The organism is Enterobacter sp. RIT637 (assembly GCF_019718755.1).
Lineage (GTDB): Bacteria > Pseudomonadota > Gammaproteobacteria > Enterobacterales > Enterobacteriaceae > Enterobacter.
This window is the reverse complement of record NZ_JAIHAZ010000002.1, coordinates 301,134-414,575: the sequence shown is the minus strand read 5'-3', so window position 1 is coordinate 414,575 and position 113,442 is coordinate 301,134. Positions and strand designations below refer to the sequence as shown.

At 53.7% G+C, this 113,442-nt stretch carries 113 protein-coding genes, 2 tRNA genes, 1 other RNA gene, 1 pseudogene and 1 other annotated feature (1 of these 118 cut by a window edge); of the genes and pseudogenes, 77 read left to right on the top strand and 40 right to left on the bottom strand.

Annotated features, from left to right (window positions below; genetic code table 11):
* The 5 genes from ntrB to K5E19_RS05515 form a co-directional block, all read left to right on the top strand.
* A protein-coding gene (gene ntrB / locus K5E19_RS05535; protein ID WP_221550326.1) for a nitrate ABC transporter permease crosses the window boundary here: on the top strand, positions 1–7 show its final stretch. It extends 872 nt beyond the left edge of the window; only the last 7 of its 879 coding nucleotides appear in the window; its start codon lies off the left edge, out of view; it ends in the stop codon at positions 5–7.
* Positions 8–16: 9 nt separating this feature from the next.
* On the top strand, positions 17–805 hold the full coding sequence (locus K5E19_RS05530) for an ABC transporter ATP-binding protein (RefSeq protein WP_042715167.1): 789 nt from the start codon (positions 17–19) through the stop codon (positions 803–805).
* A 13-nt stretch (positions 806–818) separates the two neighbouring features.
* Positions 819–4,805: a nitrite reductase large subunit NirB gene (gene nirB / locus K5E19_RS05525; RefSeq protein ID WP_221550325.1), complete on the top strand. Its 3,987-nt coding sequence runs from the start codon at positions 819–821 to the stop codon at positions 4,803–4,805.
* Positions 4,802–7,300 carry a nitrate reductase gene (locus K5E19_RS05520; RefSeq protein WP_221550324.1) on the top strand — a complete coding sequence of 833 codons (2,499 nt, stop codon included), beginning with the start codon at positions 4,802–4,804 and terminating at the stop codon, positions 7,298–7,300. The genes nirB and K5E19_RS05520 overlap by 4 nt, the downstream gene beginning before the upstream one ends.
* 75 nt (positions 7,301–7,375) lie before the next feature.
* Positions 7,376–8,782 carry a YchO/YchP family invasin gene (locus tag K5E19_RS05515; protein ID WP_221550323.1) on the top strand — a complete coding sequence of 469 codons (1,407 nt, stop codon included), beginning with the start codon at positions 7,376–7,378 and terminating at the stop codon, positions 8,780–8,782.
* A gap of 1 nt (position 8,783) precedes the next feature.
* On the opposite strand, the gene narL is transcribed toward K5E19_RS05515, so the two are convergent.
* Together narL and narX are read right to left on the bottom strand one after the other, a co-directional pair.
* Entirely contained in the window at positions 8,784–9,434 is a 651-nt protein-coding gene (narL, locus tag K5E19_RS05510; protein WP_028018756.1) for a two-component system response regulator NarL, read from the bottom strand.
* On the bottom strand, positions 9,427–11,223 hold the full coding sequence (narX, locus tag K5E19_RS05505) for a nitrate/nitrite two-component system sensor histidine kinase NarX (RefSeq protein WP_221550322.1): 1,797 nt from the start codon (positions 11,221–11,223) through the stop codon (positions 9,427–9,429). The genes narL and narX overlap by 8 nt, the downstream gene beginning before the upstream one ends.
* Positions 11,224–11,532: 309 nt before the next feature.
* Between narX and K5E19_RS05500 the strand changes: the two genes are divergently transcribed.
* The 5 genes from K5E19_RS05500 to narI all read left to right on the top strand — a co-directional run bounded on the left by K5E19_RS05500 (position 11,533) and on the right by narI (position 19,972).
* The gene (locus K5E19_RS05500; protein ID WP_221550321.1) at positions 11,533–12,930 is read left to right on the top strand and encodes a NarK family nitrate/nitrite MFS transporter; all 1,398 of its coding nucleotides are present in this window, start codon (positions 11,533–11,535) and stop codon (positions 12,928–12,930) included.
* Between the two features lie 382 nt (positions 12,931–13,312).
* Positions 13,313–17,056, top strand: coding sequence for a nitrate reductase subunit alpha (locus K5E19_RS05495; protein WP_221550320.1), 3,744 nt, complete (start codon positions 13,313–13,315; stop codon positions 17,054–17,056).
* Positions 17,053–18,588, top strand: coding sequence for a nitrate reductase subunit beta (gene narH, locus K5E19_RS05490; RefSeq protein ID WP_221550319.1), 1,536 nt, complete (start codon positions 17,053–17,055; stop codon positions 18,586–18,588). Before K5E19_RS05495 ends, narH begins: the two co-directional genes overlap by 4 nt.
* A complete protein-coding gene (gene narJ, locus K5E19_RS05485) occupies positions 18,585–19,295 on the top strand; it encodes a nitrate reductase molybdenum cofactor assembly chaperone (RefSeq protein WP_221550318.1) in 711 nt (236 codons plus the stop codon). Before narH ends, narJ begins: the two co-directional genes overlap by 4 nt.
* Complete coding sequence (gene narI, locus K5E19_RS05480) at positions 19,295–19,972, top strand: respiratory nitrate reductase subunit gamma (RefSeq protein ID WP_010432973.1); 678 nt, start codon at positions 19,295–19,297, stop codon at positions 19,970–19,972. Before narJ ends, narI begins: the two co-directional genes overlap by 1 nt.
* Here narI and K5E19_RS05475 read toward each other — a convergent pair.
* On the bottom strand, positions 19,969–20,865 hold the full coding sequence (locus K5E19_RS05475) for a DMT family transporter (protein ID WP_221550504.1): 897 nt from the start codon (positions 20,863–20,865) through the stop codon (positions 19,969–19,971). The two genes, narI and K5E19_RS05475, sit on opposite strands and share 4 nt — an antisense overlap.
* Positions 20,866–20,972: 107 nt before the next feature.
* On the opposite strand from K5E19_RS05475, the gene K5E19_RS05470 reads away from it, so the two are divergent.
* On the top strand, positions 20,973–21,416 hold the full coding sequence (locus tag K5E19_RS05470; RefSeq protein ID WP_120158324.1) for an Lrp/AsnC family transcriptional regulator: 444 nt from the start codon (positions 20,973–20,975) through the stop codon (positions 21,414–21,416).
* 96 nt (positions 21,417–21,512) lie between these two features.
* Here the strand turns inward: K5E19_RS05470 and K5E19_RS05465 are convergent.
* The 5 genes from K5E19_RS05465 to K5E19_RS05445 form a co-directional block, all read right to left on the bottom strand.
* Positions 21,513–21,643: non-coding RNA, RtT sRNA (locus K5E19_RS05465), on the bottom strand.
* 45 nt (positions 21,644–21,688) lie between these two features.
* A tRNA-Tyr gene (locus tag K5E19_RS05460) sits at positions 21,689–21,773 on the bottom strand.
* Between the two features lie 35 nt (positions 21,774–21,808).
* Positions 21,809–21,893: transfer RNA gene (locus K5E19_RS05455), tRNA-Tyr, on the bottom strand.
* A gap of 157 nt (positions 21,894–22,050) precedes the next feature.
* On the bottom strand, positions 22,051–22,893 hold the full coding sequence (purU, locus tag K5E19_RS05450; RefSeq protein ID WP_023312104.1) for a formyltetrahydrofolate deformylase: 843 nt from the start codon (positions 22,891–22,893) through the stop codon (positions 22,051–22,053).
* A 48-nt stretch (positions 22,894–22,941) separates the two neighbouring features.
* A complete protein-coding gene (locus tag K5E19_RS05445; protein ID WP_071985429.1) occupies positions 22,942–23,400 on the bottom strand; it encodes a YchJ family protein in 459 nt (152 codons plus the stop codon).
* Between the two features lie 114 nt (positions 23,401–23,514).
* On the opposite strand from K5E19_RS05445, the gene rssA reads away from it, so the two are divergent.
* The 3 genes from rssA (at position 23,515) to galU (ending at position 26,631) form a co-directional block, all read left to right on the top strand.
* The gene (gene rssA / locus K5E19_RS05440; RefSeq protein ID WP_221550317.1) at positions 23,515–24,417 is read left to right on the top strand and encodes a patatin-like phospholipase RssA; all 903 of its coding nucleotides are present in this window, start codon (positions 23,515–23,517) and stop codon (positions 24,415–24,417) included.
* Between the two features lie 92 nt (positions 24,418–24,509).
* Positions 24,510–25,523: a two-component system response regulator RssB gene (gene rssB, locus K5E19_RS05435; RefSeq protein ID WP_221550316.1), complete on the top strand. Its 1,014-nt coding sequence runs from the start codon at positions 24,510–24,512 to the stop codon at positions 25,521–25,523.
* A gap of 199 nt (positions 25,524–25,722) precedes the next feature.
* Entirely contained in the window at positions 25,723–26,631 is a 909-nt protein-coding gene (gene galU, locus K5E19_RS05430) for a UTP--glucose-1-phosphate uridylyltransferase GalU (protein WP_221550315.1), read from the top strand.
* Between the two features lie 202 nt (positions 26,632–26,833).
* Here the strand turns inward: galU and hns are convergent, their stop codons facing one another.
* Positions 26,834–27,247: a histone-like nucleoid-structuring protein H-NS gene (gene hns, locus K5E19_RS05425; protein WP_221550314.1), complete on the bottom strand. Its 414-nt coding sequence runs from the start codon at positions 27,245–27,247 to the stop codon at positions 26,834–26,836.
* Between the two features lie 548 nt (positions 27,248–27,795).
* Between hns and tdk the strand changes: the two genes are divergently transcribed.
* Positions 27,796–28,410, top strand: a complete 615-nt coding sequence (tdk, locus tag K5E19_RS05420; RefSeq protein WP_221550313.1) for a thymidine kinase — start codon at positions 27,796–27,798, stop codon at positions 28,408–28,410.
* A 74-nt stretch (positions 28,411–28,484) separates the two neighbouring features.
* Here tdk and adhE read toward each other — a convergent pair whose 3' ends face one another.
* Positions 28,485–31,163 (bottom strand): bifunctional acetaldehyde-CoA/alcohol dehydrogenase, encoded by a 2,679-nt coding sequence (gene adhE, locus K5E19_RS05415; protein ID WP_221550312.1) that lies wholly within the window; start codon positions 31,161–31,163, stop codon positions 28,485–28,487.
* 478 nt (positions 31,164–31,641) lie between these two features.
* On the opposite strand from adhE, the gene K5E19_RS05410 reads away from it, so the two are divergent.
* The 7 genes from K5E19_RS05410 to K5E19_RS05380 all read left to right on the top strand — a co-directional run bounded on the left by K5E19_RS05410 (position 31,642) and on the right by K5E19_RS05380 (position 39,526).
* Positions 31,642–32,289 (top strand): YchE family NAAT transporter, encoded by a 648-nt coding sequence (locus tag K5E19_RS05410; RefSeq protein ID WP_010433000.1) that lies wholly within the window; start codon positions 31,642–31,644, stop codon positions 32,287–32,289.
* A 772-nt stretch (positions 32,290–33,061) separates the two neighbouring features.
* Positions 33,062–34,690 (top strand): oligopeptide ABC transporter substrate-binding protein OppA, encoded by a 1,629-nt coding sequence (oppA, locus tag K5E19_RS05405; protein WP_221550311.1) that lies wholly within the window; start codon positions 33,062–33,064, stop codon positions 34,688–34,690.
* Positions 34,691–34,774: 84 nt separating this feature from the next.
* Positions 34,775–35,695, top strand: a complete 921-nt coding sequence (gene oppB / locus K5E19_RS05400) for an oligopeptide ABC transporter permease OppB (protein WP_221550310.1) — start codon at positions 34,775–34,777, stop codon at positions 35,693–35,695.
* Between the two features lie 12 nt (positions 35,696–35,707).
* Complete coding sequence (gene oppC, locus K5E19_RS05395; RefSeq protein WP_014884161.1) at positions 35,708–36,616, top strand: oligopeptide ABC transporter permease OppC; 909 nt, start codon at positions 35,708–35,710, stop codon at positions 36,614–36,616.
* Between the two features lie 11 nt (positions 36,617–36,627).
* A complete protein-coding gene (locus K5E19_RS05390; protein ID WP_221550309.1) occupies positions 36,628–37,641 on the top strand; it encodes an ABC transporter ATP-binding protein in 1,014 nt (337 codons plus the stop codon).
* On the top strand, positions 37,638–38,642 hold the full coding sequence (gene oppF / locus K5E19_RS05385; protein ID WP_221550308.1) for a murein tripeptide/oligopeptide ABC transporter ATP-binding protein OppF: 1,005 nt from the start codon (positions 37,638–37,640) through the stop codon (positions 38,640–38,642). The genes K5E19_RS05390 and oppF overlap by 4 nt, the downstream gene beginning before the upstream one ends.
* A gap of 14 nt (positions 38,643–38,656) precedes the next feature.
* A complete protein-coding gene (locus K5E19_RS05380; protein WP_221550307.1) occupies positions 38,657–39,526 on the top strand; it encodes an ion transporter in 870 nt (289 codons plus the stop codon).
* A gap of 31 nt (positions 39,527–39,557) precedes the next feature.
* On the opposite strand, the gene K5E19_RS05375 is transcribed toward K5E19_RS05380, so the two are convergent.
* Both K5E19_RS05375 and cls read right to left on the bottom strand, forming a co-directional pair.
* Complete coding sequence (locus K5E19_RS05375; protein WP_221550306.1) at positions 39,558–39,887, bottom strand: HI1450 family dsDNA-mimic protein; 330 nt, start codon at positions 39,885–39,887, stop codon at positions 39,558–39,560.
* Positions 39,888–39,920: 33 nt separating this feature from the next.
* The gene (gene cls, locus K5E19_RS05370; protein ID WP_089599052.1) at positions 39,921–41,381 is read right to left on the bottom strand and encodes a cardiolipin synthase; all 1,461 of its coding nucleotides are present in this window, start codon (positions 41,379–41,381) and stop codon (positions 39,921–39,923) included.
* A gap of 143 nt (positions 41,382–41,524) precedes the next feature.
* On the opposite strand from cls, the gene K5E19_RS05365 reads away from it, so the two are divergent.
* The 3 genes from K5E19_RS05365 to leuE all read left to right on the top strand — a co-directional run bounded on the left by K5E19_RS05365 (position 41,525) and on the right by leuE (position 42,941).
* Positions 41,525–41,698 (top strand): YciY family protein, encoded by a 174-nt coding sequence (locus K5E19_RS05365; protein ID WP_017384232.1) that lies wholly within the window; start codon positions 41,525–41,527, stop codon positions 41,696–41,698.
* A 127-nt stretch (positions 41,699–41,825) separates the two neighbouring features.
* On the top strand, positions 41,826–42,236 hold the full coding sequence (locus tag K5E19_RS05360; RefSeq protein ID WP_221550305.1) for an Exc2 family lipoprotein: 411 nt from the start codon (positions 41,826–41,828) through the stop codon (positions 42,234–42,236).
* 69 nt (positions 42,237–42,305) lie between these two features.
* Positions 42,306–42,941, top strand: coding sequence for a leucine efflux protein LeuE (gene leuE / locus K5E19_RS05355; protein WP_221550304.1), 636 nt, complete (start codon positions 42,306–42,308; stop codon positions 42,939–42,941).
* Between the two features lie 109 nt (positions 42,942–43,050).
* Here leuE and K5E19_RS05350 read toward each other — a convergent pair whose 3' ends face one another.
* The gene (locus K5E19_RS05350) at positions 43,051–44,061 is read right to left on the bottom strand and encodes a tyrosine-type recombinase/integrase (protein WP_032666330.1); all 1,011 of its coding nucleotides are present in this window, start codon (positions 44,059–44,061) and stop codon (positions 43,051–43,053) included.
* 96 nt (positions 44,062–44,157) lie between these two features.
* Positions 44,158–44,454, bottom strand: a complete 297-nt coding sequence (locus K5E19_RS05345; RefSeq protein WP_221550303.1) for a helix-turn-helix transcriptional regulator — start codon at positions 44,452–44,454, stop codon at positions 44,158–44,160.
* 135 nt (positions 44,455–44,589) lie between these two features.
* Here K5E19_RS05345 and K5E19_RS05340 point away from each other — a divergent pair, with 135 nt between their 5' ends.
* From K5E19_RS05340 to K5E19_RS05320, 5 genes are all read left to right on the top strand, one after another.
* Positions 44,590–44,865: a regulatory phage cox family protein gene (locus K5E19_RS05340; RefSeq protein WP_032658818.1), complete on the top strand. Its 276-nt coding sequence runs from the start codon at positions 44,590–44,592 to the stop codon at positions 44,863–44,865.
* A 166-nt stretch (positions 44,866–45,031) separates the two neighbouring features.
* The gene (locus K5E19_RS05335) at positions 45,032–45,532 is read left to right on the top strand and encodes a replication protein B (RefSeq protein ID WP_221550302.1); all 501 of its coding nucleotides are present in this window, start codon (positions 45,032–45,034) and stop codon (positions 45,530–45,532) included.
* Between the two features lie 66 nt (positions 45,533–45,598).
* Positions 45,599–45,808: a DUF2732 family protein gene (locus K5E19_RS05330; protein ID WP_221550301.1), complete on the top strand. Its 210-nt coding sequence runs from the start codon at positions 45,599–45,601 to the stop codon at positions 45,806–45,808.
* 31 nt (positions 45,809–45,839) lie between these two features.
* Positions 45,840–46,103, top strand: coding sequence for a DUF5405 family protein (locus K5E19_RS05325; RefSeq protein ID WP_032665600.1), 264 nt, complete (start codon positions 45,840–45,842; stop codon positions 46,101–46,103).
* A 1-nt stretch (position 46,104) separates the two neighbouring features.
* Entirely contained in the window at positions 46,105–48,378 is a 2,274-nt protein-coding gene (locus K5E19_RS05320) for a replication endonuclease (protein WP_221550300.1), read from the top strand.
* Positions 48,379–48,471: 93 nt separating this feature from the next.
* Here the strand turns inward: K5E19_RS05320 and K5E19_RS05315 are convergent, their stop codons facing one another.
* On the bottom strand, positions 48,472–49,395 hold the full coding sequence (locus K5E19_RS05315; RefSeq protein WP_221550299.1) for a hypothetical protein: 924 nt from the start codon (positions 49,393–49,395) through the stop codon (positions 48,472–48,474).
* Between the two features lie 278 nt (positions 49,396–49,673).
* On the opposite strand from K5E19_RS05315, the gene K5E19_RS05310 reads away from it, so the two are divergent.
* A complete protein-coding gene (locus K5E19_RS05310) occupies positions 49,674–49,829 on the top strand; it encodes a hypothetical protein (protein ID WP_221550298.1) in 156 nt (51 codons plus the stop codon).
* Here the strand turns inward: K5E19_RS05310 and K5E19_RS05305 are convergent.
* Together K5E19_RS05305 and K5E19_RS05300 are read right to left on the bottom strand one after the other, a co-directional pair.
* Positions 49,826–50,851, bottom strand: a complete 1,026-nt coding sequence (locus K5E19_RS05305) for a phage portal protein (protein WP_221550297.1) — start codon at positions 50,849–50,851, stop codon at positions 49,826–49,828. The two genes, K5E19_RS05310 and K5E19_RS05305, sit on opposite strands and share 4 nt — an antisense overlap.
* A gap of 1 nt (position 50,852) precedes the next feature.
* Positions 50,853–52,622 carry a terminase ATPase subunit family protein gene (locus K5E19_RS05300; protein WP_221550296.1) on the bottom strand — a complete coding sequence of 590 codons (1,770 nt, stop codon included), beginning with the start codon at positions 52,620–52,622 and terminating at the stop codon, positions 50,853–50,855.
* 165 nt (positions 52,623–52,787) lie between these two features.
* On the opposite strand from K5E19_RS05300, the gene K5E19_RS05295 reads away from it, so the two are divergent.
* The 18 genes from K5E19_RS05295 (at position 52,788) to K5E19_RS05215 (ending at position 66,367) form a co-directional block, all read left to right on the top strand.
* Positions 52,788–53,642 (top strand): GPO family capsid scaffolding protein, encoded by an 855-nt coding sequence (locus tag K5E19_RS05295; RefSeq protein ID WP_221550295.1) that lies wholly within the window; start codon positions 52,788–52,790, stop codon positions 53,640–53,642.
* A gap of 55 nt (positions 53,643–53,697) precedes the next feature.
* Entirely contained in the window at positions 53,698–54,765 is a 1,068-nt protein-coding gene (locus K5E19_RS05290; RefSeq protein WP_221550294.1) for a phage major capsid protein, P2 family, read from the top strand.
* A gap of 3 nt (positions 54,766–54,768) precedes the next feature.
* A complete protein-coding gene (locus tag K5E19_RS05285) occupies positions 54,769–55,524 on the top strand; it encodes a terminase endonuclease subunit (protein WP_221550293.1) in 756 nt (251 codons plus the stop codon).
* A gap of 99 nt (positions 55,525–55,623) precedes the next feature.
* The gene (locus tag K5E19_RS05280; protein ID WP_221550292.1) at positions 55,624–56,130 is read left to right on the top strand and encodes a head completion/stabilization protein; all 507 of its coding nucleotides are present in this window, start codon (positions 55,624–55,626) and stop codon (positions 56,128–56,130) included.
* Positions 56,130–56,333: a tail protein X gene (locus K5E19_RS05275; RefSeq protein ID WP_023209074.1), complete on the top strand. Its 204-nt coding sequence runs from the start codon at positions 56,130–56,132 to the stop codon at positions 56,331–56,333. Before K5E19_RS05280 ends, K5E19_RS05275 begins: the two co-directional genes overlap by 1 nt.
* Entirely contained in the window at positions 56,324–56,545 is a 222-nt protein-coding gene (locus tag K5E19_RS05270) for a hypothetical protein (RefSeq protein WP_014170137.1), read from the top strand. Before K5E19_RS05275 ends, K5E19_RS05270 begins: the two co-directional genes overlap by 10 nt.
* Entirely contained in the window at positions 56,529–57,038 is a 510-nt protein-coding gene (locus K5E19_RS05265; protein WP_221550291.1) for a lysozyme, read from the top strand. Before K5E19_RS05270 ends, K5E19_RS05265 begins: the two co-directional genes overlap by 17 nt.
* Positions 57,035–57,460 carry an Rz-like lysis system protein LysB gene (lysB, locus tag K5E19_RS24215; protein WP_260411649.1) on the top strand — a complete coding sequence of 142 codons (426 nt, stop codon included), beginning with the start codon at positions 57,035–57,037 and terminating at the stop codon, positions 57,458–57,460. Before K5E19_RS05265 ends, lysB begins: the two co-directional genes overlap by 4 nt.
* Positions 57,348–57,593, top strand: a complete 246-nt coding sequence (lysC, locus tag K5E19_RS05260; RefSeq protein WP_260411648.1) for an Rz1-like lysis system protein LysC — start codon at positions 57,348–57,350, stop codon at positions 57,591–57,593. The genes lysB and lysC overlap by 113 nt, the downstream gene beginning before the upstream one ends.
* Complete coding sequence (locus K5E19_RS05255) at positions 57,556–58,023, top strand: phage tail protein (protein ID WP_221550289.1); 468 nt, start codon at positions 57,556–57,558, stop codon at positions 58,021–58,023. Before lysC ends, K5E19_RS05255 begins: the two co-directional genes overlap by 38 nt.
* Positions 58,016–58,462: a phage virion morphogenesis protein gene (locus tag K5E19_RS05250; RefSeq protein WP_221550288.1), complete on the top strand. Its 447-nt coding sequence runs from the start codon at positions 58,016–58,018 to the stop codon at positions 58,460–58,462. Before K5E19_RS05255 ends, K5E19_RS05250 begins: the two co-directional genes overlap by 8 nt.
* 220 nt (positions 58,463–58,682) lie before the next feature.
* The gene (locus K5E19_RS05245) at positions 58,683–61,301 is read left to right on the top strand and encodes a TrlF family AAA-like ATPase (protein WP_221550287.1); all 2,619 of its coding nucleotides are present in this window, start codon (positions 58,683–58,685) and stop codon (positions 61,299–61,301) included.
* 182 nt (positions 61,302–61,483) lie between these two features.
* Positions 61,484–62,125, top strand: a complete 642-nt coding sequence (locus K5E19_RS05240) for a phage baseplate assembly protein V (RefSeq protein WP_221550286.1) — start codon at positions 61,484–61,486, stop codon at positions 62,123–62,125.
* Complete coding sequence (locus K5E19_RS05235) at positions 62,122–62,472, top strand: GPW/gp25 family protein (RefSeq protein WP_221550285.1); 351 nt, start codon at positions 62,122–62,124, stop codon at positions 62,470–62,472. The genes K5E19_RS05240 and K5E19_RS05235 overlap by 4 nt, the downstream gene beginning before the upstream one ends.
* Positions 62,473–62,477: 5 nt before the next feature.
* Positions 62,478–63,386: a baseplate assembly protein gene (locus K5E19_RS05230; protein ID WP_221550284.1), complete on the top strand. Its 909-nt coding sequence runs from the start codon at positions 62,478–62,480 to the stop codon at positions 63,384–63,386.
* On the top strand, positions 63,379–63,909 hold the full coding sequence (locus K5E19_RS05225) for a phage tail protein I (RefSeq protein WP_221550503.1): 531 nt from the start codon (positions 63,379–63,381) through the stop codon (positions 63,907–63,909). Before K5E19_RS05230 ends, K5E19_RS05225 begins: the two co-directional genes overlap by 8 nt.
* An 11-nt stretch (positions 63,910–63,920) precedes the next feature.
* Positions 63,921–65,849 carry a phage tail protein gene (locus K5E19_RS24210; protein WP_260411647.1) on the top strand — a complete coding sequence of 643 codons (1,929 nt, stop codon included), beginning with the start codon at positions 63,921–63,923 and terminating at the stop codon, positions 65,847–65,849.
* A 2-nt stretch (positions 65,850–65,851) separates the two neighbouring features.
* A complete protein-coding gene (locus K5E19_RS05215) occupies positions 65,852–66,367 on the top strand; it encodes a tail fiber assembly protein (protein ID WP_221550283.1) in 516 nt (171 codons plus the stop codon).
* A 23-nt stretch (positions 66,368–66,390) separates the two neighbouring features.
* On the opposite strand, the gene K5E19_RS24205 is transcribed toward K5E19_RS05215, so the two are convergent.
* Positions 66,391–66,513, bottom strand: coding sequence for a hypothetical protein (locus tag K5E19_RS24205; RefSeq protein ID WP_260411646.1), 123 nt, complete (start codon positions 66,511–66,513; stop codon positions 66,391–66,393).
* Between the two features lie 228 nt (positions 66,514–66,741).
* Between K5E19_RS24205 and K5E19_RS05210 the strand changes: the two genes are divergently transcribed.
* The 10 genes from K5E19_RS05210 (at position 66,742) to K5E19_RS05165 (ending at position 76,322) form a co-directional block, all read left to right on the top strand.
* Positions 66,742–67,935 carry a phage tail sheath protein gene (locus K5E19_RS05210; RefSeq protein WP_221550282.1) on the top strand — a complete coding sequence of 398 codons (1,194 nt, stop codon included), beginning with the start codon at positions 66,742–66,744 and terminating at the stop codon, positions 67,933–67,935.
* Positions 67,936–67,947: 12 nt separating this feature from the next.
* Positions 67,948–68,466, top strand: a complete 519-nt coding sequence (locus K5E19_RS05205) for a phage major tail tube protein (RefSeq protein ID WP_221550281.1) — start codon at positions 67,948–67,950, stop codon at positions 68,464–68,466.
* A 56-nt stretch (positions 68,467–68,522) separates the two neighbouring features.
* The gene (locus tag K5E19_RS05200; protein ID WP_221550280.1) at positions 68,523–68,816 is read left to right on the top strand and encodes a phage tail assembly protein; all 294 of its coding nucleotides are present in this window, start codon (positions 68,523–68,525) and stop codon (positions 68,814–68,816) included.
* Positions 68,817–68,848: 32 nt separating this feature from the next.
* On the top strand, positions 68,849–68,971 hold the full coding sequence (locus K5E19_RS05195; RefSeq protein WP_032658721.1) for a GpE family phage tail protein: 123 nt from the start codon (positions 68,849–68,851) through the stop codon (positions 68,969–68,971).
* Positions 68,961–71,411, top strand: coding sequence for a phage tail tape measure protein (locus tag K5E19_RS05190; RefSeq protein WP_221550279.1), 2,451 nt, complete (start codon positions 68,961–68,963; stop codon positions 71,409–71,411). Before K5E19_RS05195 ends, K5E19_RS05190 begins: the two co-directional genes overlap by 11 nt.
* Before the next feature lie 10 nt (positions 71,412–71,421).
* Positions 71,422–71,886 (top strand): phage tail protein, encoded by a 465-nt coding sequence (locus K5E19_RS05185; protein ID WP_221550278.1) that lies wholly within the window; start codon positions 71,422–71,424, stop codon positions 71,884–71,886.
* Positions 71,883–73,052, top strand: a complete 1,170-nt coding sequence (locus K5E19_RS05180; protein WP_221550277.1) for a phage late control D family protein — start codon at positions 71,883–71,885, stop codon at positions 73,050–73,052. The genes K5E19_RS05185 and K5E19_RS05180 overlap by 4 nt, the downstream gene beginning before the upstream one ends.
* Positions 73,053–73,128: 76 nt before the next feature.
* On the top strand, positions 73,129–73,350 hold the full coding sequence (locus K5E19_RS05175; RefSeq protein ID WP_221550276.1) for a DNA-binding transcriptional regulator: 222 nt from the start codon (positions 73,129–73,131) through the stop codon (positions 73,348–73,350).
* Positions 73,351–73,603: 253 nt separating this feature from the next.
* A complete protein-coding gene (locus K5E19_RS05170) occupies positions 73,604–75,058 on the top strand; it encodes a hypothetical protein (RefSeq protein ID WP_221550275.1) in 1,455 nt (484 codons plus the stop codon).
* A gap of 310 nt (positions 75,059–75,368) precedes the next feature.
* Positions 75,369–76,322, top strand: a complete 954-nt coding sequence (locus K5E19_RS05165; RefSeq protein ID WP_221550274.1) for a helix-turn-helix domain-containing GNAT family N-acetyltransferase — start codon at positions 75,369–75,371, stop codon at positions 76,320–76,322.
* A gap of 39 nt (positions 76,323–76,361) precedes the next feature.
* On the opposite strand, the gene K5E19_RS05160 is transcribed toward K5E19_RS05165, so the two are convergent.
* Complete coding sequence (locus tag K5E19_RS05160) at positions 76,362–76,658, bottom strand: YciI family protein (RefSeq protein WP_089600585.1); 297 nt, start codon at positions 76,656–76,658, stop codon at positions 76,362–76,364.
* A 221-nt stretch (positions 76,659–76,879) separates the two neighbouring features.
* Between K5E19_RS05160 and tonB the strand changes: the two genes are divergently transcribed.
* The gene (tonB, locus tag K5E19_RS05155) at positions 76,880–77,602 is read left to right on the top strand and encodes a TonB system transport protein TonB (protein ID WP_221550502.1); all 723 of its coding nucleotides are present in this window, start codon (positions 76,880–76,882) and stop codon (positions 77,600–77,602) included.
* A 36-nt stretch (positions 77,603–77,638) separates the two neighbouring features.
* Here tonB and yciA read toward each other — a convergent pair whose 3' ends face one another.
* From yciA to K5E19_RS05135, 4 genes and pseudogenes are all read right to left on the bottom strand, one after another.
* Positions 77,639–78,034, bottom strand: coding sequence for an acyl-CoA thioester hydrolase YciA (gene yciA, locus K5E19_RS05150; RefSeq protein ID WP_089600589.1), 396 nt, complete (start codon positions 78,032–78,034; stop codon positions 77,639–77,641).
* Between the two features lie 96 nt (positions 78,035–78,130).
* Positions 78,131–78,670: a septation protein A gene (locus K5E19_RS05145; protein ID WP_221550273.1), complete on the bottom strand. Its 540-nt coding sequence runs from the start codon at positions 78,668–78,670 to the stop codon at positions 78,131–78,133.
* 13 nt (positions 78,671–78,683) lie between these two features.
* Complete coding sequence (locus K5E19_RS05140; RefSeq protein ID WP_221550272.1) at positions 78,684–79,427, bottom strand: YciC family protein; 744 nt, start codon at positions 79,425–79,427, stop codon at positions 78,684–78,686.
* Positions 79,428–79,452: 25 nt separating this feature from the next.
* A pseudogene (locus K5E19_RS05135) lies at positions 79,453–79,542 on the bottom strand (YkgJ family cysteine cluster protein); the annotation flags it as partial.
* Positions 79,543–79,725: 183 nt separating this feature from the next.
* Here K5E19_RS05135 and ompW point away from each other — a divergent pair.
* Positions 79,726–80,358, top strand: coding sequence for an outer membrane protein OmpW (ompW, locus tag K5E19_RS05130; protein ID WP_221550271.1), 633 nt, complete (start codon positions 79,726–79,728; stop codon positions 80,356–80,358).
* Positions 80,359–80,401: 43 nt separating this feature from the next.
* Here ompW and yedF read toward each other — a convergent pair whose 3' ends face one another.
* Together yedF and yedE are read right to left on the bottom strand one after the other, a co-directional pair.
* Entirely contained in the window at positions 80,402–80,635 is a 234-nt protein-coding gene (gene yedF, locus K5E19_RS05125; protein ID WP_003856774.1) for a sulfurtransferase-like selenium metabolism protein YedF, read from the bottom strand.
* Positions 80,632–81,843, bottom strand: coding sequence for a selenium metabolism membrane protein YedE/FdhT (gene yedE / locus K5E19_RS05120; protein WP_221550270.1), 1,212 nt, complete (start codon positions 81,841–81,843; stop codon positions 80,632–80,634). The genes yedF and yedE overlap by 4 nt, the downstream gene beginning before the upstream one ends.
* Before the next feature lie 617 nt (positions 81,844–82,460).
* Between yedE and K5E19_RS05115 the strand changes: the two genes are divergently transcribed.
* The gene (locus K5E19_RS05115; protein ID WP_221550269.1) at positions 82,461–83,093 is read left to right on the top strand and encodes a response regulator transcription factor; all 633 of its coding nucleotides are present in this window, start codon (positions 82,461–82,463) and stop codon (positions 83,091–83,093) included.
* Positions 83,094–83,226: 133 nt separating this feature from the next.
* Here the strand turns inward: K5E19_RS05115 and trpA are convergent, their stop codons facing one another.
* The 6 genes from trpA to trpL form a co-directional block, all read right to left on the bottom strand.
* Entirely contained in the window at positions 83,227–84,036 is an 810-nt protein-coding gene (gene trpA, locus K5E19_RS05110) for a tryptophan synthase subunit alpha (protein ID WP_023312082.1), read from the bottom strand.
* Complete coding sequence (gene trpB, locus K5E19_RS05105) at positions 84,036–85,229, bottom strand: tryptophan synthase subunit beta (RefSeq protein ID WP_221550268.1); 1,194 nt, start codon at positions 85,227–85,229, stop codon at positions 84,036–84,038. The genes trpA and trpB overlap by 1 nt, the downstream gene beginning before the upstream one ends.
* Before the next feature lie 10 nt (positions 85,230–85,239).
* Positions 85,240–86,598, bottom strand: coding sequence for a bifunctional indole-3-glycerol-phosphate synthase TrpC/phosphoribosylanthranilate isomerase TrpF (gene trpCF, locus K5E19_RS05100; protein WP_221550267.1), 1,359 nt, complete (start codon positions 86,596–86,598; stop codon positions 85,240–85,242).
* A 3-nt stretch (positions 86,599–86,601) separates the two neighbouring features.
* Positions 86,602–88,197, bottom strand: a complete 1,596-nt coding sequence (gene trpD / locus K5E19_RS05095) for a bifunctional anthranilate synthase glutamate amidotransferase component TrpG/anthranilate phosphoribosyltransferase TrpD (protein WP_221550266.1) — start codon at positions 88,195–88,197, stop codon at positions 86,602–86,604.
* Positions 88,197–89,759, bottom strand: coding sequence for an anthranilate synthase component 1 (locus tag K5E19_RS05090; protein WP_221550265.1), 1,563 nt, complete (start codon positions 89,757–89,759; stop codon positions 88,197–88,199). The genes trpD and K5E19_RS05090 overlap by 1 nt, the downstream gene beginning before the upstream one ends.
* 23 nt (positions 89,760–89,782) lie before the next feature.
* Positions 89,783–89,877 (bottom strand) — a sequence feature (Trp leader region).
* The gene (gene trpL, locus K5E19_RS24360) at positions 89,854–89,898 is read right to left on the bottom strand and encodes a trp operon leader peptide (protein WP_106993556.1); all 45 of its coding nucleotides are present in this window, start codon (positions 89,896–89,898) and stop codon (positions 89,854–89,856) included. It overlaps the preceding feature by 24 nt.
* A gap of 139 nt (positions 89,899–90,037) precedes the next feature.
* On the opposite strand from trpL, the gene rnm reads away from it, so the two are divergent.
* The 3 genes from rnm to rluB all read left to right on the top strand — a co-directional run bounded on the left by rnm (position 90,038) and on the right by rluB (position 92,508).
* On the top strand, positions 90,038–90,919 hold the full coding sequence (rnm, locus tag K5E19_RS05080; protein ID WP_193940674.1) for an RNase RNM: 882 nt from the start codon (positions 90,038–90,040) through the stop codon (positions 90,917–90,919).
* Entirely contained in the window at positions 90,916–91,536 is a 621-nt protein-coding gene (locus K5E19_RS05075) for an L-threonylcarbamoyladenylate synthase (RefSeq protein ID WP_003856793.1), read from the top strand. Before rnm ends, K5E19_RS05075 begins: the two co-directional genes overlap by 4 nt.
* Positions 91,537–91,632: 96 nt before the next feature.
* Positions 91,633–92,508 carry a 23S rRNA pseudouridine(2605) synthase RluB gene (gene rluB / locus K5E19_RS05070; RefSeq protein ID WP_008502809.1) on the top strand — a complete coding sequence of 292 codons (876 nt, stop codon included), beginning with the start codon at positions 91,633–91,635 and terminating at the stop codon, positions 92,506–92,508.
* A 35-nt stretch (positions 92,509–92,543) separates the two neighbouring features.
* On the opposite strand, the gene cobO is transcribed toward rluB, so the two are convergent.
* Together cobO and K5E19_RS05060 are read right to left on the bottom strand one after the other, a co-directional pair.
* Entirely contained in the window at positions 92,544–93,134 is a 591-nt protein-coding gene (gene cobO, locus K5E19_RS05065) for a cob(I)yrinic acid a,c-diamide adenosyltransferase (protein ID WP_221550264.1), read from the bottom strand.
* The gene (locus K5E19_RS05060) at positions 93,131–93,892 is read right to left on the bottom strand and encodes a YciK family oxidoreductase (RefSeq protein ID WP_221550263.1); all 762 of its coding nucleotides are present in this window, start codon (positions 93,890–93,892) and stop codon (positions 93,131–93,133) included. The genes cobO and K5E19_RS05060 overlap by 4 nt, the downstream gene beginning before the upstream one ends.
* Before the next feature lie 252 nt (positions 93,893–94,144).
* On the opposite strand from K5E19_RS05060, the gene sohB reads away from it, so the two are divergent.
* Positions 94,145–95,191 (top strand): protease SohB, encoded by a 1,047-nt coding sequence (gene sohB / locus K5E19_RS05055; RefSeq protein ID WP_221550262.1) that lies wholly within the window; start codon positions 94,145–94,147, stop codon positions 95,189–95,191.
* Positions 95,192–95,225: 34 nt separating this feature from the next.
* Here sohB and K5E19_RS05050 read toward each other — a convergent pair whose 3' ends face one another.
* Positions 95,226–95,477, bottom strand: coding sequence for a YciN family protein (locus K5E19_RS05050; protein ID WP_010431772.1), 252 nt, complete (start codon positions 95,475–95,477; stop codon positions 95,226–95,228).
* A gap of 399 nt (positions 95,478–95,876) precedes the next feature.
* On the opposite strand from K5E19_RS05050, the gene topA reads away from it, so the two are divergent.
* The 5 genes from topA (at position 95,877) to acnA (ending at position 103,365) form a co-directional block, all read left to right on the top strand.
* Positions 95,877–98,474, top strand: coding sequence for a type I DNA topoisomerase (gene topA / locus K5E19_RS05045; protein ID WP_221550261.1), 2,598 nt, complete (start codon positions 95,877–95,879; stop codon positions 98,472–98,474).
* Between the two features lie 188 nt (positions 98,475–98,662).
* Entirely contained in the window at positions 98,663–99,637 is a 975-nt protein-coding gene (cysB, locus tag K5E19_RS05040) for an HTH-type transcriptional regulator CysB (protein ID WP_006175683.1), read from the top strand.
* 337 nt (positions 99,638–99,974) lie between these two features.
* Positions 99,975–100,115 (top strand): YmiA family putative membrane protein, encoded by a 141-nt coding sequence (locus K5E19_RS05035; protein WP_214579162.1) that lies wholly within the window; start codon positions 99,975–99,977, stop codon positions 100,113–100,115.
* A 311-nt stretch (positions 100,116–100,426) separates the two neighbouring features.
* Positions 100,427–100,525, top strand: coding sequence for a small membrane protein YmiC (gene ymiC / locus K5E19_RS24200; protein ID WP_042713577.1), 99 nt, complete (start codon positions 100,427–100,429; stop codon positions 100,523–100,525).
* Positions 100,526–100,689: 164 nt separating this feature from the next.
* The gene (gene acnA, locus K5E19_RS05030) at positions 100,690–103,365 is read left to right on the top strand and encodes an aconitate hydratase AcnA (protein ID WP_221550260.1); all 2,676 of its coding nucleotides are present in this window, start codon (positions 100,690–100,692) and stop codon (positions 103,363–103,365) included.
* Positions 103,366–103,401: 36 nt separating this feature from the next.
* Here acnA and ribA read toward each other — a convergent pair whose 3' ends face one another.
* Complete coding sequence (gene ribA / locus K5E19_RS05025) at positions 103,402–103,992, bottom strand: GTP cyclohydrolase II (RefSeq protein WP_013096372.1); 591 nt, start codon at positions 103,990–103,992, stop codon at positions 103,402–103,404.
* A gap of 197 nt (positions 103,993–104,189) precedes the next feature.
* Between ribA and pgpB the strand changes: the two genes are divergently transcribed.
* The 5 genes from pgpB to yciH all read left to right on the top strand — a co-directional run bounded on the left by pgpB (position 104,190) and on the right by yciH (position 107,839).
* Entirely contained in the window at positions 104,190–104,957 is a 768-nt protein-coding gene (pgpB, locus tag K5E19_RS05020; protein WP_221550259.1) for a phosphatidylglycerophosphatase B, read from the top strand.
* A 148-nt stretch (positions 104,958–105,105) separates the two neighbouring features.
* Positions 105,106–105,414: a LapA family protein gene (locus K5E19_RS05015; RefSeq protein ID WP_010431755.1), complete on the top strand. Its 309-nt coding sequence runs from the start codon at positions 105,106–105,108 to the stop codon at positions 105,412–105,414.
* 6 nt (positions 105,415–105,420) lie between these two features.
* Entirely contained in the window at positions 105,421–106,590 is a 1,170-nt protein-coding gene (gene lapB, locus K5E19_RS05010; protein WP_221550258.1) for a lipopolysaccharide assembly protein LapB, read from the top strand.
* Positions 106,591–106,775: 185 nt separating this feature from the next.
* Positions 106,776–107,513, top strand: a complete 738-nt coding sequence (pyrF, locus tag K5E19_RS05005; protein WP_221550257.1) for an orotidine-5'-phosphate decarboxylase — start codon at positions 106,776–106,778, stop codon at positions 107,511–107,513.
* The gene (gene yciH / locus K5E19_RS05000; RefSeq protein ID WP_010431741.1) at positions 107,513–107,839 is read left to right on the top strand and encodes a stress response translation initiation inhibitor YciH; all 327 of its coding nucleotides are present in this window, start codon (positions 107,513–107,515) and stop codon (positions 107,837–107,839) included. Before pyrF ends, yciH begins: the two co-directional genes overlap by 1 nt.
* Before the next feature lie 102 nt (positions 107,840–107,941).
* On the opposite strand, the gene osmB is transcribed toward yciH, so the two are convergent.
* The 3 genes from osmB to K5E19_RS04985 all read right to left on the bottom strand — a co-directional run bounded on the left by osmB (position 107,942) and on the right by K5E19_RS04985 (position 109,398).
* Positions 107,942–108,160 carry an osmotically-inducible lipoprotein OsmB gene (osmB, locus tag K5E19_RS04995; RefSeq protein WP_089600616.1) on the bottom strand — a complete coding sequence of 73 codons (219 nt, stop codon included), beginning with the start codon at positions 108,158–108,160 and terminating at the stop codon, positions 107,942–107,944.
* Between the two features lie 260 nt (positions 108,161–108,420).
* Entirely contained in the window at positions 108,421–109,173 is a 753-nt protein-coding gene (locus K5E19_RS04990) for a DNA-binding transcriptional regulator YciT (RefSeq protein WP_221550256.1), read from the bottom strand.
* A gap of 42 nt (positions 109,174–109,215) precedes the next feature.
* Positions 109,216–109,398, bottom strand: coding sequence for a hypothetical protein (locus K5E19_RS04985; protein WP_221550255.1), 183 nt, complete (start codon positions 109,396–109,398; stop codon positions 109,216–109,218).
* 193 nt (positions 109,399–109,591) lie between these two features.
* On the opposite strand from K5E19_RS04985, the gene K5E19_RS04980 reads away from it, so the two are divergent.
* Positions 109,592–110,461 (top strand): crotonase/enoyl-CoA hydratase family protein, encoded by an 870-nt coding sequence (locus tag K5E19_RS04980; RefSeq protein WP_221550254.1) that lies wholly within the window; start codon positions 109,592–109,594, stop codon positions 110,459–110,461.
* Here the strand turns inward: K5E19_RS04980 and pdeR are convergent.
* Both pdeR and K5E19_RS04970 read right to left on the bottom strand, forming a co-directional pair.
* Positions 110,458–112,446: a cyclic di-GMP phosphodiesterase gene (gene pdeR / locus K5E19_RS04975; protein ID WP_221550253.1), complete on the bottom strand. Its 1,989-nt coding sequence runs from the start codon at positions 112,444–112,446 to the stop codon at positions 110,458–110,460. The genes K5E19_RS04980 and pdeR overlap by 4 nt on opposite strands.
* Before the next feature lie 317 nt (positions 112,447–112,763).
* A partial coding sequence (locus K5E19_RS04970) for an RNB domain-containing ribonuclease (protein ID WP_221550252.1) occupies positions 112,764–113,442 on the bottom strand: 679 nt, incomplete at its 5' end.

Genomic DNA, 113,442 nt, shown 5'->3' with positions numbered 1-113,442 from the left:
AAAATAAGGAGCGAACATGAAACCATTAATTCAGGTCCAGGCTGTGAGCCAGCGTTTTTCCACCGCCAGCGGCGAGTTTCTGGCGCTGCAAAACGTCTCTTTTGATATCCACGAGGGCGAAACCGTCAGCCTGATCGGCCATTCCGGCTGCGGCAAATCGACGCTGCTAAACCTTATCGCAGGGATCACGCTGCCGACGGAAGGGGGGCTGATTTGTGACAACCGCGAAATCGCCGGGCCGGGTCCGGAACGTGCGGTGGTCTTTCAGAACCATTCCCTGCTGCCGTGGCTGACCTGCTTCGACAACGTGGCGCTGGCGGTGGATCAGGTCTTCCGTCGCACCATGAGCAAGGCCGAGCGCAAAGAGTGGATTGAGCACAACCTCGACCGCGTGCAGATGGGACACGCGCTGCACAAGCGCCCGGGGGAGATCTCCGGCGGCATGAAGCAGCGCGTCGGCATTGCCCGCGCGCTGGCGATGAAGCCGAAAGTGCTGCTGATGGATGAACCCTTCGGCGCGCTCGATGCGCTGACGCGCGCCCATCTGCAGGACTCGGTGATGCAGATCCAGCAGGCGCTGAACACCACCATCGTGCTCATTACCCATGACGTGGACGAGGCGGTACTGCTCTCCGATCGCGTGCTGATGATGACCAACGGCCCGGCGGCCACCGTCGGGGAGATCCTGCGCGTTGACCTGCCGCGCCCGCGCAACCGGGTGCAGTTGGCGGACGACAGCCGCTACCACCACATGCGCCAGCAGATCCTGCATTTCCTCTATGAAAAGCAGCCGAAAGCGGCGTAACGAGGGGGCCTTGATGCGACTGGTCATTATCGGTAATGGCATGGCGGCCACCCGCCTGATTGCCTCGCTCACCGGGCGTGCTTCCGGTCGTTTCGCTATCACCGTCGTCGGTGACGAGCCGGAGCATGCCTATAACCGCATCCAACTCTCGCCGGTACTGGGCGGTGAAAAAGCGGCGGCGGGTATCTGCCTTCAGAATGACGACTGGTACCAGGCGCGCGGCGTGACGGTGCTGCGGGGCGAAAAGGCGATCGCCTTAAACGTGGATACGCGGGAAGTGCAAACCACCGCCCGCACGCTGGGCTGGGATGCGCTGGTGTTCGCCACAGGGTCAACGCCCTTTGTTCCGCCCATTCCCGGCAGCGATGCGCCGCACGTATTCACGTTCCGTACCCTGGAGGATACCCGGGCCATTCAGGCGATCGCCGGTCCGGCGGTGGTGCTGGGCGGCGGCGTGCTCGGGGTTGAGACGGCGGCAGCCCTGGCGCGCTCAGGTGACAACGTCACGCTCGTTCATCGCGGTCCGTGGCTAATGGAGCAGCAGCTGGACCAGCAGGCGGGCATGCTGCTGGAAGAGGCGCTGGCGGCACGGGGCGTGCGCTGCGAGCTTTCTTCAGGCATCGCGGCCATTAACGGTGGTCGCGTGACGCTGCTCAACGGGCGCAGCGTCGCCGCCGCGCGCGTGGTGTTGGCAACCGGCGTGCAGCCCAACGTTGCGCTGGCGCAGGCCAGCGGTATTCGCTGCGCGCGCGGCATCGTGGTGGATCCCCGGATGCAAACCTCCGCACCGAACGTCTACGCCATCGGCGAGTGTTGCGAGATTGACGGCCAGACCTTTGGCCTGGTCGCCCCCTGCATGGCGCAGGCGGATATCCTCGCCGCACAGCTGGCCGGCGACGTCACCGCGCCGTTTTCCCTCATCGACAACGGTATGCGCCTCAAGGTGACCGGCGTAGAGCTGTTCAGCCTTGGGCGCGCGGCAGAGCAGGAGGGCGACGTGGTCTGGAGCACATGGGATCCGCTGACCCGTCACTATCGACGTTTACTGATCCATCAGGGGGCGCTGGCAGGCGTGCTGCTGATGGGCGACTGCCGCAGCGCGGCAACATTTACCGATTTACTGGCAACGGCTGCGCCCGCATGTGCGGACTGGCTGTTCGATCGTTTCACTACGCAACCGCAGGTTGCAGGACAGAACGCTATGACAAAACCTACTCTGGTGGTGGTTGGGCACGGTATGGTCGGCCATCATTTCCTCGAAGACTGCGTTAACCGCAATCTGTATCAGCAGTATCAGATCGTTGTCTTTGGCGAGGAGCGCTATGCCGCCTACGACCGCGTGCATCTGTCGGAATATTTTGGCGGCCGCAGCGCGGCGTCGCTCTCGCTGGTGGAGGGGGATTTCTTTGCTGACAGCGGCATTGAGCTGCGCCTGTCGCAGCAGGTCGTCGCTATCGACCGTGACGCGCGCGTGGTGCGTACCGCCAGCGGGCATGAAACCCACTGGGACAAGCTGGTGCTGGCGACCGGCTCGTATCCCTTCGTCCCACCGGTTCCGGGCAACGATCTGCCGGGCTGCTTTGTTTATCGCACCCTCGACGATCTCGATAATATTGCCGCGCATGCAAAGGACTCGCGTCGCGGCGTGGTGATTGGCGGCGGCCTGCTGGGGCTGGAGGCGGCGAACGCTCTGAAGCAACTCGGGCTGGAAACCCACGTGGTGGAGTTTGCGCCCAATCTGATGGCGGTCCAGCTCGACGGCGACGGCGCGGCGATGCTGCGCAGGAAAATCGAGGCGCTGGGCGTTGGCGTTCACACCAGTAAAGCGACGACGGAAATTGCGTCGACGGACGGCGGGCTGGTGCTGCGCTTTGCCGATGGCGAACAGCTGGAAACGGACATGGTGGTCTTTTCTGCCGGCATTCGTCCGCAGGACGCATTGGCGCGCAGCAGCGGGCTGGCTATCGGCGAACGCGGTGGGATCTGCATTGACGACGGCTGTCACACCTCCGATCCGGACGTGCTGGCCATCGGTGAATGCGCGCTGTGGGAAGGGAAAATCTTCGGTCTGGTCGCGCCGGGTTATCAGATGGCGCGGGTGGCCGCCGCCGCGCTGGCGGGTGAGGATAAAAGCTTCACCGGTGCGGATATGAGCACCAAACTCAAGCTGCTGGGCGTGGACGTGGCCTCGTTCGGCGACGCACACGGGCGCACGCCGGGGGCGCTGAGCTACCAGTGGACGCACGGCCCGCAGCAAATCTACAAGAAAATCGTGGTCAGCCACGACGGCAAAACGCTGCTCGGCGGCGTGCTGGTGGGTGATGCCAGCGAATACGCCACGCTGGTGCAGATGATGCTTAACGGCATCAGCCTGCCAAAAGAGCCGGAAACGCTAATATTGCCCGCGTTGTCAGGCAGTGCGCCAAAAGCGCTCGGCGTGGCGGCGCTGCCGGAAAGCGCGCAGATCTGTTCGTGCCATAACGTCAGCAAAGGCGATATCTGCCAGGCGGTGAGCGCGGGGGCAACGGATATCGGTGCCATCAAGCAGTGCACCAAAGCGGCGACCGGCTGCGGGGGCTGTAGCGCGCTGGTGAAGCAGGTGATGGAGTACCAGCTGGCGGCGCAGGGCGTGGAGGTGAAAAAAGACATCTGCGAACACTTCCCGTACTCGCGCCAGGAGATTTACCACCTGGTGCGCGTCAACCATATACGCACCTTTGACCAACTGATTAGCCGCTACGGGCAGGGGCATGGGTGCGAAATCTGCAAGCCGCTGGTGGGGTCGGTGCTCGCCTCCTGCTGGAACGAGTATCTGCTGAAACCGGCACACTTGCCGCTGCAGGACACCAACGACCGCTACTTTGCCAACATCCAGAAGGACGGGACGTATTCCATCGTGCCGCGCATGCCCGCCGGGGAAGTGACCGCCGACGGGCTGATCGCCATCGGCCAGATTGCGAAACGCTATGACCTTTACAGCAAAATCACCGGCGGGCAGCGTATCGATCTGTTTGGCGCCACCCTCGAACAGCTGCCGGAGATCTGGCAGGCGCTGGTTGAGGCCGGGTTTGAAACCGGACACGCCTACGGCAAATCGCTGCGTACGGTGAAATCCTGTGTCGGGTCGACCTGGTGTCGCTACGGCGTGCAGGGCTCCACCAGTCTCGCGGTCAGGCTGGAGCACCGCTACAAGGGCCTGCGCGCGCCGCATAAAATCAAAATGGCGGTCTCAGGCTGTACCCGCGAATGCGCAGAGGCGCAGAGCAAAGACGTGGGAGTGATCGCCACCGACAAGGGCTGGAACCTCTACCTGTGCGGCAACGGCGGCATGAAGCCGCGCCATGCGGACCTTTTTGCCAGCGACCTTGACGACGAAACACTGATCCGCACCGTCGACCGTTTCCTGATGTTCTACATCCGCACGGCGGATCGCCTGCAGCGCACCAGCACCTGGATGGACAACCTGGAAGGCGGCCTCGACTATCTGCGCGAGGTGATCGTCAACGACAGCCTGGGTATCGCCCACGAGCTGGAGCTGGAGATGGCGCGGGTGGTAGAGACGTATCAGTGCGAATGGCAAACCACGCTCAGCGATACCAATCGCCTGGCGCTGTTCCGCACCGCGGTGAACGCCGCGCCGTCGGATGAAAGCAAGCGCTGGCAGGAAATCTGCGGCATCGACGATATTCCCGAGCAGGCGGGCATTGGCGCGCGTCTGGGCCGCAAGCCGATCGCACTGTTCCGTTTCGGACAGCGAGTTTACGCCCTCGACGACCTGGAGCCGGGCAGCACCGCGAACGTGCTTTCACGCGGCATTCTCGGCGATGCGGCGGGCGAGCCGGTCGTTATCTCTCCGCTCTACAAGCAGCGGATTCGCCTGCGCGATGGCTGCCAGGTGGATAACGGTGAACCTGCGGTACGCGCCTGGCCGGTAAAAATTGAAAACGGCAAGGTGTGGGTCGGGAACGACGCGATAGTGATGCGTGCGGAGGCCTCATGACGGAAACCCGGACAACGTGCCCCTACTGCGGGGTTGGCTGCGGCGTAATCGCCCGCGTGGAAGGTGGAGCGGTAAGCGTTCGGGGGGACGAAACGCATCCTGCGAACGTTGGCCGCCTGTGCGTGAAAGGATCGGCCCTGGGGGAAACGACGGGGTTACAGGGGCGATTGCTGCGCCCCGTTGTTGACGGTGTTGAGATGGGCTGGTCGCAGGCGTTGGGGGCGGCAGGTGAGCGCCTGCGGGAGATCATCGACAAATGGGGGCCGCAGGCGGTGGCGTTTTACGCCTCCGGGCAGCTGTTAACCGAAGATTACTATGCCGCCAACAAGCTGATGAAAGGGTTTATCGGCGCGGCAAACATTGATACCAACTCCCGGCTCTGCATGTCTTCGGCGGTGGTCGGCTACAAGCGTGCCTTCGGCGAAGACGTGGTGCCGTGCAGCTATGAGGATGTGGAAAACAGCGATCTGGTGGTGCTGGTGGGATCCAACGCTGCATGGACCCATCCGGTGCTGTATCAGCGGCTGGTGCAGGCAAAGCACAACAATCCGCAGATGAAGATGGTGGTGATTGACCCGCGCCGTACCGCCACCTGCGATATCGCCGATCTGCATCTGGCGCTTGCCCCGGGGAGCGATGCCGGATTATTTGTCGGCCTGCTGAACCTGATTCAGGGAGCGGATGAGTGGTCCGTTGAGCGCGTGGCGGCATTTTGCGGTCTTTCGCCGCAGGAAATCGGCACCTTTTACGACTGGTTTATGACGGCACCTCGCGCCATCACGCTCTACACCATGGGGATCAACCAGTCCACCAGCGGCAGCGACAAGTGCAACGCCATCATCAACGTCCATCTTGCCAGCGGGAAGTTCAACCGTCCGGGCTGCGGCCCGTTTTCGCTGACCGGACAGCCAAACGCCATGGGCGGGCGGGAAGTGGGCGGGCTGGCGAACCAGCTGGCGGCGCACATGAACTTCGAGCCGGACGATCTCTCGCGGGTGGCGCGTTTCTGGGGAACCGAGCGGTTGGCGCAGACGCCAGGCCTGATGGCGGTGGAACTGTTTGACGCCATCGCCCGCGGCGAGGTGAAAGCGGTGTGGATCATGGGGACCAACCCCGCCGTATCGCTACCGGACAGCCACGCGGTGTGTCAGGCGCTGGCGGCTTGTCCGCTGGTGATCGTTTCCGAGGTGATGCAGGAGACGGACACCAGCCGGTTTGCCCATATTCGTTTTCCGGCGCTGGGCTGGGGCGAGAAAAACGGTACGGTAACCAACTCAGAGCGGCGCATTTCGCGCCAGCGCGCGTTTCTGCCCGCGCCGGGCGAGGCAAAGCCGGACTGGTGGATTATTGCCCAGGTCGCTAAAAGGCTGGGCTATGATGAAGCCTTTGCCTGGGAACATCCGCGGGATATTTTTTGTGAACATGCGGCGCTAACGGCGTTTGAAAACAACGGCGAGCGCGCGCTCAATCTGGGTGAACTGGCGACGCTAAGCCGCGAGGAGTGGGATGCGCTGGAGCCTTATCAGTGGTGCGCCGGTCATTTTCCCCGCAGACGGATTGTCCCGGTTATCCCATCGCTGCCCGCCGCGGGGATCAATACCCTGTACCCGCTGATGCTCAACACCGGGCGTATTCGCGACCAGTGGCATACCATGACCCGCACGGGATACGTCGCACGATTAATGCAGCATATCGCCGAGCCGTTGGTTGACATCTGCCGTTCAGACGCCGCTCGATATGGAGTGTGCGCGGGGCAATTAGCGCGAATTGCTTCCCCGCGCGGGGTGATGGTTGCCCGGATCCAAATTAACGATGCACAGAAGGCGGGAGAGCTGTTTCTCCCGATGCACTGGAATGCGCAATTTTCCCGTCAGGGGAAGGTCAATGCCCTGGTGGAAGGCCGCGTTGACCCGGTTTCAGGCCAGCCGGAGAGTAAACAAACCGCCGTCAGGATCCTGCCCTGGCAGCCGGGCTGGCAGGGAGAGCTATACGCGCGCGACTTACCGGAACTACCGTCCTTCGTGCACTGGTGGCGCAAAGCGTCTCGCCTGACGCTGGCGGGTGATAAACCGTTCCTGCCATGGGTCATGGATTACGCCAGCGGCAGGGGCTGGCAGCTGCAGGTAGCGCAGACCGGCGAGCGTAGCAGCGTGCTGGCCTGGCATAACGGCGAGCTGATGCTCGCCTTCTGGGAAGGAACCGCGCGACCGGAGCTGGCGCACCCGGTGATTGAAGCGGCTTTTCAGTCGCCCCCCTTAACGCCCGCTGCGCGTCATGCGCTCCTGAACGGGCAGGGCGTGGGGGAGGTGGTGGATCCGGGTCGCATTATCTGTAGCTGTTTCAGCGTCGGGGAAAAAACGATACGCGAGGCGATTGGCGGAGGGTGCGATTCCATTTCGGCGCTGGGGGCACGTTTGCGCTGCGGAACGAACTGCGGTTCGTGCGTGCCCGAGCTCAAAACAATGTTTCAGGAAATTCCGGAAAATTCCCCTTAAGGCTGCAAAAGTGGAGCAATAGCGTTATGGTATCCGGTGTTCTTACGTAAGCACCGGGTATTACTTACGCCATTGATGACTGTTTCTTTACCTCTCCGTTCGTTTTTTTTACTCCCCTTTATTTTGGCCGGAGCCGTTCACGGTGCGCCGAATTCCTTTATGCAGCAAGCGCAAAATCCGTTTGATAATAACGGCGACAGCTTACCCGATCTCGGTATGGCAGCCCCAACAGGCGAGGGCGAAAAGCACCTTGCTGAAATGGCGAAAGCCTTTGGCGAAGCCAGTATGACCGACAACGGCCTGACGACAGGCGAGCAGGCGAAACAGTTCGCACTGGGTCAGGTTCGGGATGTCGTGAGCGGTGAAGTGAATGAGCAGATTGAATCCTGGCTTTCCCCCTGGGGTAACGCCAGCGTGAATGTGCTGGTGGACGATGACGGCAATTTCAATGGCAGCAGCGGAAGCTGGTTTATTCCCTGGAACGACAACAATCGTTACCTGAGCTGGAGCCAGCTGGGCCTGACGCAACAGACGGACGGTCTGGTGAGCAATGCCGGGATTGGCCAGCGCTGGGTCGCCGGAGACTGGCTGCTGGGCTATAACACCTTTTACGATAACCTGCTTGAGGAAAACCTGCAGCGCGCCGGGCTGGGGGCAGAAGCGTGGGGGCGAAATCTACGCCTGTCGGCGAACTACTATCAGCCGTTCGCCAGCTGGCGCGACAGCGCGGACCTGCAGGAGCAGCGAATGGCGCGCGGGTATGACATCACCGCTAAAGCCTGGCTGCCGTGGTTCCATCATCTGAATACCAGCGTCAGTTTTGAACAGTATTTTGGCGATAACGTCGACCTGTTTAACAGCGGAACCGGCTACCACAACCCGATGGCGGTGAATCTGGGACTCAACTATACCCCCGTTCCGCTGGTGACCCTGACGGCGGCCCATAAGCAGGGAGAAAGCGGCGTCAGCCAGAATAACCTCGGGCTTAAGCTCAACTATCGGTTTGGCGTGCCCCTGGTCAAACAGCTGTCCGCCAGCGAAGTGGCTGTGACGCGTTCGCTGCGCGGCAGTCGCTACGATTCGCCAGAGCGGGAGAACCTGCCGGTCATGGAGTTCCGCCAGCGCAAAACGCTGTCGGTCTATCTGGCAACGCCGCCGTGGGATCTTAAAGGGGGCGAAACCGTTATGCTGAAGCTGCAAATACGCAGCAAGCATGGTATTCGTCAGCTGCACTGGCAGGGTGATACGCAGGCGCTGAGCCTGACCGCACCGGCTGACAGTACCAGCAGCGACGGCTGGAGCGTCATTATGCCCGCATGGGATAACGCTGAGGGCGCAACTAACCAGTGGCGGCTGTCGGTGATCGCGGAAGATAAAGACGGGCAGCGCGTCTCTTCCAATGAGATCGCGCTAACGGTGGTTCAACCGCTGGTCGCATTGCCCAACGAGGATCCACGGTGGAAGCTGCTGCCGGATGAGTAAGTTAAAAAATGCGTTCCTGATGGACCCACACGGCGGCTTCGACGCGGGACTTTAACTTCATCTTCTTCAGCATGTGCTTCACGTGCACTTTCACCGTGCTTTCGGTGATGTCCAGACGGCGGGCGATCATTTTGTTCGGCAGGCCCTGGGCAATCAGCTTCAGAATATCGCGTTCACGCGGGGTCAGCTGGCTCACGTCGCGGTCTGAGGTTGCGCGGTTGGCGCGCAGGCTGGCGGCCAGTACCGGCGTTAAGGCTTCGCTCAGCACCATCTCTCCGGCAGCGGCCTGCTGCAGCGCTTTGAGCAGATCTTCCGGCTCCATATCTTTCAGCAGGTAGCCGTCCGCGCCGCGCTTCAGCGCCGTCACCACGTCTTCCTCGTGATTCGACACGCTAAACACCACCACGCGCCCAGACAGGGATTTTTCGCGCAGCTTGTCCAGCGTCTCCAGACCGTTCATGCCCGGCATGTTGAGATCGAGCAGGATCAAATCAGGATCGAGCGCTTCGGCAAGCTCAATACCCTGTTCGCCGTTGCTGGCTTCGCCAACGACGGTAATATCGGGCGCCATGCTGACCAGCTGTTTCACCCCGGTGCGCAGCATGGGATGGTCGTCAATCAACAGGATGGATGCCGGTTCCTGATTAGTCATGGTGTTCTCCTTGGACAGTTGTAAGCGGTTTTTCGGGAATAAAGGTGACGACCACTTCCGTGCCACCCGTGTCTCTCCGGCGAACCTGGCAATCACCGCGCAGGCTTTGCGCGCGGTCTCGCATGATAATTAAACCATAGTGGTTGGTTCTCTCGGCATTTTCCGGCACGCCGCAGCCGTCGTCCTGAATCGTCAGCTTCACCTGATTATTATGCTGGCTGACGGTTACCGTTACCGCCGTCGCGCTGGCGTGTTTGAGCACGTTGCTCAGGGCTTCGCGGGCGATCTGCAGTAAATGAATGGCCTGATGAGAGGGGACAAAACGCGGCGGAAGCTGGTAGTCGAGCTTCACCGGGAACCCCAGCCGGGCGCTAAATTCCTGGCAGCTGGACTCCAGCGCGGGGCGAAGGCCCGGCTCGGTCAGCTGCAATCGGAAAGTGGTTAACAGCTCACGAAGCTGAACCCATGAGGTGTTCAGCTCGTTGCGGATCTGGCTCAGGAGCTGCTTATTGCTTTCCGGCATCTCCGCGTCCTGCATCTGCAGGCAACTGACCTGCATCTTCATGCAGGAGAGCGATTGGGCGATGGAGTCATGCAGCTCTCGCGCAATGGTGGCGCGCTCTTCCATGACAATCAGCTGCTGCTGTTTTTCCTGATGCCTGTCGAGCGCCAGCGTGGCCGTGAGCTGTTCCACCAGCGTATCCACCAGCTGCTGCTGATCGTGGCTCAGATGCCTTCCGGCGGGCAGGGTGGCCAGCAGAATGCCGTACTGGGTGTGGCTGTCCGTCAGACGCCACTTAAGCGTAGTGCCCGTCGTCGTTAACGGAGGCACACCCCGCGGGCAAAGGTGACAGCCTTTATCATCGCAGGACATGTCCGACTGACAGGTAAATTCCTGATGATTCTCTTCGTCTTCAACGTCGTAGACCCGCAGTTCCAGATCGTGCAGCAGCGTCAGGTTTTGAAGGCCGTTCAGCACCGGCGAGAGGCGCTCGCAAAGCGGTACCTGCATGTGCAAACGGCGGTTGGCCTGCCACAGGAAAGAGAGAATTTCGTTTTTCTGTTCGAGCCCGGCGGTTTTTTCCTGAACCCGTTGTTCAAGTACCGCGTAGCTTTCAGACAGCTCTCCCGACATGGTATTGAGCGCCTGGCCGAGCATCGCCATCTCGTTACGCCCGCTAATATGCGTGCGCTGGGTAAAATCTCTGTTCGTTACAGCGCGTGCCATTGCCAGCAGCTGCTTCCAGGGATTCAGCAGCCGCGCGCGCAGCCAGACGATGGTGAAAATCAGCAGCAGGCCCATAAACAGCGCCATCACCCGGTGGATCATTACCACCCGGTCAATGCGTAATTCGGTGGTTTGATCGAAAGAAGAGACCAGCGCGTCAATGCGTGAGACGAAACCGGCAACGTCGCGCGCGACGGCGTCAGGGCTGTTCGCCTGCTTTAAGCCTGGCTCCAGCTGCGTGTGCCAGTAGCCCTGAAGGGCCTTGAGCTGGGATTTCTGACCAGCACGAATGGCGGCGCTTTCCAGCTCTGGGCTGAAAGCCGTATGCTCCATATCGTCGATCAGCTTCTGGTCGTCCTGCGTTAAGGGCACCGAGGCCAGCAGACGATAACTCTGCATGCGTAGTGAGCCTGCCTCGTTAATGGCATGCGCATTACCCTGTACGCCCTGGACCAGCCAGCCGGAAATCGCCATGCCCGTCACACCGATCGCGGTGGACAGCAAGACAATAAGCGCCAGTTGGTTAACCAGCGTCAGCGGGGATAGACATCTTTTTAACATGGTGTTGCCGGGCTCCTGACGTGACCTGACTGCAGGAATGGCGCTATTCTGGTGCATACCCGGGAGTATACCCATACCAATAAAGGATTACCTCTAAATTGCCGGTGGGGTAACGGTTAGGGGGAGGGAGTAGTCGGGATGGCTCAGCACCGTGAAAAACCACGTCTTTTTTACCCCTTTCTCCTACTCACTAAGAGTAATGACGTTTTTTTCGCCACAAAACCCCGCACTTTTCCTTTGATTTATATCAACTTACCGCCGCCCTAAAACCCTAATGTTTGCAGCATCATTCGAGAATCAGAGGTGTCTATGAGTCACTCATCCGCTCCCGAAAGGGAAAATGGTGCCGTTATTACAGAATGGCGACCAGAGGATCCGGCGTTCTGGCAACAGCGCGGCCATCGTGTAGCAAGTCGTAATCTATGGATTTCCGTTCCGTGCCTGCTGTTAGCGTTTTGCGTATGGATGTTATTTAGCGCGGTGGCGGTAAACCTGCCAAAAGTCGGTTTTACTTTTACGACCGATCAGCTGTTTATGTTGACCGCGCTGCCGTCCCTGTCCGGCGCGTTGCTGCGTGTGCCTTACGCGTTTATGGTGCCGGTGTTTGGCGGACGCCGCTGGACGGCTTTCAGTACCGGCATCATGATCGTGCCGTGCGTGTGGCTCGGCTTTGCGGTGCAGGATACCTCCACGCCGTTTAGCGTGTTTGTGATCATCTCTCTGCTGTGCGGTTTTGCGGGCGCGAACTTTGCCTCCAGCATGGCGAACATCAGCTTCTTCTTCCCGAAAGCGAAGCAGGGTGGTGCGCTGGGCATTAACGGCGGTCTGGGAAACATGGGCGTGAGCGTGATGCAGCTGATTGCCCCGCTGGCGATTTCGGTTTCCATCTTCGCGGCCTTTGGCGGCGGCGGTGTGACCCAGCCGGATGGTTCTTCTCTGTTCCTGCAAAACGCGGCCTGGATTTGGGTGCCGTTCCTGGTGGTCTTCACCCTGGCGGCCTGGTTCTTTATGAACGATTTGTCCGCGTCGAAGGCGTCCCTGAGCGAACAGTTACCGGTTCTGAAACGCGGTCACCTGTGGGTCATGGCGCTGCTGTATCTGGCAACGTTCGGCTCGTTTATCGGTTTCTCTGCGGGCTTTGCCATGCTGTCGAAAACCCAGTTCCCGGAGGTGCAGATCCTGCAATTTGCCTTCTTTGGCCCGTTTGTCGGCGCGCTGGCGCGTTCTCTTGGCGGGATGATCTCCGACCGTCTGGGCGGGACGCGCGTGACGCTGGTGAACTTCATGGTGATGGCAATCTTCTGTGCGCTGCTGTTCCTGACGCTGCCAGCCAACGGGCAGGGCGGTAACTTTATTGCCTTCTTCGGCGTGTTTATGGTGCTGTTCCTGACGGCCGGGCTGGGAAGTGCCTCCACGTTCCAGATGATCTCCGTCATCTTCCGCAAGCTGACCATGGATCGCGTAAAAGCCCAGGGCGGCACAGAAGAGCAGGCCATGCGTGAAGCGGCGACCGACACCGCTGCGGCGCTGGGCTTTATCTCTGCCATTGGCGCAATCGGCGGTTTCTTCATCCCGAAAGCGTTCGGTATCTCACTGGACCTGACCGGCTCTCCGGCAGGGGCAATGAAAGTATTCCTCGTCTTCTATATCGCCTGCGTTGTGATTACGTGGCTGGTATATGGCCGTAATACCAAGAAAAATAAGTAAGTGTGATTATCCGTTTTCGCGGCCTTCGGGCCGCGTTTTTTCTGGCATCAAAATAGTTACAACATACTGATGGCTACTTCCACCCCTCGCCAGCGGGTAACGCTGTGATCGCCATCGCTTTCCAGTGGGGTCTACCCCTTAATACCTGAGATGTTAAATTCAGCCCTGCTGTTTGTACGATAAATATAAAATATCCATATTAATCAAAACATTATGAAATTTACATTTATACCGCTTTGGTGGTATTTGCTATAACACCTCCCTTCGGAGACCCCGTCCGCCTTGATCGTTATCAATTCTCCCCCGCTTTCAGAGCGTTACCTTCGCAGCAAATCAGCAATGTCGATTTAGAGAGCCACAGGCTCCACACAGGAGATACCCGATGAGCAAATTTTTAGACCGGTTTCGCTACTTCAAGCAGAAGGGCGAGACGTTTGCCGATGGGCACGGTCAGCTTCTGGAGACCAACCGCGACTGGGAAGACGGCTACCGCCAGCGCTGGCAGCATGACAAAGTTGTCCGTTCTACCCACGGCGTCAACTGCACGGGCTCGTGCAGCTGGAAAATTTTCGTCAAGAATGGTCTGGTGACCTGGGAAGTCCAGCAAACCGACTACCCGCGAACCCGTCCCGATCTGCCGAATCATGAACCGCGCGGCTGCCCCCGTGGTGCAAGCTACTCCTGGTATCTCTACAGCGCTAACCGCCTGAAATATCCTCTGATGCGTAAGCGCCTGATGAAAATGTGGCGTGAAGCGAAAGTCCAGCACAGCGATCCGGTTGATGCATGGGCATCCATCATTGAAGACGCCGACAAAGCGAAAAGCTTCAAGCAGGCTCGCGGCCGCGGTGGTTTCGTTCGCTCCTCCTGGAAAGAGGTGAATGAACTGATTGCGGCGTCTAACGTCTACACCGTCAAAACCTACGGCCCGGACCGCGTGGCGGGCTTCTCGCCAATCCCGGCGATGTCGATGGTCTCTTACGCGTCTGGCGCGCGCTATCTCTCCCTGATTGGCGGGACCTGTCTGAGTTTCTATGACTGGTACTGCGACCTGCCGCCTGCGTCCCCGCAAACCTGGGGCGAGCAGACCGACGTGCCGGAGTCCGCCGACTGGTATAACTCCAGCTACATTCTGGCCTGGGGCTCTAACGTTCCGCAGACCCGTACTCCGGACGCCCACTTCTTTACCGAAGTGCGTTACAAAGGCACCAAAACCGTTGCGATTACCCCTGACTATGCGGAAATCGCCAAGCTGTGCGACCTGTGGCTGGCACCTAAGCAGGGCACCGATGCGGCGATGGCGCTGGCAATGGGCCACGTGATGCTGCGCGAGTACCACCTGGACAAGCCGAGCCAGTACTTCACGGATTACGTGCGTCGCTACACCGACATGCCGATGCTGGTGATGCTGGAAGAGCGCGACGGCTACTACGCTGCCGGTCGTATGCTGCGTGCGGCCGACCTGGTAGATTCACTTGGTCAGGAAAATAATCCGCAGTGGAAAACCGTTGCCTGTAACAGCAATGGCGAGCTGATCGCGCCAAACGGCTCTATCGGTTTCCGCTGGGGCGAAAAGGGCAAATGGAACCTGGAGCAGCGTAGCGGCACCACCGGCGAAGAGACCGAACTGCGCCTGAGCATGCTGGGCAGCCAGGACGAGATCGCTGACGTCGGCTTCCCGTACTTCGGCGGCGAAGGCACCGAGCATTTCAACAAGGTTGAACTGAATAACGTTCTGATGCACAAACTGCCGGTGAAGCGTCTTCAGCTCGCCGATGGTTCAACGGCGCTCGTTACCACCGTTTACGATCTCACCATGGCGAACTACGGCCTTGAGCGCGGTCTGAACGACGAAAACTGTGCAAGCAGCTACGACGACGTAAAAGCATACACCCCAGCCTGGGCGGAGCAGATCACCGGCGTGCCGCGCGCGCAGATCACCCGCATCGCACGTGAGTTCGCGGAAAACGCCGATAAGACCCACGGTCGCTCCATGATCATCGTCGGTGCCGGTCTGAACCACTGGTATCACCTCGACATGAACTACCGCGGCCTGATCAACATGCTGATCTTCTGCGGCTGTGTCGGTCAGAGCGGCGGCGGCTGGGCACACTACGTCGGACAGGAAAAACTGCGTCCGCAGACCGGCTGGCAGCCGCTGGCGTTTGCCCTCGACTGGCAGCGTCCGGCGCGTCACATGAACAGCACCTCCTACTTCTATAACCACTCCAGCCAGTGGCGCTACGAGACGGTTACCGCAGATGAACTGCTGTCGCCAATGGCGGATAAATCCCGCTACAGTGGCCACCTGATTGACTTCAACGTGCGTGCGGAACGTATGGGCTGGCTGCCGTCGGCTCCGCAGTTGGGCACCAACCCGCTGCGCATCGCGGAAGCGGCGAAGCAGGCGGGCATGACCCCGGTGGACTATACGGTTAAGTCACTGAAGGAAGGTTCGATTCGCTTTGCGGCGGAACAGCCGGAAAACGGTAAAAACCATCCGCGCAACCTGTTCATCTGGCGCTCAAACCTGCTGGGTTCATCCGGTAAAGGTCACGAGTTCATGCTGAAATATCTGCTCGGTACCGAACACGGTATTCAGGGCAAAGATCTTGGCAAGCAGGGCGGCGTGAAGCCTGAAGAAGTGGAATGGAAAGACAACGGCCTGGACGGCAAGCTGGATCTGGTGGTAACGCTGGACTTCCGTCTGTCGAGCACCTGCCTGTACTCCGATATCGTTCTGCCGACGGCAACCTGGTATGAAAAAGACGACATGAATACCTCGGATATGCATCCGTTTATTCATCCACTTTCTGCTGCCGTTGACCCGGCGTGGGAATCCAAAAGCGACTGGGAAATCTACAAAGGCATCGCTGAGAAATTCTCCGAAGTCTGCGTAGGGCACCTGGGCAAGGAGACCGACGTGGTGACGCTGCCAATCCAGCACGACTCCGCTGCCGAACTGGCGCAGCCGCTGGACGTGAAGGACTGGAAAAAAGGCGAGTGCGACCTCATTCCGGGCGTGACGGCGCCGCACATCATTCCGGTAGAACGTGACTACCCGGCGACCTACGAACGCTTTACCTCTATCGGCCCGCTGATGGAGACAATCGGCAACGGTGGGAAAGGGATCGCCTGGAATACCCAGAGCGAAATGGACCTGCTGCGTAAGCTCAATTACACCAAAGCAGACGGCCCGGCAAAAGGCCAGCCTATGCTTAACACGGCGATTGATGCCGCAGAGATGATCCTGACCCTGGCACCGGAAACCAACGGCCAGGTTGCCGTAAAAGCCTGGGAAGCGCTGAGTAAAATCACCGGTCGCGACCACAAGCATCTGGCCCTGAACAAAGAAGACGAGAAAATCCGCTTCCGCGATATTCAGGCCCAGCCGCGCAAAATTATCTCCAGCCCGACCTGGTCTGGTCTGGAAGATGAGCACGTCTCTTATAACGCGGGTTACACCAACGTTCACGAGCTGATCCCATGGCGTACCCTGACCGGTCGTCAGTCTCTGTATCAGGATCACCAGTGGATGCGTGACTTCGGCGAAAGCCTGCTGGTTTACCGTCCGCCAATCGACACCCGTTCGGTGAAAGCGGTGATGGGCGAGAAGTCCAACGGTAACCCTGAAAAAGCGCTGAACTTCCTGACGCCACACCAGAAGTGGGGGATCCACTCCACCTACAGCGACAACCTGCTGATGCTGACGCTGGGACGCGGCGGTCCGATTGTGTGGATGAGCGAAGCGGATGCCAAAGATCTGGGGATTGTCGATAACGACTGGATCGAAGTCTTCAACAGCAACGGTTCATTGACCGCTCGCGCAGTGGTTAGCCAGCGCGTGCCAGCGGGGATGACCATGATGTACCACGCGCAGGAACGTATCGTGAACATTCCTGGCTCAGAAATCACCGAGCAGCGCGGCGGTATTCATAACTCGGTCACCCGTATTACGCCGAAGCCAACCCATATGATCGGTGGCTATGCGCAGCTGGCCTACGGCTTTAACTACTACGGCACCGTAGGATCTAACCGCGATGAGTTCGTGGTGGTACGTAAGATGAAGAATATTAACTGGTTAGACGGCGAAGGTAATGACCAGGTACAGGAGAGCGTAAAATGAAAATTCGTTCACAAGTCGGCATGGTGCTGAATCTGGATAAATGCATCGGCTGTCATACCTGCTCGGTCACCTGTAAAAACGTCTGGACCAGTCGTGAAGGGACCGAATACGCCTGGTTCAACAACGTGGAAACCAAGCCGGGCACCGGCTTCCCGACCAACTGGGAAGATCAGGAGAAGTACAAGGGCGGCTGGATCCGTAAAATCAACGGCAAAATCCAGCCTCGCATGGGTAACCGCGCGATGCTGCTGGGGAAAATCTTCGCTAACCCGCATCTGCCGGGCATCGACGATTACTACGAGCCGTTCGATTTCGACTACCAGAACCTGCATAACGCAGCGGAAGGTAAACATCAGCCGATTGCCCGTCCTCGCTCGCTGATCACCGGCCAGCGTATGAACAAGATCGAGAAAGGCCCAAACTGGGAAGATGATCTGGGCGGTGAGTTCGAGAAGCTGTCGAAAGACAAAAACTTCGAGAACATGCAGAAGGCGATGTACGGCCAGTTTGAAAACACCTTCATGATGTACCTGCCGCGCCTGTGCGAGCACTGCCTCAACCCGGCGTGCGTGGCGACCTGCCCGAGCGGTGCCATCTACAAGCGTGAAGAAGACGGCATCGTCCTGATTGACCAGGACAAGTGCCGCGGCTGGCGCATGTGCATCACCGGCTGTCCGTACAAAAAAATCTACTTCAACTGGAAGAGCGGCAAGTCAGAGAAGTGCATCTTCTGCTATCCGCGCATTGAAGCAGGCATGCCGACCGTCTGTTCAGAAAGCTGCGTAGGCCGTATTCGCTACCTCGGCGTGCTGCTGTATGACGCGGACGCGATTGAAACGGCAGCAAGCACCGAGAACGAGAAAGATCTGTACCAGCGTCAGCTGGACGTGTTCCTCGATCCGAACGATCCGAAGGTGATCGAGCAGGCGCTGAAGGACGGCGTGCTGCAGAGCGTGATCGACGCGGCGCAGCAGTCTCCGGTGTACAAAATGGCGATGGACTGGAAGCTGGCGCTGCCGCTGCATCCTGAATACCGCACGCTGCCGATGGTCTGGTACGTGCCGCCTCTGTCGCCGATTCAGTCTGCTGCCGATGCGGGTGAGCTGGGCGGCAACGGCATTCTGCCAGACGTGGAAAGCCTGCGTATTCCGGTTCAGTACCTGGCGAACCTGCTGACCGCAGGCGATACCCAGCCGGTCCTGCTGGCGCTGAAGCGTATGCTGGCGATGCGTCACTTCAAGCGTGCAGAGACCGTTGACGGTGTGACCGATACCCGCGCGCTGGAAGAGGTCGGTCTGACCGAAGCGCAGGCGCAGGAGATGTACCGCTATCTGGCGATTGCGAACTACGAAGACCGTTTCGTCGTACCGAGCAGCCACCGCGAGCAGGCGCGTGACGCCTTCCCGGAGAAAAACGGATGTGGCTTTAGCTTCGGTGACGGTTGCCACGGCTCAGACACCAAATTCAACCTGTTCAACAGCCGCCGCATCGACGCCATGGATGTGACCAGCAAAACGGAGCCGCACCAATGATTGAACTCGTCATTGTTTCGCGTCTGCTCGAGTACCCGGATGCTGCGCTTGCGCAGCATCAGCAGGAACTCTTTGATGCACTCGCGTCATCTGAAAATCTGGATAAAGAGGATGCCCAGAAGCTGGGCGTTTTCCTCCGCGATCTGTTAGCGCGCGATCTCCTGGACACGCAGGCGGACTACAGCCAGCTGTTTGACCGCGGGCGCGCCACGTCGCTGCTGCTGTTTGAACACGTCCACGGTGAATCCCGCGATCGCGGTCAGGCGATGGTCGACCTGATGGCCCAGTATGAGCAGCACGGCCTGCAGCTCGACAGCCGCGAACTTCCAGACCACCTGCCGCTGTACCTGGAATATCTGGCGCAGCTGCCAAAAGAAGAGGCGCTGGGCGGTTTACAGGATATCGCACCGATCCTGGCGCTGCTCGGCGCGCGTCTTCAGCAGCGCGAAAGTGCTTATGCGGTGCTCTTTGACCTGCTGGTGAAGCTGGCAAATGCCGCCGTTGATAGCGAAAAAGTAGCGGAAAAAATCGCGGACGAAGCGCGCGACGACACTCCGCAGGCGCTGGATGCGGTCTGGGAAGAAGAGCAGGTGAAGTTCTTTGCTGACCAGAACTGCGGCGAGTCTGAAATCTCGGCCCACCAGCGTCGTTTCGCCGGAGCCGTTGCTCCGCAATATTTGAATATCTCTAACGGAGGACGGCAATAATGCACTTCCTGAATATGTTCTTCTTTGACATTTACCCGTATATCGCGGGCACCGTGTTCCTGGTGGGAAGCTGGCTGCGTTATGACTATGGCCAGTATACCTGGCGGGCGGCCTCCAGCCAGATGCTGGACCGCAAGGGGATGAACCTGGCATCTAACCTGTTCCACATCGGGATCCTGGGGATTTTTGCCGGTCACTTCCTGGGCATGCTGACGCCGCACTGGATGTACGAAGCCTGGCTGCCGATTGAAGTGAAGCAGAAAATGGCGATGTTTGCGGGCGGTGCCAGCGGCGTGATGTGTCTGGTCGGCGGCCTGCTGCTGCTGAAACGTCGTCTGTTCAGCCCGCGCGTGCGTGCCACCACGACCGCAGCGGACATCCTGATCCTCTCCCTGCTGATGGTGCAGTGTGCGCTGGGTCTGCTGACGATTCCGTTCTCTGCACAGCATATGGACGGCAGCGAAATGATGAAGCTGGTCGGCTGGGCGCAGTCCGTGGTGACCTTCCACGGCGGCGCATCTGAGCATCTGGACGGCGTGGCCTTTATCTTCCGCGTGCACCTGGTGCTGGGGATGACGCTGTTTGTGCTGTTCCCGTTCTCCCGTCTGGTGCACATCTGGAGCGCGCCGGTAGAGTACCTGACGCGCAAATACCAGATTGTGCGCGCCCGTCGCTAATTTGTCGTTTTGATACCCACCCCGCACTCGCGGGGTTTTTTTTCGCCCCAGCCCAGGTTGTTGCCCGCAGCGGCAAGCAATATCAGCGCGCCGCCCGCAAGCTGCGTGAGGTTCAGCGAGTGTCCGAACACCAGGTTATCAACAACAATGGCGACCACCGGATAGATAAACGACAGCGAGCCGGTGACTGGAGTAGGGAGTTTCTGAATGGCGCTATACAGCAACTGGTACATAATGCCGGTGTGGACAATGCCCAGCGTCAGCAGTATCGTCCAGGGGAAATCGCCCGAAAGGGATGGCATATGCGCCAGCGGAAGAAGCATCACTACGCCTGTCAGGACCTGAATAAAGGCGATATGTTGCGGTGCGATGGACTTTAGTTTGCGGGCGATAATGGCAGTCAGCGCGTAAAAGAATGCCGCCCCCAGCGCCAGCCCGATACCTGCAAGCCATTCGCTGCCATGCGTGCCGCTCAGCTCGCTGGAAAGCAATATTACCACGCCGCCGAAGGCGAGGATCAACCAACCCCACTTCACCAGACTGACGCGTTCGCCTAAAAGCATCCCCATCATCACCAGCATAAACGGCTGGGTGTTATAGACCACGGTAGACAGGCCAATCGAAATCCTCTCGTAGGCTGCAAACAGCAGCAGCCAGTTCACCACCAGCGCTACACCGCCAAAAATGGCCAGCAGCAGCGTGGTGCGGGTGAGGGGACTGAAGGGCTTTCGACTTAACCGGATGAACATATAAAGCGTCACCGCGCCGATAACGCAGCGCCAGAACACCACTTCCGTTACCGGCAGACCGGAGAGTAAAACAAACGCGCCGATAGAGCCGGAAATTAACATCGCCAGGCTCATCTGCCCGATGCCTTTTTGTAAATCACGCATCATCCACCTCCTGATTAATGACCCTATTGTCGAAAATCGCTGTCGGGTTTTACAGGGCTGATATAAGGTGAAACAGGTTAATGGCTTTTTAAAATTAGGTGAAAGCGATGGAATACCTGCTTGATGATATCGATCGGCAAATATTGGCTTGTCTGGTAGAGGACGCGCGCGTGTCGCTGAAGGTGCTGAGTGGTCGTGTGGGGTTGACGTCACCCAGCACGGCAGAACGTTTGAAGAGGCTGGAAGAGCGCGGTGTGATTCAGGGATATGGTGCGCGGGTGAACCTGGCGGCGCTGGGATACACCTTACAGGCGCTGGTGCGCGTGCGCCCGTTGCCGGGGTTATTGCATAAGGTGGATAAATACATTCAGGCCATGCCGGAGTGTATTGAGAGCGACAAAGTGACTGGCGAGGATTGTTTTGTGATAAGGCTGGTGGTGAGGTCGATAGAGCAACTGGATGTGCTGCTGGACGGCCTGGCGGAACACGCCCAGTGTAATACGTCGATTGTGAAGAGTTCGCCGGTGAAGCGACGGTTGCCGCCGATGTAGGTTTCGGTCGCCGGGTGGCGGCTGCGCCTGACCCGGCCTACGAAGGCGGACGCGGTTTAGTTTTAAAATGATTTTTTAAGGTTATTCGGGAAATGATGGTGGTGGGGGAAGGATTACTCGGCGCGTTGCGCCTCGCCCTTCGGGTCGTTGCCAGCGGCAACGCTTTCTCGCTACGCTCGAATCGAACCTTAGTCGAAGCTTCTCATCCTTCCCCGTTACGGAAATTCATGATGCCTGGTGCGAACAGAAGATTTAGAGTCATTTGGAAGTGATGGTGGTGGGGGAAGGATTCGAACCTTCGAAGTCGATGACGGCAGATTTACAGTCTGCTCCCTTTGGCCGCTCGGGAACCCCACCAGGGGTAATTCAAATTTTGAGGTCGTGCTGAGAGATGGTGGTGGGGGAAGGATTCGAACCTTCGAAGTCGATGACGGCAGATTTACAGTCTGCTCCCTTTGGCCGCTCGGGAACCCCACCACGGGGTAATGCTTTTTACTGGCCTGCTTCCTGTTGGAAGCGGGGCGCATCATATCAAATGAGACGCCCCTGTAAAGCATTCCTTTAGGGAAATGACGCTGTTTGCCTGCTTTTTATCCGTAAAGGCGCAAAGCTAATCAATTCATTTTCCGAAAGATTAAAGAATGATGGTTCTGTTGCCGTAAACAAAGACACGCTGGGCAAGCACCTGATACAGCGCACGGCTTAAGACGTTTTTCTCAACATCACGCCCCGCGCGCATCATGTCTTCTGCGGTGTAGGTGTGATCCACATGAATCACGTCCTGCATGATGATAGGACCTTCATCCAGGTTGTCATTCACGTAGTGGGCCGTCGCACCGATGATCTTCACGCCGCGCTCGTACGCCTGGTGGTACGGGCGCGCGCCAATAAAGGCGGGAAGGAACGAGTGGTGAATGTTGATGATCTTATTCGGGAAACGCGCTACGAAAGAAGGCGTTAATACGCGCATGTATTTCGCCAGCACCACGTAGTCTGGATTATGCGCTTCAATCGCCTGCGCCATCAGATCGTCGTGCTCTTCACGGGTATGACCTTCGTGGCTGACCAGTTCGAACGGAATATCAAAACGCTCGACCAGCGTACGCAGCGTCTCGTGGTTGCCGATAACGGCGGCAATTTCAACATCAAGACCACCGTAGTTGGCTTTCATCAGCAGGTCGCCCAGGCAGTGTGCCTCTTTGGTCACCAGGATCACAATGCGACGACGGCCAGCAGGCGTCAGCTCACGCACGGAACCTTCCGGCAGTGCGCTATCCAGATCGGCAAGCAGGGTGGTGTCGTTGAAAATACCCTCGAGCTCGGTGCGCATAAAGAAGCGGCCGGTACGGTGGTCAACGAACTCGTTGTTCTGCACGATATTCAGTTCATGTTTGTAACAAATGTTGGTAATTCGTGCGATCAGTCCTTTTTGATCGGGACAGATGGTGCGCAGAACTTTACGTTGTAGTGATTGCATCGCCGGGAAATCCTGTTTGTGTATTTGCGAAGTCTGGGTTGTCAGGCATTACTGCCCGCAACACTTTTTAAATTTTTTACCTGAACCGCAAGGGCAGGGATCGTTACGACCGAATTGAGGGCGCGTTCCGTCAATATAATACCATTGGCCGCTTTCCTTTAAGAAACGGGAACGTTCAATAATGGCGCCGGGTTTGTGCTGTTCGGTAAAACGGGCGACAAAACTTACGTAACCTTCGTTTTCATCACGACCGGGGGCTGAATCAAAGACCGTGAGGCCGAGCCAGTGGGTATTGGCGAAGCCCGCTTCAATGTCCTGCTGAAAATCAGCTGCATGGCAAGTGGGGTGCCAGGTCTTGACTAAATAATCTGCGTCTTTGATCACAAAAGCAGTATACCGCGAACGCATCAGGTGTGACGGGTCCGGAGCAACCTGCTCGCCAGTAAGATATCGCTGGCAACATAGGCTATACTCCAGAGCGCTACCACAGGGGCAGAGTTGAGACACGATTCTCTTCCTGGAACAAAAAATAAGGGCGTTTAACGCTTAGGGTAGCACTATGTTAACTGAGCTATTGCGTTGACGCTATGTTGGGGATCCAGGGGAAGTAAAACAGGGCTAATGAGAAAAGTTAAAATTGGACTGGCGTTAGGCTCAGGTGCAGCCCGGGGCTGGTCGCATATTGGCGTTATCAACGCCTTGAAACAGATGGGTATTGACGTTGATATCGTTGCAGGCTGTTCGATTGGTTCGCTGGTCGGGTCAGCATATGCCTGCGGTAAGCTACCGGAGCTAGAGAGATGGGTACGTTCCTTCAGCTACTGGGATGTGCTGCGCCTGATGGATCTCTCCTGGCAGCGTGGCGGCCTGCTGCGCGGCGAGCGCGTGTTTAATCAGTTCCGTCAGATTATGCCCCTTGATGACTTTACCCACTGTCAGCTGCCGTTTGGCGCGGTGGCCACGAACCTCAGTACAGGACGTGAGCTTTGGCTCACCGAAGGCGATCTTCATCTTGCTGTCCGTGCGTCCTGCAGCATGCCGGGATTAATGGCCCCTGTGCCACATAACGGCTACTGGCTGGTCGATGGTGGGGTAGTGAACCCGGTTCCTGTTTCCCTAACGCGTGCCATGGGTGCGGATATTGTGATTGCCGTCGACTTGCAACATGATGCCCACCTGATGCAGCAAGACCTCATGCCCGTTAATCTTCAAAGTGATGATGCCGAAGGAGAGAAGCTCGCCTGGCATGCGCGTTTACGCGGAAGGATTGGACGCCTGGCAGCCCGCCGCACAGTAATGGCACCCACCGCCCTTGAAATTATGACCACGTCAATTCAGGTCCTTGAGAATCGCCTGAAGCGAAATCGTATGGCTGGCGATCCTCCCGATATTCTGATTCAACCTTATTGTCCTCAAATCTCTACCCTTGATTTCCATAGAGCTGAGGCCGCGATTTCAGCGGGTTCCTTAGCCGTCGAAAAGAAAATAGATGAATTGTTGCCATTTGTGCGAACAGCACTTTAAGCATCCTTTATTTGATTACTTCAGCAAAATCTGACAGGCGATAGTCCCAATAGCATGCCACTATTGAGTAACTGTCAGCCAGGGGAGGAACCATGACGCAGCCATTGGTCGGAAAACACATTTTAATCGTTGAAGACGAGCCCGTTTTCCGCTCTTTGCTGGATTCGTGGTTATCCTCACTGGGTGCGGATACATCTCTTGCCGAGGACGGCATCGACGCGCTGGAGAAAATGACCTCTGTTACCCCAGACTTGATGATCTGCGACATCGCGATGCCGCGAATGAATGGTCTGAAACTGGTTGAGCATCTTCGCAACGAAGGGAACCAGATGCCTGTTCTGGTGATCTCTGCGACGGAGAATATGGCGGATATCGCAAAAGCATTACGTCTGGGGGTACAGGATATTCTGCTGAAGCCCGTCAAGGATTTGAACCGTCTGCGTGAGACGGTGCTCGCTTGTCTTTACCCCAACATGTTCAATTCCCGCGTTGAGGAAGAAGAACGTCTTTTTCAGGACTGGGATGCGTTAGTCAGTAATCCGCTTGCGGCAGCCAAATTGTTACACGAGCTTCAGCCGCCGGTACAACAAACGCTTTCCCATTGCCGGATAAATTATCGACAACTCGTGGCGGCAGACCAGCATGGTCTGGTGCTCGATATTGCGCCGTTATCCGATTCCGATCTCGCTTTTTATTGTCTGGACGTCACCCGGGCCGGAGACAATGGTGTTTTAGCGGCATTGTTACTTCGTGCGCTATTTAATGGATTATTGCAGGAGCAGTTATCCCACCAGGGACAGCGGCTTCCTGAGTTAGGCAGTTTGCTTAAACAAGTAAATCAACTTTTCCGCCAGGCTAATTTGCCAGGGCAGTTTCCTCTTCTCGTCGGTTATTATCACAGCGGACTGAAAAACCTGATTCTTGTCTCTGCGGGTTTAAACGCTTCTCTGAATACGGGGGAGCATCATATTCAGGTGAGTAACGGCGTACCGCTGGGAACACTGGGGACGGCTTACCTCAATCAAATTAGCCATCGCTGTGCCTCCTGGCAGTGCCAAATTTGGGGCGCTGGCGGGCGGTTGCGCTTAATGTTGTCCACGGAATAAGCAGTTGAGTTTTATTCTTGAGATTGCTTTTCCAGTGTTTAGTTGGCGGTGCTACTATCGCTGCCAGATTCATGCGTATTTATCCTAATTGATCGGCAACGCGTTCTTTTCAGACCCGTACTAAAGGCTGAGGCTGATATACTCAACGCGTTATTTAATGCATAAAAGTTCAAAACTTGAACAGCTCAGGAGAATTTGAATGGCTGCCCTAAATTCGAAAGTCAGAAAGGCCGTCATCCCGGTAGCGGGATTGGGGACCAGGATGTTACCAGCAACTAAGGCAATCCCTAAAGAGATGCTGCCTTTAGTTGATAAGCCATTAATCCAGTACGTCGTTAATGAATGTATCGCGGCAGGGATTACTGAGATTGTGCTGGTTACGCATTCATCTAAAAACTCTATCGAAAACCATTTTGATACAAGTTTTGAACTTGAAGCGATGCTGGAAAAACGTGTTAAGCGTCAGCTGTTAGCGGAAGTTCAGTCTATTTGTCCTCCACACGTCACCATTATGCAGGTTCGTCAGGGCCTGGCGAAAGGTCTGGGTCATGCTGTGCTGTGTGCACACCCGGTTGTGGGTGATGAGCCGGTCGCCGTTATTCTGCCGGACGTTATTCTGGATGAATATGAATCAGATCTGTCTCAGGATAACCTGGCAGAAATGATCAAGCGCTTCGACGAAACCGGCAGCAGCCAGATTATGGTTGAGCCTGTAGAAGACGTTACCGCTTATGGGGTTGTGGACTGCAAGGGCGTTAACCTGGAGCCTGGCGAAAGCGTTCCGATGGTAGGTGTCGTTGAGAAACCAAAAGCGGACGTCGCGCCATCTAATCTGGCGGTTGTGGGTCGTTATGTACTGAGTGCTGAGATTTGGCCGCTGCTGGCGAAAACGCCTCCGGGAGCTGGCGATGAAATCCAGCTGACCGATGGCATCGATATGCTGATCGAGAAAGAAACCGTAGAAGCTTACCATATGAAAGGTAAGAGCCATGACTGCGGTAATAAACTCGGTTATATGCAGGCATTCGTTGAATATGGTATTCGTCACAATAGCCTGGGCGAAGAATTTAAAGCCTGGCTCAAAGAAAACGTGGGTATTAAGAAATAGTCTGATACTCAGTTGAACAAGACCGGTGTGGCGATGCCCACCGGTTTTTTTATGCCCATAACAGGGCGCTGTGCGCCCGGAGAGGTCTTGTAAAAGACCTTAAATAGACTGTGGCGGCATATGACAGAGTGTAAAGGGTTGCTCTGCGGAATTTAGCGTAAAAAAATCCCGCATTAAGCGGGATTTTGTAAATAGATTCGGATTAATCCTTGATCAGGAAGTCATCCAGTTGTTTACCCTGCTCATCCATTGCTTTCTTGATAACAGCTGGAGTACGGCCCTGGCCAGTCCAGGTTTTCTCTTCGCCGTTCTCATCAACGTAGCTATATTTAGCCGGGCGAGCAGCGCGTTTTGCTTTGGTACCGGTTTTAGCTGCAGCCATGCTGTTCAGCAATTCGTTTGGATCGATACCATCTGCAATCAGCATTTCACGATATTGCTGCAGTTTACGAGTGCGTTCTTCGATTTCAGCAGCAGCTGCGCTTTCTTCTTCACGACGCTCATTAACTACAACTTCTAATTTTTCCAGCATTTCTTCAAGCGTTTCAAGGGTACATTCTCTTGCCTGCGCACGAAGAGTACGGATGTTGTTCAGAATTTTAAGTGCTTCGCTCATTGTAGTAATCTCAAACTTATAATGGGGGGGTTTGTTGTCCTAATAATAGAGCGATAAATTGAGTTGTGCAATAGGTGGGAATGTAAGGAATTCAAAAAATATGAAATCGTCGTCGCTATTATTAATTACGCTAACTTAAATTTCGCCGTTTGTCTGGTCTGATGATTTCGCGTCAAACGGCAAAAACCAGCGGTATGCATGTTTGGTTTTGTGACATTTCCCTCAGGAATTATAGTTGCGGCGGATAAATATCAGCCTTTTGTATTACTTCATGGACGCGCGACTAAGACAAAAATAGTTAATAAATAGTGAATTTTAATGAACGATGATTCCAGTATAAAAAGAAGTGTTATGTTTGGCGGCATATGTTGCTTATTGGCAGTTCGGTGAGCGTTTAATGTATGTTTTAACGCGTTATTTTCTAAAAGTACCGAGGGTTAATCACGGGTTGAACGGCATAGTCTGTGCGGTGTATCGCTGATGGCGGGACAAAATATGGTACAATGATTCATCGGGAATATTACACATTGATTAGGGTTCTTCGGCCAATGGCACAACTTTATTTCTACTATTCGGCAATGAATGCAGGGAAATCGACGGCGTTACTGCAATCCTCATACAATTATCAGGAACGGGGGATGCGTACCGTTGTATACACCGCAGAAATCGACGATCGTTTTGGTGCAGGGAAGGTAAGTTCAAGAATAGGACTTTCGTCGCCAGCAAGGCTGTATAACCCGCAAACGGATTTACTGGACGATATCCGCACTGAGCATACCGCTAAGCCCATCCATTGCGTTCTGGTAGATGAAAGCCAGTTCCTGACGCGTGAACAGGTTCATGCGCTTTCTGAAGTCGTTGACGAACTGGATATTCCCGTACTCTGTTATGGTCTACGTACCGATTTTCGCGGCGAGTTGTTTGCCGGTAGCCAGTATTTGCTCGCGTGGTCGGATAAGCTCGTTGAACTGAAGACGATCTGTTTCTGCGGCCGTAAAGCCAGCATGGTGCTTCGTCTCGATCAATCGGGTAAACCCTACGCGGATGGCGAGCAGGTCGTTATAGGAGGCAATGAGCGCTATGTATCGGTCTGTCGCAAGCACTATAAAGAGGCGCTTGTTGTCGGTTCACTGACGGCTATCCAGAGCGATAATCGGAAATAGGGCAGAACAGATTTCTTTGCTGATCTGCAGACATAAAAAACCCGCCAATGGCGGGTTTTTTATTAGGCTGTCAGTTAAGCGCTTTTCTTCGCTTTTTTGTCAGCTTTAACAACAGGCGCTTCAACTTTAGTCGCGACAGTGTCATTTTCTTTGAACTCGCGACCGTAGTAGGTATCCAGCAGAATCTGTTTCAGCTCAGAGATCAGTGGGTAGCGCGGGTTAGCACCAGTACACTGGTCATCAAATGCGTCTTCAGAAAGCTTATCTACATGAGCGAGGAAGTCAGCTTCCTGAACGCCTGCTTCACGGATAGATTTAGGAATACCCAGCTCAGCTTTGATGCTGTCCAGCCATGCCAGCAGTTTCTCAATCTTAGCCGCAGTACGGTCGCCCGGTGCGCTCAGACCCAGGTGGTCAGCGATTTCAGCGTAACGACGACGTGCTTGTGGACGGTCATACTGGCTGAATGCAGTCTGCTTGGTTGGGTTGTCGTTCGCGTTATAACGGATAACGTTGCTGATCAACAGGGCGTTCGCCAGACCGTGAGGAATGTGGAACTGAGAACCCAGTTTGTGTGCCATTGAGTGACAAACACCCAGGAAGGCGTTCGCAAACGCGATACCTGCGATAGTTGCTGCACTGTGTACACGCTCACGTGCTACCGGGTTTTTAGACCCTTCGTTGTAAGACGCTGGCAGGTTCTCTTTCAGCAGTTTCAGCGCTTGCAGAGCCTGACCGTCAGAGAATTCAGACGCCAGTACAGACACATAGGCTTCCAGGGCGTGAGTCACAGCATCCAGACCACCGAAGGCACACAGTGATTTCGGCATATCCATCACCAGGTTGGCATCAACGATAGCCATATCTGGAGTCAGCGCGTAGTCAGCCAGTGGGTATTTCTGACCTGTTGCATCATCAGTTACAACCGCAAACGGCGTCACTTCAGAACCGGTACCGGAAGTGGTGGTAACGGCGATCATTTTCGCTTTCACGCCCATTTTCGGGAACTTGTAGATACGTTTACGGATATCCATAAAGCGCAGTGCCAGTTCTTCGAAGTGGGTTTCCGGATGCTCGTACATGACCCACATGATTTTCGCGGCGTCCATTGGGGAACCGCCACCCAGTGCGATAATCACATCTGGTTTGAAGGAGTTTGCCAGTTCAGCACCTTTACGAACAACGCTCAGGGTTGGGTCAGCTTCAACTTCAAAGAAAACTTCAGTTTCAACGCCAGAAGCTTTCAGTACTGAGGTGATCTGATCTGCGTAGCCGTTGTTGAACAGGAAACGGTCAGTCACGATGAGCGCACGTTTGTGGCCATCAGTAATCACTTCATCCAGCGCGATTGGCAGAGAGCCACGGCGGAAGTAGATAGATTTCGGAAGTTTGTGCCACAACATGTTTTCAGCTCGCTTAGCAACGGTTTTCTTGTTGATCAGGTGTTTTGGACCAACGTTTTCAGAGATGGAGTTACCACCCCAGGAACCACAACCCAGAGTCAGGGAAGGTGCGAGTTTAAAGTTGTACAGGTCACCGATACCACCCTGAGAAGCAGGGGTGTTGATCAGGATACGTGCAGTTTTCATCTTCTGACCGAAGTGAGCAACACGTTCTGGCTGGTTATCCTGGTCGGTGTACAGGCAAGAAGTGTGACCGATACCGCCCATGGCAACCAGTTTCTCTGCTTTCTCTACCGCGTCATCGAAATCTTTCGCGCGGTACATTGCCAGAGTTGGAGACAGTTTTTCGTGAGCGAACGGTTCGCTTTCATCGACAACTTTCACTTCACCAATCAGGATCTTGGTTGTTGCCGGAACGGTAAAGCCTGCCAGCTCTGCAATTTTATATGCTGGCTGACCTACGATAGCAGCATTCAGTGCGCCATTTTTCAGGATAATGTCCTGAACGGCTTTCAGCTCTTTGCCCTGCAGCAGGTAGCCGCCGTGGCTGGCGAAACGTTCACGAACGGCATCGTATACGGAATCAACAACCACAACAGACTGCTCGGACGCACAGATAACGCCGTTGTCGAAGGTTTTTGACATCAGTACAGACGCAACGGCACGTTTGATATCTGCTGTTTCGTCGATAACAACAGGGGTGTTACCTGCACCTACGCCGATGGCTGGTTTACCGGAGCTGTATGCAGCTTTAACCATACCAGGACCACCGGTCGCCAGAATCAGGTTAATGTCCGGGTGATGCATCAGTGCGTTGGACAGTTCAACAGACGGCTGATCAATCCAGCCAATCAAATCTTTCGGTGCGCCAGCGGCAATTGCAGCCTGCAGAACGATGTCTGCTGCTTTGTTGGTCGCGTCTTTTGCACGTGGGTGCGGGGAGAAGATGATTGCGTTACGGGTCTTCAGGCTAATCAGTGATTTGAAGATAGCAGTAGACGTTGGGTTAGTGGTTGGAACGATACCGCAAATGATGCCGATAGGTTCTGCAATAGTGATAGTACCGAAGGTGTCGTCTTCAGACAGCACGCCACAGGTTTTCTCATCTTTATAGGCGTTGTAGATATACTCTGAAGCAAAGTGGTTTTTGATCACTTTATCTTCAACGATACCCATACCGGATTCGGCAACGGCCATTTTAGCGAGAGGGATTCGAGCATCTGCAGCAGCCAGTGCGGCCGCGCGGAAGATTTTATCAACCTGTTCTTGGGTGAAATTGGCATATTCACGCTGGGCTTTTTTAACGCGCTCGACGAGTGCGTTCAGTTCAGCGATATTAGTAACAGCCATAATGCTCTCCTGATAATGTTTAAACTCTTTTAGTAAACCAGCGCTCGATACGTCACACAGTATAGACAGAGCCGATACCACTTGCGTAACACACAGTAAAACAAGGGCTTACTTCTCGCTCCAGTTCACTAATTTACTAAAAGAGCCTTACCTTAGCATCATACCTTTTTGATAGGTGATCTCCCTGGCGGCGTAATCAGATTACTCACTTCTGAGTACGGGAATCATGATCTGCATCAATTTTTCCCTAAGCTGATACCTTTCAGCAGCCTATTTCGGCAAGAATTTTCCACAGTTAAATAATTACGTAACTATTGGAAGTGACGCTATCATTGATTCTACAAATGTTTAACATCATGAAATGATAACGTTTTGGTACAGATTTCTGGTGAAGAATCCTGCAAAAAAGCGTATCTTCAGCGCGGTTTTATCATGACATATTTTCTGTCCCTGAACATGCTCATTAGCGGAGCTAAATGTGATTCAAACGCTCTTTGATTTCCCTACATATTTTAAGTTTTTTATTGGTTTGTTTGCCCTGGTGAACCCCGTGGGGATTATCCCTGTCTTCATTAGTATGACCAGCTACCAGACCGCCGTTGCCAGAAACAAAACCAACCTGACGGCAAACTTATCGGTGGCGATTATTCTGCTGACGTCGCTTTACCTGGGCGACGCCATTCTGCAGTTGTTCGGTATCTCTATTGATTCCTTCCGTATTGCGGGCGGGATCCTGGTTGTCACCATCGCCATGTCGATGATCAGCGGTAAGCTGGGTGAAGATAAACAGAACAAACAGGAAAAATCAGAAACGGCGGTCCGTGAAAGTATCGGTGTCGTTCCGTTGGCCTTGCCGCTGATGGCAGGTCCGGGGGCCATTAGCTCGACAATAGTGTGGGGGACGCGCTATCACAGTCTGATGCACCTGATCGGTTTTTCCGTGGCGATTGCGCTTTTCGCGCTCTGCTGTTGGGGCGTATTCCGCATGGCGCCCTGGCTGGTGAGACTGTTGGGACAAACGGGCATCAACGTTATTACCCGTATCATGGGTCTGCTACTGATGGCGCTGGGGATTGAGTTTATTGTGACCGGCATTAAAAGCATTTTCCCCGGGTTATTGCATTAACACTTCATATGAAAGGACGGAGCCACGAGCTCCGTTTTTTTTACGTCATTATCAGCAAATCATATAAATAAAGTTGAAATGTGAACATGACATAATAAATTCTACTAATAATCCTCTTTACTTGTATTTCAACGAGTTAATTCTTTCTTACCTACCCGCCTGCACATAAATCCCTCGAATGCTCTGTTATTTTACTCACATGATAGTCTGGGGCTTGCTGAGTGATATCCGAAATGATATTAGTAATTTCAATGTTCCTCTAGAAGAATGTGCTAAATAATAACCAATTGTTAAATTATTGTGTAAAACCTGCCAGCGGCGACGCAACGAAGTGTGTGCACAGGTTGATTTTTACATCTCTTTGAATATTAATTGGTTTTTTGATAATTGCTGTCCGGTGAGACGATTGCCAGAGAAATGGCATCCATCGTAAAAGAGAATTGCTTAACAAATTTGCAAATTGTATTGGCGGGCGTTTGCGGCTTTTGATACTTTCCGGCCTTATATTTTGCAGAATTAAACAAGTAGATGAGAATTATTTTCATATAGTTTTCGTCTCAGAAATCCAGAACGCGTCGCAGACGGGGCGGCGTGTTAAGAATCGACGCAAGACGGCCATACGAGCGGTCAGTAATAAAAAAGTCGGTGATAGCAAGAAGTAGAAAAAAGAACCTGGCAGCAGCATAAAAAAACTCCTGCGCTGTACAGGCCCCAACAGGGGATTACACAGCTGGCGAAGGCCAGTAATTATAATGAGTGGAGTACCAACACAATGACCATCATCACAAAAAAAAATCTGGTAGCGGCGGGGATTTTAACTGCGCTAATCGCGGGCAACGCAATGGCTGCGGATGTGCCTGCAGGGGTTCAACTGGCGGAAAAACAGACGCTGGTGCGTAACAACGGTGCGGAAGTTCAGTCTCTGGACCCGCACAAAATTGAAGGAGTTCCTGAGTCGAACGTTAACCGCGATCTGTTTGAAGGTCTGCTGGTCACTGACGTAGACGGCCACCCGGCTCCGGGTGTGGCAGAGAAATGGGAAAACAAAGATTTCAAAGTCTGGACCTTCCATCTGCGTAAAGATGCTAAGTGGTCCGACGGCACTCCGGTCACCGCCGAAGATTTCGTGTATAGCTGGCAGCGCCTGGCGAATCCAAATACCGCCTCTCCATATGCGAGCTATCTGCAATATGGTCACATCGCCAATATTGATGACATTATCGCAGGCAAAAAACCTGTTACCGATCTGGGCGTAAAAGCCATTGATGCGAATACTTTTGAAGTAACGTTGAGCGAACCTGTTCCGTACTTCTATAAGCTGCTTGTTCACCCGTCCGTCTCTCCGGTACCGAAATCCGCCGTGGAGAAATTTGGTGAAAAATGGACGCAGCCAGCCAATATCGTGACCAACGGTGCTTATAAGCTGAAAGACTGGGTGGTCAACGAACGTATGGTTCTGGAGCGTAACCCGCAGTATTGGGACAACGCGAAAACCGTGATCAATCAGGTGACTTACCTGCCAATTTCCTCTGAAGTGACAGACGTTAACCGCTACCGCAGCGGTGAAATCGACATGACCTATAACAACATGCCGATTGAACTGTTCCAGAAACTGAAAAAAGAGATCCCGAAAGAAGTTCACGTCGATCCGTACCTGTGCACCTATTACTATGAAATCAACAACCAGAAAGCACCGTTCACCGACGTGCGCGTTCGTACCGCGCTGAAGCTGGCACTGGATCGCGATATCATCGTGAACAAAGTGAAAAACCAGGGCGACCTGCCGGCGTACAGCTATACCCCTCCATACACCGATGGCGCAAAACTGACCGAGCCAGACTGGTTCAAACAGACTCAGGAACAGCGTAACGCAGAAGCGAAGAAACTGCTGGCCGAAGCGGGCTATACCGCAGATAAACCGCTGACCTTCAGCCTGCTGTACAACACCTCTGATCTGCACAAAAAACTGGCTATCGCCGTCGCCTCGATCTGGAAAAAGAACCTGGGCGCGAACGTGAAGCTGGAGAACCAGGAGTGGAAAACCTTCCTCGACAGCCGTCATCAGGGCACCTTTGATGTGGCACGTGCTGGCTGGTGTGCAGACTATAACGAACCGACCTCCTTCCTGAACACCATGCTGAGCGACAGCTCGAACAACACGGCTCACTATAAGAGCCCGGCGTTCGACAAGCTGATTGGCGACACGCTGAAAGCCACTGATGAAGCACAGCGTACAGATCTGTACTCTAAGGCCGAGCAGCAGCTGGATAAAGATTCCGCGATCGTTCCGGTTTACTACTACGTTAACGCCCGTCTGGTGAAACCGTGGGTAGGTGGGTATACCGGTAAAGACCCGATGGATAATATCTACGTTAAAAACTTGTATATTATCAAGCATTAATGGCAATGAGTGGGGCGGGCGTGCTCGCCCCACGGTGTCTAACCAACGTCACATAATATAGGCACACGCCAGAAGGTACGGGCAATGTTGAAATTTATCCTACGTCGCTGTCTTGAAGCGATTCCAACGCTATTTATTCTCATCACAATTTCCTTCTTCATGATGCGCCTTGCGCCGGGAAGTCCATTTACCGGTGAACGTACGCTGCCGCCAGAAGTCATGGCTAACATCGAAGCGAAATACCATCTGAACGATCCCATCTCTACCCAGTATTTCAACTATTTGAAGCAGCTGGCACACGGGGATTTTGGGCCGTCATTCAAATATAAAGACTACTCCGTTAACGACCTGGTGGCGTCGAGCTTCCCGGTATCGGCTAAATTGGGCGCTGCTGCATTCCTGCTCGCCGTCGTGCTCGGGGTTGCTGCAGGCGTTATCGCCGCCTTAAAACAAAATACCAAATGGGATTATGCCGTCATGGGAGTCGCAATGACTGGGGTGGTTATCCCAAGCTTCGTCGTCGCACCATTGCTGGTCATGATCTTTGCCATCACGCTGAAATGGCTGCCCGGCGGTGGCTGGAACGGTGGGGCGCTTAAGTTCATGATACTGCCAATGGTGGCATTGTCATTGGCGTACATCGCCAGTATCGCGCGTATCACGCGCGGGTCGATGATTGAGGTTCTGCACTCAAACTTCATCCGTACCGCGCGCGCGAAAGGCTTACCGATGCGCCGGATTATTTTACGCCACGCGCTGAAGCCTGCGCTGTTGCCCGTCCTGTCTTACCTGGGGCCAGCTTTTGTCGGCATCATTACGGGGTCAATGGTTATCGAAACCATCTACGGCCTGCCGGGCATTGGTCAGCTGTTTGTTAACGGTGCGCTTAACCGTGACTACTCGCTGGTGCTGAGCCTGACGATTTTGGTTGGTGCGCTGACCATTCTGTTTAACGCCATCGTCGATGTGCTGTATGCCGTTATCGATCCTAAAATCCGTTACTAACTGGAGCACGCCATGATGTTGAGTAAGAAAAACAGCGAGGCGCTGGAAAACTTCAGTGAAAAACTGGAAGTCGAAGGTCGTAGCCTCTGGCAGGATGCGCGCCGCCGCTTTATGCACAACCGTGCTGCCGTCGCCAGCCTGGTCGTACTGGTGATCATTGCCCTGTTTGTGACGCTGGCACCGATGCTGTCGCAATTCACCTATTTCGACACGGACTGGGGGATGATGTCCAGCGCGCCAGATATGGAGTCCGGTCACTATTTCGGTACCGATTCATCCGGTCGTGACCTGCTGGTACGCGTGGCCATCGGGGGCCGCATTTCGTTGATGGTGGGTATTGCTGCCGCGCTGGTGGCGGTGATCCTCGGCACGCTCTACGGATCGCTTTCTGGTTATCTCGGCGGGAAAGTGGACTCCGTCATGATGCGTCTGCTGGAAATCCTCAACTCCTTCCCGTTCATGTTCTTCGTGATCCTGCTGGTGACCTTCTTTGGTCAGAACATCCTGTTGATTTTCGTGGCCATCGGGATGGTGTCCTGGCTGGATATGGCGCGTATCGTGCGCGGTCAAACGCTGAGTCTTAAGCGCAAAGAGTTTATCGAGGCGGCGCAGGTGGGGGGCGTATCAACCCGTAATATCGTGGTTCGCCACATCGTGCCGAACGTTCTGGGCGTAGTGGTGGTGTATGCCTCACTGCTGGTGCCGAGCATGATCCTGTTTGAATCCTTCCTGAGCTTCCTGGGTCTGGGTACACAAGAGCCGCTAAGCAGCTGGGGCGCGTTGCTGAGTGACGGTGCAAACTCTATGGAAGTTTCGCCGTGGTTGCTGCTGTATCCGGCGGGCTTCCTGGTTGTCACCCTGTTTTGTTTCAACTTTATCGGCGATGGCCTGCGTGATGCCCTCGACCCGAAAGACCGTTAAGGAGCGCCGTCATGACGATAATTGAAACGGCCACTGCGCCACAGGCGCAACAGCAGAGCAACATGCTGCTTGATGTAAACGATCTCCGCGTCACCTTTAAAACGCCGGACGGTGATGTCACCGCCGTAAACGACCTTAATTTTAACCTGCGCGCCGGTGAAACGCTGGGGATCGTGGGGGAGTCTGGCTCCGGTAAATCTCAAACCGCGTTTGCGCTGATGGGGCTTCTGGCGTCTAACGGCGTGATCGGTGGTTCTGCGAAATTCAACGGTCGTGAAATCCTCAATCTGCCGGAGCACGAGCTGAATAAGCTTCGCGCCGAGCAGATTTCGATGATTTTCCAGGACCCAATGACCTCTTTAAACCCCTACATGCGCGTCGGCGAACAGCTGATGGAAGTGCTGATGCTGCACAAAGGCATGGGTAAAGCGGAAGCTTTTGAAGAGTCGGTCAAAATGCTGGATGCGGTAAAAATGCCGGAAGCGCGCAAGCGCATGCGCATGTTCCCGCACGAGTTCTCTGGCGGTATGCGTCAGCGCGTGATGATTGCGATGGCGCTGCTCTGCCGGCCAAAACTGCTGATTGCTGATGAGCCGACTACCGCTCTCGATGTGACCGTTCAGGCACAGATCATGACCCTGTTGAACGAGCTTAAGCGGGAATTCAACACGGCAATTATCATGATCACCCATGACCTGGGCGTGGTTGCGGGTATTTGCGACAAAGTGCTGGTGATGTATGCCGGTCGTACGATGGAATATGGTCAGGCGCGTGATGTCTTCTATCAGCCTGCGCATCCGTACTCTATTGGCCTGCTGAATGCGGTACCTCGTCTGGATGCAGAAGGTGAATCCCTGCTGACGATCCCGGGTAACCCACCAAACCTGCTGCGTTTGCCAAAAGGTTGTCCATTCCAGCCACGTTGTCCGCATGCGATGGAGATTTGTAATAGCGCTCCGCCGCTGGAAGAGTTTGCACCAGGCCGCCTGCGCGCCTGCTTTAAGTCGCATGAGGAGCTGGTATGAACGCATTAGATGAAAAAAGAAATGTGCTGCTCGAAATTGCCGATCTTAAAGTGCATTTCGATATCAAAGACGGTAAACAGTGGTTCTGGCAGCCGCCTAAAACCCTCAAAGCCGTTGACGGCGTAACGCTTCGTCTGTACGAGGGCGAAACGCTGGGCGTGGTAGGGGAGTCTGGCTGCGGTAAGTCCACTTTTGCCCGTGCCATTATCGGTTTGGTGAAAGCCACCGACGGCAAAGTGGCCTGGCTCGGTAAAGACCTGCTTGGAATGAAACCGGACGAGTGGCGCGACGTGCGTAGCGACATCCAGATGATTTTCCAGGATCCGCTGGCGTCGCTGAACCCGCGCATGACCATCGGCGAGATTATTGCCGAGCCGCTGCGCACCTATCATCCTAAGATGTCGCGTCAGGAAGTTCGCGATCGTGTGAAAGCGATGATGATGAAAGTGGGCCTGCTGCCAAACCTGATCAACCGCTATCCGCACGAATTCTCCGGCGGCCAGTGCCAGCGTATTGGTATTGCGCGTGCGCTAATTCTGGAACCGAAGCTGATCATTTGTGATGAGCCGGTTTCCGCGCTGGATGTCTCTATCCAGGCACAGGTAGTCAACCTGCTGCAGAAACTACAGCGTGAAATGGGGCTGTCGCTGATTTTCATCGCGCACGATCTGGCCGTGGTGAAGCACATTTCTGACCGTGTACTGGTGATGTACCTGGGGCATGCGGTAGAACTGGGCACCTATGACGAGGTGTACCACAATCCATTGCACCCCTACACCAGAGCGTTGATGTCAGCGGTGCCGATCCCCGACCCGGATCTGGAAAAAAATAAAACCATCCAGCTGCTGGAAGGGGAATTACCCTCACCGATTAACCCGCCGTCAGGCTGCGTTTTCCGCACCCGCTGCCCAATGGCCGGACCGGAATGTGCGAAAACGCGACCGGTGCTGGAGGGCAGTTTCCGACATGCGGTTTCCTGCCTTAAAGTAGACCCGTTATAATCGCAAGGGCTGACATGATGTCAGCCCTTATTTTTTGCGAGGTTATTGTGTCGCGTTTATTCACGTCAGTCCGTCGGCGGCTTTATCATTTTTTATTCGATCCCGAAACGGTATCCGGGCGACGTTTCGAAGGCCTTTGCGGTTTATTTGCGCTGCTCAGCGTGGTTGTCATCTTTATTGAGTCGGGTGCCGGGACGCAGTATCACCTGACATATGATGAGTGGCATACCTTTGTCTGGCTTGAGTTTATTATCACACTGGTCTTTACCGCGGAATATTTACTCCGGGTATTTTGTTGGCCTAACCCGGCCAGATATGTCTTCAGCTTCTGGGGATTTATCGATTTAGCCACCATCCTGCCGCTCTATGTCATGTGGCTTTGGCCGGAAATCAGCCTGAGCTATGTCTTCGCCTGGCGAGCGATGCGCGTCATTCGGGTATTACGTATTCTGAAATTACTGCGTTTTATGCCGTCATTACGCGTGTTCTGGAGCGCGATAGCCAGCGCGCGGCATCAGCTGGTGCTGTTCTACTCATTTATTGCCATCGTCATGATTGTATTCGGCGCGCTGATGTATTTGATAGAAGGCCCCAAAAATGGTTTTACGACGCTGAACGCGTCCGTCTACTGGGCCATTGTGACCGTTACGACCGTTGGCTACGGTGATATCACACCGCACACGCCGCTTGGGCGTATTGTGGCATCGGTACTGATTCTGATTGGCTATTCGGTGATCGCGATCCCAACGGGACTGATTACCACCCACATGAGCAGTGCATTTCAGAACCGCAAGCAGCAGCGTAAATGCCCGAACTGCCATCAGGGTGATCATGAACACAGCGCGCGTTTCTGTAACCGCTGTGGAAGTGAATTACCGGACTAAATAAAAAAGGCTGCCATCGCAGCCTTTTTTATTATTCGCGCCAGAGAATATGGCACAGCTTGTGGTCTTTCTCGCGACACAGCAGAACGCGGGCGAAAATGTCGTTAATTTCGCCGCCATCTTCATCGGCCAGCCCAATCACCACTTCGGCAAAGAAGTCAGGATTGAGATCAAAATCAACATGCTCAGCCCAGTCTTCTGAAGGGACGAACAGCTCGGCACCGCCGCGTTCTTCAAACTGCAGATTAAAGAGGATCACATCTGCGGGATCGAGGTTATCAACCGCCAGTTCGAGAAAAATGTCATAGGCCTGCTCGAGCGTTTCGTCTTCGGTCAGGCGATTGTTCAGATCCATTTCCATGATGACTACCTGTTAAACATCGTTGGGCACGTTTTACAGCAACGGACTAAAGAAGTAAAACAGTCGTTCAGCAATTCTCTGCCAGAGAGGGCGTTTCACCCACAGTCTGGCATCCAGCAGGCGCGAGCGGGAGATATAATCATCCTGGACCGCTGCCAGATCGCCACCAAATCCGGCATCGTCAATCACGAGGGTGATTTCAAAGTTAAGCCACAGGCTGCGCATATCAAGATTAACTGTGCCCACCAGGCTCAGCTCACCGTCCACCAGCACGCTCTTGGTATGCAACAGCCCGCCTTCAAACTGATAAATTTTCACCCCTGCGGCAAGGAGTTCGCTAAAGAACGCGCGGCTTGCCCAGCCGACCAGCAGCGAATCGTTTTTGCGCGGCATAATAATACTGACGTCGACACCACGCTGCGCGGCAGTACAAATAGCATGCAGCAGATCGTCGCTCGGGACGAAGTAGGGCGTCGTCATAATCAAATACTCACGCGCAGAATAGGTCGCCGTGAGTAATGCCTGGTGGATGAGGTCTTCCGGGAAACCCGGGCCGGAGGCAATGGTATGAATGGTATGCCCGCTGGCCTCTTCAAACGGCATAATATTGCCGTCTGGGGGCGGCGGTAAAATACGCTTACCGGTCTCAATTTCCCAGTCGCACGAGTAGACGATCCCCATCGAGGTGGCGACCGGACCTTCCATTCGCGCCATCAGGTCGATCCATTGACCGACACCGGAATCCTGCTTGAAGAAGCGAGGGTCGACCAGGTTCATACTGCCCGTGTAGGCAATATAGTTATCAATCAGAATCATTTTGCGGTGCTGGCGAAGATCCATGCGCCGCAGGAAGACACGCAGCAGATTAACCTTCAGCGCCTCAACCACTTCTATACCCGCGTTGCGCATCATTCCTGCCCACGGGCTGCGGAAAAACGCGACGCTGCCAGCGGAATCCAGCATCAGGCGGCAATGAATACCGCGACGAGCGGCGGCCATCAGTGATTCAGCAACCTGATCCGCCATGCCCCCCGGCTGCCAGATATAAAAGACCATCTCGATGTTATGACGCGCCAGCTGAATATCGCGGATCAGCGCCTGCATTACATCGTCGGAGGAGGTCATTAATTGCAGCTGATTACCCTTAACGCCCGCGATGCCCTGGCGGCGTTCGCACAGCTTGAATAATGAAGAGGCGACGCTGCTGTTCTCTTCGGCAAAGATATGCTTGCAGGCTTTGAGATCGCTGAGCCATTTCGCCGTCGAGGGCCACATCGCGCGAGCGCGTTCGGCGCGGCGTTTGCCCAGATGGAGCTCACCGAAAGAGAGATACGCGATAATGCCCACCAGTGGCAGAATGTAAATAATCAGAAGCCAGGCCATGGCAGAAGGTACGGCTCTGCGCTTCATCAGGATGCGTAACGTCACCCCCGCGATTAACAGCCAGTATCCCAGAATGACCAGCCAACTCACCACGGTGTAGAAGGTTGTCATAAGTAAAAAATCCTTTTGAAAGCGTATTGTTATGAGTGTACGCATCAGGATTCATCTGGCAAATAAAAACGGCAGATAAAAGCGCTGGTTTGCGACGAGGTTGAGCTTATAATGACGACTCTGTGAGTGAAAGAGTTGTCGATATGAAGCGCAGTAGAACAGAAGTAGGGCGCTGGCGTATGTTGCGACAGGTGAGTCGTCGTAAGGCTCGTTGGCTGGAAGCACAATCCCGCCGCAATATGCGTATCCACGCTATCAGAAAATGTGGACTAAACAGACACCGCAACGCGTTGCTGTTCGCCGTCCAGGATATCTGAGAACCATGAGGGCACTGTCAAGGTGCCCGCTGATTTTATAAGACTATCATTTTTTGCAGTCTCCTCCCGACCTCATTCCGCGATATACTCCTCTTGCCTAACCTCATGAATTTAAAAGGAACAAAGGATGAATGGAAAAGTGGTCGCGGTACTTATGGGGATCGCTGTCCTCAGCGGTTGCAACAGCAATAAACCCTCACCTGAAAGACATGCCTATTATTTCGTCTCGCATCAATCCAATTTTACGGGCGGGAATTATACCTCCAGCATTTCGCAAAATTACCGTCTCAATGTCCCGCAGTTTCGTGAGCTGTATAAGCAGGGGAAAGATGACCGCGCCGCGGGGAAACCGCCGTCTTACGCCCAGCAGTATGCACAGGCTATTCGCGATCAATTAAAGGATGAGGCCAAAACGGAGCACGCCTTCACGGGGAATAGTGGGAGTAAATGGACTTCGGAAATGGAGCCGAAGGATGCCATTTTATACGGCAACGAACTGGCCACGACTTATCTTGACGGCTATAACGGCGTACAATAACGCGACATTTTTCGGGAATATCGTTTTTGCAGCGATATTCCCGTTGTTTTTCAGCAAAAGGAGGGAGAGGTGTTTGCGGAGTTTGGTGTACTGAATTTCTGGACGTACGTGGTCGGCGCATTTTTCATTGTGCTGGTACCCGGACCGAATACGCTGTTTGTATTAAAAACGGGTATTGGTCACGGCATCAAAAAAGGCTATCTCGCCGCGACCGGTGTGTTTATCGGTGATGCGGTTTTAATGTTTCTGGCCTGGGCAGGTGTTGCGGCCTTAATCCAGACCACGCCGGTGCTGTTCAATATCGTCCGCTATCTGGGGGCGTTTTATCTGCTGTGGCTCGGCGGCAAAATGCTGTGGTCCGTTATGACTCGCCAGAATAACGCCCACGAAGGTGGAACCGAGCCTGCCAGCGCGATCATGAAACGTTCCCTGGTATTGAGCCTGACGAATCCAAAAGCGATTCTGTTTTACGTGTCATTCTTCGTACAGTTTATTGACGTAAATGCGCAAAATACGGGAACCTCTTTCCTGATCCTCGCCACCACGCTTGAGCTGATTAGCTTTATGTACATGAGCTTCCTGATTTTCTCTGGCGCGTTTGTCACCCGTTACCTGAAAACCAAAAAGAAACTGGCGAAGCTGGGGAATGGGCTGATCGGACTGTTATTTGTCGGCTTTGCGGCGAGGTTAGCGTCGCTGCATTGACAGAAGAAAGGCTCCTGAGGGAGCCTTTTTAATGTCTGGCGTAACTGGAAAGCCGCGCCAGACAAGGCTTCACGTTTTACTACTAGCAGTCAAAAGCCATAAAAAGCGGCTAGGGTGTGGACACATTGTGGACACTCTGACCACCATTAGCACCCTTCAACGGGTTAAGCGAAATCGCGTCCTGCAGGTACTGAGGAGCGAAGTGCGCATAGACCATTGTCTGCGCAATTTTCGTATGACCTAAGATCCTCTGCAGTGTGATGATGTTGCCCCCGTTAATCATAAAGTGCGTCGCGAAAGAGTGTCGTAGCGCATGTGTTGCTTGTCCGGCCGGTAAATCGGGCTTAACTTCTTTGAGGGTTCGCCTGAAGTCAGCATAACTGGCCTCAGGAAACAGAAAACCTCGTGTTTTGCCGACTACGTAAGCCGCAACGTCATCAGAGATCGGGACCGTGCGCGGTGTGTTGGTTTTCGTCTTAACGAAAGACACCCGGTTATGAATCACATTCTCAGCCTTCAATCGCGCAGCTTCTCCCCATCTTGCTCCGGTACTCAAACACAAAACCGCAATTTTACGATTATCACCTGAGAGCGCAGCAAGTAAGGCGTCAATTTCCTCAAGAGTGAGATAGCCCGTTTCGGCTGTCTGCTCTTTCAGTTTTTTGAATCCCCTGAATGGATGCTCACCGTTATACAGTTCTGACTCAATCAGGGTTGTGAACATCCCACCTAGCGTGATCAGGTCGCGGTTGATGGTAGTTGGCTTAATACCTTCACCCCGACGTTGAGCACAATATTGCGTTATCAGGCTCTTGGTGATCTGGAAAGCGCACGGGTTTCCGGTCATCGTTTCGAAACGCTCAATTTTCCTGAGATACGATTGACCGTGCTCCTCATGTTTACCTTTCAGCTTCCACCATAACTCTTTCAGTTCCGACAATTGGCGTTTGTCCGTTGGTTTTGAAAGCCATTCCTTTGAGTGATGGTTATATTGAGTATGCTTTTCAAAAGCCATCGCCTCGCTTTTCTTGTCGAACTTCCGACGGATGCGTTTTCCGTTACGCCCGGTCGGTCTAATGTCCACTTCATATCGACCATCATCGAGCTTTTTAACAGACATAAAGCCTCCCGATGATGTTACTGCGTACTTCAATTTCCTGATTTAAATAGCAAAAACTCACTGTGCATTTACTGCACAAATAAGCGCCATAAATAGTTAGCCAGTTTTCTGGTCTGAGTGGGATGACGTTGTTTTCTGCTGCCCAAAGTGCGCGAGAGCCGGTGCAATCTGCCCAGCTTCAGGTGATATCGTCTCTGTCATGAACCACATAGTGTATTTTTTGAACTGAGGATGATTCAAAATCTTCATCACCGCCTGTATGCCCATATCTTTTACACCCTTCTCGTAACTCGAAAGAGAGCTGTATGGAACGCCTGTTAAGTCACTGAATTCTTTCCTATTCATACGTTCTGACTCACGCATTATCGCTAGCTTTTCATTTACGGGTATCATCGTAATTAGCACTCCACTATTGATAGAAAAACGATAACGGAGTAATCTTTAACTCGTTATCGCAAGCCAATGGCTCCAATATGGCAATTAATAGCCATTAGGAGCAATTAAAACACTAACGAGGAATACTCACAAATGAATAGGGTCATTGATAGTGTGAGCGACGCCGTTCCATACCAGGAATTCGCGCGCCTTATTGGTAAAACACCTGCAGCCGTTAAAGGCATGATTGAAAAGGGGAAGCTTCCTGTAGTCGAGATGACTGATCCGCAGTCAACGAGTGGGCGTGCAGGGGAATATTGGGTTTATCTGCCTGCCTGGAACAAGGGGATGAAGATGGCATATGACAGCCGCCCGAAGGAAATTCGTGATGGTTGGCTGATGTGGCTCGGATTAGGGGAGCCAGTATGAATAGTGAACCTCGCTGTATTGCACAGTTGCTTCGAAGAGAAAGTCCTAAACCTACCAACTTCACTATCACTCACGGTCGTGGACGTAAGGGCATCATCATCCGAACCCGAAAGGCGGGCGTTATCGAGAAGCTTCGTCGCCTGGTCAAAAAGAGAGGACTGTGGTTATGACGGTAATGACACTGGACGTGATCCAGAAACAACCAACAGCGCTTCGCGGTCTGGTCTGCAAGTATTTGGCTCAGCCTCGCTGGCAGGATACCTGTGATTTTTATAATCAGATGATGGAGCGGGAGCGTCTTACGGTTTGTTTCCACGCTCAATTAAAACAGCGTCACTCTGTCATGCGCTTAGAGGAAATGACCGAAGCAGATCGTGAGCGTCTTGTTTGTGCGCTTGATGAATTGAGAAATGCATTTGCCCGGCACCGCCAAATTGGCTCGTCAAAAGCAACTTTCATCAGTCGCCTGTCCGTTAGCCAAAGGCGCTCATTGTTTCTTCATGCGGGACTGACAGAACAGGAATTTATGATGCCGCACTGGCGTTTAAATGAAGAGGACTGTTATTGGCGCGACAAACTTTTCCGCGCTTTGCGAGAACTGTTTAGCCTTTTTGAGTACGCACCAACCATTTTAGCCTCGGTAAAACCTGAGCAGTATTTACATTAATTAATCTGGATTCGTTTTATTACGCGCCTTACAGCGTGGGGACTCCTTTTGTCTGGAGATAGGCAAATGCAAACACAAAACACAGTACCAGATGGCATGTTTTCCGCTCTCCTGGAGAAGGCAGTAAACGAAGCACAGCGCGACCTCGCGACACGTTTCTCTTCTCGATTTGACGGGCTTATCGCGCATATCAGCAAGTCTAAGCTCAATCGTACCGAGATTATCGAGTTATTAGGTCAAGAGTCGGCAAGTCTGCACAACTCAATATTCGATTGAGCGGGCTAACCACTTTTAAAAGGAAGCCAGAATGAGCATACGCATCGAGATAAATAACCAGTACGTCATCACCAGTGACCGCTATCAATTCATTTTGCAGGAGAAGAAGACCGCAACATCCGGGAAGAACAAAGGCAAGGATTGGCTGGACGTTGTGGGTTACTACCCAACTATCCCTAAGCTTATCTCAGGCCTGGTATTGCATGATCTTTTGACCAGCGATCTTATTGGCTTCTCAGCTTTGGAAGCTCGAATTGAACGCCTGGGGAAGCAATGTCTGGACGCCTTTAAATAGTATGTCCATCGAATCTCGGGGGCGTATTGCCCCCTCGCCACCACCACCATTTTTGAAGGACACCAGTGATTCATTCGTTGGTGCTTATCCCTGGAATAACGTCAACAAAGAGGCTATTGGCCGGGACAGACCCCTTACACGTGCCGAACTCCGTCAGGTGCAAGGTGTTTTAAACCGTATTGACCGTCTGCCGTTTTTCCTGCAAACGCTGTTTACATCGCGTTATAACTTCATCCGCCGTAAAAAGAGCCCTTTGGGTGGGCTGTATTTCCTTAAAAACACGTTTGAGCGCAAGTTGCTGCCGCGTCTTGAGCGTGTTAATGAGCTGTGCGGGATGAATGAATCCGCCTCGATTGGTTTTCTGTCCGAGCGCGACCAGTATGCGCGCTTACCAGATATGAATGACAAAGAGCTCAGGAAATTTGCGGCCAGAATTGCCTCTCAGCTCTGGAGCAAATACGAGGAGTTAAGCGACGCCTGGGCGGAGGCTCACGGCGGGAAAGAGACACTTTTCACCGATGAAGCTCAGTCGCACCTATACGGGCAAGTGGCCGGTATTGCTCGCGCATTTAACATCACCCCAATGTACTGGAAAAAATACCGTAAGGGTCAGATGACGATCCGCATGGCATTTTCCACTATTTCCCGCCTGATTAAAGACGAGTGGTGGTTCAACCAGCTCAAAGCACAGCGGATGCGCTGGCGCGAGGCGCTGCTCATCGCTGCCGGTGAGGTCAACAAAGACCGCTCACCTTACGCAAGCAAAATGGCGATCCGCGATGTTCACTCGCGCCGCCTGGCTAATCTCGAATACCTGAAATCCTGTGAACTGGAAAACAAAGTCACCGGCGAACGTATCGACCTCATCAGTAAGGTCATGGGGAGTATTTCAAACCCTGAAATACGCCGCATGGAGCTGATGAACACTATCGCCGGGATTGAACGTTACGCGACCAGCGTTGGTGACGTGGGGATGTTTATCACGCTGACCACGCCATCGAAATATCATCCGACCCGACAGGTCGGCAAAGGCGAAAGCAAAACGGTGCAGCTCAATCACGGCTGGAACGAAACCGCATTCACACCCAAAGACGGCCAGCGCTATCTCTGCCGAATCTGGAGCCTGATGCGTACCGCGTTCAAAGATAACGATTTAGAGGTGTACGGGATGCGCGTTGTCGAACCGCACCACGACGGCACGCCACACTGGCACATGATGCTGTTTTGCAAACCCGGTCAGCGTAAAGCCATTAACGAAATTATGCGTCGTTATGCCCTCAAAGAGGACGGACACGAAATGGGTGCGGCAAAACAGCGCTTTGAGTCACGCCATCTTAATCAGGGCGGAGCGGCGGGTTATATCGCTAAATACATTGCAAAAAATATCGACGGTTACGCGCTCGACGGCCAGCTCGATCACGACACCGGCAAGCCTCTGAAAGATACGGCCGCAGCCGTCACCGCATGGGCGTCAACATGGCGTATCCCTCAGTTTAAACCTATTGGTCTCCCGACGATGGGCGCTTACCGCGAACTGCGCAAACTGCCGCGTGGGGTGAGTATTGCCTGCGAGTTTGACGACAGGGTCGAGGCCGCGCGAGCTGCTGCAGATGAGGGCGACTTTGAGCGGTACATCATCGCGCAGGGTGGGGCAAACATGCCGCGTGATGCTCAGGCCGTCAGGGTCGCCCGTAAGGTGACGGATGAGGTTAACGAGTACGAGGAAGATATCGAGAGGGTGGTCGGTATTTATGCCCCTCACCTCGGGGCTCACCGTGTCCATGTAACCCATACAGCCGAATGGCGAATCGTTCCAAAGGTTTTGGCCGTTGAGCCTTTGACCTTAAAAAGCGGCTCTGCCGCGCCTCGGAGTCCTGTCAATAACTGTGGAAAGCTCACCGGCGGTGGCGATCCAGTTATGACCCCCACACCGTCTGAGCAAGCCGCAGCAGTGTTAAATCTGATTGAGCGCGAGGTTATCGGCTGGAATGAGCCGGACGTCTTGAAGGTGCTTAACGGGGCGTTAAAGGCTGGCGCACCGCGCAAACATCGGCAGAAAAGAAGCAATGCGCCGCTCAAAACCAGCGAGCAAGCGCCATCAGCCAGGATGACAAAGCCCGAAAGGGATCGCGTCGCAAAAATTCGTTTCGATTTAGCTCAGACGGGCATTACCCCGGAACGGTGTGAGCTCGACGCGCTGGCGCGTGGGGCAACGGTGATTTATGGCGATAAAAAATTAAAATACCCCGTTGCTAAGGAATGGTCTGGGTTTTAAAGAACGTATAGCAATTAGATAGTAAGGGGCCATGTAAATGTTTTGACCCCAAGTTTTTGACGGAATTCCGAATCTCTTTTTAAAAGAGTTTTATCATTTTGATTTAAGAGATAAGGATAAGTATTGCCGAGTGTTGATATTAGATGTGATATAGGTTTTGTCTTTTACTCCTAAAATTGCTGCAAGATATCTGCATGTTAATGCTTCCATCTGGAGAATGAGGCTTTTGGGGAGATTATGTTCATGAGCACGATTGAAACTGGAAAACCCTAAAGGTTGGCCAAAGAAAATTGCTTCATGAAAATTTTCATTTCTTAGCGATGCGATACCATCTTTACCTATTGCCCATGAAGGAACGGGGATAGAAAACTCTTCGCACATCCATCGGATGCGATCTGAGTGAGGTGGCTGTCGAGATTTAAGGCCTTTTTCCTCCCAAAGGATTTTAAAACATCCATCTATAGCTACGTATAGATACTGGAATGTCTCGAAAGAAAGGGCGTGTGGATATTGAGCTAAAAATAACGCATGTATAACAGCCGGTATACGTGATAATGCAAAGTCGTCTTTTTTATCGTTAATGAAATTTAGAGCTAAATTGATGATGCTGACAGTGTTTGCTGGAGTTAATACAAAGTCTACTAACTTATTAGGCTTTATGGTTGCTGCATCGAGAAAGCCCGCTTCAGTCGTTGTCAATCTCATGCCCCAAAAAAATGATAAGCACCAAACAACAAACTCCAGCTCGTTTTGCCTTTTACATTCATTTAAAGTTAGTATGTGTGTTTTGGGTAAGCCGAACACTCGTACGCTGTACGGCATTGTTTTTATACCATGCCCGATAAGTTGTATCTGTTGAGCACCTGGGTAAATCCAATCTCTGATGATGTTTGTATCACCATTGATATGTTCTACTGATTCGCTAAAGTTAGGCAAAGTTTTTAGGCTAAATCGCTTATCTGTTACATCTACAGGATGTGGATAGTAACCAAACTCGGCGGAAATGCTAGATAACATATCTTGGGGATCCTTGTATTTAAGAAGTTGAATCTGCAGGAAGATCTTCAAACGCTTAACAGCATATCAGTAACTTGGAACTTGAATTATATTTAACGTCAGAATTGGTGTCCTAATGCATGCATTTCTATGGTGCATGAATTTGCATTCAATTTAGTCTTGCAATTATGTCAAGTAAACCTAGTACTGGAACCGTCTTGAACTGCTCACGCACTTGCATTTAAAACGATCCATCAAGCGCGCAGGCGAGGCGGGGATAGCACTGCGCGCCAGACGTGATGACAGGATTTATTTTGCGCGTCTGTGCGCGTCATGGCGGCGTGCTGCGCTGTGGGGGCGGTCAATGTGATGCGGTGGTGATTGCGTCGCGTGTGCGCCGTCTGACACGCTTTGAAGATGTGCCGCCCGGAGACGGCATTTGGGGCGGGGTTTAGTCGATATCGATGCCGTAATCCTTAAAGCGGATCACCTCCATTCCTAACCAATCGTTAATCTCTTTGAAACGCTCCTGCAGCGGCGTCAGCTCGTTGCGCACAAACACCCGCGCCACCTTCTCGATATCGCCCATTGAGCCGATATTCTCGGGCTTGCCGCCCATGAGCTGGAACGGTACGCGGTGCGCATCGAGCAGGTCGGCGGCGCTCACCTTCTTGATGTTAAAAAAATCATCCTTTGTGGCGACTTCACTCAGCGGCACGATCTTGATGCCATCCGGTTTCCCGTTCGGGGCATAGAAAAACAGGTTTTTGAAATTCCCGAGCCCTTTCGAATCCCGCATCGCGGAGCGCAGCGCCTCGACGTCGGTGCTGCTCTGCGCCGCGTCGGTGACGTACATGATGTAACCCGCGTGCGCGCCGTTCTGGTAATACTTGCGACGAAAAAGCGTGGCGGATTCATTCAGCCAGGCTGAATTTAGCGCGCTCAGGTATTCCGGCATCCCGTAGAGCTCCTGATTGATATCGGGCTCCAGCAAATGGCACACCGAGCCGGGCGCGAACTGGTGCGGGTGCGTGAAGTCCGACACGTACCAGTAAACGCCCTCGTCGACGCCACGGCGGGTGTATTTGGCAGGGGAGGTTTCCAGCTTAAATAGCTGGCCGGTGACGCTCATGCGTTTTTCAAGATAGCCGTTGGCAAAGACCAGATAATCGAGCACAAGGCGGCTGAAATCCTGACGTGAAAGCAACGGATGCGGGATGTAGGTACTCGTCAGAATGTTGCGCTTCACGTAAATCGGGGAGCTGTGGTGCACGGCGGCGCGCAGGCTTTTCGCCAGCCCGGAGAAGTTGACCGGCGGCTCGTACCATTTGCCGTTGTTGATGCACTCGACATAGTCGAGGATATCGCGGCGATCCAGAACAGGTGACGGCTCGCCAAAGGTGAACGCCTCCATTTTCTGCGGTGCGCTGGCGGTCATGTTGATCTGTTTTGGCTGTTTATTTTGGCGTTTTTTCATCTTAGTTAATGTCCAGAATTGAGGTGGAGTGCATACCGCTACCTGCGGAAAGCGGCTCGTTTAACAGGGCGTGCATGGTCGCCCACGCGATATCCGCGTGGCTGGCTTCCTCACTACGGCTGGCTTCATAGGTGGCGCTGCGGCCACTGCTGGTCATCGTTTTGCGGATAGCCATAAATGACTGAGTGATGTCGGTCGCCCCGGCGTCATATTCCAGACACCCGCGCCTGATGGTGTCTTTTGCTTTCAGCACCATCGCCGTTTTCATTTCCGGCGTGTAGCGGATGGCGCGCGCCGCCGGGAAGAATGAGCGCACGAGCTGGTAAACACCCTGGCCGATGCCGGTCGCATCGATACCGATATAGTCGACAGTGTATTTCTCGGTCAGCGCCCGGATGGCCTCGGCCTGCGCGGCAAAGTCCATGCCTTTCCACTGGTGACGCTCAAGGATGCGGAACTTGCCACCGGCAACCAGCGGCGGAGCAAGCACCGCACAGCCTGCGCTGTCGCCGGTATGTGACGGGTCGTAGCCAATCCAGACCGGACGCCAGTTAAACGGACGGTCGGCAAAGGGTTCGAAGTCCTCCCACTCCTCCATCGCATCGACCATGCAGCGTTGCAGCTCCTCGAACGGGAATACCGACGCCTTATCGTCGACGAACTCGCACATAAACAGGTTACGGAAGTCATCCGCGCTGTTTTCCTGCTTGAGCTGGTCGAGGTTAAACAGGGTGCAGCCACCGGCGAGCGCATCCTCAATGGTGACAATCTGCCGCCACTGGCCGTCACCGCACAGCACGCCACCGGCGAGCACCTGATGACTGATATCGATGTCGACACGTTCGTCGCGGTTGCTGCGGCCACGGTTAAACAGCTCGCCTGACCAGAAAGGGTAAGCGCCATGCGCGAGCGTCGACGGGGTCGAAAAATAGGTGGTGCGCAGGTGTGACTGCGAGGCCATGCCCGAGGCGACTTTGCGCAGCTTCTGGAAGTTGGGTATCCAGAAAATTTCATCGACATACAGGTCGCCGTTGTGGCTCTGCGCGGTGTTGGAGTTGGTCCCGAGAAAAATCAGCTCTGCGCCGTTGTTGCCGATGACAATCGGGTCGCCTGACAGGTCGACATCGACCAGACGCGCAAAGGCGATGATGTACTTACGGAATACGTAAGCCTGCGTTTTACTGGCCGACAAAAATATCTGGTTCTGGCCTGTTTTAAGGGCGCGCAGAAGTGCCTCGCGCGCAAAGTAGAACGTTGCGCCAATCTGGCGCGATTTGAGGATGTGGCGAATGCGATGCGCGATGCCTGCCTTATGCCAGTTGAGCTGATACTCAAACGACTGGTCGAAGAAAATTTCTTCCAGCTTTTCAATCGCTTCATCACTAAAGAAATTCCGTTTCGGCTTTTTGCGATCTCCCTTGTTGCGGCTCGCAATGTTGGGGTTTAAATCCACCTCGTTTCCGGTCTGGCCGTAGCGGTTCACGCGTGCGAGGCGCTCCATCTGGCGCGAAAGAAAATCAGCGACTTTGAAGTCATGCGCGGTCAGACCTGGCTTTGCGTAAAGCTGGATGAGTCGCGCCTCTAACGTTGATTGAACGCGGTTAATCGGCGCGGTTTCCTCCCATCCATCACGTTGTTTCCAGCTCTGCACCGTCGGGCGCTTGAGCTGCAGCATGTCGCAGATTTGCGGCACGGCGAAGCCCTGCCAGTACAGCAATCGCGCCTGTCGTCGCGGGTCATTTAACAGTGAAAGGTCCGTTGAAATGGTCATGCTTACCTCGTTTTTTTATCACGAGGCAAGGCTAAGTAAATGGCCGGGCATTATCGCTAAGCCCTTGTTGTGTAGGATCTAATCGGATCGCAAGCGGTGGCTGATAGGGGGCAGAGTCGGGAAACTAACCCCGACCCGAAAACCCAACATCAGGACACCTGAAAAATGGCAAAGAAAGTTTCTAAATGGTTTCGCATCGGCGTCGAGGGTGACACCTGCGATGGCCGCGTCATCAGCGGTGATGATATTCAGGATATGGCCGACACGTTCGACCCGCGCGTCTACGGCTGCCGCATTAACCTCGAACATATCCGGGGGCTGATGCCTGACAGCGCGTTTAAACGCTATGGCGATGTGACCGAGCTTAAGGCGGAGATTATCAGCGATGGCTCTGCGCTCGATGGCAAAATGGCGCTGTTTGGCAAAATCCAGCCGCTCGATGAGCTGGTCAGCATGGTTAAGGCCGGGCAGAAGGTTTACACCTCCATGGAGATCCGCCCGAACTTTGCCAACAGTGGCAAGTGCTATCTGGTTGGCCTCGCCGTCACCGATGACCCGGCAAGCCTCGGCACGGAATACCTCGAATTCTGCAGCCGCGCCACGCAGAACCCGCTCGCCGGTAAAAAAGACCAGCCGGACGACGTTTTTTCTGTCGCCTCACTGGCTGAACTGGAATTTGAGGACATTCCCGACACCATGCTCAACAGCCTGACCGACAAGGTTAAGGCCATATTCAGCCGCAAACACGCCAGCGATGATGCACGTCTCGCCGATGTGCATGAGGCCGTCACCACCGTCACCGAGCTGGTGCAAACCAACCTCACCGCCACCGACCAGCGCATCACCGAGCTGGAGACCGCTTTTGCGCAGCTTAAGCAGGACGTGACCAGCAAAGTCGATGAAAACGCGCAGGCGTTTAACACCCTCAAAAACTCCCTCGATAACACCGAAAGCCAGCGCCAGCCGCGCCGCGAGCTTTCAAAAGGTGGCACGGGCGACGAGCTGCTGACCAACTGCTGATAACCCGCCGGGTGTGCTGCCCGGCCTGATACCTATTACCTGAACAGGAATAACCATGCGTAAAGATACCCGCTTCAAATTCAATGCCTACCTGTCCCGCGTTGCGGAGCTAAACGGCGTTTCCACCGATGACGTGGCGAAGAAATTCACCGTCGAGCCGTCGGTCACGCAAACCCTGATGACCACCCTGCAGATGTCATCCGCGTTTCTGACCAAAATCAACATCGTGCCGGTCGACGAGCTGAAGGGCGAAAAAGTCGGGGTTGGCGTTAACGGTACGATTGCCAGCACTGCCGACACCGCCGGTGACGACGAGCGTAAAACCGCTGATTTCACCGCTCTGGAGTCCAACAAATACGAGTGCGCGCAGATTAACTTTGACTTCCATATCCGCTACAAACAGCTCGACCTGTGGGCGCGATTCCAGGACTTCCAGACCCGTATCCGCGACGCGATTATCAAGCGTCAGTCGCTCGATTTCATCATGGCCGGTTTCAACGGCATCGAGCGCGCGGCGACGTCTGACCGCAAAAAGAATCCGATGCTGCAGGACGTGGCGACCGGCTGGCTGCAGAAGTACCGCAATGAAGCGCCAGCGCGCGTGATGTCCAAAATCACCGACGAGGAAGGAGCGGTGATTTCTGAAGTGATCCGCGTGGGTAAAAACGGCGACTATGCGAACCTCGACGCGCTGGTCATGGATGCCACCGGCAACCTGATTGACGAGATTTATCAGGATGACCCGGAACTGGTTGTCATCACCGGGCGTAAGCTGATGGCGGATAAATATTTCCCGATAGTCAACAAAGAGCAGGCAAACACCGAGTCGCTGGCCGCTGACATCATCATCAGCCAGAAGCGAATCGGCAACCTGCCAGCCGTGCGCGTGCCGTACTTCCCGGCAAATGCCCTAATGGTGACGCGTCTCGACAACCTGTCGATTTACTTCATGGATGACGCACACCGCCGCGCCATCATCGAAGAACCGAAGAAAGACCGCGTCGAAAACTACGAGTCAATGAATATCGACTACGTGGTCGAGGCTTACGCCGCCGGGTGCCTGATTGAAAATATCACGCTCGGTGATTTCACTGCACCTGCTGCACCGGAAAGCGGAGAGTAAGCCATGACGAGTCCCGCAGCGCGTCACATGATGCGGGTCTCGGCCTCTGAAACAGCGCGGCGGGCTGCTGTCCCGCTGCGCAATGCAACTGCCTATGAGCAGATGCTCGTTAAGCTGGCCGCAGACAACCGCACGCTAAAACAAATCAGTTCAAAAGAGCGTAAAGCCGCGAAAAAACGCGAGCTGCTGCCGTTCTATCTGCCGTGGGTGGCTGGCGTCCTCGACAGTGGTAAAGGGGCGCAGGATGACATCGTCATGACGGTCATGCTGTGGCGTCTCGATGCTGACGATATCGCCGGGGCGCTGGAGATAGCCCGTTACGCCATGACCTACGGCCTCACCATGCCGGTCGGTCGCCGTCCGACGCCGTGCCTGCTGGCCGAAGAGGTCACGCTCGCCGCGCAGCGCCTGCTCGCGGCAAAACAGCCGGTCGAACTGGCGAACCTGCTCGACACCATTGCGCTGACGGAGCGCGCGGATATGCCCGATATCGTGCGTGCGAAGCTGCACAAAATCACCGGCTACGTGCTGCGTGATGCGAAGCAACTGCCCGAGGCGCTGGCGCACCTGCAGCGTGCGATCCAGCTAGAAAGCACTATCGGGGTCAAAAAGGATATCGAGCAGTTAGCGCGCCAGCTCAGGCCAAAACCTGAACCCGCCCCGAAAACCAAAACGACTAAACCGCGCACGCGCAAACCTGCCGCTAAACCGGCGGCACGGCGCGGGCGTCCACCAAAGGCGGCAAAAGCCGCAGGTTAACCGAGCGCTCCCCGAGCCGGGCGGCACGCCGTTCAATGCGGGTATTCCTTACCCTGACTGCGAACGGCGTCCACCGCCCACCCATTACCCGAGGTTGTCATGACGACGCTGATTATTGAGCCAAAACAAGAGCCGCAGGATGTGCCGGGCGTGGTGATACCGCCACCGGGCGTGAGCGAGCCGGTAATCAAAAACACCCCGTTTTTTCCTGACGTGGATCCGAAGCGCGTGCGGGAGGAAATGCGGTTAGAACAGACCGTTTCCCCCGTGCGCCTGCGCCGGGCGATTAAGACCGCCATCGCGGAGACGAACGCGGAGCTGAGCGAATGGCGCGAGCGCCAGCTCGATGCCGGTTACGCAACCCTGTCGGATGTCCCGACCGACCAGCTCGACGGCGAGAGCGTGCGCGTTTTCCACTATTTCAACGCCGTGTGTGCCATGACGACCGCCACGCTCTATGAGCGCTTTCGCGGCGTGGATGCGACCGCCAAAGGCGACAAAAAGGCCGACAGTATCGACAGCACTATCGATGAGATGTGGCGGGATATGCGCTGGTCAGTGGCGCGTATCCAGGACAAAGCGCGCTGTATTGTGGGGCAAATCTGATGAAAGCGTATGCGCTGCAGGGCGACACCCTCGACGCCATTTGTGCCCGGTATTACGGGCGCACCGAGGGGGTAGTCGAAACCGTCTTAGAAGCGAATCCCGGTCTGTCCGAGCTCGGCGTCATTCTGCCGCACGGCACGGCAATAGAGCTGCCCGAGACCGAGAGCGCGGCCAGAACCGAAACGGTGAATCTATGGGACTGAGCATGGAAAAAATCACCACGTTTATAGCCTACTGGCTGGCCGTTGCGCTGGCGTATCTCGGGGCAATTTCACCCGAAAAGATGGCGCTTTACGTGGGCGGCGGGTGCGCCATTTTTACCGCGCTGACGAACTACTGGTTTAAGCGCAAGACGTACCTCTATCTGACATCGCTCGGACTCGATAAAGGGGCTATTCGTGAAATCAATCGTTAAAAAATGCAGTGTGGCCGCAGTGCTGGCGCTGGCGGCGCTGATGCCTGACTTTCGTCTGCTTAACACCTCGCCCGAGGGGCTGGCGCTGATTGCCGACCTCGAAGGTTGTCGCCTGACGCCTTACCAGTGCAGCGCGGGAGTGTGGACGTCAGGCATCGGCCACACTGCAGGCGTCGTCCCGAAAGGGGACATCACCGAGCGTCAGGCGGCGGCGAACCTTGTCGCGGATGTGATGAACGTCGAGAAACGTCTCGCGGTCTGCGCGCCGGTGGAAATGCCGCAACAGGTTTACGATGCGCTGGTCAGCTTCTCATTCAACGTGGGAACCGGTGCGGCCTGCCGCTCAACGCTGGTCTCGTACATCAAGCGTCATCAATGGCGGCAGGCGTGCGACCAGCTCACCCGTTGGGTTTATGTGAATGGCTCTATCAATAAAGGGCTGGAAAACCGCCGTGCGCGTGAGCGTGCCTACTGCATCAGGGGGATTCAATGAAAGTGATGTTGTTTTTACTGGCCGCGCTGATGGCGGTTGTGTTCTGGCAGCGCCATGAAAACGGCAACCTGATGCGCTCCTTTGAACGGGCAAACAAGGTGGCAGTTGAACAGAAAAATGTGATTGGGATGCTGAAAAATCAGCTTTCCGTTTCGCAGGGAATTGCCAGGAAAAACGAAACCGCGCAGGTCACTTTACGCGGTGAGTTAATCGCCGCCGGTACAATGGCCGTGCGACGGGAAGAAACCATTACGAGGCTGATTAATGAGAATGAAACGTTACGCCGCTGGTATAGCGACAAGCTGCCTGATGTTGTGCGCAGGCTGCACACCCGCGCCGGTTGCGCCTCCGCCGGTCATTGTTTACAGCGCCTGCCCGAAGGTGAGCTATTGCCCGATGCCGGAAAGCGATCCGGTCGTTAATGGCGACCTGAGTGCAGATATCCGCAGGCTTGAGCACGCGCTCGCGGCCTGCGCGCTGCAGATTGAAACCGTCAAAGACTGTCAGGATAAACTCGATGAAGAAAGCACGAAGCCTGCGCGAAGCGCTGATTAAAGCCGTTCCGCAGCTTGAAACAAACCCCGAAATGATGCGCATCTTTGCCGATGAGGGGAATATCGATGCGCGTCTAGCGGCCTCGCTGTCGCACGAGAAAATTTATAACCTGAATGTGATCGTGTGTGACTTTGTGGGCGACCCTGACCTGATTTTCGTGCCGGTGGCCGCATGGCTCAGGGAAAACCAGCCGGATATCTGCACGCTCGATGAGGGACGCAACAAGGGCTACCGCTTCCAGATGGATTTGAACGACGAGGATAGTGTTGATATCAGCATCAGCCTGCAGCTCTCCGAGCGCACCATCATCAAGGAGGAAAACGGTGCGCTGCATGTCAGCTATGCCCCTGAGCCGTCACTGCCGGAGCCCGTCACCCGGCCAAAGGAGCTTTATATCAACGGCGAATTGGTGAGCAAATGGGATGAGTGAATTTAAACCCTTTGACGACAGGCTCAACGGTCTGATTGCTTCCCTGTCACCGGCTGCACGCCGTAAGTTGGCCGGAGAGATAGCAAAGGAGCTGCGCAAGTCGCAACAGCAACGTATCAAGCTTCAGAAAGCACCGGACGGCTCACCGTATCAGGCGCGAAAGCGTCAGCCGCTGAGAGCTAAGACCGGGCGGATTAAACGGGCGATGTTTCAAAAACTGCGCACGAGCCGGTACATGAAAGTCAGTGGCCGTAAAAACAGTGCCGTGGTGGAATTTACCAGCAAAGTGCAGCGTATCGCGCGCATCCATCAGTACGGATTAAAAGACCGGCCAAACCCTTACGCAAAGGACTTACAATATGCAGAACGCCATTTACTTGGATTCAGTATCGAGGATAAAAAGGATTTAGAAAGGCTTCTTGTGATGTTTCTAAAATAATATAAAAAATAGCATATATAAAATATTTAGTTATAAAGGGTTAAGTTAAAAGCAACCGTAATTGCAAAAGAATTTTTTAGTTAGTATTTAGGGGGCATCTCTACGATGGTAAAGCTCATTTATGTGAAGTGTAGCTAATGTAAGCTACTATTTGATGCAACTTTTGTTTGCTTTGGTTATAGTTGGGTTCCTATTTTATACGCTACAGGGACTTGCAATTATGGCATACGGTGCATTCTTTCATAGAGGTGATTTACATATACATAGTTTTGGGCAGGGAGGGTCATATGATGTTACTGATGAGCAGATGACACCTGAGAATATTGTTACCAAAGCAATTGAGAAAAATCTTTCTGTTATAAGTATTACTGACCATAATAATATTAAAAACTCTATTGCGGCGGTTATCGCGGCATCAGATACAAAACTATTAGTGATTCCTGGTGTTGAGATATCAACAACGCAAGGTCATTTATTGGTTTACTTTCCTACAGCTCAAAAATTAGAAGATTTTTATGGTAAGTTAAGTTTTGATACAGCAAGAAAATTCTGCAATCAAGGTATTCATGATTGTATGGAATATGCAGTGCAATACGATGGGTTTGGCATATTGGCTCATATAGAAGTTGGGTCAGGGTTCGAACAAACAATTGGTAAATTCAATGAGATATTTGATGTTGCATTTCAACACCCAGGAATTCTTGCGTTAGAGATCAAGCATCACAGTTCGGTACATTATTACACTGAGGATGATGACTTGATCGAAAGGAAAGTAGCGATGAGAAATCGAAATGTAAAACTTGATTTCCCTGAAAAAAATAAATTAGCAAAAGTCATGTCCTCTGATGCTCATTCAATGAATGCGTTTGGGAAAAACGCCGCTGGTGCTGAAAGATTAACACGCTTCAAAATGGATGAGTTAACATTTAACAGTCTAAGGATTGCATTACTTAGTCATGACTCGAGAGTTAGGCTAGAAGACGAAATTCCTCTGGTCATCCCTCGTTTTAAGGAGTTTAAAGCTAAAGGAGGGATACTTGATGGAATTCATTTTGAATTAAGAAATAATATGAATTGTATCATCGGTGGTAGGGGCACTGGAAAGTCCACGTTGATTACTGCCATCCAAGAGGCTTCAAATAATCCTGTATCTACCACTAATATTCAAAAAAGTAGTGTGTGGCCTGAGAGAATTGAGCTGAAATATGAAGATGAAGCTGGGCAGGAGTTCAATTGTATACTTGAGCATGGAAGGCTAGAAACTTTTAATGAGCAAGGGGAAAATGTTCAAGTCATTATTCCTGTAGAAGCATATTCTCAAGGCTTTACCACGTTTGCTAATAACGTGGAACGCGATGAAAAAGATGAAAAATTACTTGGTTTTTTTGATGGCTTTGTAAGTGTTGATAATTTTAAAAGGGATGATGAATTTACGATAACTCAGCTAATAACTAACTACGGTTATTTAGAGAGGCTTACAAATGAGGTGTCTCAAAAAACTGAGATTAAAAAAGAGTTAGCATTGCTTCAGAGTAAAAAAGAGGCTTATGAGAAGCAGAGGGTAGGTGAGCTTATGAGGATGCACTCTTGTTTGATTGAGGAGGAAGCCTTAAGAACTGAATTGGAGAAATCGCTGGGTGGTTTAAAAAATAAATATGAGCAAGTGTTGTCAGATAAAAGTGACATTAACAGTTTGCTTGAGTTTGATGTTTCAAAAGTTCACGTTGGCTCCGAACATATAGCCAAAGTAATGGAGGTGATTAAATCATTTTCTGACGCTGTTGATCATTATCAGAGTGAATTGAATAGAGAGCTTACCGAAAAGTTAGGTATGCTTCGAACTGAGGTTCAAGAGTGGCGTCGGAAGGAAAAAGGTGCGAAAGATAAAATAGATGCAATAAAGAAAAAGTTAGATGAAGATAAGATTCCATATGATGAAGGTGTATTTGTTAGACTTTCTTCCGAAATAAATAATTTAGAACGACGCATCAAAGATATTGAACGAGCTGAAAAAGAGTTGGTGAGTAAAAAGCAGGAGCGTTTGGAATTATTTAAAAAAAGGAAGTCAATAAACACTCAGATTCATAATGCTCGTATGGTTTTTTGCACTAGAATAAACAAAGATCTTTCTGAATCTGTTGGTGGGTTATTTGTTACCGCAAAAATAGGCACTGGGTTCATGTCGCCAGATTTTTCTTCGTATATAAAGCAAGTCATGGGGTGGTACAGACGCGCTAATAGTGAAAAGATCGCAAATGCAATATCTCCTCTTGATTTCTATAATAAAATGAGACTAAGAAAATATGATTTTTTGGAGGAGCTTCAGTTCGATAAAACGGATATACAAGAAATAGCTGGAAAGTTTACAGGGCTAGTATTGGAGAGGGTTATTTCAATTTCATTCAAGGAAAGACCAGAGTTAATCGTCACTCGTCATGATAAAGAAAATGGTAATGCTTCAGTAAAAGATATAAGTGAGCTTAGTCTTGGGCAGCAGCAATCTATTATGCTTTCTATATTGATTCAATCAGATAGTTGTCTTCCTCTTATTATTGATCAGCCGGAAGATAATCTTGATTCTGAATTTATTTTTAATAGTGTTGTTGCCAACCTTAGGAAGTGTAAAGAAAAGCGCCAGATAATTGTTGTGACTCATAATTCAAATATTGGTGTGCTGGGGGATGCAGAGCTAGTTATTCCTCTTGTAGGATCTAATGATAAATCAACAATATCTAGTCTAGGATCGATAGATAACCTCAAAACGCAAGATCACTGTTGTGAGATACTTGAAGGTGGTAAGCGAGCGTTTGCAACACGTAAGGCAATCTATAGAATTTAACTCGAAATATAAAGGATAATGATCATTTTGTATTAAATAATGCGAGCTAAAAATAAAATTTAGCTCGCAATGATTTCTGAAATGATCTTTCCTTTTATGTTGATTATATCTTCCTAGTTGTGTCAACTGTCACAAAACCTGCCTAAATTGCCGCTGGCCTTGCCCGGCGGCATCCTTTCCCCATGAATAATCTAAATTCTCTGCAGGAAATCGCACGCGCGATCCGCAATCTTATCCGCACCGGCATTGTGACCGACGTTGACCTCGACGAGGGGCTGTGTCGAGTCCAGACCGGCGGTATGCAAACCACTTGGCTTAACTGGCTCACCTCTCGCGCCGGTCGCTCCCGCGTGTGGTGGGCTCCCTCGGTCGGTGAGCAGGTGTTATTGCTGGCCATCGGCGGCGAGCTCGATACGGCCTTTGTGCTGCCGGGCATTTTCTCTGACGACCATCCCGCGCCCTCGACCTCACCTGATGCGTTTCATGTCGCCTTTCCTGACGGGGCGGTTATCGAGTACGAGCCCGAAATCGGGGCGCTCACCGTGTCCGGTATCAAAACCGCCGATGTCACCGCGTCGGATTCCATTACGGCGACCGTGCCGCTGGTACTGGTGAAAGCGGAAACCCGCATCACGCTCGACACACCCGAGGTGGTGTGCACCAACAAGCTGACGACCGGCACGCTCGAAGTGCAGAAAGGCGGGAAGATGACCGGCGACATCGAGCACACCGGCGGAACATTTACCTCAAACGGCGTGCAGGTGGATGACCACGACCACGGCGGCGTCGAGCGGGGTGGAAGCTGGACGGAGGGCACTAAATGACGGTGCGTTATCTGGGAATGAACAGCCAGACCGGCCTCAGTATCTCTGAGGTCGAGCATATCAGGCAAAGCGTGCGCGACATTCTGGTTACGCCGATTGGCTCGCGCGTCATGCGCCGTGAATACGGCTCGCTCCTGTCGGCGCTGATTGACCAGCCGCAGACCAGGGCGCTGCGCCTGCAGATTATGGCCGCGTGTTATTCCGCGATCCAGAAATGGGAGCCCCGCGTCAGCCTGACGAGCATCACCTTTGAGCGGTCGGAGGATGACGGCGGGCTGTATGTCGACATCACCGGCACGCGCGCGGCTAACGACCAGCCCTTTTCCCTCACCATTCCACTGAGTTAAACGCTATGGCAATTGTTGACCTGAACCAGCTCGCCGCGCCCGATGTCGTGGAAGTGCTGGACTATGAGAGCATCCTGAGCGAACGCAAGGCAACGCTCGTCTCGTTATACCCAGAAGAACAACAGGAGGCCGTCGCGCGCACCCTGACGCTCGAATCAGAACCGATTGTTAAAGTGCTGCAGGAAAACGCCTATCGGGAAGTTATCTGGCGACAGCGCGTCAACGAGGCCGCGCGTGCGGTCATGCTGGCTTACGCTGCCGGGAGCGACCTCGACCAGATAGGGGCAAATTCCAACGTCCCACGACTCGTTATTACCCCGGCAGACGACACGACGTTTCCGCCCACGCCAGCCGTGATGGAATCGGACACCGACTATCGCCTGCGTATCCAGCAAGCCCCTGAGGGGCTAAGTACCGCAGGCTCAACCGGCGCATATCAGTTTCATGGCCGCAGCGCCGACGGGCGTGTCGCGGATATTTCCGTCATCAGTCCCGAGCCTGCGTGTGTGACCGTGTCTGTGCTGTCGCGTGAAAATAACGGCGTGGCCTCTGACGAACTGCTCGCCATCGTGCGCACTGCACTTAACGACGAGGACGTCCGGCCGGTTGCCGACCGCGTGACCGTGCAGTCAGCAAAAATCGTCGACTATAAAATCATCGCATCGCTTTACCTTTACCCCGGTCCCGAAAGCGAGCCGGTGCTCAGTGCGGCAAAAGCAAAGCTGCAGGCATATATCAGCGCGCAGCACCGGCTCGGGCGTGACATCCGTAAATCTGCCATCTATGCGGCGCTTCACGTCGAGGGCGTGCAACGCGTCGAGCTGGCCGCGCCGGTGGCCGACATTGTGCTCGATGACACGCAGGCTTCATTGTGCAGCGAGTACAGCGTCACCATAGGGGGTAATGATGAATGACACCCGCCTGTTGCCGGTGGGCTCCTCGCCGCTGGAGGTTGCCGCCGCGCGCGCCTGCGCTGAAATCGAAAACACCCCCGTTCCCCTGCGCCGTCTCTGGAGCCCTGACGACTGCCCGGCAAACCTGCTGCCGTGGCTGGCGTGGGCGTTTTCCGTTGACCGCTGGGATGAGAGCTGGCCGGAGGCCACAAAACGGGAAGTGATCCGCGCGGCGAGGTATATCCACGCGCACAAGGGGACGATTGGCGCAGTGCGCCGCGTGGTGGAGCCGCTCGGCTATCTGATTAACATCTCTGAGTGGTGGGAGACCAACGACCAGCCCGGCACGTTTCGCCTCGATATCGGTGTGTTAGAGACCGGCATCACCGAAGAAATGTATTACGAAATGGAGCGGCTTATTGCCGATGCAAAGCCAGCCAGCCGCCATTTAATCGGCCTCAATATTGTTCAGGACATCCCCGGCTACCTCTACACCGGCGCTCTGTCCTATGACGGCGACATCATCACGGTTTACCCCGGATAAGTGAGAGCACAATGACAGTGAAATACAAAACGGTCATCACCAAAGCCGGTGCAATCAAGCTGGCTGCAGCGACCCTCCCGGACGGGAAAAAGGTGAATCTGACGGCAATGGCCGTGGGTGACGGTGGCGGCACGCTGCCGGTGCCTGACCCGAACCAGACAAAACTCGTCAAAGAGGTCTGGCGTCACGCGCTGAACAAAATCAGCCAGGACAGAAAAAATAAAAATTACGTCGTGGCGGAGCTGCTTATCCCGCCGGAGACCGGCGGTTTCTGGATGCGCGAGCTCGGGCTCTATGATGACACCGGCACACTGATTGCGGTCGGCAATATGGCCGAAAGCTACAAGCCAGCGCTCGCAGAGGGCTCAGGGCGCGCGCAGACCGTGCGTATGGTTATCATGGTGAGCGACATCGAGTCAGTCGAGCTGACGATTGATACCACAACGGTGATGGCAACGCAGGACTACGTCGACGACAGGCTCGCGGAGCATGAGCAGTCCCGCCGCCATCCTGACGCCACGCTCACCGCAAAGGGCTTTACTCAGCTAAGCAGCGCGACCGACAGCGCGTCTGAGAGCGTCGCAGCGACGCCGAAAGCGGTTAAGGCGGCGTATGACCTTGCGAAAGGGAAATACACTGCTCAGGACGCCACCACGGCGCAAAAGGGTATCGTCCAGCTCAGCAACGCGACCGACAGCACGTCTGAGAGCGTCGCAGCGACGCCGAAAGCGGTTAAGGCGGCGTATGACCTTGCGAAAGGGAAATACACGGCTCAGGACGCCACCACGGCGCAAAAGGGGATCGTCCAGCTCAGCAGCGCGACCGACAGCACGTCGGAGACGCTGGCAGCGACGCCGAAAGCCGTTAAAGCCGCAAACGACAATGCTAACGGGCGGGTACCGTCAGGGCGTAAGGTCAATGGCCGGGCGCTGAGTACCGATATCAATATTACCGCGCAGGATATCTTTAACGGTCAGGCTGTGGGGATTGGTAATGCTGAGGACTTAAACGCCTACACCACGCCGGGGCTGTATTACCAGCCTGCAAACGCGCAGGCGCAAACTGGCAAAAACTACCCTGAGACTGCTGCAGGCTCGCTTGAGGTTTATAAACATGCAGGTATTACGCAGATTTACCGGCTCTATAACAGTTCTCGCGCCTACATCCGCTCGTTATATAGCGGAACGTGGTCAGCCTGGATAAAACAGTATGACGCGGCAAATAAACCCAGTGCAGTTGATGTAGGTGCGATTCCCCTTGCCGGGAGCACCGGTGTAACAGGAATTGTGCGCAGTAGCGCGGAGCAGCAAAGCTCTAATGCCAATAGTTTCCGCATTGGATATGGCGGTTATGGGACGTTCTGGCGAAATGATGGCGCAAATCTTTATTTGATGCTGACAAACAAAGATGACCCGTGGGGGAACTACAACGCCCTGAGGCCATTCCGCGTGAGTGTCAGCAATGGCGAAGTGATAATCAGCAAACTCAATTTATCTGACTTCGGGTATTTTGACGCCCGTTATTACACTAAAACGCAATCTGATGCCGGATATATGGCGAAAACCGGTGCGTATACCAAAACAGAGAGTGACGGGCGTTTTCAGCCTAAAGGCAACTACACGCCTACAGGAACTGCTTACACCAAAGCAGAAAGCGACGGGCGTTATCAGTTAAAAGGTAATTATGCGTTAGTCGGTGCATCTTACACGAAGGCTGAGACGGATGCGCGCTATGGGATTGTCAACGGTATCCGCCGGGGTGGTCAACAAATCCGAAACCCGACTGATACGTGGTTTGATAACTGGGAATCACCTGCTGGCTGCGTAGTGACAGGAATTCAAATGAACGGCAGAAGTGATGGCCGCAAGCTCGGCGTTTATTTCCGTCAAATGCAATACCTGAATAAACAAACTGGCGCATGGGTTAACCTCGGGGATTAGATATGGACACGTTTATTAATCCGGTTATTTATAAATATGAACATGCTGAAATAAACGGCGTAATGCGTACCGGACTTTATTTTCAGGATGTGCATGGCCGGGACTGGTATGAAACCTTAACGGGCTGGAAAGGCGCGGTCTCTCTGGATGATGACGGGATTGTCATCGCTTATGAAAAGGATGTTTCGTATATGGGTATGGCGGAAGGGCGTAACGTCTATGAGGTCGATCCCCTGAACGTGCCAGATGATGTGTCAGGGAATTTCCAATACGCGGACGGCGTTTTTTATGATATCCGGCCTGATGCGGCAACGCTTGCCGAACAAACACAAAAGCAGCTCATTGAGGATGCGGGGCTTACCATTTCCATTCTGCAGGGTGCCGTCGATGAGTCGATGGCTACTGATGCTGAAAAGGCCAGCTTATCGGCGTGGAAGAGATACCGGGTATTACTATACAGGGTTGATACCAGTAAGCCCGAAGACATTGTATGGCCTGAGCCACCCTCCAAAAGCTAATAAAAAACCCGCGTTAAGCGGGTTTAGTCGTAGGGGCATTCTTCATAGTCATTTTCTGTTTCATCACCGGCAAACAGCCTGAGCCAGCAAAAGCCAAAGAAACACCATGCAGTCAGACCACCAACAACCCAGAGTAAAATTGTCATTCTCGCTCCCTCGTTAATGGCGCAACGATAGCGACAATACCCACTCATTGATAATGGTTATCAGCGATCAATTAACCGTTATTGATCGCTGATAACGATCAACAACCCTTTCCTCACACGGCAACCGGTCACTGCGCGTTGTGCTGTCACTCCCCCAACGGTCTTTCGTTTCTCACTCCTCACACACAGCAGAAAATAGTTGCACCCCTTCACCACGGAGTTAAACGGATGAGCGACTATCATCACGGCGTCGAGGTCATCGAGATTAACGATGGCACCCGCACCATTTCCACCGTTTCTACAGCCATCATCGGCATGGTCTGCACGGCCAGCGATGCTGACGACTCAACATTCCCGCTTAATGAGCCGGTGCTGATTACCAGCGTGCAGAACGCTATCGGTAAGGCCGGTAAACTTGGCACTCTGTCAAAATCCCTGCAGGCCATTGTCGACCAGTGCAAGCCGGTCGTTGTGGTTGTGCGCGTTGCCGAAGGTATCGACGACCCGGAAGACCCGGGAGCGGCGCAGAAAGAGACCATTTCCAACATCATCGGCACCACCGACGAAAACGGCAAATACACCGGCCTTAAAGCGCTGCTGGGTGCAAAAACCGTGACCGGCGTTAAGCCGCGCATTCTCGGCGTGCCGGGGCTGGATTCTCAGGAAGTGGCGACCGCGATCGCGGCGACCTGTCAGAGCCTGCGCGCGTTTGGCTATATCAGCGCGTGGGGCTGCAAGACCATTTCCGAAGCCATTGCCTACCGTAAGAATTTCAGCCAGCGCGAGCTGATGGTCATTCACCCTGATTTTCTGGCATGGGACACCACGGCGAACGATACCGATATTGCATGGGCGACCGCCCGCGCGCTCGGCCTGCGTGCCAAAATCGACCAGGAGACCGGCTGGCACAAAACGCTGTCTAACGTCGGCGTGAATGGCGTCACCGGCGTCAGCGCCTCGGTCTCGTGGGATTTGCAGGAGAAAGCCACCGACGCAAACCTGCTTAATCAGGCCGGTGTCACCACGCTTATTCGTAACGACGGCTTTAAATTCTGGGGCAACCGTACCTGCTCAGATGACCCGCTTTTCCTGTTTGAAAACTACACGCGCACGGCGCAGGTGCTGGCCGACACGATGGCGGAGGCGCACGCGTGGGCGATTGACAAACCCGTCACCGCAACGCTTATCCGCGACATCGTCGCCGGTATGAATGCGAAATTCCGCGAGCTGAAAAATAACGGCTATATCGTTGACGGCTCCTGCTGGTACGACCCGGAGTCAAACAGCATGGAAACACTCAAGGCGGGGAAATTGTATATCGATTACGACTACACCCCCGTCCCGCCGCTGGAAAACCTGACCCTGCGCCAGCGCATCACCGATACCTATCTGGCGAACCTGTCAGACTCGGTCAACAGCTAAGGAGCTCAGAGCATGGCGTTACCACGCAAACTGAAATATCTGAACATGTTTAACGACGGTCTCAGCTACATGGGCGTTGTTGAATCCGTCACTCTGCCAAAGCTGACCCGCAAGCTTGAGAAATACCGTGGCGGCGGGATGCCGGGATCGGTGTCGATTGACCTCGGCCTCGATGATGACGCGCTGTCGCTTGAGTGGACGCTCGGCGGTCTGCCTGATATCGAGCTGTGGGCGCAGTACGCGTCACCGGGCGCGGATAGCGTGCCGCTGCGTTTTACCGGCTCATACCAGCGCGATGACACCGGCGCAATTTCTGCCGTTGAGGTGGTCATGCGTGGCCGTCATAAAGAGTATGACGGCGGCGAAAACAAACAGGGCGAAAGCGGCACGACCAAAATCTCGACCGAGTGCACTTACTACCAGCTCACGATTGACGGCAAAGAGGTCATCGAGATTGACGCCATCAACATGGTGATGAAAGTCGACGGCGTCGACCGTCTGGCGGAACACCGTAAGGCCATCGGCCTGTAACCCCTTAACCGGTCAGTCAGGCTGGCCGGTCACTTAACTTTGACGAGACCAACATCATGGAAAACATCAACGAAACCGAAAACTCAAACATAGTGATCCTCGATAATCCCATCATGCGCGGCGAGCAGAAAATCGAGCAGGTGACCGTCACAAAACCCAACGCGGGAACCCTGCGCGGTGTGAGTCTGGCCACGCTGGCAAACTCTGACGTCGATGCGCTGATTAAGGTGCTGCCGCGCATGACGTACCCGGCGCTCACCGAGCATGAGGTCATGCGTCTGGAAGCGTCAGACCTGATTTTGTTCGCCGGTAAGGTGGTCGGTTTTTTGTCGCCATCTTCGGCTCGCTGACGTTCCCCGACAACCTTTCGGTCGATGACCTGATGGCGGATATCGCGGTGATTTTTCACTGGCCGCCATCAGAGCTGAATTCCCTGAGCGTGACCGAGCTCATCACATGGCGCGATAAGGCGCTGCAGCGAAGCGGAAACCACCATGAGCAATAACGTCAGACTTGAGGTGCTGCTTAACGCAGTAGACCGGGCAAGCCGACCGCTCAAAGCTATCCAGAACGCCAGTAAATCCCTTGCTGGCGATATCCGCACTTCTCAAAACACCCTGCGCGATCTGAATGCGCAGGCGTCCCGAATTGACGGATTCAGGAAAGCGAGCGCACAGCTTGCCGTGACCGGTCAGTCGCTTAACAAAGCGAAACAGGAGGCCGCAGCGCTGGCCGTCCAGTTTAAAAACACCGAAAACCCCACTAACGCGCAGGCGCGCGCGATGGAGGCGGCAAAGAAATCCGCCGCTGACCTGCAGCTCAAATATAACGGGCTCAGGCAGTCGGTGCAGCGCCAGCGCACCGAGCTCGCGCAGGCCGGGATAAATACCCGCACGCTGTCGGCAGACGAGAGCCGTCTGAAATCCAGCATCAGTGAGACAACCGCGCAGCTTAACCGGCAACGTGATGCACTGGCGCGCGTCAGTCAGCAACAGGCCAGACTCAGCGCGGTAAAAAGCCGCTATGAATCCGGGCAACAGCTCGCCGCCGGTGCGCGTAATGCCGGGATGGTGGGCGTCGGGGTGGCGACCGCCGGGCTTTATGGTGCGTCACGCTTTATTGCGCCGGGTATCGGTTTTGATAAGCAGATGTCAGGCACGCAGGCGATCCTCGGGCTCGATAAGGGCGACGATAAGCTCGCGGCCATTCGTCAACAGGCGCGTGATATCGGTGCGACAACCGCCTTTTCGCCGGGTGATGTAGCGCGCACGCAGACCACGCTCGCACGCTCGGGCTATAACGCCGATGACGTGCTGGCTGCGACCGGTTCGACCGTAAACCTGAGCCTCGCGGCCGACGTGGATATTGCAGAAGCCGCCGACATTATCACTAACATGCAGTCGGCATTTAACCTGCCGACCACCGAGATTGAGCGTGTCGCGGATGTGATAACGAAAGGCTTTACGTCATCAAACACCGGCCTCGTCGAGCTGGGCGAGGCGATGAAATATGTTGCGCCAATTGCCGAGGCTGCAGGAGCGAGTATCGGAGACACGACCGCCATGCTCGGCATTCTGGCGGATAACGGGATTAAAGGCTCGATGGCCGGTACGGGCGCGAGTGCCATTTTCAACCGCCTGCAAGCCCCCATGGGTAGGGCCGTTGACGCCATTGCCGAATTAGGCGTGAAAACCCGCGACAGCAAAGGGAACATGCTGCCGGTCGAGAAAATCCTCAAAGATATTCACAAGTCCTTTGCGAAAAACAAACTCGGTACGGCGGAGCAGGGCGAATACTTGAAAGTCATCTTTGGTGAGGAGGCCATGAAAGGGGCGATTAAACTCGTCGCCGCTGCCGGTGATGGCTCGCTCGATAATAAGCGCCAGCAAATCCGGGATTCTAAAGGCACGACCGAGCACATTGCGAAAATCCAGACGGACAACCTAGACGGCGATCTGAAAAACCTGCAGTCAGCATGGGAAGACCTGCAGATTGAGGTTTTCGAAAAAGAAGATTCAGCACTGCGCCGCCTGACGGTTTCCGCGACCAACTGGCTCGGCAAGGTGGCTGCATGGGCTAAAGCGAATCCAGAACTGACGCAAACCCTGTTTAACCTTGTCGCCGGTGGGCTGGCGCTGGTTGGGGTGCTCGGCGGGATTGGTCTGATTGCATGGCCTGTCATCGCAGGAATAAACGCGATTATCGCTGCTGCTGGCATGCTGAGCGTCGTTTTCACTACTGCCGGAAGTGCCATTGTCGCGGCATTAGGGGCAATCAGTCTGCCGGTGGTCGCGGTGATCGCTGCCGTGGTGGCCGGTGCGCTGCTCATCCGTAAATACTGGGAGCCCATCAGCGCTTTCTTCTCGGGTGTGGTCGAGGGGCTTAAAGCGGCCTTTGCGCCGGTGGCGGAAATCTTTGCCCCGCTCGCGCCGGTGTTTGATTCTTTCATGGATAAACTGCGTGGGGTCTGGCAGTGGTTCACTGACCTGATAGCGCCCGTCAAAGCGACACAGGAGACGCTCGACAGCTGTAAAAATGCGGGGGTGTTGTTCGGTAAGGCACTGGCCGACGCGCTGATGTTACCGCTTAATAGTTTCAACAAACTGCGCGGCGGCGTTAACTGGCTGCTGGAGAAACTAGGGGTTATCAATAAAGAGTCGAGCGACCTTGACCAGAAAGCCGCAAAAGCCAATGCGGCAACGGGTTCAGGTAAAGAGTCCAGTATCAGACCAACCTCGTTCTTTGGCGATTCTCAGTGGTATCACCCGGTGCCGGTTCCTGCCGGGAAGACCTACGTAGACCAGAGCAAGCCAGAATATAACATCACCCTACATGGTGGCATCGCACCGGGTACAGACCTTGACCGGCAGCTCCGCGAAGCCGTCGAAAGACTCGACCAGCAAAACCGTGCGCGTCAGCGCTCAAGTATGCGTCATGATGGATGAGGGCTAAAGCATGTTAATGGTTTTAGGTTTATTTGTGTTTGAGCGCCGCACGCTGCCGCATCAGTCAATGCAGTATTCGAAGGATTACCGCTGGGCGTCAAATGACCGCATCGGCAAACCACCGGCCTATCAGTTTCTCGGGGAGGGGGATACCTCGCGCACGCTTTCGGGCGTGCTGTACCCCGAAATCACCGGCGGTCGCCTCTCACTGACCGCCATCGAGCTGATGGCCGACGAAGGCAGGGCGTGGCCGCTGATTGACGGAACGGGCATGATCCACGGCATGTATGTCATCGATAAAGTGACCCACACGCACAGCGAATTATTCAGCGACGGCGCGGCCAGAAGAATCGAGTTTAGCCTCTCGCTGAAACGGGTCGATGAGTCGCTCGCGGCGATTTATGGCGACCTGAAAACGCAGGCCGACAATCTGGTGACGTCTGCCGGTAACTGGCTGGGAGGGCTGGCGGGATGATTACGGGTAAGAATATTCAGGCCGGGGCGAAGATTGCCCCGGCGTTTATGCTCAAGCTCGATGGCGATGATATCACGCAGAATTTCAGCGACCGGCTAATCAGCCTGACCATGACGGACAATCGCGAATTCGAGGCCGACCAGCTCGACATTGAGCTCGATGACAGCGACGGGCTTGTCGAGTTGCCGCCGCGCGGTGCAAAGCTGACGCTGTGGTTAGGCTGGCAGGGATCTGCCTTGCTGAATAAAGGGAGTTTCACGGTCGATGAAATCGAGCACCGGGGCGCACCTGATGCGCTGACCATCCGGGGGCGCAGCGTTGATTTTCGCGGGACACTTAATTCACGCAGGGAACAGTCATGGCATGACACCACGCTCGGGGTCATTGTGGAGACTATCGCGGCACGCAACAAGCTGACGGCCAGCGTGGCGGATACGCTGAAAGCGATCCCCGTGCCTCACATTGACCAGACGCAGGAATCTGACGCGGTGTTTCTGGCGAGGCTGGCGGAGCGCAACGGCGCATCTGTCGCGGTGAAGTTTGGGAAACTGTTATTCCTGAAAGCCGGTAGCGCGGTGACGGCCAGTGGTAAGCCTATCCCGCAAATGACCGTAGAGCGCGGCGACGGCGACCGGCATCAGTTCGCCATTGCTGACCGGGAAGCCTACACCGGCGTAACGGCAAAATGGCTGCACACCAAAGACCCGAAGCCGCAAAAGCAAAAGGTGAAGCTCAAACGCAAACAAAAGGTACAGCACCTGCGCGCGCTGCAGCATCCGAAAGCGACCAAAACCACGGCAAAGGCAAAAGCCAAAAAAGAGCAGGAAGCGCGCGAGGGTGAGTATATGGCCGGTGAATCTGACAATGTGCTGGAGCTGACGACCATCTACGCCACGAAGGCGCAGGCCATGCGCGCAGCTCAGGCAAAGTGGGACAAGCTGCAGCGCGGCGTCGCTGAGTTTTCAATCTCGCTGGCTATTGGCAGGGCTGATTTATTTCCTGAAACGCCGGTTGCGGTGAAAGGCTTTAAGCGCGTTATAGACGAGCAGGCTTGGATAATCAGCCGGGTGGTGCATAACCTTAACGGGAACGGCTACACGACGGGCTTAGAGCTTGAGGTTAAGGTTTCGGATGTGGAGTATGAAAGCGAGGAGTTAAATCAATAATTATGATTTAAGTATTTGTTATATATGGTTTTAATGGTTAAAATTAGCGCATCGGAAATTAAAAGAGGTGCTCGTCATGTTTCATTGTCCTAAATGCCATTTTGCTGCTCACGCTCGCACAAGTCGCTATTTTTCTGACACGACTAAAGAGCGCTATCATCAGTGCACAAATATCAACTGCAGTTGCACGTTTGTCACTACTGAGACCGTCGAACGCTTTATAGTTTCACCGGGTGAAATAATGCCAGTACCACCCCACCCGTCAAGGTCGGGTCAGCAACAAATGCAATGGATTTGAATAAAAATTTAGCTTCGTAATATGTGGTTATAATTTAGTGCCCTCATTCTCACACCCTTAAAAAAGTGCAGTAAGATCAATGGGTAGCTTAGAGTAATCATACATTCGTTAGATTGTAACCATGGCGGCGACTTCTGCCGCTCCTATCTACAAGAATTTCTACATCATGGATATAGTTTATGTTTGTAATATTCATCAAAAAAATACACAATGATATGTTATGGGAAAATTCATTATTTGGGGAGTGTGACAATTGAAAATAATTGACAATTCTTTATTGATAGATGTAGCTCTAACTGAAGAAGTATATGAGCAAGTCAAGTTGCTTCTAACCGGTCTGGATGACATAAGTTTAAAAATTGAAAGTTCTGTTATCTCCGCTAAAGTAATAGACCTACCAATTGCTGTAAGTTCTGTGTTTTTTAAAAACTGCACTTTTGTAGTTTCGACGGTGATCTCTAACCTTAAAGATGGACGTTTTTTTAAAATCGAAAACTGTAAAAGAGATTTTTTTCTTGGCAATGTTAAAATTAAGGGGGTTAATTGCCGTAACCTTGTTATTGACCAGGATGAAATCGAAAACTTTGAAGAACGCCTTTCTCCAGATATTGAAAAGTGCATTATCGAGTATTTCGAATGTACGTGTGAACAACCACCCGTCTTCGATGAGGTAGTTTTTATGAAAAAGGTTTTCATAAATTCTAATATAAAAGGCGAGCCATGCGGTTTATTTTTCAATAGCTGTAATTTTTTTAAAAACTCTCAGCTAAATATAGATATTAAATCACCAATTTCAATCCACATGGATAAATGCGGCTTTTTGAAATTGAAATCAGAATCAGATTCTAATACTGGAAGCGCATTTCTAAATTTTGCCGAAGGCACGATAATAAAAAAACTTGATATATCAGAATCAAAAATAGGAAGGATGAATTTTGAGCTATTTTCAATTGCTGTTGAAAATCTCATAATAAAAGATTCAGAAGTTGGAGGGTTAGATCTTTCAACCATTGAGAAGGATGATGATAAAAACAATTATATATATAACATGAGTGTAATAGGCTCATTATTGCGTAAGTTTAGCTTTAGGCATAGAAAAATAATTCATGCAGTTGATTTCTCTAATACAAAATTTTCCACCCCTCCTCAAATACAGGGTTCAAATATTCCGGAGGGTAGTGTGTTTCCTAATAAAGAGCACTTTGTCAGTCGGAAAGGCTTGCAGGATGCGTCGTGCTATCGAGCGTTAAGGTTCATCATGGAGTCTCAAAGGAATAGAGAGTTTGAGGGTATGTTTTTCTCACTAGAACAAGAGAGCCTGTTAAATGGAGAAGAAAAAAAATTTAAATTTTTTAGTGCAAATTACTTATATTATTTGTTTTCTGATTACGGTACGAGTTATCGTACGCCTTTAATCTTTCTATTAATATCCATACCAGTTTTTACAATCATTTATGCACTTATTAGTTCCCCGGTAATTTCAATTTTCTTGCCTATAGATTGGGGATGTGTTATTAAATCATTGATTATTACATTGAAGCAAACTTTTTTACCTTTTGACGTATTGAGGAATAATGACTTCCTAACTAACAAAAACACTTTTTCATATATGGTATTTGTGCTCGTAGGTGTACTTAATAGCATTGTTTCGGTCTCTCTTATAGCGCTTTCTGGTTTAGCACTAAGATGGAAGTTCAAAAGAGGCTAGACCAAACCGTAAAACATCAACTTTATATATTAATCGGTTCAAAATATCTTTAATGTCGTTTATATATTTGCAATTGGTTATCATTTGTTCATCCACTTAGAAGATGCCATTAATCATAATTTTTAATAGAAACCCCGCATTCACGGGGTTACTTGTATCGATGTGGTCAATTTGTGGACATGAACTGAAATAAATCCTTTTATTTCATTATGTTGAAGCGTTTTCAAAAACTCCTGAGGGAGCCTTTTTAATGTCGTTGACAATGTCCCGTCATTTAGTTGTATAGTACAACTAAATGACGGAGAAAATCATGCATACTGAACCCCCTGTAGTTAGCGACATTCGCGTTGCGTCACGTTTGATGGTCAGAGAACTGGGCTTTATGGCCTCCACGCTGGCTTCTACACATTACTCGCCCTCGGCCGTACACACCCTCGTGGAAATTGAGCTGCATAAAGAGATGACCGCAGGTCAGCTGGTGCAGCTGCTGGGTCTGGAAAAATCCAGCGTTAGCCGGATGTTGTCGCGCCTTATTTCCGCAGGGGAACTGGAGGAAGTTGTTTCTGCGCAGGATGCCAGGGCCAAAAGTCTTCGGCTGACGGCAAAGGGGCGCAAGACCGTGGAGCAGATAAATGCCTACGGAAGCGAGCGCGTCATCTCAGCGATACAATCACTGGATCCCATACAGCAGGAAACCATCTCTCAGGGATTGTCGCTCTACGCCAACGCGCTGCTGGCCTGTCGGGAGAGCGGCGCTGGGCGACAGCCAGCGGCACCCTTGATTGTCTCAGGCTATCGTCCCGGCATGATTGGCCGCATCGCGGAAATGCACGGCAGCTATTACGCGCGCGAGCATAACTTTGGCAGCTTCTTTGAAGCCAAGGTCGCTGCGGGGCTTGCTGAATTTAGCGGACGCCTCGAAAAGCCGTGCAATCAGGTTTGGCTAGCCGTGATGAACGGCAAAATTGTAGGGTCTGTCGCCATCGACGGTGAAGATTTAGAGCCGGGTGAGGCGCATCTGCGCTGGTTTATTCTGGATGATGGCTGCCGGGGCCATGGGGTTGGCAAAAAACTGTTGAGCGAGGCCATGACGTTTTGCGACAGCGAGGGCTTTTCTGCCGTGCATCTCTGGACATTCAATAAATTAACCGCAGCCCGACGCCTTTACGAATCCTTTGGCTTTACGCTCGCGAAAGAGTGGGAGGGCGATCAGTGGGGCAGCCGTATCCTTGAGCAGCAGTTTACCCGGTTCAAACAGGTTTAGCGGTGCGATAAAAAAGGCTCCTTACGGAGCCCAGGGGTATTAAAAGACTTTCTTGTACGGGCGCACCGTGACTTTTTCGTACACACCGGCAGCCACATACGGATCGGCGTCAGCCCAGGCGGTTGCCGCTTCCAGAGATTCAAACTCGGCAATGACCGTAGAGCCAGAAAAACCCGCGGCGCCCGGATCGTTGCTGTCTACCGCAGGCATAGGTCCCGCGGTCAATAAGCGGCCTTCATCCTGCAGCAGCTGTAAGCGTGCCAGGTGGGCAGGGCGAACAGACTGGCGTTTTTCCAGGGATTCAGCGACATCTTCAGAGTAAATCACATAAAGCACGGCGAAGCTCCTTAACCGTTAAAAGTGCCAGTTACGTTATGTGAAAGGGCAAATGACTGCAATGTAAAGATAAAAACAATGTTAAAACCCTGATCTAAATGCCCCTTTTTTCGCCGCTCTGGCGCTTTAATTGCGCTTAGACAAAGTGTCTTATTGAATATGATTGCTATTTGCATTTAAAATCAGAGTTCGGTTTTTTAACGTTGATGATTATGACTTCGATGACCCTTGATTTACCTCGCCGCTTTCCCTGGCCGACGCTGCTTTCTGTCGTGATTCACGGTGCCGTTGTGGCGGGTTTACTCTATACCTCGGTTCATCAGGTTATTGAAATGCCGGCGCCCGCGCAGCCAATTTCCGTGACCATGGTTTCGCCTGCGGATCTCGAGCCGCCGCAGGTTGCGCCTCCGCCGCCACAGCCCGTTGCTGAACCAGAGCCCGAACCCGAGCCTGTTCCGGAACCCCCGAAGGAAGCGCCGGTGGTGATCCACAAACCGGAACCTAAGCCGAAACCGAAGCCGAAGCCTAAACCGGTGAAGAAAGTCGAAGAGCGTCCGAAACGCGAAGTGCGCCCGGTCGAGACGCGGCCATCGCAGCCGGTAGAGAACACTGCGCCTTCGCGTCCGGTAATGAACAACACCGCAACTACCGCGAAGCCGACCGTTACAGCGCCTGCGGGGCCAAGGGCGCTCAGCCGGAACCAGCCTGCCTATCCGGCGCGTGCTCAGGCGCTCCGCATTGAAGGGCGTGTGCGGGTGAAGTTTGACGTGACCTCAGATGGCCGCGTTGACAACGTGCAAATCCTCTCTGCGCAGCCCTCAAATATGTTTGAGCGCGATGTAAAGGCCGCGATGCGTAAATGGCGCTATGAAGCCGGTAAGCCGGGCAGTGGATTGATAGTGAATATTGTTTTCCGCCTGAACGGCGGGGCACAGATGGAATGAAAAAAGCCTCCGCAAGGAGGCTTTTTTGTCTGACCATCAGGTTTGAGGGAGCTGACGCGGTTTACCCGCGTTATCGACCGCCACATAAATAAACAGCGCTTCCGTGGCTTTGTAACGCTGACCAATCGGTTCGGAAGAGACCTTTTTCACCCATACTTCAATGTTGATGGAAATTGATGTGTTGCCGCGTTTAACGCAGCGCGCATAACAGCACACCACATCCCCCACCGCGACCGGGCGCAGGAAGGTCATGCCGTCCACCCGGACAGTCACCACCCGCCCGTGCGCAATCTCTTTTGCTAAAATTGCCCCACCCATATCCATCTGCGACATTAGCCAGCCGCCGAAAATATCGCCATTGGCATTAGTGTCCGCGGGCATTGCCAGTGTGCGTAAAACCAGTTCGCCCTGAGGGGCGTCATTTGTTGTCATTGTTTTAAACTCGTAACGGAAGACTTCAGGCGGGATGCTACTATGATTTTTAACGGGAGAAAATAGCCCGGAACGCGCATGTTCCGGGCGTGAGGATCAGTGCTTGTCGTCCTGAGGCATGTGTCGATAGATATAAATACCGCTCAACAGCGTGAAGATAAGCGTCAACGCGGTCAGTCCAAAGACCTTAAAGTTGACCCAGATGTTCTGCGGCAGCCAGAAAGCAATGTAGATGTTGGCGAGGCCGCAGAGAATAAAGAACAGCGCCCAGGCGATATTCAGACGGGACCACACCTCTTGCGGCAGCGTAAGCTCTTTGCCCAGCATGCGCTGGATCAACGGCTTTTTCATCACCCACTGGCTGATCAGTAACGCACCCGCAAACAGCGCGTAAATCACCGTGACCTTCCATTTGATGAATTCATCATTGTGGAAGAACAGCGTCAGGCCACCGAATACAGCCACCATAATGAAGGTGATTAGCGCCATTTTTTCAACTTTGCGGTAACGCACCCAGCTGTAAATCAGCACGATAGCGGTAGCAATAATCAGCGCCGTCGTCCCGGCATAAATGTCGTACAGCTTGTAAAACGCAAAAAAGACGACCAGCGGTAAAAAATCAAGAAACTGCTTCATTCTACGATCCCAATTACTGACGAATTAACATATACAGGCGGAACAAGTAGACCAGCAGAACTGCTGATATCAGGTTGCTCAGCGTATTAGCCACGACCGCGCCAACGTTCGGCGTTAACACGGCAAAATTCGGTGCAAATAATAACAGTAGCGTTTTGGCAAGGAGCCAGCCGATCACAGCTGGGGCCACCAGACGCATGTTCGCCCACGCCAGTCTGATGCTGCTGCGCATCGCAGTAAAGATGCCCATCTTATCCTGCACAATCATTACCGGCGCGAAAGAGAGCACGATAGCCAGTAATACACCCGGTACTACGACCAGCATAATCCCCATTTGTACCAGCAGCGTGGTTAAAAAGATGACGATGAACAGCTTGGGGAGCACTGGCGCGCTGGTGCCAATGGCGCGCAGGGCACTGACGCGATGGCCCGCCGAAACGAGCTGAATCATCAGCAGCACGCCGCCCGCCAGAACCGCATTACCGATCAAACCTGAAAATGTCGAGGCGGCGGACGCACGCAGCAGGATTTGCTGTTGCTCCGGCGTCATGTTTTGCACCAGTTCAAATAACCCCACGCTACCGGCAAGATGGTCGCCCTGGCTCAGGCTGGCAATTTGTTCTTCACTCGGTGAGAACGCATGACCGAGCACCACCGTAATAAAGGCGCATAGCAGCGCGATCAGTAAAAAGGTAATGAACTGATTGCGGAAAAAATTTCCCGTGTCACGGTAGACGGACTTCGCCGTGATAGACATGCACTCTCCTTGAGTATTGCAGGTGTTAATTAGCCGGCAATTGTACACCGGATAAGAGTGCCGTGGCAGCATCAAGGCTTGTATGGAAAAGCATATCTTTGTAAAGCGGCAGTAATTTTTCGCTCAGCACAGAAATTTGATGTAGAACCCACCTTGCGGGTTAAGTTTGATTATCAAAAATTAATCCAGATCAATGAATGTTAACTTACTGGTTTTAATGTGATCTGTGATAGATCACTTAATACTCTTTTGTGAGTATATTCTCATCCGCAATTAAAACCACAACGATGGAGCGGATATGAAAAAATTAGCGGTGGCAGCCCTTATCTTAAGCAGTCTCTCTGGTGGCGCGTATGCGCATGAAGCAGGCGAATTCTTTATTCGAGCCGGTTCGGCAACGGTTCGCCCAACTGAAGGTTCCGATAGCGTACTGGGAATGGGCGGCTTTAACGTCAGCAATAACACCCAGTTAGGTCTGACCTTTACCTATATGGCGACAGAAAACATCGGCGTTGAGCTTTTGGCCGCAACGCCGTTCCGTCATCGCGTTGGCCTTGGGCCGACTGGCGATATCGCCACGGTGCACCATCTGCCGCCGACGTTGATGGCGCAATGGTACTTTGGTGATGCCAGCAGCAAGGTGCGCCCGTACATCGGCGCGGGTGTGAACTACACGACCTTCTTTGATGAGAAGTTTAACGATACAGGTAAAGAAGCCGGGCTTTCCGACCTCAGCCTGAAAGACTCATGGGGTATGGCGGGGCAGGTAGGTCTTGATTATCTGATTAACCGTGACTGGTTAATCAACGCCTCAGTCTGGTACATGGACATTGATACTGACGTTCGTTTCAAAGCCGGTGGCCAGCAGCAAAGCATCAGTACCCGTCTTGATCCGTGGGTATTTATGTTCTCAGCCGGTTATCGTTTCTAACGCGTGCTCTTCAATGCGCCCTGTTCAGGGCGCATATCATCGATTATTTCTGAATCAAATAACGAATCGTTGGTCCATCCTGCTGAATATCCAGCACCGTATAGCCGTGGTTTTTGGCATCCAGCGGAATGTTATTGATCGACTGCGGGCAATCGCTCACCACTTCCAGAATTTCCCCTTTTTTTAGCTGCGGCAGTGCTTCAAGCGTGGCGACAGCCGGGTAAGGGCAAGGTTCACCCACCATATCGAGGCGATAGTCAGGCACGATCTCTTTCATGCGGCATTCTCCTGCGTTTCAGTTTTGACGGTGGCACGACGGAAGAAGCGTTTCTCCTGTGCAATAACCAGTAAAAAGGCGATCAGCAGCAGGGCATAGGTCACCACGAGCCCACCGAGTGGGCCAAAGGTGTTCAGCAGATTAACCTTGTCCCAGTTCGTCGCCAGCACGGGGGAGACGTCATCCCAGTAGTAGGCAAGGATGGTGGAGCCAATCACATTCCCGAGTCCAACCCACCAGTAATGCACCTGACCTTCGACGGCGCGATACATCCAGCCGGTCTCACAGCCGCCCGCCAGCACAATGCCAAAGCCAAACAGCAGCCCGCCGATGACCGCGTTAGGGCCAGCCCACATGATTTTCGGCTCTACGCCAAGCTGAACATAGCTGAAGATGCCGATCGCGCTCACGGCCATCCCGGCAATAATGGCTTTGGCCATCATGGTGCGTCCGGTGATCCACATGTCGCGAAACGCTGAGGTAAAGCAGATCTGCGCGCGCTCAATCAGCAAACCAAAGCCAACGCCGAAGAGCATTGCCAGCCCCAGTTTTGGCTGATTCAGCGCAGTACACAGTGCCCAGGCGATCATGGCGAAAAAGACCAGCATACCCAGACGAAAACGGCGGCGAGCCTGAGTGGGTTTTTGCGTTAATGGCGATGCGGCGCTAACTTTGGTCATTTTCACCGGAATGCGGAAAAACGGCAGAAGCGTGAATTTTGCGCCAAAGTAAGAGCCGATTGCCGTGGCGACAGCAAAGAACCAGGCGTGAAGCGAAAACTGAGGAATACCCGTAAAGAAGGCGGCAAGGTTACAGCCCATCGCCAGACGCGCGCCAAACCCCGCGATAATCCCTCCGACCACCGCCTGCATTATGCGAATCCGGCTTTTGGGCATCCGCAACTTAACGTTGTTTGCCCACAGCGCCGCCGCGAAACAGCTGCCGAACATGCCGATGATCATCATCCCGTCGATGCGGGTCAGCGGTGTGCCGTCCAGATGAATGAGTTTAAAATACCCCCACTCTTCGGCATGCACGCCTGCGAGTTGAAGCAATTGACCACCCCAGTGGGTGAACTCGCCGGTTACCGCCCAGAAGGTGCCGGTAATGCCGAAATAGTAGGTAGAGAGAATGCCCGCCGCGATAACGGCCGGGACAGGTGACCAGAACTTAACCAGGTAAGTCTGTTTGAAGGATTGCCATGACATGAATAAGCCTCTGAACTCAGAAGGTGTAAGTGAATTTAACAGACTGGAATATATATCTTTTTCGTTTGCCTCAAAACCTCTCCAAACCTTTTCTCCAAAATACCGCCTCTTTTTATGACCTCAGTCATCAAACCGTGCTGCGTTTTGATTCTCGACACGGCTGCGCAATTCAGAGAAGCAAGAGTCGTAGATATATCTGATGCTCTGAAGGTGACTCTGGCTAGAGTGCGGGTGGATCCCGAATCGGCGTTAACACCAAAAACGCAATCTTATTCACCTTAACCACCGGGCAGATATAAAAACTGCGCGTTAAAACGACAGGGCTAAGATAATTCCCGCGATATGAGTCAAATATATACAAAAGGGTTTGCTTGAAAGCTGAGTTTTAACAATGCCGCTGCTCAAAAACGACTTTTACATGTATTTTTTCAGAATGTCCTCATGCTAATTACCTTTGCTAAATTAGAATATTCGCATATGGATTGTTAGTCTTTGATTTTGTTACTTTCGGTTATTAAACGATATCAGACATGGAAGTTGGCAATCCTAAGATATTTTGTGAATGGACGCCTTCGTTCGTATTATGTACGTCGAAGGCCTGGTGAGGAGAGAGTGATATGGAAGATGTTGTTTATGTTATCGATGATGATGCTTATAGGCTATTTGTGGTCAAATTGTTAATGGCGAAAGGTTATCAGACTTTTGACTTCAAAAATGCCGAAGAATTTCTCTCCTGCCCCATAGTTGATCATCCCTCATGCTTAATACTTGAAATTAACATGTCAGACACTAACGGGTTCGATGTGATAGATGCCCTGAAGGAACGTGGCTGTACAATACCGATAATTATTCTGACTATGGCTAGCTCAATCCCACTCTGCGTACGAGCGATGAAAGCAGGTGTTCGGGATTTTTTGACTAAGCCAGTCGAACCGGAACAACTTATTAATGTCGTGAAAGATGTGCTAATCGAAGCGACCAATAATTTATTAGAGCAGCAAAGAATATTCGAGCTTTGTAAAAACTATCAGGCATTGACACGACGCGATAAGCAGACCTTTGAGTTGGCGATTAATGGCCTGCAAAACAAACAAATTGCGTCTGAACTGGGCATATCAGAAATTACCGTGAAGGTCCATCGACGTCGGGTTATGGATAAAATGCAGGTTCGTACTTTAGCTGATTTGGTCCATGCTGCCGGTACTTTACAAATTGGTAAGTCCAGATGTCCACCCCGGAAACGTTATTAATAAAGCATAATTGAAGCATTCGTCATTACTGGCCTGTTAATCGCGTTCTTAAATAGCAGCCCGCACGTCAGCAGCATGAAGAGTGATAACCAGGAAGGGGAACCGTCTGGCAGGAAGCCAGACGGTAGAGAGGTTATGCTTTACGCGTCGCCGCTTTCATTGCGGTCACAAACGCTTTCAGCTCGGCCAGCATCTGCTCTGGCTTGTCCACGTTCTTTTCGATGATCTTCACAATCGCGGAGCCGGAGATGGCGCCAGCCGCCTTAGCATCAATTGCTGCGGTGACCTGATCCGGGGATGAAATCCCGAACCCCTGCAGCGGAGGCGCGGCATGGTACTCGGCCAGCTTCTCCACCAGATGATGTAGCGGCAGTGCGGCTTTATTCTCGGCACCGGTTACGCCTGCGCGGGAGAGCAGGTAGGTATACCCGCGTCCGTAGGAGGCAATCTGGCGCAGCAGTTCGTCATCGGCGTTCGGTGGGCAGATGAAAATCGGGGCGACGTTATGACGCATCGCCGCCTGACGGAATGGCGCAGACTCCTCAACCGGCACGTCTGCCACCAGAACGGAGTCGACGCCCACGCGAGCGCACTCGGCGTAAAACTCATCAATACCGCGATTGAACACCAGGTTGGCGTACATCAGCAGGCCAATCGGAATGGTCGGGTGCTTCTGGCGAATCGCCGCCAGCATCTCGAAGCACTGGGTCGGCGTCACGCCGGAGGCAAATGCGCGCAGCGTTGCGTTCTGGATGGTCGGGCCATCCGCCAGCGGGTCAGAGAATGGAATACCCAGCTCCAGCGCGTCGGCACCGGCTTCAATCAGGGTGTCGATAATCTTCAGCGACTGTTCCGGGCCCGGATCGCCCAGGGTGACGAAGGGAACGAACGCGCCTTCCTGGCGGGATTTCAGCTCTGCAAATACGTTATCGTAGCGTTCCATCAGATTTCCCCTCGTGCTTTCAGAATATCGTGAACGGTGAAGATATCTTTGTCACCGCGGCCGGAAAGGTTAACCACCAGCAGCTGCTCTTTTTCCGGGTTCTCTTTCATCATTTTCAGCGCGTGCGCCAGGGCGTGGGAAGACTCCAGCGCCGGGATGATCCCTTCGTTGCGGCACAGCGTTTTAAAGGCTTCCAGCGCTTCGTCATCGGTAATGGAGACATAGTCCGCGCGGCCGATACTGTTCAGGAACGCATGCTGTGGCCCGACGGACGGGAAGTCGAGGCCCGCAGAGATCGAGTATGACTCTTCAATCTGGCCCTCATCGGTTTGCATCATTGGGGATTTCATCCCGAAGTAGATCCCCACGCGGCCATGCTTCAGCGGCGCGCCGTGCTCACCGGATTCAATCCCGTGACCGGCAGGCTCCACGCCAATCAGACCCACGCTGGTGTCGTCGATAAAGTCTGCGAACATACCGATGGCGTTGGACCCGCCGCCAACGCAGGCGATCACCGCATCCGGCAGGCGACCCTCTTTTTCGAGGATCTGCGCTTTGGTCTCTTCACCGATCATACGCTGGAATTCGCGCACGATAGTCGGGAACGGGTGCGGGCCAGCCGCGGTACCGAGCATATAGTGCGCGGTGTCGTAGCTGCCAGACCAGTCGCGCAGCGCTTCGTTACAGGCGTCTTTCAGCGTGGCAGAGCCGCTGTGCACCGGTATCACTTCTGCTCCCATCAGACGCATGCGGAAAACGTTCGGAGACTGACGCTCAACGTCTTTCGCCCCCATATAGATGCGGCATTTCAGGCCGAGCAGGGCGCTGGCAAGCGCGGAGGCCACGCCGTGCTGGCCCGCACCGGTTTCGGCGATGATTTCGGTTTTGCCCATACGCTTCGCGAGCAGCGCCTGGCCCAGCACCTGGTTAGTTTTATGCGCGCCGCCGTGCAGCAGGTCTTCACGCTTCAGATACAGCGTGGTGTTGGTGCCTTCCGTCAGGTTGCGGCATTTGGTCAGCGCGGTCGGACGACCGGCGTAATTTTTCAGCAGGTCGGTAAACTCAGCCTGAAACGCCGGATCCTTCTGCGCGCTGACAAAGGCTTCTTCCAGCTGGCGCAGCGCGGGCATCAGGATTTGCGGGACGTACATCCCGCCGAACTCACCAAAATACGGGTTAAGTAATGTCGTCATCTTCTCTTCCTTAATATGCACGCAGAGTTTTAAAAACCGAGGCCAGCTTACTGGCGTCTTTGATTCCCGGCTCTGACTCTACGCCTGAATTGAAATCGAGGCCTGCGCAGCCGGTTTTGGCGGCTTCTACGCAGTTATCCGGGCTTAATCCGCCCGCCAGCAGGACGTTGTCCAGCTTTTCGCCGCTCAGCAGCGACCAGTCAAAACGCTGGCCGGTGCCGCCCTGGCCGTTGTCGAGCACGTATTTATCTACATGGTTCAGGTTACGTGCGGGCAGAGTGTCACCGACGCTCTGTGCTTTCCAGATATGCACCTGAGGTGCCAGCGCGGCGCGCAGGGCATCGATATACGCCTGATCTTCGCTGCCGTGAAGCTGCACCGCGCTCAGGGATAACGCCTCGGCTTTTGCCGCAACGTCTGCAATATCTGCGTTGCGGAAAACGCCCACGTAGCTGAGCGGAGCCGCTGCGATGACCTTACGCGCCTGCTCTTCGCTGACCGCGCGAGGGGACGAATCAACGAAGATCAGCCCGCCGTAAATCGCCCCGGCTTCATACGCGGCCTGGGCATCCTGTTCGCGGGTTAAGCCGCAGACTTTGTTTTCACCCAGCAGCACGCGGCGCACGGCAGCATTGAGATCGTCATGCTCCATCATGGCGGAGCCGATCAGGAAACCGTTAGCGAAGTGGCTCAGCTCGCGCACCTGGGCGTAGCTGTTAATGCCGGATTCGCTGATGACCGTGACGCCAGAGCCCAGACGCGGCGCCAGCTGGCGCGTGCGGTTCAGGTCAATGGACAGGTCGCGCAGATCGCGGTTGTTAATGCCGACCACTTTGGCTTCCAGCGCGATGGCGCGTTCAAGCTCTTCTTCGTTGCTCACTTCGGTCAGCACGCCCATGTTCAGGCTGTGCGCGACGGCGGAGAGCTGGCGATACTGCTCGTCGTCAAGCACCGAGAGCATCAGCAGGCAGGCGTCGGCCTGATAAAAACGCGCCAGCCAGATCTGATACGGGTCGATAATAAAGTCTTTGCACAGGATCGGCTGCGGCGCGATGCCGCTGACGATCGGCAGAAAATCGAAGCTGCCCTGGAAATATTTCTCATCCGTCAGCACGGAGATGGCTGACGCATGATGCTTATAAATGCCGGCAATACGCGCCGGGTCGAAATCGTCACGAATAACGCCTTTCGACGGGGACGCTTTTTTGCACTCAAGAATAAACGCGGTGCGCGCACCCTGCAGGGCATCATAGAAACGACGTTGGCTTGGTACGACGTCATTCTGGAAACTGGCAAGCGGCTGCTGTTGCTTGCGGGCTTCCACCCAGATGGCCTTATCGGCAACGATTTTCGCTAAAACGGTCTGCATTCTTTACCCTCTTGCCGCAAGTGCGGTAACGCGATCGTAAGCTGCACCGGAGCGCAGTACGTCCAGAACTTTTTGAACGTTGGCCTTCAGGTCTTCCTCACCGTGCAAACGCATCAGCATAGCGACGTTGGCAGCCACGGCGGCCTCGTGGGCAACCTCTCCTTTACCTTGTAATAAGCGCGTGAGAATGTCACGGTTTTCTTCCGGCGTACCGCCTGCCAGCGCTTCCTGGTGATACGGCGCTAAGCCGAAGTCAGCAGCCTCAAGCTGGTAACTCAGAATTTCACCGTTCCGCAGTTCGGCCACCAGCGTCGGCGCATGAAGAGAAACCTCATCCATACCGCCGCTGTGCACCACGGCTGCACGTTGGTAACCCAGCACGCGCAGCGTCTCGGCAATCGGCAGAACCAGCTCCGGGCTATAAACGCCGATCAGCGCCAGCGGCGGGTGCGCCGGGTTGATCAGCGGGCCGAGCACGTTAAACAGCGTGCGGGTTTTAAGCTGCTGACGAACCGGCATCGCGTGGCGGAAACCGGTGTGATACTTCGGCGCAAACAGGAAGCAGACGCCCAGGTCATCCAGCGCTTCGCGGGAGCGCTCGGCGTTCATATCGAGATTAATACCGAATGCGGCGAGCAAATCGGAAGAACCTGACCGGCTGGAAACGCTGCGGTTACCGTGTTTCGCGACCTTCAAACCGCACGCCGCCGCCACAAAGGCGCTGGCGGTGGAGATATTGATGCTGTTACTGCCGTCTCCGCCGGTGCCGACGATATCGGCAAACTGATAGTCCGGGCGCGGGAACGGGGCGGCATTTTCCAGCAGGGCCGTAGCGGCACCGGCGATCTCCTGCGGGCTTTCACCGCGCACTTTCATGCTCACCAGCGCAGCCGCCAGCTGTTCAGGCTTCAGCTCGCCGCGAACCACGGCGGAGAAGAGCTGGTGGCTCTCCTGCTGGCTCAGGGTCTGCGCCTGATACAGTTTTTCCAGAATCGGCTGCAGGGTATTGGTTTGCTCCAGCTTCTGTAGCGCCCAGTCGAGCGTCTGCTCCAGCAGTCGCGCGCCGTTGGAGGTCAGGATCGATTCCGGGTGGAACTGCATGCCGCATACGCGATCCGCGTCATGACGTACCGCCATCACCATGCCTTCAAACGAGGCGTTGATGGTCAGCCCGGCCGGAATATTGCTGCCGACCAGCGAGTGGTAGCGCGCAACCGGGAGCGGGTTCGGCAGCCCGGCAAACATTGCCTGGCCGTCATGTTCGATGCTGGACGCTTTACCGTGCAGGATCTCGCCCGCCTGGCCAACGTAGCCGCCGTAGGCTTCAACAATCGCCTGATGACCGAGGCAGATGCCGATAATCGGCAGTTTGCCGCGCATACGGGTCAGCAGCTCTGGCATACAGCCCGCTTCGCTCGGTGCGCCAGGCCCCGGGGAGAGCATCAGCACAGGGTTTTGCATGGTGGCCAGACGGTCAATCAGGGTCTGCGCCGGGACGTGGTTACGGTAGATAACGACGTTGTGACCATTCGCACGCAGCTGATCTGCCAGGTTATAGGTAAAAGAGTCGATATTATCGAGCAGCAGAATGTCAGCCATCAGAAAATCTCCTGTGCGTGGTGTGCGGTCGCAATGGCACGAAGTACCGCACGCGCTTTACTGCGCGTTTCGTCAGCTTCAGACTGCGGAACAGAATCAAGAACAATCCCGGCACCCGCCTGGACGGTGGCAATACCGTCTTCAACATAGGCGGAGCGGATTACGATACAGGTGTCGAGGTCACCGTGAGCCGTGAAGTAGCCCACCGCGCCGCCGTAGCTGCCGCGACGACGGCCTTCGGCTGCGGCAATCAGCTGCATGGCACGCACCTTTGGCGCGCCGCTCAGGGTGCCCATGTTCATGCAGGCGCGGTAGGCGTGCAGCACGTCGAGGTCGTGGCGCAGTTCACCGACCACGCGGGAGACCAGGTGCATCACGAACGAATAGCGGTCGACTTTGGTCAGGTCCGCTACGTAGCGGCTGCCAGGGGTACAAATGCGTGCCAGATCGTTACGCGCCAGGTCAACCAGCATCAGGTGCTCGGAGAGTTCTTTGTGGTCGGTACGCATTTCCAGTTCGATGCGGCTGTCCAAATCGCGATCCAGCGAGCCGTCGGCACGGCGTCCGCGCGGGCGGGTTCCGGCAATCGGGTAGATCTCAATCTGACGGCTGGTGGCGTCGTACTTCAGCGAACTTTCCGGCGAGGCGCCGAACAGGGTGAACTCGTTATCCTGCATGAAGAACATGTACGGGCTTGGGTTGCTCTTTTTCAGCACATCGTAGGCTGCGAGCGGCGACGGGCAGGGCAGTGAGAAGCGGCGCGAAGGCACCACCTGGAAAATTTCCCCGGCGCGAATCGCCTTTTGCATCTGGCGAACCACGGCGCCGTACTGATCGTCGGTCTGGTTAACGTCGCAGGTCATCTTCTCCACCCGCTGCACCGGCAGCGCGGGCGGCTCTTCCGTCATCTGCTGCTGCAGCTGAGCGATGCGGTGCTCAAGACGATTTTTCTCAGCGGTTGATGGAGAGAACAGGCTAGCCTGAATGCGGGTGTATTTTTTCTGATGGTCGATCACCAGCAGGGTTTCAGCCAGGTAGAAGCAGTAATCCGGGCAGCGGTTACCCTGCTCGGTTTCCGGCAACTCTTCAAACCCGGCGACCAGGTCATAAGCAAACAGCCCACCAAAGAACATCGCCTCGCGCTCGTCTTCCGGCACGGTGACCAGGTTCTGCAGCAGGCGGAAGGCGTCGAAAACGGACAGGGAGCAGAGGCGCGCGTCTTCGTCCAGCAGCTGGCTCACCGGCGGGAAATGCAGAATACGCATTTCTGGATGACGTTCGTTTTCAATGCCAGAAGGCAGGGCGGCGTCCAGCAGCGGCAGCAGCGATGCGCCATTGTCTGACAGCGCCTTGATTGTGACGGTGTCACCTAAAGCGGTAATGCGCAGCGCGCTGTCGACCAGCAGCAGGCTCTTGAGATCGTCCTTACTGTCGATATCCGCAGATTCCAGCAGCAGCGTTGCCGGACGGGCACCGCAGACCTGATGAAACAGCGCAGTGGGGTTGTGACGATAGGCCGCCTCGCAGGTCAGCAGTTCGAGGTGTGGTTTGGCTGTTTGCATTATATTGTTCTCATTTTCTGTTCAAAAAAAAGCCCGCTGGGTAGCGGGCTGGGTATCTGTTTGCATTTCGCAGACGCGTGACACTGCCCGATGATCAGGAAGTACGCCACCAACCGTGCAGAGTGAAATGTGCTGTCATTTTCAGATACCTTTCTCGTGTGAACTTGCGTACTAGTTAACTAGTTCGATGGCAAGTTGTCAACCCTTGATTTCAGAATTTCGCGTTAAGTCGGTATCATGGTGTTTTCGGATGTCTCCAACCTGTTATGGGAAGTGCTTTGAGCGATACCACCTACGCCATTATTTATGATTTACACAGCCATACTCAGGCCTCTGATGGCCTGCTGACTCCCGAAGCCCTGGTTCATCGTGCCGTTGAAATGCGCGTCGGCACGCTGGCGATAACCGATCACGATACGACAGATGCCATTCCGGCGGCGCGCGCTGAGATTGCCCGCAGCGGGCTGGCGCTGAATCTGGTTTCCGGCGTCGAGATCTCGACCGTCTGGGAAAACCATGAGATTCATATTGTTGGCCTGAATATCGATATAGACCATCCGGCACTTACGGCATTTTTGCAAGAACAAAAAACGCGCCGGACTCAGCGTGCAGAGATGATCGGCGAACGTCTGGAAAAGGCGCATATTCCGGGCGCGCTGGAAGGTGCGCAAAAGATGGCGAACGGCGGAGCGGTCACGCGCGGTCATTTCGCCCGTTTTCTGGTTGAAGCCGGCAAAGCGACGAACATGGCGGACGTCTTTAAAAAGTATCTGGCACGCGGGAAAACCGGATACGTTCCGCCACAGTGGTGTACAATAAAACAAGCTATTGATGTGATTCATCATTCTGGCGGTAAGGCCGTGCTGGCCCATCCGGGGCGGTATAATCTTTCTGCTAAATGGCTGAAAAGACTGCTGGCGCACTTTGCCGAATGCGGCGGTGAGGCGATGGAGGTCGCCCAGTGTCAGCAGGCGCCCAATGAGCGCGCGCAGCTCGCGACCTATGCCCGCCAGTTCGGCCTGCTTGGGTCACAGGGGTCTGATTTCCATCAGCCCTGCGCCTGGATCGAACTGGGGCGCAAGCTCTGGTTGCCCGCTGGCGTTGAGCCGGTCTGGCAGCTCTGGGAACAGCCGCAGCAAATTGAAGAGAGGGAAGTATGAGTCAGTTTTTCTATATCCATCCGGATAACCCGCAGCCACGTCTGATCAACCAGGCCGTGGAGATCGTCCGCAAAGGCGGCGTGATTGTCTACCCGACCGATTCAGGCTACGCGCTGGGCTGCAAAATTGAAGATAAAGGGGCGATGGAACGCATTTGCCGTATTCGCCAGCTGCCGGACGGCCATAACTTTACCCTGATGTGTCGCGATCTCTCTGAGCTGTCGACCTATGCCTATGTTGATAACGTGGCGTTTCGCCTGATTAAGAACAACACGCCGGGTAACTACACCTTCATCCTGAAGGGGACAAAAGAGGTGCCGCGCCGTCTGTTACAGGAAAAACGTAAAACCATTGGCATGCGCGTGCCGTCGAACCCGATTGCGCAGGCGCTGCTGGAAACCCTCGGCGAACCGATGCTCTCCACCTCGCTGATGCTGCCGGGAAGTGAGTTTACCGAGTCCGATCCGGAAGAGATCAAAGATCGTCTGGAGAAGGTGGTCGAGCTGATTATTCACGGCGGCTATCTCGGCCAGCAGCCCACTACCGTGGTCGACTTAACCGAAGATGCGCCGGAAGTGATTCGTGAAGGCGTGGGTGATGTTAAGCCTTTCTTGTAAAGGTGTAAGCAGATATACTACGCGGCCATCAAAGCAGGGCCCAGCCCTCTTTTGACCTGATTCGACGCCTGTGAAGGCGACACCTGAGGAAGCTCAATGAGCGAGAAGTTACAGAAAGTGCTGGCGCGTGCCGGCCACGGTTCGCGCCGTGAAATCGAAGCCATTATTGAAGCGGGCCGCGTGAGTGTGGACGGTAAAATCGCCACGCTGGGTGACCGCGTTGAAATTGTACCGGGGCTGAAGATCCGCATCGACGGTCATCTTATCTCCGTGAAAGAATCTGCTGAACAAATCTGTCGCGTGCTGGCTTACTACAAGCCGGAAGGCGAGTTGTGCACCCGCAACGACCCGGAAGGTCGTCCGACGGTATTTGACCGTCTGCCTAAACTGCGCGGCGCTCGCTGGATCGCGGTGGGTCGTCTGGACGTGAACACCTGCGGTCTGCTGCTGTTTACCACCGATGGTGAACTGGCAAACCGTCTGATGCACCCAAGCCGTGAAGTGGAACGTGAATACGCGGTGCGCGTCTTCGGCCAGGTTGATGAAAATAAACTGCGCGACCTGTCGCGTGGCGTTCAGCTGGAAGACGGCCCTGCTGCGTTCAAAACCATCAAATTTACCGGTGGGGAAGGCATTAACCAGTGGTACAACGTGACCCTGACCGAAGGCCGTAACCGCGAGGTGCGTCGTCTCTGGGAAGCGGTAGGCGTCCAGGTGAGCCGTCTGATCCGTGTCCGTTACGGCGACATTCTGCTGCCGAAAGGGCTGCCACGCGGTGGCTATACTGAACTGGATCTGACCCAAACCAACTACCTTCGCGAGCTGGTCGGCTTGACGCCGGAAACCACGTCTAAAGTGGCGGTTGAAAAAGATCGTCGTCGCATGAAGGCGAACCAGATTCGCCGTGCGGTGAAGCGTCACAGCCAGGTCAGCAGCAATCGCCGCTCTGGCAGCCGGAATAACAACGGTTAATCTAAAAGCCCGGTGAACGCACCGGGCTTTTTTGTTTAGTAATCAATCCCAATTTGCGCTTTGATACCTGCATCAAACGCATGCTTGACCGGACGCAGCTCGCTGACGGTATCTGCCAGCTCAATAATATCCCGATGACACCCGCGTCCTGTGACGATAACCGTCTGGTGCGCAGGGCGGTTCTTCAGTGCGTCCAGCACGGCTTCCAGCGGCAGGTAGTCATAGGCGACCATGTAGGTTATTTCATCCAGCAGAACCATATTCAGCGAAGGATCGGCCAGCATTCGCTTTGCATGCTCCCAGACGGCGAGGCAGGCGGCTGTATCGGTTTCCCGGTTCTGCGTGTCCCAGGTAAACCCGGTAGCCATCACCTGAAATTCAACGCCGCGAGGCTCAAGTAAATTGCGCTCGCCATTGGGCCATTCGCCTTTGATAAACTGGATCACGCCCACTTTTTGTCCGTGTCCGACGGCGCGTGTCGCCGTTCCAAACGCGGCGGTGGTTTTCCCTTTGCCGTTGCCGGTAAATACGATGAGGATCCCGCGCTCGTCCTGGGCTGCGGCAACGCGCGCATCCACCTGTTCTTTCAGACGCTGCTGGCGCTGCTGGTGGCGTTCATCACTCATTGCGAAATCCCCGGTTTGCGGTTGGGTTGGGCATCGAAAGTCATCCCGGTTTTACGGCGACTGTCATCGCCCATCAGCCAGAGATAAAGCGGCATAATGTCTGCTGGTGTTTTCAGCTTTTGCGGATCTTCCGTCGGGAAAGCACTGGCCCGCATTTTTGTGCGCGTTCCGCCAGGGTTAATGCAGTTTACGCGCAGATGACGGTTTTGATACTCCTCCGCCAGCACCTGCATCATGCCTTCGGTTGCAAACTTCGAGACGGCATAGGCCCCCCAGTTGGCGCGTCCCTCACGGCCTACGCTGGAAGAGGTGAAGACCAGCGAACCGGACTCAGAATTGAGCAATAAAGGAAGTAATGCCTGGGTGAGGAAAAAGGTTCCGTTGATGTTAACCTGCATTACCTGCTGCCAAATCTCAGGATCTTGTTCATCCATCGGGCGGACTTCGCCCAATAAGCCAGCGTTGTGCAGCACGCCGTCCAGACGGGGATAATGCGTGCTAATGCGCTGGGCTAGTTCCTGACAGCTAGCGGGCGTGCAGGTAAGTAAATCGAGGGTGTACCAGGAAGCAGCGCTGCCGCCAGCAGATTCAATCTCCTGAGCGACTTCCCGGAGTTTTTCTTCATTACGACCCGTCAGGATGACGCTGGCGCCATATTCAGCGTACGTCAGGGCGGCTTCACGACCAATGCCGTCGCTGGCACCTGTGACAAGTATGATCCGGTTCTGGAGCAGGTTTTTTTGCGGTTGATAATGCACGGTGACTCCTCTGGCGCACTGGGGCTTGACGGCGCCTTCTTTTATGACTTTTCGGCTTTATGCCCGAATTAGCCTAATAATTCAATCAGTCTACAGGACGCATTACTGTAAAATTAACAATTTGCAAATATTTAAACTCCAGACCAGGGATTCCTGAAGGCGGCTCGCAGAGGTAATGTCACGAGCGAGACGCATGGGCAGGGCTGTTGTACACTGCCGTGAAAGATTCGTGGTTAAATCAAGGTGGAACGCGTGGAATTACTTTCTCAATATGGGTTGTTTTTGGCCAAAATCGCGACGGTGGTGATTGCCATTGCGGTGGTTGCCGTTCTGATTGTCAACCTGACGCAGCGCAAGCGTCAGCGTGGGGAGTTACGCATCACCCGCCTGAGCGAGCAGTATAAAGAGATGCAGGAAGATATGTCTCTGGCGCTGCTTGATAGTCATCAACAGAAACTCTGGCTGAAAGCGCAGAAGAAAAAACATAAACAGGAAGCTAAAGCGGCGAAGGCAAAAGCGAAGCTTGCCGCGCCGCAGGATGAGGCAAAACCCCGCGTCTATGTGCTCGATTTTAAAGGCAGCATGGATGCGCATGAAGTCTCCTCCCTGCGTGAAGAAGTGACGGCGGTATTAGCGGTAGCGAAACCGCAGGATCAGGTGGTGGTCCGTCTTGAGAGTCCTGGCGGGGTAGTCCACGGTTACGGACTGGCCGCTTCGCAGCTGCAGCGCCTGCGTGAAAAACAGATCCCGCTGACCGTGGCCGTAGATAAAGTGGCCGCGAGCGGGGGGTATATGATGGCCTGCGTGGCGGACAAAATTGTCGCGGCGCCGTTCTCTATCATTGGCTCAATCGGCGTGGTCGCGCAGATCCCGAACTTTAACCGCTTCCTGAAAAATAAAGAGATTGATATCGAACTTCACACCGCGGGTCAGTACAAACGTACCCTGACGCTGCTGGGTGAAAATACGGAAGAAGGGCGTCAAAAATTCCGTGAAGATCTCAACGAAACACACCACCTGTTTAAAGATTTTGTGCACCGCATGCGTCCCTCGCTTGATATTGAGCAGGTCGCAACCGGTGAACACTGGTACGGCACGCAGGCCCATGAGAAAGGGTTGGTGGACGAGGTGGGGACCAGCGACGATCTGCTGCTGAACCTGATGAAAGGGCGCGAGCTGGTTGGCGTGCGCTTCACCCAGCGTAAGCGCCTGCTGGACCGCTTTACCAACAGTGCCGCAGAAAGTGCAGATCGCCTGCTGCTACGTTGGCTACAGCGGGGTCAAAAACCGCTGCTGTAAACAAAAACGCGAGGCATTTGCCTCGCGTTTTGCATTAATCGATCAGGTGATATTTCTCTGAGAGCGTGTGCGCCAGGTATTTAAACATGTTGAATACCGCGGTGCTTTTCGGGGTGGGTAAACCCTGTTCATCAAGGAAATATTCTCCGCTGAAAACAAGCACACCGTTACGCTGTTCAACGCCAGTGGCTTCAATTCCCGCCAGGGTGTCTTCATGATCGCGAATGAGTTTATTTGCTTCAATAAGCAGAGACGCTCGGTCAATAGGTTGGGTCGTACTGTGCATAATCCACTCCTTAAACAATGACAGTAGTTTACGCCCGGGGCGCGTTGGGGGCAAATTTTCCCTGTAATCTGAGAGGGTAAGGCGAAGGGGTCTGGCTGGCATGATTTGCTTTTGCATGCTAATAAAGTTGCGTAACGAATTTTATCAGGTACAGTGTGCGCTTTCGTCATTCTGGCAACAGAATTGCTTGACATTCGACCGGGAATTCGTCACGAATTATATTGAGTGCGAGAAAAATACCCGATAAGTCAATGACCTGGATGTTATCTTTCTGACGTCCAGTAAGACAAAGGGGTTGATATCCCCTGGCGCAGTCGCAATATCAATGGCTCGTCGTCAGCGGAAGGGAAATCAACGTGCGGCGTATTCCTGGAAGAATTAAATTAGGTAAAGGTGAATATGGGTAAAGCTCTCGTCATCGTTGAGTCCCCGGCAAAAGCCAAAACGATCAATAAGTATCTGGGTAATGACTACGTGGTTAAGTCCAGCGTCGGTCATATCCGCGATTTGCCGACCAGTGGCTCAGCCAGCAAAAAGAGCGCAGACTCTACCTCCACCAAAGGGGCTAAAAAGCCTAAAAAGGATGAACGTAGCGCGCTTGTCAACCGCATGGGTGTTAACCCATGGCATAACTGGGATGCACAATATGAAGTGCTGCCAGGTAAAGAAAAAGTCGTTAACGAGCTGAAGCAGCTTGCTGAAAAAGCAGACCACATCTATCTCGCAACCGACCTTGACCGCGAAGGGGAAGCCATTGCCTGGCACCTGCGGGAAGTGATCGGGGGTGACGACAAACGCTACAGCCGTGTAGTGTTTAACGAAATTACGAAGAATGCGATTCGTCAGGCGTTTGAGAAGCCGGGCGAACTGAACATTGACCGTGTAAACGCGCAGCAGGCACGTCGCTTTATGGACCGTGTCGTGGGCTACATGGTTTCGCCACTGTTGTGGAAAAAGGTTGCTCGTGGTCTGTCCGCAGGTCGTGTGCAGTCTGTAGCCGTGCGTCTTGTCGTCGAGCGCGAACGCGAAATTAAAGCCTTCGTTCCAGAAGAGTTCTGGGAAGTGGACGCCAATGTCACCACGCCCGGTGGCGATGCCCTGCCGCTACAGGTAAGCCATCACAACGACAAACCTTTCCGTCCTGAAAACCGTGACCAGACTATGGCTGCGGTGGCGCTGCTGGAAAAAGCGCGTTATCAGGTGCTGGATCGCGAAGATAAACCGACCAGCAGCAAGCCTGGTGCGCCGTTTATCACCTCAACGCTGCAGCAGGCGGCGAGCACGCGTCTGGGTTACGGCGTGAAGAAAACCATGATGATGGCGCAGCGCTTGTATGAAGCGGGTTACATCACTTACATGCGTACTGACTCCACCAACCTGAGCCAGGACGCCGTTAATATGGTTCGCGGCTACATCAGCGACAACTTCGGTAAAAAATACCTGCCGGAAAGTGCAAATCAGTACGCCAGCAAAGAGAATTCCCAGGAAGCGCACGAAGCGATTCGTCCTTCTGACGTCTCCGTCCTCGCTGAATCGTTAAAAGATATGGAAGCGGATGCGCAGAAGCTGTATCAGCTGATCTGGCGTCAGTTTGTCGCCTGTCAGATGACGCCTGCGAAGTACGACTCCACAACGTTGACCGTCGGCGCGGGTGATTTCCGCCTGAAGGCGCGCGGTCGTATCCTGCGCTTCGATGGCTGGACGAAAGTGATGCCTGCGCTGCGTAAGGGCGATGAAGACAGAACGCTGCCTGCGGTTAACAAAGGTGACGAGTTGTCGCTTGTCGACCTGGTCCCGGCACAGCACTTCACCAAGCCACCGGCACGCTTCAGTGAAGCCTCGCTGGTTAAAGAACTGGAAAAACGCGGGATCGGTCGTCCGTCGACCTATGCGTCGATCATTTCGACCATCCAGGACCGCGGCTACGTGCGTGTTGAAAACCGTCGCTTCTATGCAGAAAAAATGGGTGAGATTGTCACCGACCGTCTGGAAGCTAACTTCCGCGAGTTGATGAACTACGACTTCACCGCGCAGATGGAAGACAGCCTCGACGAGGTTGCCAGCCACAAGGCGGAGTGGAAGAAGGTTCTCGACAGCTTCTTCAGCGACTTTACCGACCAGCTTGAGAAAGCCGAGAAAGATCCTGAAGAGGGCGGCATGCTGCCTAACCAGATGGTTCTGACCAGCATTGACTGTCCAACCTGTGGCCGCAAGATGGGTATCCGTACCGCAACCACGGGCGTGTTCCTGGGCTGCTCCGGTTACGCGCTGTCACCGAAAGAGCGCTGCAAAACCACGATTAACCTGGTGCCTGAGAACGAAGTGCTCAACGTGCTGGAAGGTGACGATGCAGAAACCAACGCCCTGCGCGCCAAGCGTCGCTGTCAAAAATGCGGCACGGCGATGGACAGCTACCTGATCGATCCTAAACGCAAACTGCATGTCTGCGGTAATAACCCGACCTGCGACGGATATGAGATCGAAGAAGGCGAGTTTCGCATTAAGGGCTATGACGGCCCGATCGTTGAGTGCGAGAAATGTGGCTCTGAAATGCACCTGAAAATGGGGCGCTTCGGTAAGTACATGGCGTGCACCAACGACGAGTGTAAAAACACGCGTAAAATTCTGCGTAACGGTGAAGTGGCTCCTCCGAAGGAAGATCCGGTTCCGCTGCCAGAGCTGCCGTGTGAGAAGTCAGACGCTTACTTCGTGCTGCGCGACGGTGCTGCCGGTGTGTTCCTGGCGGCCAACACCTTCCCGAAATCACGTGAAACGCGTGCGCCGCTGGTGGAAGAACTGCATCGCTTCCGCGATCGCCTGCCGGAAAAACTGCGTTATCTGGCCGATGCGCCACAGCAGGATCCCGATGGCAACAAGACCGTTGTGCGTTTTAGCCGCAAAACGAAGCAGCAGTATGTAGCTGCGGAGAAAGAGGGCAAAGCGACCGGCTGGTCGGCGTTCTTTGTTGACGGAAAGTGGGTTGAAGGTAAGAAATAATCTTCACTTACCGTAACTTACCTGTGAAAGGGCCGGACTTCCGGCCCTTTTTTATTACGTTGTTATTATTTTTTGTTACGTACTATACAGTCAGGCTATAAATGATATAGTGGTTATAGTTAACCCTTTTCTTATTATCAAATCGTCTTAAGCGATTGACCCGCGTGCGCTAAATCGGATGGTCTGGCATGAAATTACAGCAGCTTCGTTATATTGTTGAGGTGGTGAATCACAACCTTAATGTCTCTTCTACCGCTGAGGGGCTTTATACCTCGCAGCCAGGCATCAGCAAACAGGTTCGCATGCTGGAGGATGAGTTAGGCATCCAGATCTTCGCCCGTAGCGGTAAGCACCTCACACAGGTGACGCCAGCCGGGCAGGAAATTATTCGGATTGCCCGGGAAGTGCTTTCCAAAGTCGATGCGATTAAATCCGTGGCGGGGGAGCATACCTGGCCGGACAAAGGCTCGCTCTACATCGCAACCACCCACACGCAGGCGCGTTATGCGCTGCCAGGCGTTATTAAAGGCTTTATCGAGCGTTATCCACGCGTCTCTTTGCATATGCATCAGGGCTCTCCGACGCAAATTGCTGAGGCGGTTTCCAAGGGCAATGCGGACTTTGCCATCGCGACGGAAGCACTTCATCTTTATGACGATCTGGTGATGTTGCCGTGCTACCACTGGAACCGCTCCATTGTCGTGACGCCTGACCACCCGCTGGCCGGTAAAGGTTCGGTGACTATTGAAGAGCTGGCGCAGTATCCGCTCGTAACCTACACGTTCGGTTTTACCGGGCGTTCTGAGCTTGATACGGCATTCAACCGCGCGGGCTTAACGCCGCGTATCGTCTTTACCGCCACCGACGCCGATGTGATTAAAACCTATGTGCGGCTTGGGCTGGGCGTAGGGGTGATTGCCAGCATGGCGGTTGACCCGGTTTCCGACCCGGACCTGGTACGCCTTGATGCGCATGATATTTTCAGCCATAGCACGACCAAGATTGGCTTCCGCCGCAGTACTTTCCTGCGCAGCTATATGTATGATTTTATTCAACGCTTCGCCCCGCATTTAACCCGTGACGTGGTTGATACCGCCGTTGCATTGCGCTCAAACGAAGATATCGAAGAGATGTTTAAAGACATCAAACTTCCTGCCAAATAATCACTCCCGGTATCTTTCCCCTGCGGAGAGATACCGAAATAACCTCTCAAACCTAAATCAGAATTATCATCATCTGCACTGCAGTGCCATATAATGTCAGTACCCATTAAAACTATAGGGTTTTAATGTCGCGAATTGGCGACAAAAGTAGAAACTATTTTACGCCTTCGCAAATTTTTCTTTTCAATTATTTATTTCTGGTCAAAAGAATGAATATTCGCGGGAATAGATACGTAAATTCACTGGCTTTTCGGCTAAAGTTTCTTTAGGATTTATCTCATCAGATGATTAATTGTACCAATTGTTTGGTCCTAAAATGATAAGCGATGTCGATTGTATGAGGTTAGCAATGCCTTCAGGAAGTGAAGAACCGCAAAGGGATCCTGCGCTCAAGCGTAAAGCCTGGCTGGCGGTCTTTCTCGTCTCCGCCCTGTTTTGGGTGGTGGTTGCTCTCCTGGCCTGGAAATATTGGGGTTGAATATGGCAGTGACGGTACGTTCAGAAACGCTGAAACCAATGTGTCAACACCGTGACAACGGGCACAAAGCTCGCAAAGCACCTGCGACTACCGTACCTGCGTCCTGGAAACTGACAGCACAACAGCAGGCATTTATTGATGTGTTCGCGGAAGACGAACCCAAAAAACAATAATTTAGTTTTTTGCGTAATGATGCAAATAGTCTGAATAATGACTCTGTGCTTTTGTACTCTTTAATAAATACACATCAGCAATATAGACCTGAGGGCTGACCTCGGAATCTTTAATAATTAAAGCCTGGTGTCCCTATGATGAATAACATGACAACTCTCAAATACTGGTCATGGATCGGCGTTTTTTCCGTGTCGATTCTCTTCTGGTGTCAGCTTATCTGGCTGGCTATCCACTAAATGCTAAAACCTCGCTTCGGCGAGGTTTTTTGTTTTTACGCTTCACCAGAACCTTCCTGGATTTATCAATTTGGGTTGTTATCAAAACGTTACGACATCTTTGTGTTATCTTTAATTACGGCCCTGATGATTGTCAGGGTTTCCCTGTGATTAAGGAGGAGCTTATGTCGTTAACCCTACGCGAAGCCAGTAAGGACACGTTGCAGGCAGAAAATAAAACCTGGCACTACTATAGCTTGCCGCTGGCAGCCAACACGCTTGGAGACATTTCGCGGTTACCCAAGTCGTTGAAAGTTCTACTCGAAAACCTCCTGCGCTGGCAGGATGAAGATTCCGTCACCGCCGAGGACATTCATGCTCTGGCAGGCTGGCTCAAGGATGCCCATGCCGACAGAGAGATAGCCTATCGCCCGGCAAGGGTGCTGATGCAGGATTTTACCGGCGTACCTGCCGTTGTTGATTTAGCCGCCATGCGTGAAGCGGTTAAACGTCTGGGGGGCGATACAGCAAAAGTGAATCCACTTTCCCCCGTCGATCTCGTTATTGACCACTCGGTGACCGTTGACCATTTTGGCGATGATGATGCGTTTGGCGAGAACGTTCGCCTGGAGATGGAGCGTAATCATGAACGCTACGTTTTCCTGAAGTGGGGGCAGCAGGCTTTCAGCCGTTTCAGCGTTGTTCCACCGGGCACCGGCATCTGTCACCAGGTGAACCTCGAATATCTTGGCAAAGCCGTCTGGAGCGAATTACAGGACAAGGAATGGGTCGCTTACCCGGATACGCTGGTCGGTACGGATTCCCATACCACCATGATCAACGGGCTGGGCGTTTTGGGCTGGGGTGTCGGCGGCATCGAAGCGGAAGCGGCGATGCTTGGGCAACCTGTCTCCATGCTGATTCCTGATGTCGTCGGTTTCAAACTGACAGGTAAGCTCTCAGAAGGGATTACCGCGACGGACCTGGTGCTGACGGTTACCCAGATGCTGCGTAAGCATGGCGTGGTAGGCAAGTTTGTTGAATTCTACGGCGACGGACTTGATTCATTACCGCTGGCGGATCGCGCCACTATCGCCAATATGGCGCCGGAATACGGCGCAACCTGCGGCTTCTTCCCAATCGATAATGTCACGCTGGAATATATGCGTCTGAGTGGTCGCAGCGAGGAGCAGGTGGCGCTGGTCGAAGCCTACACCAAAGCGCAGGGCATGTGGCGCAACCCGGGGGATGAGCCGGTCTTTACCAGCACGCTGGCGCTGGATATGAGTGCGGTTGAAGCGAGTCTGGCTGGGCCAAAACGGCCACAGGATCGCGTTGCGCTAAACGATGTGCCAAAGGCCTTCGCGGCCAGCAATGAGCTGGAAGTGAATACGGCACAAAAGGATCACCGTCCGGTCGACTATGTCATGAACGGGCATCAGTATCAGCTCCCTGATGGTGCTGTGGTCATCGCCGCCATTACATCCTGCACTAATACCTCCAACCCAAGCGTACTGATGGCCGCCGGGCTGCTGGCGAAAAAAGCGGTGGAACTGGGCCTCAAGCCTCAGCCGTGGGTGAAAGCCTCGCTCGCGCCGGGCTCCAAAGTGGTTTCCGATTATCTCGCACAGGCCAGGCTGACCCCGTATCTGGATGAACTGGGTTTCAACCTGGTTGGCTATGGCTGTACCACCTGTATCGGTAACTCCGGTCCGCTACCGGAACCGATAGAAATGGCGATCAAGCAGGGCGATTTGACCGTTGGCGCAGTGCTTTCAGGTAACCGAAACTTTGAAGGCCGTATTCATCCGCTGGTTAAAACCAACTGGCTGGCGTCGCCGCCGCTGGTCGTCGCTTACGCGCTGGCCGGGAATATGAACATCAACCTGGTTACCGACCCGATTGGTCACGATCGCAGGAACGAGCCGGTCTATCTGAAAGATATCTGGCCGTCGTCGCGAGAAATTGCGCGTGCGGTAGAAAAAGTGTCGACCGAAATGTTCCGCAAAGAGTATGCGGAGGTGTTTGAAGGCACGCCGGAATGGAAAGCCATCAACATCGTCGGCTCGGATACCTATGACTGGCAGGATGATTCAACCTATATCCGCCTGTCGCCATTCTTCGATGACATGCTGGCCGAGCCCGCGCCGCTTCAGGATATCCACGGCGCGCGCATTCTCGCGATGTTGGGGGATTCTGTCACCACGGATCACATCTCACCGGCGGGCAGCATCAAAGCCGACAGCCCGGCTGGACGCTATCTGCAAAGCCGGGGTGTAGAGCGCCGCGACTTTAACTCCTATGGTTCACGCCGGGGTAACCATGAGGTGATGATGCGCGGGACGTTTGCCAACATTCGTATCCGCAATGAAATGGTGCCGGGAGTGGAAGGCGGCATGACGCGTCATCTGCCTGGTGCGGAGGTCGTTTCCATTTACGATGCGGCCGTCAAATACCAGCAGGAAGGCACGCCGCTGGCGGTCATTGCCGGGAAAGAGTACGGCTCGGGCTCCAGCCGCGACTGGGCTGCGAAAGGGCCGCGCCTGCTCGGGGTTCGCGTGGTCATTGCCGAATCGTTCGAACGTATTCACCGCTCGAATCTGATCGGGATGGGGATCCTGCCTCTCGAATTTCCACAGGGCGTCACCCGTAAAACGCTGGGCCTGACCGGGGAAGAGCAGATTGACATTAGCGGTCTGCAAAACCTGCTGCCGGGTAAAACGGTTCCGGTGAAGCTAACGCGGGCAGATGGGAAGGTTGAGGTGCTGGAGTGCAGGTGCCGCATCGATACGGCAACAGAGCTGACCTATTACCAGAACGACGGCATTTTGCACTATGTGATTCGTAAGATGCTGGATTGATGGATAAAGCCCGGCTTTACGGCCGGGCTTTCAGGATTACTCGCTGAGCAGATGGCCCATCTTCGCGGCTTTGGTGTCGAGGTAGTGCGCGTTTTTCGGGTTACGTCCGACAATCAGCGGCACGCGTTCGACGATGTTGATCCCCGCCTCGGTCAGAATTTCGACCTTTTTAGGGTTATTGGTCAACAGGCGAACCTCATCCACGCCCAGCAGCTTGAACATATCTGCACACAGGGTGAAATCGCGTTCGTCAGCGGCAAAGCCCAACTGGTGGTTGGCTTCTACCGTGTCGTAACCCTGGTCCTGGAGTGCATAAGCGCGGATTTTATTTAGCAGGCCAATATTACGACCCTCCTGACGGTGATACAGCAGAACGCCACGGCCTTCTTCCGCAATGTGCGAGAGGGCGGCTTCGAGCTGGAAACCACAGTCACAGCGCAAGCTGAATAGCGCATCGCCGGTCAAACACTCTGAATGTACGCGGGACAGCACCGGCGTCTGCCCTGAAATGTCGCCATAGACCAGCGCGACGTGATCCTGTCCGGTTGCCAGTTCTTCAAAACCCACCATCAGGAAATCGCCCCATGGGGTTGGCAGTTTGGCTTCTGCCACACGTTTAAGCTGCATGTGATTCTCCAGAATCGGCTGACACGTTTCGTGCCGTCTGCCTGTTTGGCTTTCTCTATCTGTTCATTTTGCCACAAGCTCCTCAAGTTCGCCTAATCACCACCATGCTATACGCGCGTTAAACGCACGATCCGACATATCCACCATCTGGAGGAATTTCAGTTATGATTGTGGTGCTTAGCATAAAAGGAGAAGACATGCTTTCAATCGCCAGACGAACGGCAGCGGGTGCGGCCGTACTACTTGTGATGCCTTTGGTTGTATGGTGCTCTGGCTGGATGTGGCAGCCGGGCCAAAACGCCATGTGGCTGAAAACGTTATACTGGATAACGGAGACGGTGACACAGCCGTGGGGGATCATCACGCATGTTCTTCTCTGCGCCTGGTTCCTGTGGTGCCTGCGCTTTCGTCTGCGCGCAGCACTGGTGTTATTTGCTATCCTCGGCGGCGCCATTCTGGTAGGTCAGGGCGTAAAATCCTGGGTTAAAGATCGGGTACAGGAACCGCGTCCTTTCGTTATCTGGATGGAAAAAACGCACCATGTGCCGGTGGATGAGTTCTACACTTTAAAACGTAAAGACCGGGGTGCGCTGGTAAAAGAGCAGCTTTCGGAACAGCAGGATATTCCTGCGTTTTTGCGTAAACACTGGCAAAAGGAGACCGGTTTCGCGTTTCCTTCCGGGCACACGATGTTTGCCGCAAGCTGGGCGCTGCTCGGCGTCGGGCTATTGTGGCCGCGACGCCGGACGGTCACTATTGCGATTCTGTTAGTCTGGGCAACCGGTGTGATGGGGAGCCGTTTACTGCTGGGGATGCACTGGCCGCGTGATTTAGTGGTGGCCACGCTGATTTCCTGGCTGCTGGTAACGTTAGCCACCTGGCTTGCCGAACGATTCTGTGGGCCGCTGACGCCGCCACCAGAAGAGAAGGAAGAAATCGCCGAGCGAGAGCAAAGCGGTGTCTGAAGGTTGATTTTCCGTATTTTGCCCATAAATCCATGACGGGCGCGCAACTTTTTCCGTTTCGCGCCCGTCACTAAAATGGTAGTTTATAAGGCTGATTGCGGTGAGTTGAACAGACTTTATTCGCTTGAACCACATAACGGGAAGTCATGTGAAATATTTACTCATTTTCTTACTGGTGTTGGCGATCTTTGTTATTTCCGTCACCTTAGGTGCGCAAAACGATCAGCAGGTGACCTTTAACTATCTGCTTGCACAGGGCGAGTATCGGGTATCGAGCCTGCTCGCGGTCCTGTTTGCCGCCGGTTTTATCATCGGCTGGCTGGTGTGTGGTCTCTTCTGGCTTAAAGTTCGTGTTTCGCTTGTGCGCGCTGAACGTAAAATCAAACGCCTTGAACATCAAATTGCGCCCGCGACTGACATTCCGGAGAGTTCTGGTGTGCCGGTAGCCAAGGAATAATCGAATATGCTGGAGTTGTTGTTTCTGCTTTTGCCTGTAGCCGCAGCCTATGGCTGGTATATGGGCCGCAGAAGTGCGCAACAAACAAAACAGGATGAGGCCAACCGGCTCTCCCGCGACTATGTTGCGGGGGTAAACTTCCTCCTGAGCAATCAACAGGATAAAGCGGTTGATCTGTTCCTTGATATGTTAAAAGAGGATACGGGCACCGTAGAAGCGCATCTCACCCTGGGTAACCTGTTCCGCTCGCGCGGTGAGGTTGACCGCGCTATTCGTATTCACCAGACGCTGATGGAAAGCGCGTCCTTGACCTACGATCAACGTTTGCTGGCCGTTCAACAACTGGGACGCGATTACATGGCGGCGGGGCTGTACGACCGTGCCGAAGGCATGTTCACCCAACTGGTTGATGAGACCGACTTCCGTATCAGTGCGCTCCAGCAATTACTGCAGATTTACCAGGCGACCAGCGACTGGCAAAAAGCCATAGACACAGCCGAACGTCTGGTGAAGCTTGGCAAAGATAAGCAGCGCGTTGAAATTGCTCATTTCTATTGCGAACTGGCGCTTCAGCAGATGGGCAGCGATGACATGGATAAGGCCATGACGCTGCTGAAAAAAGGTGCCGCAGCGGACCGTAACAGTGCGCGTATATCAATCATGATGGGGCGCGTGTTTATGGCAAACGGCGAGTTTGCCAAAGCGGTAGAAAGCCTGCTGCGGGTCATCGACCAGGATAAAGAACTGGTGAGTGAGACGCTGGAAATGCTGCAAACCTGCTACCAGCAATTAGGCAAGCAGGACGAATGGGTTGCTTTCCTGCGCCGCTGTGTTGAAGAAAATACCGGTGCGACGGCTGAACTGATGCTTTCCGACATCGTTGAGCAACACGAGGGCAGCGATACGGCGCAGGTGTATATTACGCGCCAACTGCAGCGCCATCCGACGATGCGGGTATTCCATAAACTGATGGATTACCACCTGAACGACGCGGAAGAAGGGCGTGCGAAAGAGAGCCTGATGGTGCTGCGCGATATGGTCGGCGAGCAGGTACGCAGTAAGCCGCGCTACCGCTGTCAGAAGTGCGGGTTTACCGCCTATACACTGTACTGGCACTGTCCTTCGTGCCGGGCCTGGTCAACCATCAAGCCGATCCGCGGCCTTGACGGGCAGTAATTTTTTAAAACGCTCCATTTTAGTTACAACATACTAGCGGGTTTTTGGCACTAAGTCAGCACCGTGCACTTTTCGGTCAGGCAGGAAAGGAAATCGATTCTGTCAATTTCCAACGCTGGCAGGTAGAATGCAGGCCGTTTATCTGTTCCGCGCCGCTGCGCGCCCATAGACGAAAAGGGCTGGTCATGACGTCTGTTACTTCCTCCGCTTCCCGCGTAATTACTGATTCTCCTGTTGTTGTTGCGCTTGATTACAATAACCGCGACGCCGCGCTGGCCTTTGTTGATGGTATCGATCCGCGAGATTGCCGTCTGAAAGTTGGCAAAGAGATGTTTACGCTGTTTGGTCCGCAAATTGTCCGCGATCTTCAGCAGCGTGGGTTTGACGTTTTCCTGGACCTGAAATTCCACGATATTCCTAATACCACTGCGCATGCCGTCGCTGCTGCTGCCGAGCTTGGCGTGTGGATGGTCAACGTCCATGCATCGGGTGGGGCGCGTATGATGACCGCCGCGCGCGAAGCGCTGGTGCCCTTCGGCAAAGATGCGCCGCTCCTGATTGCGGTCACCGTTCTGACCAGTATGGATGAATCTGACCTGCGCGATCTTGGCGTGACGTTGTCACCCGCCGAGCAAGCTGAACGTCTCGCACGTCTGACGCAAAACTGCGGTCTCGATGGGGTAGTCTGTTCAGCCCAGGAGGCGGTGCGCTTCAAATCCGAACTGGGCCAGCAATTTAAGCTGATCACGCCGGGTATCCGTCCTGCGGGCAGTGAAGTTGGCGATCAGCGCCGTATTATGACGCCAGAACAAGCGTTAGCTGCTGGTGTGGATTATATGGTGATCGGCCGTCCCGTTACGCAATCTGCAGATCCGGCGCAGACGCTGAAAGCGATCAATGCGTCATTGAAAAAGGGTGCCTGATGAGCGATTCCAACAGCCGCCTGGTCTATTCCACCGGGACCGGGCGTATCGATGAGCCAAAAGAGAAAGCTGAACGCCCTAAAGGTGACGGCATCGTGCGCATCCAGCGTCAGACCAGCGGTCGAAAAGGCAAGGGCGTGTGCCTGATTACCGGGATCGATCTGGATGATGCGGAGCTGGCTAAACTGGCCGCAGAATTAAAAAAGAAATGCGGCTGCGGCGGTGCAGTGAAAGATGGCGTGATTGAAATTCAGGGCGACAAACGCGATTTAATTAAAACGCTGCTCGAAGCCAAAGGAATGAAAGTTAAACTGGCGGGCGGCTAAATAAAAAGAGCCACGGGGTTAACCGTGGCTCTTTATACGTGTGTAAGTCAGACCTGAAAAATATTGAATATATTATTAGACCGGTGAGAGCCGTTATGGTGATTATTTGCCCACCTGGTGACCGATAATACCGCCGACAGCAGCACCACCTAATGTACCCAGCGTACTACCATCCGTTAATACCGCACCACCAATAGCACCGGCACCCGCACCAATCGCGGTGTTACGGTCACGTTTAGACCAGTTAGAGCACGCGCTCAGGGACATAGCTACTGTAATTGCCAGAACAGCGGCAGCGATTTTTTTGCTGGTAAAGGTCATAATACTTTCTCCTGAATTATCGATTCACGGAAAGAAGTGCACTTTAAGTATAGACAATAGTCATACTTAAATTCTGTTTCCGTGAAAGCTAGTCGCGCAGGTGTTACGTAATCACGCAAGTGATAGTCACTTCCTGTTATATCGCTAATATTAATTCTACCTGTTTAACCCGGGTTAAACAGGTAAAAACTCTTAAAGCAGGCTTCGGAATCATCTCAGAGAGAGGCGGTTTGCGCCCGATATTCAGGCGCAGAGGAGGGTCAGGCAGATTTTCTCACAATATCGACGGTCAGGCCGTTTTGCTCAAGCTGCTGGCGATGATCATCACTCAGACGGTCATCGGTGATCACGCGGCTAAATCGGTTTACCGGGCCCATCATGTAAGGATGCACGGAACCGAATTTCGAACTGTCGGTAAGGACAATCGCTTCACACTCTTTTTCCAGCACGGCATTAACCACGTCAGAACGCATCATATCCCGGCCGGTGAAGCCGGTGTCAGGTTGCCAGCCATCAATGCCAATGAACGCTTTGCTGAAATGAACCTGCTGGACATACTGGCGAGTGAGTGGACCCACCATGCTTTCACTTTTCTTCTGATAAATACCGCCCAGCAGAATGACCTCACAGCGCGTCTCCTTCAGCAGATGCGCAATATAGCTGCTGACGGTGATGATGGTGACGTCTTTTTGATCGGCCAGGGTGCGTGCCAGAAGGGCGTTACTGCTGCCATTCTCAATAAAGACCGTTTCACCATTGTTCACTAATGACGCAGCAAATTCTGCCAGTTCGCGCTTAAGGGCATAATTGTTCATCATGCGGGTTTCAACGTCTTCACTGTCCAGTGGGACGGCATAACCATGCGCACGACGCAGGTAGCTCTGTTTTTCCAGAAGGTTAAGATCCTGACGGATTGTGACTTCAGAAACGCCGGTCGTTTTAGCGAGATCGACCACGCTTACGCGCCCCTGATCGATGACCATCTGCAAAATGATTTGTTGTCGGGAATTCATAGCATCCATTTAAAAAGCGAAACGAGGTCGGAAACGGTGGAGTCAAACTTCCCACGGGGCTTTTGGCTGAGCGCTTTCTGGCGCGGAATCGGAATCTTTGCGTGCCAGTAATTCTGATTTCAGGATCTCAAGATTACGGATCGCAGAGTGATAATCACCCGCTACCAGGATATCCAGCACCGTATCAATACGTCGTGCTACAGCCAGTGCATCAATGTCAGACATAATCTCACCCCAGAAGCGAAAAGTTAATATTTTCAATGATGCAGAAAATGGGAACAAAAGAGAAGGGAAAAAATGCAATAACTAAATTACATAAATGAAAGTGACATATTTATTCCCTCTCATGCTGCGGGCTTATTGAGTGGATTAGTCTAAAACTGCGCGCAAGGCGCTTTTTTTTAAGAGGAATTAGACTATGACCGTTATCAATCAAGCAACCTGCACACTGTTTACCGATACTGAACGTTTCACTCAGCTGGCGGGCTATTATGAGGCGGAGCGTCGCACAGTCTGGATGATGTTGCGGTCGCAACCGCGCCCTTGCTTCAACCACGCATTAATAGAGGAGATCATGAACCTTTCCTGGCTGGTTCGCCAGTCCGGTTTTGCGGTCGATTTTTGGGTGACCGGATCGCTGGTACCCGATATGTATAACGCAGGTGGGGATCTGCAGTTCTTCGTGGACTGCATTCAAAACGGGCGCCGTGAAGCACTGCGTGCCTATGCGCGTGCCTGTGTTGATTGCGTGCACGCCGCATCACGGGGGTTTGATACAGGGGCAATTACGCTGGCGATGGTTGAAGGGAGCGCCCTGGGCGGTGGCTTCGAGGCTGCGCTGGCGCACCATTTTCTCCTGGCTCAGCGCGATGCCCGCTTAGGGTTTCCGGAGATCGCCTTTAACCTGTTCCCCGGGATGGGGGGCTATTCGCTCGTTGCGCGCCGCTCAGGCATGAAGCTGGCAGAGGAGCTCATCTACAAAGGGGAATCCCATACGGCTGAGTGGTACGAACAGCACGGACTGGTGGATGTGCTGTTTGAACCCGCACAAAGCTACGTCACCGTCCGGACATTTATCGACACGCTGCAGCCGAAACTGAACGGCGTAAGGGCAATGCTCCGCGCCCGTACCCGCGTTTTGCAGCTGCCGCGCAGTGAACTGATGGATATTACGGAAGACTGGGTCGATGCCGCGTTTTGCCTCGAACCGAAAGATATCGCTTATATGGAACGTCTGGTTCTGCTGCAAAACCGCCACCAGGCGGCGGGGTTACGCCAGGCCAGTTAACGCATCTTTCGTGACTGATAGCGCTTTAGCCATCGCTCGAAAACGGCAGCGGGCATCGGCTTAGCAAACAGAAAACCTTGCCGTTCGTTGACGCCGTTCTTAGTCAGAAAGGCGTCTTCTTTTGCACTCTCCACACCTTCCGCAATGACCTGCAAGTTCAGTGCCTGGGCAACGGCCACAATCGCACGGACCAAAGACTGAGAAATGGATTGTTTATGGATATCCCGAACAAACAACTGATCGAGCTTGATGGCATCGATAGGAAAACGCGCCAGCTGTGACAGGGAGGAATAGCCTGTCCCGAAATCGTCCAGATGAATTTGCGCCCCCAGTTGGCTGAACTGCTGGATGACCGAAAGGGCCAGCTCTTCGTTTTCGATCAGACAGCTCTCGGTCAGTTCAACATCGATAGGGCAATATTCAAAATTCAGATCCTTCAGCGCCTGTTTCAGGTCGCTGAATATCGTCTGGTCTGCCAGTTGACGTGCTGATACGTTGACCGCCACCCGCAGGTTAATGCCTTTATCGCGCCATTTCGCCACCTGACGCACCACGTCCAGCATAACCCAGCGCCCAAGCGGCACAATCAAGCCGGACTCTTCGGCGTAAGAGATAAATTCCAGCGGAGGAATAAGTCCGCGCTCTGGCGACTGCCAGCGCACCAGCGCTTCCAGGCTTCTGACTTCGCCGCGCCAGGTTATTTTCGGCTGGTAGTGGATCAAGAGCTGGTCGTTATCCAGCGCTTTGCGCAGGTTGGTATCCAGCCAAAGATATTCGAACACCCGCTGGTTCATCTCTGGAGAGAAAACGCAGAACTTGCCTCGCCCGTTCTCTTTCGCGGTATACATGGCGGTATCCGCGTTGCGAATGACGCTCTCGCGATCGTTACCATGCTGCGGGGCAAGGGCGATGCCCAGAGAGCAGCCGGTGTAAATTTCAATTAAGCCGATGCGGAAGGGTTGTCGTAACCGGTTCAAAATACGCGATGCCATGGCTTCCAGTGAGCCTTGTGAGGTATCGGTTGCCATCACAATAAACTCATCGCCGCCGAGTCTCGCCAGCACCTGACCTTCATCCAGACAGCTCAGAATGGCAAGTGCGACGGCCTGCAATAGCTGGTCGCCAAACATATGCCCGTAGGCATCGTTAACTTTTTTAAAGTTATCCAGGTCGAGATAGACCACGCCGACCTGAGTGTCTCCCCGGGAGTCGATGGCATCGGAAATCAGCTCGTGGATCGCGTTTCGGTTTGGCAGTCCGGTGATGGTATCCGTATTGGCCAGCACCCTCAGGCGCTCCTGTGCACGCCGCTCCTCCGTGATATCGGTACCGGAACAGATAAGATAAATTTCATTTTTACCGCTGCCGCTGTGAACAAATTTGTTTCTGAACAGAAACAATCGCTGCCCTTTGCGGGTCTTAACCCAGCGTTCAACTTCGTAGGAACTGCCGTTACGAAAAAAACCGGCGATATTACGTCTTGAGGCAGCGGCTTCGCTGCGGGTCATAAAGAGTTTGAAGACGTTTTGCCCGATCACCTCGTGCTCTTTCAGCCCGGTGTACTCTTCGCTCAGGCGGTTAAAGCGCTGGATATTGCCGTTCTGGTCCAGGATAACGATAACTGAATTGGCTTCTGAGACAACCTGTTCGGCAAAAGAGAGGCCCTGCGCCAGATCGCGCGCAACGGAAGGGGTATCGTGCCAGGCAGAGGCCGTACCGGCCCACTCGTTTCGGGTAATTTTGCGCCCAACCAGATGGACTGGAACATCTTCACCGTACAAAGAGAGGGTCATCGAGATGCTGGAGGTGATGACGGTTAGCTGGCGGATGAGCGCGGCCTGTTCATCATTCAACGCGATCACTTGCGTCACATCGGCATTTTCACTGGTGGAGAGGTGCAGAGCATTGCTGTCAGCGGTCAGTCGCCACCAGGGGCTGTGGGTTCCCATGTAACGAAACAGCAAATTCTGCTCCAAATCGTCCATCCTGTTGTCTCCCGCAGCTGCTCATTAGCGCACAAATTATTCATCTGTTGTCGACTTTTCCGTTGTGATGCAGCGGCAAAACCGAAGTGAACTTATTGTTTTTTCCCTGATTTCTAATAATAAAACGAGTCAGGCAAAAAAGGATACTCAGCGTATAAAAATTCACGTAACCGAATATGAAGGATTCTTTTAATGTAGATAATTATGGCGATTTTGGGCGGGAGGAGGCTGAAAATAGTCAGTGATTTTGCGGTTTGTGATGAGAGAAGAGTTTGTCGACCCGTCCATGAAGGAAGGGTCGACAATTTAACAGCTTGTCAGGCAACCGGGCGTGCAATGATGCTGCGCGTTTCTATGCGAACTTCAGCGATATTTACGTCAATCACGTCCGTGACTTTGTAAACCGTTTCGCCTTTGATTTGCACGGTGCCGTTTTCCTGGCTACACACCAGTTCGTCGCGTACTGCATGCAGGAACGGCGCTGGAATGAAAGCAACGGCACCGTTGTCCACCAGACGTACGCGCATACCGCCGCGGCTGACATCAATGATTTCCGCCGGGAAGCGGGCATCCGTTCCAGCTTTATCATTCAGGAAACGCGCGTACAGCCAGTCACCGACATCGCGTTCAGCCATACGGTTCAGGCGGCGGCGCTCGGCCATTTGCACGGTGGAATCATCCTGAGGGCGTGCAACCGTTTCCCCTTTGATAATCGCTTTCAGCAGACGATGGTTTACCATGTCGCCGTACTTACGAATCGGAGAGGTCCAGGTGGCATAGGCTTCAAGCCCCAGGCCGAAATGCGGTCCCGGTTCAATGCTGATTTCGGCAAAGGACTGGAAGCGACGAATACGGCTGTCGAGGAAACCGGAAGGCTGCGCATCCAACTCGCGGCGAAGTTTGCAGAAGCCTTGCAGCGTCAGCACTTCTTCTGGATCGACATGCACGTCATGCGTTTTCAGCAGGGCAGCCAGCGCCTCGGTGTTAGCCGGGTCG

What these genes read in the sequence shown, in the direction of transcription:
- K5E19_RS05530 (WP_042715167.1), top strand. Translation starts at nt 17, where the DNA reads ATGAAACCATTAATTCAGGTCCAGGCTGTGAGCCAGCGTTTTTCCACC.
- nirB (WP_221550325.1), top strand. Translation starts at nt 819, where the DNA reads ATGCGACTGGTCATTATCGGTAATGGCATGGCGGCCACCCGCCTGATT.
- K5E19_RS05520 (WP_221550324.1), top strand. Translation starts at nt 4,802, where the DNA reads ATGACGGAAACCCGGACAACGTGCCCCTACTGCGGGGTTGGCTGCGGC.
- K5E19_RS05515 (WP_221550323.1), top strand. Translation starts at nt 7,376, where the DNA reads ATGACTGTTTCTTTACCTCTCCGTTCGTTTTTTTTACTCCCCTTTATT.
- narL (WP_028018756.1), bottom strand. Translation starts at nt 9,434, where the DNA reads ATGACTAATCAGGAACCGGCATCCATCCTGTTGATTGACGACCATCCC.
- narX (WP_221550322.1), bottom strand. Translation starts at nt 11,223, where the DNA reads ATGTTAAAAAGATGTCTATCCCCGCTGACGCTGGTTAACCAACTGGCG.
- K5E19_RS05500 (WP_221550321.1), top strand. Translation starts at nt 11,533, where the DNA reads ATGAGTCACTCATCCGCTCCCGAAAGGGAAAATGGTGCCGTTATTACA.
- K5E19_RS05495 (WP_221550320.1), top strand. Translation starts at nt 13,313, where the DNA reads ATGAGCAAATTTTTAGACCGGTTTCGCTACTTCAAGCAGAAGGGCGAG.
- narH (WP_221550319.1), top strand. Translation starts at nt 17,053, where the DNA reads ATGAAAATTCGTTCACAAGTCGGCATGGTGCTGAATCTGGATAAATGC.
- narJ (WP_221550318.1), top strand. Translation starts at nt 18,585, where the DNA reads ATGATTGAACTCGTCATTGTTTCGCGTCTGCTCGAGTACCCGGATGCT.
- narI (WP_010432973.1), top strand. Translation starts at nt 19,295, where the DNA reads ATGCACTTCCTGAATATGTTCTTCTTTGACATTTACCCGTATATCGCG.
- K5E19_RS05475 (WP_221550504.1), bottom strand. Translation starts at nt 20,865, where the DNA reads ATGCGTGATTTACAAAAAGGCATCGGGCAGATGAGCCTGGCGATGTTA.
- K5E19_RS05470 (WP_120158324.1), top strand. Translation starts at nt 20,973, where the DNA reads ATGGAATACCTGCTTGATGATATCGATCGGCAAATATTGGCTTGTCTG.
- purU (WP_023312104.1), bottom strand. Translation starts at nt 22,893, where the DNA reads ATGCAATCACTACAACGTAAAGTTCTGCGCACCATCTGTCCCGATCAA.
- rssA (WP_221550317.1), top strand. Translation starts at nt 23,515, where the DNA reads ATGAGAAAAGTTAAAATTGGACTGGCGTTAGGCTCAGGTGCAGCCCGG.
- rssB (WP_221550316.1), top strand. Translation starts at nt 24,510, where the DNA reads ATGACGCAGCCATTGGTCGGAAAACACATTTTAATCGTTGAAGACGAG.
- galU (WP_221550315.1), top strand. Translation starts at nt 25,723, where the DNA reads ATGGCTGCCCTAAATTCGAAAGTCAGAAAGGCCGTCATCCCGGTAGCG.
- hns (WP_221550314.1), bottom strand. Translation starts at nt 27,247, where the DNA reads ATGAGCGAAGCACTTAAAATTCTGAACAACATCCGTACTCTTCGTGCG.
- tdk (WP_221550313.1), top strand. Translation starts at nt 27,796, where the DNA reads ATGGCACAACTTTATTTCTACTATTCGGCAATGAATGCAGGGAAATCG.
- adhE (WP_221550312.1), bottom strand. Translation starts at nt 31,163, where the DNA reads ATGGCTGTTACTAATATCGCTGAACTGAACGCACTCGTCGAGCGCGTT.
- oppA (WP_221550311.1), top strand. Translation starts at nt 33,062, where the DNA reads ATGACCATCATCACAAAAAAAAATCTGGTAGCGGCGGGGATTTTAACT.
- oppB (WP_221550310.1), top strand. Translation starts at nt 34,775, where the DNA reads ATGTTGAAATTTATCCTACGTCGCTGTCTTGAAGCGATTCCAACGCTA.
- oppC (WP_014884161.1), top strand. Translation starts at nt 35,708, where the DNA reads ATGATGTTGAGTAAGAAAAACAGCGAGGCGCTGGAAAACTTCAGTGAA.
- K5E19_RS05390 (WP_221550309.1), top strand. Translation starts at nt 36,628, where the DNA reads ATGACGATAATTGAAACGGCCACTGCGCCACAGGCGCAACAGCAGAGC.
- oppF (WP_221550308.1), top strand. Translation starts at nt 37,638, where the DNA reads ATGAACGCATTAGATGAAAAAAGAAATGTGCTGCTCGAAATTGCCGAT.
- K5E19_RS05380 (WP_221550307.1), top strand. Translation starts at nt 38,657, where the DNA reads ATGATGTCAGCCCTTATTTTTTGCGAGGTTATTGTGTCGCGTTTATTC.
- K5E19_RS05375 (WP_221550306.1), bottom strand. Translation starts at nt 39,887, where the DNA reads ATGGAAATGGATCTGAACAATCGCCTGACCGAAGACGAAACGCTCGAG.
- cls (WP_089599052.1), bottom strand. Translation starts at nt 41,381, where the DNA reads ATGACAACCTTCTACACCGTGGTGAGTTGGCTGGTCATTCTGGGATAC.
- K5E19_RS05365 (WP_017384232.1), top strand. Translation starts at nt 41,525, where the DNA reads ATGAAGCGCAGTAGAACAGAAGTAGGGCGCTGGCGTATGTTGCGACAG.
- K5E19_RS05360 (WP_221550305.1), top strand. Translation starts at nt 41,826, where the DNA reads ATGAATGGAAAAGTGGTCGCGGTACTTATGGGGATCGCTGTCCTCAGC.
- K5E19_RS05350 (WP_032666330.1), bottom strand. Translation starts at nt 44,061, where the DNA reads ATGTCTGTTAAAAAGCTCGATGATGGTCGATATGAAGTGGACATTAGA.
- K5E19_RS05345 (WP_221550303.1), bottom strand. Translation starts at nt 44,454, where the DNA reads ATGATACCCGTAAATGAAAAGCTAGCGATAATGCGTGAGTCAGAACGT.
- K5E19_RS05340 (WP_032658818.1), top strand. Translation starts at nt 44,590, where the DNA reads ATGAATAGGGTCATTGATAGTGTGAGCGACGCCGTTCCATACCAGGAA.
- K5E19_RS05335 (WP_221550302.1), top strand. Translation starts at nt 45,032, where the DNA reads ATGACGGTAATGACACTGGACGTGATCCAGAAACAACCAACAGCGCTT.
- K5E19_RS05330 (WP_221550301.1), top strand. Translation starts at nt 45,599, where the DNA reads ATGCAAACACAAAACACAGTACCAGATGGCATGTTTTCCGCTCTCCTG.
- K5E19_RS05325 (WP_032665600.1), top strand. Translation starts at nt 45,840, where the DNA reads ATGAGCATACGCATCGAGATAAATAACCAGTACGTCATCACCAGTGAC.
- K5E19_RS05320 (WP_221550300.1), top strand. Translation starts at nt 46,105, where the DNA reads ATGTCCATCGAATCTCGGGGGCGTATTGCCCCCTCGCCACCACCACCA.
- K5E19_RS05315 (WP_221550299.1), bottom strand. Translation starts at nt 49,395, where the DNA reads ATGTTATCTAGCATTTCCGCCGAGTTTGGTTACTATCCACATCCTGTA.
- K5E19_RS05310 (WP_221550298.1), top strand. Translation starts at nt 49,674, where the DNA reads ATGACAGGATTTATTTTGCGCGTCTGTGCGCGTCATGGCGGCGTGCTG.
- K5E19_RS05305 (WP_221550297.1), bottom strand. Translation starts at nt 50,851, where the DNA reads ATGAAAAAACGCCAAAATAAACAGCCAAAACAGATCAACATGACCGCC.
- K5E19_RS05300 (WP_221550296.1), bottom strand. Translation starts at nt 52,622, where the DNA reads ATGACCATTTCAACGGACCTTTCACTGTTAAATGACCCGCGACGACAG.
- K5E19_RS05295 (WP_221550295.1), top strand. Translation starts at nt 52,788, where the DNA reads ATGGCAAAGAAAGTTTCTAAATGGTTTCGCATCGGCGTCGAGGGTGAC.
- K5E19_RS05290 (WP_221550294.1), top strand. Translation starts at nt 53,698, where the DNA reads ATGCGTAAAGATACCCGCTTCAAATTCAATGCCTACCTGTCCCGCGTT.
- K5E19_RS05285 (WP_221550293.1), top strand. Translation starts at nt 54,769, where the DNA reads ATGACGAGTCCCGCAGCGCGTCACATGATGCGGGTCTCGGCCTCTGAA.
- K5E19_RS05280 (WP_221550292.1), top strand. Translation starts at nt 55,624, where the DNA reads ATGACGACGCTGATTATTGAGCCAAAACAAGAGCCGCAGGATGTGCCG.
- K5E19_RS05275 (WP_023209074.1), top strand. Translation starts at nt 56,130, where the DNA reads ATGAAAGCGTATGCGCTGCAGGGCGACACCCTCGACGCCATTTGTGCC.
- K5E19_RS05270 (WP_014170137.1), top strand. Translation starts at nt 56,324, where the DNA reads ATGGGACTGAGCATGGAAAAAATCACCACGTTTATAGCCTACTGGCTG.
- lysB (WP_260411649.1), top strand. Translation starts at nt 57,035, where the DNA reads ATGAAAGTGATGTTGTTTTTACTGGCCGCGCTGATGGCGGTTGTGTTC.
- lysC (WP_260411648.1), top strand. Translation starts at nt 57,348, where the DNA reads ATGTTGTGCGCAGGCTGCACACCCGCGCCGGTTGCGCCTCCGCCGGTC.
- K5E19_RS05255 (WP_221550289.1), top strand. Translation starts at nt 57,556, where the DNA reads ATGAAGAAAGCACGAAGCCTGCGCGAAGCGCTGATTAAAGCCGTTCCG.
- K5E19_RS05250 (WP_221550288.1), top strand. Translation starts at nt 58,016, where the DNA reads ATGAGTGAATTTAAACCCTTTGACGACAGGCTCAACGGTCTGATTGCT.
- K5E19_RS05245 (WP_221550287.1), top strand. Translation starts at nt 58,683, where the DNA reads ATGGCATACGGTGCATTCTTTCATAGAGGTGATTTACATATACATAGT.
- K5E19_RS05240 (WP_221550286.1), top strand. Translation starts at nt 61,484, where the DNA reads ATGAATAATCTAAATTCTCTGCAGGAAATCGCACGCGCGATCCGCAAT.
- K5E19_RS05235 (WP_221550285.1), top strand. Translation starts at nt 62,122, where the DNA reads ATGACGGTGCGTTATCTGGGAATGAACAGCCAGACCGGCCTCAGTATC.
- K5E19_RS05230 (WP_221550284.1), top strand. Translation starts at nt 62,478, where the DNA reads ATGGCAATTGTTGACCTGAACCAGCTCGCCGCGCCCGATGTCGTGGAA.
- K5E19_RS05225 (WP_221550503.1), top strand. Translation starts at nt 63,379, where the DNA reads ATGAATGACACCCGCCTGTTGCCGGTGGGCTCCTCGCCGCTGGAGGTT.
- K5E19_RS24210 (WP_260411647.1), top strand. Translation starts at nt 63,921, where the DNA reads ATGACAGTGAAATACAAAACGGTCATCACCAAAGCCGGTGCAATCAAG.
- K5E19_RS05215 (WP_221550283.1), top strand. Translation starts at nt 65,852, where the DNA reads ATGGACACGTTTATTAATCCGGTTATTTATAAATATGAACATGCTGAA.
- K5E19_RS24205 (WP_260411646.1), bottom strand. Translation starts at nt 66,513, where the DNA reads ATGACAATTTTACTCTGGGTTGTTGGTGGTCTGACTGCATGGTGTTTC.
- K5E19_RS05210 (WP_221550282.1), top strand. Translation starts at nt 66,742, where the DNA reads ATGAGCGACTATCATCACGGCGTCGAGGTCATCGAGATTAACGATGGC.
- K5E19_RS05205 (WP_221550281.1), top strand. Translation starts at nt 67,948, where the DNA reads ATGGCGTTACCACGCAAACTGAAATATCTGAACATGTTTAACGACGGT.
- K5E19_RS05200 (WP_221550280.1), top strand. Translation starts at nt 68,523, where the DNA reads ATGGAAAACATCAACGAAACCGAAAACTCAAACATAGTGATCCTCGAT.
- K5E19_RS05195 (WP_032658721.1), top strand. Translation starts at nt 68,849, where the DNA reads ATGGCGGATATCGCGGTGATTTTTCACTGGCCGCCATCAGAGCTGAAT.
- K5E19_RS05190 (WP_221550279.1), top strand. Translation starts at nt 68,961, where the DNA reads ATGAGCAATAACGTCAGACTTGAGGTGCTGCTTAACGCAGTAGACCGG.
- K5E19_RS05185 (WP_221550278.1), top strand. Translation starts at nt 71,422, where the DNA reads ATGTTAATGGTTTTAGGTTTATTTGTGTTTGAGCGCCGCACGCTGCCG.
- K5E19_RS05180 (WP_221550277.1), top strand. Translation starts at nt 71,883, where the DNA reads ATGATTACGGGTAAGAATATTCAGGCCGGGGCGAAGATTGCCCCGGCG.
- K5E19_RS05175 (WP_221550276.1), top strand. Translation starts at nt 73,129, where the DNA reads ATGTTTCATTGTCCTAAATGCCATTTTGCTGCTCACGCTCGCACAAGT.
- K5E19_RS05165 (WP_221550274.1), top strand. Translation starts at nt 75,369, where the DNA reads ATGCATACTGAACCCCCTGTAGTTAGCGACATTCGCGTTGCGTCACGT.
- tonB (WP_221550502.1), top strand. Translation starts at nt 76,880, where the DNA reads ATGACCCTTGATTTACCTCGCCGCTTTCCCTGGCCGACGCTGCTTTCT.
- yciA (WP_089600589.1), bottom strand. Translation starts at nt 78,034, where the DNA reads ATGACAACAAATGACGCCCCTCAGGGCGAACTGGTTTTACGCACACTG.
- K5E19_RS05145 (WP_221550273.1), bottom strand. Translation starts at nt 78,670, where the DNA reads ATGAAGCAGTTTCTTGATTTTTTACCGCTGGTCGTCTTTTTTGCGTTT.
- K5E19_RS05140 (WP_221550272.1), bottom strand. Translation starts at nt 79,427, where the DNA reads ATGTCTATCACGGCGAAGTCCGTCTACCGTGACACGGGAAATTTTTTC.
- ompW (WP_221550271.1), top strand. Translation starts at nt 79,726, where the DNA reads ATGAAAAAATTAGCGGTGGCAGCCCTTATCTTAAGCAGTCTCTCTGGT.
- yedF (WP_003856774.1), bottom strand. Translation starts at nt 80,635, where the DNA reads ATGAAAGAGATCGTGCCTGACTATCGCCTCGATATGGTGGGTGAACCT.
- yedE (WP_221550270.1), bottom strand. Translation starts at nt 81,843, where the DNA reads ATGTCATGGCAATCCTTCAAACAGACTTACCTGGTTAAGTTCTGGTCA.
- K5E19_RS05115 (WP_221550269.1), top strand. Translation starts at nt 82,461, where the DNA reads ATGGAAGATGTTGTTTATGTTATCGATGATGATGCTTATAGGCTATTT.
- trpA (WP_023312082.1), bottom strand. Translation starts at nt 84,036, where the DNA reads ATGGAACGCTACGATAACGTATTTGCAGAGCTGAAATCCCGCCAGGAA.
- trpB (WP_221550268.1), bottom strand. Translation starts at nt 85,229, where the DNA reads ATGACGACATTACTTAACCCGTATTTTGGTGAGTTCGGCGGGATGTAC.
- trpCF (WP_221550267.1), bottom strand. Translation starts at nt 86,598, where the DNA reads ATGCAGACCGTTTTAGCGAAAATCGTTGCCGATAAGGCCATCTGGGTG.
- trpD (WP_221550266.1), bottom strand. Translation starts at nt 88,197, where the DNA reads ATGGCTGACATTCTGCTGCTCGATAATATCGACTCTTTTACCTATAAC.
- K5E19_RS05090 (WP_221550265.1), bottom strand. Translation starts at nt 89,759, where the DNA reads ATGCAAACAGCCAAACCACACCTCGAACTGCTGACCTGCGAGGCGGCC.
- K5E19_RS05075 (WP_003856793.1), top strand. Translation starts at nt 90,916, where the DNA reads ATGAGTCAGTTTTTCTATATCCATCCGGATAACCCGCAGCCACGTCTG.
- rluB (WP_008502809.1), top strand. Translation starts at nt 91,633, where the DNA reads ATGAGCGAGAAGTTACAGAAAGTGCTGGCGCGTGCCGGCCACGGTTCG.
- cobO (WP_221550264.1), bottom strand. Translation starts at nt 93,134, where the DNA reads ATGAGTGATGAACGCCACCAGCAGCGCCAGCAGCGTCTGAAAGAACAG.
- K5E19_RS05050 (WP_010431772.1), bottom strand. Translation starts at nt 95,477, where the DNA reads ATGCACAGTACGACCCAACCTATTGACCGAGCGTCTCTGCTTATTGAA.
- topA (WP_221550261.1), top strand. Translation starts at nt 95,877, where the DNA reads ATGGGTAAAGCTCTCGTCATCGTTGAGTCCCCGGCAAAAGCCAAAACG.
- cysB (WP_006175683.1), top strand. Translation starts at nt 98,663, where the DNA reads ATGAAATTACAGCAGCTTCGTTATATTGTTGAGGTGGTGAATCACAAC.
- K5E19_RS05035 (WP_214579162.1), top strand. Translation starts at nt 99,975, where the DNA reads ATGAGGTTAGCAATGCCTTCAGGAAGTGAAGAACCGCAAAGGGATCCT.
- ymiC (WP_042713577.1), top strand. Translation starts at nt 100,427, where the DNA reads ATGAATAACATGACAACTCTCAAATACTGGTCATGGATCGGCGTTTTT.
- acnA (WP_221550260.1), top strand. Translation starts at nt 100,690, where the DNA reads ATGTCGTTAACCCTACGCGAAGCCAGTAAGGACACGTTGCAGGCAGAA.
- ribA (WP_013096372.1), bottom strand. Translation starts at nt 103,992, where the DNA reads ATGCAGCTTAAACGTGTGGCAGAAGCCAAACTGCCAACCCCATGGGGC.
- pgpB (WP_221550259.1), top strand. Translation starts at nt 104,190, where the DNA reads ATGCTTTCAATCGCCAGACGAACGGCAGCGGGTGCGGCCGTACTACTT.
- lapB (WP_221550258.1), top strand. Translation starts at nt 105,421, where the DNA reads ATGCTGGAGTTGTTGTTTCTGCTTTTGCCTGTAGCCGCAGCCTATGGC.
- pyrF (WP_221550257.1), top strand. Translation starts at nt 106,776, where the DNA reads ATGACGTCTGTTACTTCCTCCGCTTCCCGCGTAATTACTGATTCTCCT.
- yciH (WP_010431741.1), top strand. Translation starts at nt 107,513, where the DNA reads ATGAGCGATTCCAACAGCCGCCTGGTCTATTCCACCGGGACCGGGCGT.
- osmB (WP_089600616.1), bottom strand. Translation starts at nt 108,160, where the DNA reads ATGACCTTTACCAGCAAAAAAATCGCTGCCGCTGTTCTGGCAATTACA.
- K5E19_RS04990 (WP_221550256.1), bottom strand. Translation starts at nt 109,173, where the DNA reads ATGAATTCCCGACAACAAATCATTTTGCAGATGGTCATCGATCAGGGG.
- K5E19_RS04985 (WP_221550255.1), bottom strand. Translation starts at nt 109,398, where the DNA reads ATGTCTGACATTGATGCACTGGCTGTAGCACGACGTATTGATACGGTG.
- K5E19_RS04980 (WP_221550254.1), top strand. Translation starts at nt 109,592, where the DNA reads ATGACCGTTATCAATCAAGCAACCTGCACACTGTTTACCGATACTGAA.
- pdeR (WP_221550253.1), bottom strand. Translation starts at nt 112,446, where the DNA reads ATGGACGATTTGGAGCAGAATTTGCTGTTTCGTTACATGGGAACCCAC.